Origin of the sequence: Methylobacterium nodulans ORS 2060 (genome assembly GCF_000022085.1) — a bacterium.
GTDB classification, from domain to species: domain Bacteria; phylum Pseudomonadota; class Alphaproteobacteria; order Rhizobiales; family Beijerinckiaceae; genus Methylobacterium; species Methylobacterium nodulans.
This window is the reverse complement of record NC_011894.1, coordinates 4975156-5083257: the sequence shown is the minus strand read 5'-3', so window position 1 is coordinate 5083257 and position 108102 is coordinate 4975156. Positions and strand designations below refer to the sequence as shown.

The following is a 108102-nucleotide window of genomic DNA, read 5'->3' as shown; positions in this document are numbered from 1 at the left end:
TCGGGCCGGCGTCCTGCCGCACTTTCATCTAAATCGGTCGTGTCCCACTGAGTGGTGTAGCTGGACGAGAGCGAGAGAGCCCGCCTGCGCGCCCTCCATAGCGCTGAAGCAGGCGGGCTCTCTCGCGGGGGTGGTCACCGGCGGTGACGGGTTAGGATCGGGTTGCGAGCACCAACCCCGAACCCGAGAGACCCCCGATGACCGACGCGATGATGAGCCTGCGCGCGCTGGCTGAGAAGAGCCTGGAGCCGGACGTGCTGCGGGAGATGATCGGCTTTGCCGCGCAGCGCCTGATGGAGCTGGAGGTCGCCAGCCTGACCGGAGCGGCGCACGGCGAGAGGAGCCCGGAGCGGCTGGCTCAGCGCAACGGTTACCGCGACAGAGACTGGCAGACGCGGGCCGGCACGGTGGAGTTGCGCATCCCCAAGCTGCGCAAGGGCAGCGACTTCCCCAGTTTCCTGGAGCCGCGGCGCTTGGCCGAGAAGGCGCTCACGGCGGTGATCCAGGAGGCCTACATCCAGGGCATCTCGACCCGCGCGGTGGATGACCTCGTGCAGGCGATGGGCGGCAGCGGCATCTCCAAGAGCCAAGGCTCGCGCCTGTGCGAGGAGATCGATGAGCGGGTCACCGCCTTCCTGGAGCGGCCGATCGAGGGCGAGTGGCCCTATCTGTGGATCGACGCCACCTACGTGAAGGTGCGCGAGGCTGGCCGCATCGTCTCGGTGGCGGTGATCGTGGCGGTGGGCGTCAACCAGGACGGCCGCCGCGAGGTGCTGGGGCTCGACATCGGCCCCTCCGAAGCCGAGACCTTCTGGACGGCGTTCCTGCGCAAGCTGGCGCGCCGCGGCCTGCGCGGGGTCAAGCTGGTAATCTCGGACGCGCACGAAGGGATCAAGGCGTCAGTCGCCAAGGTGATGAACGCGTCCTGGCAGCGCTGTCGGGTGGGGCTGTTGAAGAACCCGGCATGTGACGGCACCGAGCAGTGGTTCAGCGGCCGACGATGGCAATCAGCGCGAGGGCCGGCCGAACGGACCGGGCGGGCTCTTCTCCCGTGCGGACGAGGTCCAGCAGCCCCAAGAAGTGGAGCAGGACACGCCAAAGCGAAGCCGCGAGGCGCTTCAGGTTCACCGCGGCTGCGGTCAGGAACGCTTGGATGCGCATGTTCGCCAGCCCGCGACGCACGGCACGCGCGAGCCCGTGCCACGTCTTAGCCTCGCCGTGGAAGCCTTCCGACCGCCAACGGTGGCGCTGGTAGAGGCGCTGGTCCTCGGCCGACCAGCGTTCGCGCCGCCGTCGTGCCCGCAACAGGGCCGGATAGTCCGCGCTGATCATCACCGCGCGGGCACTGCGCCCGCGGGGAAGACAGAGCTTCGCCAGCGAACAGGATCGGCAGTCACGGCTGCGCGCCACGAAGAAACGGCCATGCTTCTGGACCTTGCCAGGCGTGAGGATTTTGCCGCGCGGGCACGTCACGATGTTGTGGCGTGCGTCGTAGCGGAAGCGGCGCAGCGGCACGGCCGAGCGGATCGGCTCGGCCTTGGTTGGGATGAGTGGGTCGATGCCGCGCCGCTCCAGCCCGCCGTAGACCTTGGCGTAGGCGTAGCCCGCGTCCGCCGTCGCGGTGACGATGGCCTGTCCCGTCGTCGCGGCGGTCGCATCCAGGCGCGCTAGGATGACCTGCCCCTCGTTCAGCTCACCCGGTGGTGACCTCAACGTCGAGCACCACGCCGCGCACGTCATCGACGACCGCATGCTGCTTGTAGGCAGGTTCCAGGCGGCGATTGCGCGCGTTCGTGGCCATCGTCGCATCGGGATCAGTCGGGCAGACCTTCTTATAGCGGCCGGTCTGCTTCGCGTTGCGCTCGGCGAGTGCAGCCGCGTCGCTGTTGCTCTCGGCCACGGCTTCCACGTGCTCGGCAACGAGGCTCTCCCAGCTCACGTCGGCGCGGATCAGTGAGGCGTCGACATGCACGACCTCGCCCTTGGCGATCCCAGCTGACACGCAGGCCTGCACCGTGCGCTGGAAGATGCGCTGGAAGCGCTCGGCCCCCCAGCGGCTGCGGATGCGCGTCAGAGTCGAGTGGTCCGGCAGCGCCTCGTGCAGGCCGTAGCCTGCGAACCAGCGGATGGCGAGGTTGACCTGCGCCTCCCGCAACAGGCGCCGGTCGTGCACGATCCCGAGCAGGAAGCCAGCCAACATCAGCCGCAAGGCGGCCTCCGGGTCGATGCCGGGCCGACCGTTGTCCGCGCAATAGAGGTCGGCGACCTCAGCCCGCAGCCATGCGAGATCGAGGACGCGGTCGACGCGCACCAGGATGTGGTCGTCGGGGAGGAGTTGGCGCAGCGAGCCCGTAATGAAGAGCTCGCCCTGATCGCGTTCCTTGTGGCCGAGCATGCGCAGCTCTCCGGCAGCCTCGGCGAAGTGAATCAGGCCGCAGGATCACTCGCCATCGCAGCCGAGACTTTATCAACAGCCCCCGGGTGCACTTCATGCGCAATGCTCTGGCGCATGCCGGGCGCTCGGGGCGGCGGGTGGTCTCGGCCTTCATCGCCACCGCCTTCGCGCAGGAGGATGCGGAGGCGGCTCGCCAGCAGTGGCGGCGCGTCGCCGATCAACTGCGGCCCAAGCTGCCCAAGCTCTCTGCCCTGATGGACGAGGCGGAAGCGGACGTGCTGGCCTACATGAGCTTCCCGACCGCGCACCGGGCCAAGCTGCACAGCACGAACCCGCTGGAGCGGCTCAACGGCGAGATCAAGCGGCGCACGGAGGTGGTCGGCATCTTCCCCAACGAGGCGGCGATCCGGCGCTTGGTAGGGGCGATCCTGCTGGAGCAGAACGATGAGTGGGCGGTGGGGCTGTTGATAAAGTCTCGGCTGCGATGGCGAGTGATCCTGCGGCCTGATTCACTTCGCCGAGGCTGCCGGAGAGCTGCGCATGCTCGGCCACAAGGAACGCGATCAGGGCGAGCTCTTCATTACGGGCTCGCTGCGCCAACTCCTCCCCGACGACCACATCCTGGTGCGCGTCGACCGCGTCCTCGATCTCGCATGGCTGCGGGCTGAGGTCGCCGACCTCTATTGCGCGGACAACGGTCGGCCCGGCATCGACCCGGAGGCCGCCTTGCGGCTGATGTTGGCTGGCTTCCTGCTCGGGATCGTGCACGACCGGCGCCTGTTGCGGGAGGCGCAGGTCAACCTCGCCATCCGCTGGTTCGCAGGCTACGGCCTGCACGAGGCGCTGCCGGACCACTCGACTCTGACGCGCATCCGCAGCCGCTGGGGGGCCGAGCGCTTCCAGCGCATCTTCCAGCGCACGGTGCAGGCCTGCGTGTCAGCTGGGATCGCCAAGGGCGAGGTCGTGCATGTCGACGCCTCACTGATCCGCGCCGACGTGAGCTGGGAGAGCCTCGTTGCCGAGCACGTGGAAGCCGTGGCCGAGAGCAACAGCGACGCGGCTGCACTCGCCGAGCGCAACGCGAAGCAGACCGGCCGCTATAAGAAGGTCTGCCCGACTGATCCCGATGCGACGATGGCCACGAACGCGCGCAATCGCCGCCTGGAACCTGCCTACAAGCAGCATGCGGTCGTCGATGACGTGCGCGGCGTGGTGCTCGACGTTGAGGTCACCACCGGTGAGCTGAACGAGGGGCAGGTCATCCTAGCGCGCCTGGATGCGACCGCCGCGACGACGGGACAGGCCATCGTCACCGCGACGGCGGACGCGGGCTACGCCTACGCCAAGGTCTACGGCGGGCTGGAGCGGCGCGGCATCGACCCACTCATCCCAACCAAGGCCGAGCCGATCCGCTCGGCCGTGCCGCTGCGCCGCTTCCGCTACGACGCACGCCACAACATCGTGACGTGCCCGCGCGGCAAAATCCTCACGCCTGGCAAGGTCCAGAAGCATGGCCGTTTCTTCGTGGCGCGCAGCCGTGACTGCCGATCCTGTTCGCTGGCGAAGCTCTGTCTTCCCCGCGGGCGCAGTGCCCGCGCGGTGATGATCAGCGCGGACTATCCGGCCCTGTTGCGGGCACGACGGCGGCGCGAACGCTGGTCGGCCGAGGACCAGCGCCTCTACCAGCGCCACCGTTGGCGGTCGGAAGGCTTCCACGGCGAGGCTAAGACGTGGCACGGGCTCGCGCGTGCCGTGCGTCGCGGGCTGGCGAACATGCGCATCCAAGCGTTCCTGACCGCAGCCGCGGTGAACCTGAAGCGCCTCGCGGCTTCGCTTTGGCGTGTCCTGCTCCACTTCTTGGGGCTGCTGGACCTCGTCCGCACGGGAGAAGAGCCCGCCCGGTCCGTTCGGCCGGCCCTCGCGCTGATTGCCATCGTCGGCCGCTGAACCACTGCTCGGTGCCGTCACATGCCGGGTTCTTCAACAGCCCCGCGGTGCAGCGCTGCCGCTACATAACCCTGGAAAGCATCACCCCGATCGGTGATGATCCCCTCGTCAGCCTGTCCAACCTGGCGGCCTGAGCCGGCCCTGCCAGTCACCGTGGTGGACCACCCCACCAGCTACACCACGCCCTGGGACACGACCGAGCGAGGCTGTGGTTGGCCCACCTGCAGCCCTGCTCGCGGAGCCTCGAATGGACGCCCACCAGAATGCGCGCACCCCCCCCGTAGTCGATAGCTCATCGTCACGCGGCTGGCGCAGGGCTGGACGGTGAGTGCGCTGGCGCTGGGGATCAGCAACGCTTCAGGCGCGCGGGCGCACGCTCGCGATAGTGTCGGCTGGCAGGGCCATCGACGAACGTTGATGGAGGTCGTGATGGGCTTGAGAGTACTTGCAATGGCTGCCGCGATGCTCGGCGGCCCCACTTTGGCGGGTGCTGCACAGGCAGCGCCGTTCTCACCCCTGCTGAGCGCGGCTGTGGAGAGCGACACCGTCCAGAAGGTGGATTGGGCCTGCGGGCCGGTCTTCCACCTCAACCCGTGGGGCCACTACAGTCCGAATTGGTTACTGATCATAGACCCCGAACAGGGTGATGGTGTCCCAGCCGAGCCGGTCGGCCTCGGGCCCAAAGTCGTCCACGAAGCGCCGGCAGTTCGCGAGCGTCTCGACCCATTCGTCAGGCCTAAAGCCAGGGCACGGCGGCTGGCCGCCCGACAGGCTGGCGAGCCCGCGGCTCCATTCGAGGATGGTAGGGGAGGGGGCGTCGAGGGTGGGTGAGTCGGGCATGGCGGGACGCTACCCGCGGGCGAGGCGGCGTGCGAGTGCTGCCAAGCCTCACCCGCTCATCCGTATCACCGGAATGCCAGTAGCCTCGGCCCTGCCGATGTAGCAAACCGTCCAGAGCCCGCCCGGCTTACCGCCGCGGCGGGCTTCGTCGTTTCAGGGCTCGGGCGGGCGGATCACCCGATCGTGATCCAGCTTCAAGCTTTGCCATGTCGCTGTCATGCTGCAATGCAACAAGAGGCGGCCAGTAAGAGAGCCACAATGCTCGCCAGCAGTGATCGTCTGATCTCCACCTCGGAGATGCTCGAAGCCCTTGCAGCCGGCGGACGCGCCGTGGCGGAGCTTAATGCTCAAGGCAAGCCGGCTCGCGTCTGCGTGGTCCCTGACGGCCTGTGGATCGAAGGGCGTCAGAAAGGGGCGCTCATTCATGGCCGCGAGCTCCGCACGATGGCGCCCTACCAGCTTGCCCAACGCATCAGGGAGATCGCGAGCAGCTTCTGAGCGTCCGCCGTGGCCTACCCCCTCATCCGGCCACGGCATGTCTCGCACAGCACACCGGCGCGGCGGCCTTCGTCATTACAGCCTACACCACGCGAAAGTATCGTGCCGCCCGGGCAGCCGATGGGCTGCCCTGCTGGGCCATGCACTCAGACACCTTCAGCCCTGCCAGGCGCCGCCACGGCGGACTTTTGATGGTTGGCGGCGGGATTTCCCGGCCGTGCTCGTCGTAGGCGCGACGGGGCTTGCGGCGCCCGTGCAGACGCTCCTCAATTGCCGCAAGATTCAGGACGAACCGGTCGCTCAGTAGCTACCCGGTCATAGACAGGCCCATCATCAGAAGGCCGATATGTGCCGCATTGATGATCGCCCCAGACACTGCAAGATCCTGCGCCTCCTCGCGTGAGACAACGACCACGTCGATGTCTTCAGTCGGTTCAGGATTAGCCTGCCCGAGAACGACGCCGCGGGCGCATACAAGGTGCTGACGGTTGGCATAGCGCGACGGGTCGATGCTCAAGGTCGCCAAGTGAGACAGGTGCCCGCCGCCATACCCGGTCTCCTCCAACAGCTCCCGCGCAGCCACCGCCACAATGTTCTTCTCGCCCGGATCGATCAGCCCTCCCGGCAGTTCGAGGCTCATACCTCCGTAGCCGTGGCGGTACTGGCGCACGAGGACGACCCGCCCCTCCTGCTCCAGTGCGAGCACGTGCACGAAGTCGGGTGACTCGATCACGTAGAAGGGTGAGATGCCTGCACCCGTCGCCGTGACGCAATCGTCGGCCCGGATGCTGATCCAGCGGCTCTCAAGCGGGCGGCTGGACCCACGAACCGACCAAGCTTTCGCGGCCATTACTCTCGTGCTCTCGCAAGTGCGAAGAACTGCCTACGCTCCGAGCGGCGCGGCAGTCCAGAGGCTCCGTGGGGGGATCTCTGGCGCCAATGGCACCGCCAGCAGGATCGCCGTCCGCACTGTCATGCGCCGGGCGGCTTCGCTCATTGCGGGCGGCTGGATCTCCCGGCCGTTCTCGTCATATGCGCGACGGGGGTTGCGGCGAGACATCAGCCGCCCGCTACCATCTCCGCGAAGTCGTCTGGCACCTCGCCGAACTGACCGACGATCGCGACACTCTCCAGCTCGCCCGTCTCATCGTCGGCCACGATCTTGAGCGCCGCCGTCCCGGGCATCCGCTTCGCGATCGCCTCCGCCCGCTTCAGCGCCCCGCTTTCGGTGGGAGCGACATCGCGCGTGCCGGGCCGCAGCTTCTTGCGGTGGATCTCGAACGTCTGAACCACGAACGTCGTACGCATACCCATGCCACTCTCCGTCGCGGGTTCTCCCCGCTCTCCACAGCGACGCCCCGACCGCCTTGACCGGGAACTGTGCGCCTGTTTGTTCTCTTTCTGTTCTAGTGCGGAGGGCGGCGTGAGTCTCTACCGGGTCGGCGAGCAGGCAGCGGACTGGAGTGGGCTGGTGCGCATTCCCTTCATGCGCACCACCCTTTGCGCGGGCTTCCCTTCGCCTGCCGAGGACTTCATTGAGGGCGCCCTCGAGCTCCCCCGCTGGCTCGCGCCCAATCCCGCTGCGACCTTCATCTGGCGCGTCCGCGGCTGGTGCATGAAGGGCGCCGCCATCCATGACCAGGACCTCGCCGTCGTGGACCGCTCCCTTCACCCCAGCCCGGGTGCCGTCGTCGTTGCGGTTGTGCACGGCGAGATGAGCCTCAAGCGCCTCGTCACGCAGGGCATCCGCCGCGCACTCACCTTCGACAACCCTGAGATGCCAGCCTTCGGCCTGGAGGACTTGGAAGAGTGCCAGATCTGGGGGTGCTGCTGCTTTCGATCCGCTGGCACCACGTCCGGCCGAGCACCGTGCGATGAGCCGCGCCATTGCCCTGATCGACGGCAACAGCTTCTACTGCAGCTGCGAAAGGGTGTTTGATCCGCGCCTCACGGGCGTGCCGGTGATCGTGCTGAGCAACAACGACGGCTTCTGTAATCGGGCCTTCGCCGTCAAGCGCTAACCCTCTCGGCGTCTGCCAATGAGCATTTTGGCTGGAAAGAGGACTGTCCGCTTCCGAGGCGCCTCATGGCAAAAGCGGACGGTTACAACTGCTCGCCCGATAGGCGCCGACCGATTTCGAATGCGTTTTGCAGGCCCTCGTTTTCGCTCTCTGAATCCATCGGAAGGAGGAGGTCCAATCCGATCACCCCCATACCGCAAAACCCGAAGATGCCCTCGAGGATCTGCTTCTTGATGGCATCGAGATAGCCTCGCCGGTCGTACGTGCCTCGGTGAGAGCCGCCGACTGCGATGACTTGCCCCTTCAGTCGTCCGAGCAGACGGGTTGTTCCTTTGTCAGGATCATCGATGAACGCCCAACCGGTCGTGAAGACGCGATCGATCCAGCCCTTCATAACGGCGGGCATGGACCACCAATAGATGGGGAACACCAGCACCAAGACGTCGGCCCTATCGAGACGCTGTTGCTCCGCCAGGACGTCGGCTCCGGGTTCGGCTCGACCATCGTAGAAATCGTTGTCGGCGGCGGTGAAGCGCGGATCGAAGCCCTCCGCGATAAGATCCACCACCTCGTACGTATCGTTGTCGCGCGTCTCCAGACCAGCCACGAGCCTGGAGACAACCGCATGGGTGTAGGACGATTTATCGGGATGGGCGGTAACGATAAGCGTATGCATGAGGCTCACTTTGAATGGGTTTTCGAGCGCAGCTCTGCCCTATATACTAATTGTAGGTTACATTCTGTAGGTAAGTTGTCAAGCATGGCAGAACCTGGCTCACCGAAGGCCCGTCAGCGTCTCTCGCGTGAGGATCGCCTGCGGCAACTTGTGGAGATTGCCCGACAGATCGTCAGGGACGAGGGAGCTGACGCTCTGACGCTTGGGCGCTTAGCAGAGCGGGCAGGCGTCTCGCGACCCGTCGTCTATGATCACTTTGAGACGCGTAATGGCCTGCTGAAGGCGCTTTATGAGGACTACGATGCAAGGCGAATGGCCGTTCTCCAAGCAGCCTTGGTAGCATCCCCTGCGACGTTGGCAGATCGTGCGAAGGTCATCGCGGAGACCTACGTCGAGTGCGTGCTCACGGAAGGCACCGACATTCCGGGGGTAGCGGCCGCTCTTGCTGGATCCCCGGAACTGGAAGCCTTCCGCCGCGGATACCAGGGACGCTTCATCGCGCGCTGCCGCACCGAACTCGAACCATTCCTGAATGGAAAATCCATCGCTCCAGCTAAGCTTTGGGCCATGCTCGGCGCGGCTGACGCGCTTTCCGAAGCGGTGCTTCGTCGCGACCTAGCTAAGAGCGAGGCGGAAGCGGAACTGGTTCGAATGATTTCGTCGATCAGCAGCGCGCCATAAGCTGGCGCTTACACTTGCGTCGGCGCGTCCTGCTCAAAGTCATAATGCGCGAGGCGACGTCCGCTTTTGGGAACCCGCAGCACGCTTACAAATGCCTGGGTTGGGTCGAAAGTTCGCGTTCCCCGTTCGCGCCACAGGCGCGCTCGGAGTTCGGTCATCGCATGGTCTGGTCTCGCCTTCACGGAGCTCTTGGCTTCTGTCCGGGGTCGGCGCGTCGGCCGCCACAAGATCGCGTTCCGAAAGGAGGCGAGCTTTTACCACACGAGCGAGCACGACCGGGGCGACCCGATGCGCTCGGTCTCGACGGTGGTGCATCTGTCCGAGGCCACCAACGACAGCCTCGTCCTCGTCCGAGCGGCGCTCCATGGTGTCGACCGGACTTGGCGCGAGCCGAGAGGCGCGCCCTGGCGCTACAGCAAGGCCGGCGTGATCACGACCGACCTCGTGCCGCTGGTGGAGAGCCCGCGGGCCCTCTTCGGCGCGCTCGAGCGGGAGCGCGGCGGCGCCCTGATGGCGGCGATGGATGCCTGCAACCGGCGCTTCGGGCGCGGCACCGTGGTGCCGGCGCGGGCGGGGCTCGAGAGGAAGCGGACCTGGGCGACCAAGTTCGAGAGGCGCACGCCCCGCTACACCACGCACCCCGCCGAGGTGCCGGTCGTGACAGCGATGGCGGCTGCTGGACCCGAGATTCGCCCCTCCTCGTTGTAGGCGCGGCGGGGGGGCGGCGCATCATCTTCTACGGCGTCGCTCATTTATGAGCCGCCGCAGCCCGCGCCTATGACGAGGAGGGACGGGAGATCCCACCCTGTGGCTGACGACCGCCCTTGTGCTCCCGGGTGCACGGACCATGCGCGAGCAGAACAGCTCCTCGCCTCCTGCTTCGGGCTTCCCGTCGCGAACAAAGCGTGAAAGCGGGGTAGCCGAGCCCCTTCTGCGTCACGGCGCCGAGTTTGCGACACGCCCACGCATTTTCGTGAGCATTTTCGTGAGCTGGTAGCCGACGCCAAGGAGCGCGAACCACACCGGGGCGACGTAGAGGGCCACGCGGGTGCCTTCATCGAGGCCCAGGAACACCGAGACCAGGGCGAGGAACGCCACGACGAACCAGTTCGTGTACGGCGATCCGGGCATGCGGTAGGAGACCGGCGCCGCCTCGCCGGCCGCGACCGCCTTGCGGTAGCCAAGGTGGGCGATGACGATGAGGGCCCAGGTCCACAGCGCGCCCACCAGCGCCACGCTGGTCACATAGACGAACACCTGCTCCGGCACGAAGTAGTTCAGCACCACGCCGAGGAGCATGACCGCGGCCGAGGCGGTGATGCCCGCGGCCGGCACGTGGCGGGCGTTGACCGTGCCGAAGGCGCGCGGCGCCTGCCCGAACTGGGCCAGGGTGTAGAGCATCCGCCCGGTGCTGAAAATGCCGCTGTTGCACGACGACGCCGCGGCCGTGATCACGACGAAGTTGATGATCCCCGCGGCCCCCGGGATGCCGATCTTGTCGAACACCAAGATGAACGGACTCTCATTGGGGCTCAGCTGGTTCCAGGGTACCAGGGACATGATGATGAGCAGGGCGCCAATGTAGAAGACGAGGATCCGGTAGACGACGCTGTTCGTCGCCCTGGGCAGCGTCCGCTCGGGATTCTGCGCCTCGCCCGCGGTGACGCCGAGCAGCTCGACGCCCTGGTAGGCGAACATGACGATCTGCAGCGTGAGGACCACCCCGAGCACGCCTGTGGGGAAGAACCCGCCGTGGCTCCAGAGATTCGTGAAGCTCGCTGTGGTCCCGAGCTCGCCGAGGCCGAAGATGATCACCGCCGGGCCGATCAGCAGCAGGGCGACGATCGCCACGACCTTGACGAGCGCGAACCAGAATTCGAGCTCACCGAACAGACCCACGGCGATCAGGTTAAGGCCGTACAGGACGCAGAGCGTGATGAGCGCCGGAATCCATTGCGGCACGTCGGGGAACCAGTAGTGCACGTAGACGCCCACGGCGGTGATCTCGGCCATGCCGCTGACCACCCACATGAACCAGTACGACCAGCCGGTCGCGAAGCCGGCCCAGGGGCTGACATACTCCTCCGCGAAAGTAGCGAAGGACCCTGCCACCGGCCGGTGCATCAGCAGCTCGCCGAGCGCGCGCATGATGAAGAAGGTCACGAGCCCGCCGAGGGCGTAGGACAGTACCAGGCCCGGGCCGGCCTGGCTGATCGCCCTGCCGGCGCCGAGGAACAGCCCGACGCCGATCGCGCCGCCGATGGCGATCAATTGGATGTGCCGGTCCTTCAGGCCGCGCACGAGGTCCTTCGCCTCGTGCGCCTGCTCCTCGTTGAGCAGCCTGTTCACTCTGATGTCATTCATGGTCCATCCTCCCGATTATCCGGGCTTGTCGCAAACTCGGGCTCGGGCCGCAGAAGGGGCTCGGCTACCCCGCTTTCACGCTTTGTTCGCGACGGGAAGCCCGAAGCAGTGGGCGAGCAGCTGGTTCTGCTCCCGCACCGTCCATGCGCCCAAGAACCCGAAGCCCTTGCGCAGCCACAGCATGGCCTCGAAGCCCTGGATTGTGCGCCGCGCCGTGTTGAACGACCGGAACCCGCCCACCCGTGCCATCGCCCGCTTCACCCGGAAGTGGTCGCTCTCGATCCCCTGCTGCAGGTGCTTGGTGACGTGGTGGGTCGGCGTGCGCGGCAGCAGGCCCTCCTTGCGGCTCTCGGCGATGGCCGGCGGGTCGGGACCAGCTCCGTCCGTGCCGATGCGGTCGGGCGCGAGCAGCGGCTCGGCCGCGAGCATCTTGCGAAAGAAGCGCTTGGCCGCATCCAGGTCGCGATGGGCGGTGAGCAGGACGTCGACCGCCTCGCCGGGCATGTCGATGGCCCGGTCCAGGGAGCGCCACTGACCCCGGACCCGGATCTAGTTTCATCCACGCGCCCGGAGCCGCAGGGCGGCTTGCGGAACCGGCGTAGACGGCGCTCGATCGCCGGCGCGTAGGCGAGGACCCAGCGGTTGAGGGTGGAGTGGTCGACGGTCAGGCCCCTCTCCAGGAGCATCTCCTCGAGATCGCGGTCGCTGAGGGCGTCGCGCAGGGACCAGGAGACCGCCTGCACGATCAGGGTGGCCTCGACGTGCCGGCCCTTGAAGGCGCCGCGGGCCTGTCTCTTCAGCTTGAGGGCGAGGGCATTCAGGATCATGGGCCGGCTCCAAGACGGAGGCGGCAAGCTCGGTCGGTATGGCTAACGCCCCGTGAACACCGGCGCGTTCCGCGGCCTCTACGCGGCGGGCGCGGACATCCTCGTGACCTCCGCGCCTTGAGGGGCCGCTCCGGCCGACGTGAAGGTCGTGATCGAGGCCGTGCAGGCCGAGCGACCTGCCGGGGGCTTCACCCGACACGGCGCGCTGCGTCGCAGCTGGCGCGGCCCTTGCTGGTGAGGTTTCGCCTCGGCCGTGCGGGCGCGGCCCTCGCCATACCCCATCGCGACGACAAGCTCGGCTGAGCCCTCTGCCCGCACGCGGAGCGAGGCGATGCGCACACAGCGACGTGTGAAGGCGCAAGTCCGTGCGGGTGAGGGATGTTCCGCGTCAGATCCGGATCCCGCCCCTCCCCTCGGCCGTTGCCGCAGCCGCACGCCAATGACCTCACGCGAAAGCCGAGATCATCTCCCTCCTGCCCCGCCGCTGTCGGACATTGTCAGATTCCCGACAGCTGAGTGAAGTTTCCGCCAATCACCGGCGGTTCCACTAACGTACTGATCTCAATAGCAAAACTACTCCAGAAGCATTTGGCACCTCGCTTGCGCAGAGCTCCGGCAGCGGCGGAGGTCGCCGACGGCGGTGACATCGGGAGCGATGCCGCCATCAGCCAAGCGGGGTTGACCATGACTGGTCTGGGCCAGAGCAGGTATCAAGGCTGTTACCTTGATCACGACACGGTGGCGTCTTCAGTGCTTGAGCAGCACTCTGAGAAGATCAAGCCAAGGGCAGACTACCTCGCGGCAAGAGGAGTTCTCACGCTCCAGACATGCTCGCGGATTGAGTTCTATGGCGAGGAGAACGCACTCAGAAACATCCCGAGCGAGGCATTTGCCGGCCTTCCCTTCACATGCATTGAAGGTGCGGCCGCCATTAGGCAACGTTTCGCCGAGATTGCATCCGGCATTCGCTCCCCGATCCTCGGCGAGAGGAACATCATCCAGCAGCTCGAGGGCGCTTACAAACGTCTCGACCCAAACCTTCCGATCGCCCGGATCGCACGGCAGGGGATTGATGTTGGCCTGGCCGTGCGCGGCAAACATCATCATGGCTGATCGATATCAGAATGGCGAGACTCCCGACCACCTTTACCTGACTGGGGCAAGTGACCTGAATGTCGACCTGATCAGGAGTGGTGTGGGAGAGCATTTCAGTTCCACGACAATCGTGACGCAGAATCCGAAGCGCGCTCGCAAACGTCTCCGCCGCGAGACTGACAAAAAAGTCGAGGTCATGCGCCCGGAAGAGTTTGGGCACGCACGCGAACCATCGTCGTTCGTCGTGATCGCAACCTCCAATCTCACCGATCAAGACAAAGCCGATCTTCAGAATGCGCTTCTGCGGATGGAGTCGCGCATGATCGTGGACCTGATGGGAAATCCGGTGATGGCGGCAGCCCTAGCCGGGAAGTCCAACTACGTGAACATGAACGGAGAAGAGATCCGCCGGTTAATCGACCAGAACAATGAGCAGCTGGCTCCAAAGCGGCCGCTCGTGTGTTCCGATATCGAGGCAGCACTCCGGACAGCGCAACTCTAATTTTCCGTGAAGGCACCGCAACTCCAAAGCGGCACCCCCCCTGTCGGGCGCCAACCCGCGGCTCGCGGCCTTCGTCGGCCGCTTCACGGAACTGGCCCGCCGTCTCGGTCCCCTCGCGGCCGCGGCGGGCGCACCCTCGACCACATCTGGCATACAAGGACGGTAACCCATGGCCTATTCTGACTGGAGTGGCATCTTCGCCGTTCTCGTCACCCCCTTCGGAGCCGATGGCTCCATCAACGAGACCCGGTACAAGGCGCTCATCGACGACGCGATCGCCAATGGCGCGCAGGGCGTGGTGGCCGCCGGCAGCACCGGCGAGTTCTATGCCCTCACCAAGGCCGAACGCGCGCGCCTGTTCAAGCTGGCCGTTGACCACGCGGCGCGCCGCGTGCCCGTGCTGGCCGGTGTCGCCGACCTCCGGGTGGAGGATGTCCTGGAAGCGTGCCAGTCCGCGGTCGCGGCGGGCTGCGCGGGCGGCCTGATCCTGCCGCCGATCTACGCCATGCCGAGCCCGCGTGAGGTCGTGGCCTTCTTCGCGCACATCTCGCGCAACACCCCGCTGCCGCTGATGCTCTACAACAGCCCGCGCCGGGCGGGCATCAACCTCACCCCGGCGCTGGTGGAGCAGCTCTCCGCGCTGCCGACCGTGGTTGCCATCAAGGACAGCTCCGGCGACATCACCCAGGTGAGCGAGCTCGTGCAGCGCGTGGGTGACAACCTCCGCGTTTTCGTCGGCTACGAGGACATGATCGTGCGCGCCCGGGCCGTGGGCGCCCATGGGGTCATCGCCATGGCGCACCAGATCGCCGGCCCCTTGATCCGCGCCTACTGGGACAAGGCGCTCAGCGGGGACAAGGCCCTGGAGGACCTCGGTCGCGATGTCTGCGCCTTGTATCGCTGCTTCCAGTCCGGGTCCTATTACGCGGCCATCAAGGAGACCATGAGCCAGCTTGGGCGCGACGCCGGCGGCCCGCGCCTGCCGCTGCTGCCGCTGGCAGACGAACAAAAGGCCGCCATCGCCAAGATCATTGCCGATGCCGGCCTCGCCCGGTGGGCCAAGGCCTGAGGGGAGGAGTCCCCATGCGTTCTAACCTCGACCCGGAGGACCCGCTCCCAGCGGGCTTCCGACTGTCGTGCATAAGAACGGCTAGAGCCGTGCCCGTTTCCGTTGAGACTGCCACGGCTCTCCAGCTCTCGATGTGACGCGCTCCCTTGCGCCGAACCGGCATCCGCTTCGGCCGGGAGCGCTCTAGACCGACCAAGGTTCGCCTCGCGCGGCCGCGATGATAGGTGTGAGCACATGCCCGAAGCACTCTCGACCGCCGACCGGAGCCATCCCGGCCAAGCCATCTACACCCGGACGACCCTGGCACTGTACGATCTCGTCGTGCTCGGTATCTCGAACACCTTGGTGTGGCGGTGTCCTACTCGCGAGATCCTGCGTCTTTACGATCACTGCGTAACGGACGAGCACCTTGACATTGGGGTGGGCACGGGGTGGTACCTTGATCGTTGCCGGTTCCCGAGTTCGCGGCCGAGACTAGGGCTGTTAGATCTCAACCCGCACTCACTCCGGGCGGCATCCCAGCGCGTCGCGCGCTATCGACCCGAGCAGTACCAGGCGGATGTGCTGCGGCCGATTGCGATTCCAGCACGGCCGTTCGGGTCGATCGCGATGACCTACCTGCTGCATTGCCTTCCGGGTGCAATGGCGGAGAAGGCGGTCGCCTTCGATCACATTCTGCCTCTACTGCGCCCGGAAGGGGTGGTGTTTGGGGCCACGCTTTTGTCGAGAGGCGTGCGGAGAACGCGAGCGGCGGAGCGACTCATGGCATTCTACAATCGAAAGGGCGTGTTCTCGAACCAAGCAGACGATGCAGAGAGCCTGAGAGAGGCCCTTCAACGGCGTTTCTCGGAAATCGATGTCAGGATCTTTGGCTGCGGCGCCCTTTTCGTCGCCCGCAAACCGCAGTGAACGGCGTCTGACTGGCGGCTGGAAGGGCCTGTCGCAAACTTTTTTCGGCTCGCCCGCAGGCTATGAGAGAGCGCCGTCAGCTCTCACTTAGGCTTGTATTTCGCCTGCTTGAGCTCCCGAAATGCGACGACAAGGTGTGGAAATTTCAACGCTCAGGCGCGTGGTTGGTCGCTGAAAAAAGTTTGCGACAGGCCCCCCGGCGCGGCCTCACGCCCGGCCGAGGACAACCGGCGGTCAGTGTGCGTCGCTCCCAGCTCACTCGTCGTCTTCGATCTTGGCCGGTCCACCGTTCACGTGGGCCTTGAGCAGGTTCGAGGGCTTGAACACCATCACTCGGCGCGGCGCGATCGCCACCTCGACCCTGGTCGTGGGGTTGCGCCCGACCCGCTTACCCCTGTCGCGCACCACGAAGGAGCCGAAGGAGGAGAGCTTCACGCCCTCGCCCGAGGCGAGGCAGGTGCAGATCTCCGACAGCACCGTCTCCACGAGCGCCGCCGACTCGGCCCGCGACAGGCCCACCCGCTGATGGACGGCTTCGGTCAGATCAGCGCGCGTGATCGTCTTGCCTGCCATCCTGCTCCCCCCAGCAGCCGATCGCTTTGATGGCCTTCATGATGAGCGAAGGCTGGGCCGTCTAGGGGACGGCCTCCACTAGCCTGTGCGAATCTCGCAAGCCGCTCCGATCGCCACCGCCCTGCCGTCCCGGCAGGCCTTGCGACGGTTCCGCTGGCGGCTGTCCTTACAGGCTTGGCCTGTCCTGAGCCATGCGAGCGCAGCTTCGAGCGCCGATTCCGGCTTTGGCCGATTCCGCTCGCCCATAATCCAGCCGGTTCGCTCATGCCGGCCTCGCCAGCAGGATCGCGGTCCGCACCGCATTGTGCCGCTGCGCCTCGGGCGCATCGTCCCTGGCGAGCACCTCGCGGACATAGGGGTGGGCCAGCACGACCCCGCGGTGACGTCGAGAGCGACCCCCTCCGCGATCAGCCGCATGCCGGGCGTGGGGTCGTTCAGGTAGTCGCGGACGGCCGCATCGAGCTGCTCATCCGTGACGTGCTTGAGCTTGTACAGCTCGCCGATGGTGGGAGTGTCGGGCATGGCGTGAGGCTAACAGCAACGCTTCAGGCACCCCATCAATCTGACCCGATTCGCTTTCCTCCGGCGGGCGGTCCGAGGAAGGCAGTAAGCCGCTCGGTAACCGCGGCGGCGTCCCGCGTCTCGCACTCCCAGATCACAAGCACGTCCCAACCGGCGTCGCGCAGCAGGCGCTCGTTGCGGGCGTCGCGTTCAACGTTGCGCGAGAACTTGGCTTCCCAGAAGTCGCTGTGCGTGCCGGGCGTCGAAGCCTTCCTGCAACCAGGATGGCGGTGCCAGAAGCAGCCATGCACGAAGACGACCTTACGCCTCGTAGGAAAAACGAGATCGGGCATTCCCGGTAGGTCGCGGCGATGGAGTCTGAAGCGGAATCCCAGGCTATGAGCGAGCTTCCGCACCTTGAGCTCCGGCGTGGTGTTCTTTCCCTTTACTGCCGCCATGAGGCGTGACCGCGCCTCCGGCGTGAGGCGATCCACCATGCTACTCGGCCGCCGCCAACGACGGCACGTCGAACATCTTAGAGCGGATCGCTTTGAGTATCCGCTCCGCAACGATCGGAGACACACTGTTGCCTATCATCCTGAAGCTGTGCCACGCGGTCGGGTGAAAGACGAAACGGTCAGGGAAGCCCTGCAAGCGGGCCGCCTCCCGTACCGTGATCACACGCGGCTCAACGGGATGGAGCGGCCTGACGGCTTGAAACGATCCGCGATCCGGTCCGGTTCCAGCCCGGATCGTCGGACATTGCTTATTCCAGTCCAGCCGAGCGTGTCGGCCGACGGCATCGCGACCGCCCTGTGGTACGGCTGCAAAACGCTCCGCTATTGCCGGCGCGTGAGGGATCCGTCGATGGCCCGAAAATAGGCGCCTAGTGCCTCTCAGTCGGCGTGCATACAGTGAGGGAGAGATGTCCGATCCGTAGCGCCACCAGTCCAGACCGTCGCTGTCGACTCCCTCCTCCGTTGCGCCCTGTAAGTCGGCGATTGCCTCACGGACAGTTGCAGCAGGTCGACGCCACTGCTCAAGGTCACCGGCGGTGAATGAGTCAACACAGCTGCTGTCGAATCCGATTACAAATACTCGGGGCCGCGACGTCGCAGCCCCGAAGGCGGCCGCATCCAGCTTCAGCGGACCGAGAATTGTATACCTTCCCGCGACGAGTTGAAGTGCGGTTTCCAATTCCGGACGATTTTTCTCGAACGCCAGTCCCCTTACATTCTCCATAAGAAAGAATTTTGGGCGCACCTCCGCGACCAATCTGAAAAAATGCCGAAGTAGTAATCGCCGAGGATCGTCCGGACTCTCTACACCAATCTCGCTAAAGCCCTGACATGGCGGTCCGCCGATTATGCCATCTACTCTTCCGCCAACGACCGTACGAACGTCACTACCTGTCAGCGCGGCCACATCCATGAGACGTAAATGAGCGCCTGGGTGGTTTTCTTTATATGAGCTAGTCAGGACGGCATCTATGTCTACCGACAGCCCAATCTTAAATCCGGCGTTCCTGGCTCCAAGGCTGAGACCTCCGCAACCACAAAACAGATCTACTACGACTGGCTTCATTTCGCCCCTCAGTGTGCAACGATGTTGATACCGCAACTGAGGCTTGCCGTCGATCGCCCAAGGTGCTTATCAAGGGGAAATTTTTGGAGTTAGCACATGCCGGAAGCCGACCTGCCGCCGATTCAGGCGACGCCCACCAAGCGGTTTTTTGTTCATATGCTTACGCGAGACATTGAGCTCCAAGACGCCATTCTTGATATGATCGATAATTGCGTCGATGGCATTATAAGGAAAATTCACTCGAAAGACGTTAATCCCGCTCTTCCGTATCGCGGATTTTCCGCAGATATCAACATGTCCCCTCAGGGATTTGAGATCAGGGATAATTGCGGCGGTATACCTCGTGACGTGGTCGCCCGTGCTTTCAAGATGGGGCGCCCAGAAGGTCCCGGCGATGTCGGCCAGACAGTCGGCATGTACGGAATTGGTATGAAGCGTGCAATTTTTAAAATGGGAACGTCGTGTAAGGTTGCGTCACGAAGCGATGATTTTGGTTTTGTAGTAACGATTAGCCCGGAATGGATGGAAGACCCGGACGAATGGAAACTGCCGATTACCCACTTACCTGAGGACGACGAACTGCGCGATGGGACTAGAATCACTATAGATCTTCTACGTGAGGACGTCGCATTGCGCTTCAATGAAAAAGATGACAATTTTATCCAGGATTTCAAAGAGGCGCTGGCTTCACATTATGCGCTTATCATTGCGAAGGGATTTAAGGTCGGCATCAATGGAGAAGATATTCAGCCAAAAAGATTTGCGCTGCTTGTGGGAGAGGATTTGAGCTCCGCAAATACCTCCGATGTCATTAGTGGACGAGCCCTCGAACCTTATGTCTTCAAAGGGAGGGTAGGATCGGTTGACATAGAGATTTACGCTGGCCTCTATAGGCCTCTGCCGGATGAGGCAGAGATGGAGCGTGAGGAGGAAATCCGGAGCAGCAAGGATGATGCCGGTTGGACGATCGTATGTAACGATCGGATCGTAGTATATAGAGACAAAACGCGATTGACAGGCTGGGGAGAGGCTGACGTACCTAATTTTCACGGTCAATTTATCGCGTTTTCTGGTGTCGTGATAATGAAATCCGACGAACCGCTTGAGCTTCCACTAACCACCACGAAGAGGGGCATTGACGCCTCAAGCAACCTGTATTCAATTGTGAAGGACTACATGCGTGAGGCAACCAAGGCGTTTACAAATTTTACTAACAAATGGAAGCGTCTACCCGCAGAGCGCGATCGGATTTACTCATCTAGCAGGGCATTGGGAATAGAAGATCTTAGATCAACTTCGGCCACGTATCGCATGTCCGATGACAGAAAGATCCAAGGCGCTGTGAAGTATATGCCATCACTTCCCGTTCCAAAAGCTCCCGACCGCGGCGTATTCATATCCTACAGGCGTCCTAGATCAGATATCCAAAAGGTTTCAAAGATACTATTTGATGATCCTGATTTAGAGCCGAGGGTTGTTGGCGAGGAAACCTTCGATCGTATCTTGAGGCAGCCAGCATCCTGAGCGTCGTCAATGTCTGGATCTACGCTTCCATACGCGCTTCGACAGAATAAGTTTGTCGATAGACGTATTTTCATTGAACTGCTCGGGCGGATTGAGCGCTATATCCCGCTCGATGATCACGTATATATTAGCATGGGCGGAGCTTCGCTTGAAGATCACAGGCTCGCTCACGCCTATCTCGGTTTAACGAAGATGTTGTCGTTTGATATGGACGATTGGATCATTGAGCGGCAGAAATTCAACACTCCGGTTGATTACATAAAGTTTATGAAAATCACGAGTGGCGATCTAATCGGATCGTTTTCGGCCGTCATGAGCGGTATAGGATTTGGCGGCAATCCTAGTGCGATTATGTGGTTAGACTTCACCTCGCCTCGCGATCTGAGACAACAGCTGGGCGAGTTTCATAAAATGCTCGTTACTATGCAACCATGTGACGTAGTAAGAATAACCGTAAATTCTAGCGCGAATGCGCTTTACCAGCCCCAGATTGTCGGCGGGCGCAAGGAAACGGTCGACGTGTTTGCGCCTAAGCGGCTTGATCGTCTCACGGACAGGCTAGGAGAGTACTCCCCGGGAGGCCTCTCGGTTGCCGACATGAATGACGAGGGAGTTGCGAAAATCATCGCTCGAGCGTTCGGAAATGCAGCGCGCAAAGCCTATCCTGCGCAAAGCGAGTTCATCGCACTTCCGCTTTCGGCTGTGAGGTACGCGGACGGACAGCAAATGCTTTCGCTGACCGTGATTGTCTTGAAGCGGCTGGAAGTTAAGGATTTTCTAGCGAAGACGAAGTTGGCAAACTGGGGGCTTTATTCTCAATCTTGGCAGGATATACACGAGATCGCTATACCGTATCTATCCCTTCGAGAGCGCATGCTCTTTAATGAGCATATCCCGAATGCAGCGCCGCATGATGTTTTTACTAAACTTGGATTTTTGTTTGATGATGATGAGGGAAAATCAAATGAAATATTCGAGCAATATAGGAAGTATTACCGGTATTATCCTCAATTTCACCACATACAAACGTAATATATTTTGTTCGGGCGCGTTCTTGGTTAAAAATGCGCCGACGTGTGCAAGTGAGGGCTTGCCGCACACTGGACAATTGTCTCGTTGTCAAGCTTCGCAACTCAACCCTGCGCGTTTCGAGTCTCGCTAAGTTAGTGGTGGTAGGAAGTCAGTCGCGGTCGTCTCGGTGTCCTCGGCTAGCTCAGGCGCCAATTACCGAGCCGGCTGCTCTCAGCATAGGGACGTCGTTACTGGATCGACGGAAGCCTGCATCAACGCACTCAATCCGAGCGAACTTCCGTTGCGCAAGCCGGCCGGCATCACCTTGAACCATCCAACAGCACGCCGGTCCAGTTGCCCCGGATGATTCTGTGCTGTCGGTAACAGCCGAACACCATAATGTTGTCCCAGCCCAGCTCGGCGGCTTGCATGCCGAAGTCGTCCACGAAGCGCCGGGCGTTGCTCACGATTACGGCCCATTCGTCAGGCCGGAAGCCCGGGCAGGGCGGCTGGCCGGGCGACAGGCTGGCGAGCCCGCGGCTCCATTCGAGGACAGTCGGGGAGAGGGCGTTGAGCGTGGCCGAGTCGGACATGGCCGGACGCTACCCGCGGGCGAGGCGGCGCGCGAGAGCCGCCAAGCCTCACTCTCCTCCGATCCTCACGGCCCGATCCCGGGCGCATGTGTCCATGACGCAACGCGAACCAGTTGGTGGGGCGGATGGTGGGGCAGGGAGGCTATCGCGCCGAAAAGTCATTATTTGTCAGTGCGGTTCCAATCCCTCCCTCTCCGCCAGAAACCTTCATTGCTTCAGAGATTTAAGAGACCTGCCAAGGCCGGATAGGCGCTTTGTGGCCTCCCACACGCCTCCGGTAGACGCAGGGCCACGACCGCAGCACGTTGCTATCAGGATCGTGGAGGCCGGCCCGTGACCGAACAATCGAAAGCGTCAGCGCGCGAGGCGGTGCTCGCCCGGTATCATCCCATCCGCGGCTCGATCCAAGCCGTGCTGCGCGAGGCTGTGACCCACTGCCGGAAGCCCGACTTCGACCGAGCCGCCAAGCACCTCGGCCTGATGGACGAGGCTCAGCTCGACGACGAGCAGGTGGCGAGCATGCTGGCCGATGTTGCCCTGTTCGAGCCGAATCAGCGTGGTCGGCGTGTCTACGACGGCTTTCTACAGAAAGGGCTCTGCTGGCGCCTGAACGGCGAATCTGGCTGGTCGACGAGGCGCTTGAGGCATCTGCTCCGGAGGGGCTGACGATCGGGATGCGCGTATTCGACCCTGAGCCCTTCCATGCCGGGTTCGGCATCGTCGTCGTGCCAGCCCCCGATCGGGTTGAGTTCTGCACCGAAGCCGCCTCCAGGGGACAACTCCTCCCCATCCGTCACTCGCTGGCGGCCGCCCTCTACGATGAGGAGATTGCCCGCTCCGTAACCGTCGATGAGGCCGACGTGCTGGAAAAGCTTCAGGCGATGGCGGAGATGCTGGACTTGGCGGCACGAGAGACGCCTGCGGCTCAAAGGCGGCCTCGATCTCGGAGACGTTGACTGCTTTTGAGATGGGGCTCCGCGCGTCGGCTTGAGCCTCGGCTTTCGCTGCTCTGGAATGCTCCTTAGTCCCTCTGTGCCGGCATCCTACGCACCTCTAACCAGCCGGTCAGAGGGACCTGCTTCGGCTGCAATCTGAACGCTCAGGGGACGCTGGCAAGCTCAAGTGCGCCAGCGCGGGATGGAGCCGAAGGCGAAGAGCTTCGACACCAGGAGCGAAGCCGAGCGCTGGTCGCGCGAGCTTGAGGCGTCGGTCGATCGGTTCGGGTCAGCCCCTGACGCCAGACCCAATGAGGTCACGCCACTCGGCAGTGACGAGGATGCGCGTCATCGGTCTGCTCCGTGCCGGATTTTGTGCCTTGACGAACCGACCCGAAACGCCATTTATGGCGCCCGTGGCGCCTCCAATCAGCGAAAAAACGCAATGATTTGAGGCCTCATGCCGGTGTAGCACAGCGGTAGTGCAGCGGTTTTGTAAACCGAAGGTCGGGGGTTCGATCCCCTCCGCCGGCACCACACCGTCGGTCTGCGGGCGCACGCGTCATCACCCCTGCACGATGCGGTTCCATCGCCGCCCGTCGAGAGAATGCAGGGCCGCGTCAGCCGCCACCGGCAACCCGTGCTTGCGGCAGGCCATGACCGAGGCCCGCTCGGGCCCGGACAGGCCGCCAGCCGGACTCACAGGCCGGCGGAGCGCCAGAACAGGGCGGTGATGGCGGCCAGGATCACGAACCATGCCCCAAGCAGGAGCGGCACCGACCGGCGCCGCGCCGCGCGGCGGTTGTCGTTGCTCGCGCGGGGCAGCCGTCCGCGCAGAGACCCGTAGCCGTAGGTCGTCGCGACCGGGTCGCGGCGCGGTGGGGCGGACTTGCGCAACGAGGACATGGCAACAGCTTACCACGAGGGGCGCCGAACGGGAGGCCCTTCCTGGCATCATCTTTCGGCGATTTCACGGCGCGGCCGATTCGCGGCCGCAGCGCCGCGAGTGACGGCTCAGGCCCAGTGCGTGAGCCAGGTCCGCAGGCGCGAGACGCCCGCCGGCGCCCGGGCCTCGCTCAGATGCTGGTCGATCCAGTGGGGACTGAGGATCTCGCCCTCCTCGGTGACGATCCACGGCAGCGCATCCGGGTCCCCCGCGCAGTCCGCGGCCGCGAGGAGGGCCTGCCGGAGGGTCGGATAGATCCGGGCCTCGCCAGGCGGTGCGGCCCTGCCGGCGTGCCAGATCATCAGCTCGGCCGGACGATCCATCTGCGACATCGGCATCGTTCCATCCTCCGCGATGTGCCGGAGGATGGCGTGGCGAAGCTCAAGCCAACATGGCCGAAGTATTGCGATCCGGTAATGCGGCGGCCGGATCCCGGCGGCGGGCTACTCGTCGGTGAGGGCTTCCCGGTGCGGGCGCAGCTCCGGCGCACCGAGGGCCGGCTCGGCCTCCGGGGCCGGCTCGGCCCGGCTCTCGGCCCGGCTCGTATCGACGAACACGCGCGCCTCGCCTTCGCTGATGCCGAGGCTGCGCAGTGCGTAGAGCGTCATGCCGAAGCCGAGCTCCCGCTCCGGCATCAGCACGAGGCCGACGCCCTCCTGCTCCAGGTGTCGACGCTCCGTATCGCTGTGGGTGCGCACCAGCGTGTCGATGCCGGGATTGGCCTCGCGGGCGATCGCGATGAGGTGGCGGGCCTGGTGCGCATCCGGGCTTGCCACCACCAGCAGCCGTGCGCGGCCGATATCGGCGGCCTCCAGGATGCCGGGCGCCGCCGCATCCCCGTACACCGTTTCGAGGCCGGCCTGCCGCAGCTCCTCGACCCGGCGCCGGTCCCGCTCGACGACCACGAAGGGCAGGTCCCAGATCTGGAGCGCCCGCCCGATGCTGCTGCCCACCCGGCCGTATCCGATCACGACCGCGTGGCCGCAGCGCGCATGATGCCCCTCCGCGATCACCGGAAGCGAGCCCGCGCCGCGGCGCTCGAAGCGCGCGGCGATCTGCGGCCTCTCGGCGAGGAAGCCGATGAGGCGTTCGATGCCGGCGAAGAACAGCGGGTTCAGGGTGATCGAGAGGAGCGCGCCCGCCAGGATGAGGTCGCGCCCCTCCGGCGGCAGCAGCTTCAGGCTGATGCCGAGGCCCGCGAGGATGAACGAGAACTCGCCGATCTGCGCGAGGCTCGCCGCGATGGTGAGCGCGGTTCCGAGCGGGTGCCGGAAGGCGATCACGATCGCGACCGCGGCGATCGACTTGCCGATCAGGATGATGGCGAGGACGGCCAGCACCGCCAAGGGTTCACGCAGCAGGATGCCGGGATCGAACAGCATGCCGACCGAGACGAAGAACAGGACTGCGAAGGCGTCCTGAAGCGGCAGCGAGTTCGCGGCGGCCTGATGGCTGAGGTCGGATTCCGCGAGCACCATGCCGGCGAAGAAGGCGCCGAGCGCGAAGGACACGCCGAAGAGCTCGGCCGAGCCGAAGGCGATGCCGAGGGCAAGCGCCAGCACCGCGAGCGTGAAGAGTTCGCGCGAGCCGGTCCGGGCAGCCTGGTTGAGCAGCCAGGGTACGAGACGCCGGCCACCGACGAGCATCAGCCCGGCGAAGGCCGCAACCTTGGCGAGGGTCAGCCCCAGCGTGACCCACAAATTGCCTCCGGCCGCATGCGCCATGCCGGCGCCCTCGCCGCCGAGCGGGGCGGCGAGGGCCGGCAGCAGCACCAGCGCCAGCACCATCGCCAGATCCTCGACGATGAGCCAGCCGACCGCGATCCGCCCCTTGTCGCTGTCGAGGAGGCCGCGCTCCGCCAGCGCGCGCAGCAGCACCACCGTCGAGGCGACCGAGAGGGCGAGGCCGAAGACCAGCCCCGCCCCGAAGCTCCAGCCGAAGGCGAGGGCGAGGCCGAGTCCCATCGCGGTGGCGGCGGCGATCTGCACGACCGCGCCGGGGAGCGCAATGGCGCGCACCGCCATCAGGTCGCCGATGGAGAAGTGCAGGCCGACCCCGAACATCAGCAGGATCACGCCGATCTCGGCGATCTGTCCGGCGAGTTCGGCATTGCCCACGAAGCCCGGCGTGTGCGGCCCGATCGCGATGCCGGCGAGCAGGTAGCCGACGAGGGGAGGCAGACGCAGGCGCTGCGCCAGCATGCCCCCGGCGAAGGCGAAGACGAGGCCGAGGGCGAGGATGGCGATCAGCTCGGTGGCGTGCGGCACGGGGCGGGGTTCTCCTGGCGAACGAGAAGGGGGGCGCGTCAGGATAGCAGCAAGGGAAGTGTGTCAGGATAGCGCCTTCGGAGCCTGTTCGGAGCCGGAAGTGCGGCCGCGCACGCTGCGTATCAGTTCACCACCGGCCTTTGCCGACCCTGAGGGATGAAACCGGCTGAACGAGCACTTCCTTCCATGGCAGCCAACCCCGGCCCTCATGCTGAGGTACTGGCGATCGAAAATCGCACGGAGCCTCGAAGCACCCCGGAACGCTCGTTCCAAGCTCCGGGTGGCCGGGATCACCGGTCAGGCGTACTTCGAGGCAGCCTGCGCGATCTTCGATCGCCAGTGCGATCTGCGATCGCCCGCGCCTCAGCATGAGGAGCGGGGCGGCTTCCACACAGGTCGGTTTCAATTTAGCGCGGCGGCAGGGATGCGCCGGATCGGACCGACTCATGCGCGTCGGATGCTGCGGCCCCGGCGGTCGGGGCGGCCCAGATCCGGGGCAGGCGCAGGGACAGGCGCCGGCGATCCGGGCGGGCCGCTACCACGATCGCGATTGCGCCCACCGCACCGGAGGTCATCACCAGGATCTCGACCGGGATCATGCGGCTGCCTTGCTGAGGTGCGGGCGGAACACGGGCGGGCCGCATCGGAGGGACCTGCAGGCCGCGGGTGCTCGCCCCCGGCGCTGCCGCTGTATCGCGGTCGCGCCGCCGAGGACTATGTGACATCCGGCCATGTGACATCCCGCCATGACGCTCCGCCGGGACACTCGGCCAAGAGGCACTGCCACGACGCATTGCCGAAATTCTCCGCCATCTCGCGCGGGTCGCGGCGCGGGTCACCGACCCCACCGGGTTGCGGCAGGAGCGGGCGCGTCGTACTTCCGCGCACGGCCGCACCGGAGGAATCCTGCATGATGATGCCCTTGACCCGGGGCCTTGCCGCCCTCGGCCTTCTCGTCCCGACGGCCGTCCTGGCCGCGCCGAAGGATCCGAGCGGCGTCTGGCTGACAGAGGACGGCCGGGCCCGGATCCGCATCGAGAAGTGCCTGACCCGAAATGACCGCATCTGCGGTTACGTCGTCTGGCTGAAGACCCCCCTCGACGACAAGGGCCAGCCCCGGGTGGACTTCAAGAACACCGACCCGAAGAAGCGCACCCGCCCCTCGCTCGGTCATCAGCTGATCATGGGGCTCAAGCCCAATGCCGAGAATCACTACGAGGGACAGATCTACAATTCCGAGGACGGCAAGTTCTATGACGTGTCGATCTGGGTGGACGAGCCGCGTGAGCTGAGCGTACGCGGCTGCCTGCTCGGCTTCCTGTGCGGCTCCCAGACCTGGACGCGTACCACCGACACGTTGCCCGGCCAGCTCACCGGGCCGACCAATGGGCCGGGCGGCCCCCGGCCCGATCCCGAATGGACCCCCAAGCCCCCGCCCGCACCGAAACCCGCCGCCACGGGAGTGTCGGGCGCCGCCGCGACGGCCCCGAGCGCTAAGAAGGAAGAGCCGGCCAAGCCCTGAGGCGGCTTCGGCGGCCCTTGTCCACAGCCGGCCGTTGCCGGATCCGGGTCCGTTGCGCAGGCGCGGACGGGCTCGTGAATGCTCTCGGAGGTTGCAATCCGCGCCGTGAATCCGCAGCAGGCGCGTGCCGGCACGCGCCCGGCCCCGTTCCGCTCCACACCCATGGCGGTCATGCATCGCAGAGGCTCATAAATATCTGTCAGACTGCGGTTTTGTTCCCGTTCCGGTGCCTCCGGCAGCGGCGCCGGCCTGCAATCTCCCCCGCCGCTTCGTCAATGGCCTGAAACGTTTCAGCAATCATGCCTGCATCAGGCGGCCGTAATCCTCAACAACTCTAATTTGGTTTGAGCAAGTCGTTCGGTCGTGCGCTCCGCTGCGCTGCGAGCGTCCCATATACAGGACCAACCGAATCGTTGATTGACCAACGCAGCTTTTTCCCGCACCTGGAAAGGAGTTTTCCGGCGGGATACGGACGATGACCAGCGACACCTCAGCGGTCCAGACTGATCTGATCAACCTCTCGGCCGACATCGTGTCGGCCTACGTGTCGAAGAATTCGGTGCCCTTGGGGGACCTCGCCGGACTGATCGAGTCGGTGCATTCCTCGCTGGTGAAGGTCGTGTCGCCGCCGCCGGCGGCACCGGAAAAGCCTGTGCCGCCGATCCCGATCAGGAAGACAGTGACGCCGGACGCCATCATCAGCCTGGAGGACGGCAAGCCCTACAAGTCGCTCAAGCGGCATCTCTCGGGGCGCGGCCTCACGCCCGACGAATACCGCCAGAAATGGGGCCTGCCGCCGGACTACCCGATGGTCGCGGCGAACTATGCGGCCCAGCGCTCCGAACTCGCCAAGAGCCTCGGCCTCGGCCAGATGCGGCGCGAGCGCGCGGCCGCGGCACGCCAAGCGGCGGCGAGCGCCGAGCCCAAGAAGCGTGGCCGTCCGCGCAAGTCCGTCTGACCAAGTCAGTCTCACGCGGCGGGGCGCCTCCGTCAGTCGCCCGCAAGCGCCACGAGCGAGAACAGGACGGCGATCAGCAGGTTGATGCCGACCAGCACAAGCAGCGCCACCATTGAAACGACCCCGGCTTCCGGTCCGACGATGAGAGCCGGGGTCTTGAGGAAAGCGTTGCATTGCTCGTCTGTCCACAGACGATGTCGTGCGGGGCCGCGCGGCCGCCGGGTCGTCGCGCGGTGAAGACCTGGCCGGTCTAGCCTTCGCCTGCCCGGGACAGGGTGTCGGGGGTGGCCTCCGGGAAGGCGGCGCGGCGGCTCGCGCTTAAGCCCGCAGGCCCCCTCGCGTGGGCGACCTCGATATTGGCATAGAACTGACGGGCGCTCTCGGCCCAGGTATAGCGCAGCGCCTCGGCCCGGCAGCGCTCCCGCGGCACGTCGAGCGCCGCGAGCGTCGCAGCCCTGAGATCCTGGTCGAGAACGCCGACGCCCCTGTCGCCCACCACGTCGAGCGGTCCGGTGACCGGATAGGCAGCAATCGGCAGCCCGCTGGCGAGGGCCTCCAACAGGACGATGCCGAAGGTGTCCGTGAGGCTCGGGAACACGAATACGTCCGCGGCGGCGTAGATCCGCGCCAGCGCCTGGCCGGTGAGCGTGCCGAGGAAGCGGGCCGCCGGATCCAGGGCTTCGAGCCGGGCCCGGTCCGGCCCGTCGCCGACGAGCACCTTCGTCCCGGGCAGGTCGAGGCTCAGGAAGGCCGCGACGTTCTTCTCCACCGCGAGGCGGCCGACGAACAGGAACAGGGGGCGCGGCAGCCCCTCCAGCGCCTTCGGCGCCGGCTCGTCGCGGGGATGGAACAGGTCGGTGTCGACTCCGCGGGTCCAGCGCATCAGGTTGCGGAAGCCGCGCCCGGCGAGGTCCCGTTCCAGCGAGGGGGTGCTCACCATCGTGCCGCTCGCCGCCCCGTGGAAGCGGCGCAGCCACGCGTAGCTCCAGGCGGGCGGCACCGGCATGCGGGCCGCGAGATATTCGGGAAAGCGCGTGTGGTAGCTCGTGGTGAAGGGCCGCCCCTCGGAGAGGCAGACCCGCCGGGTGGCGAGCCCGATCGGGCCCTCGGTGGCGATATGCACATGCGTGGGGGCGAGGTCCCGCCAGCGCGCGGCGATGCCCCGCGCGGTCACCAGCGAGAGACGGATCTCCCGGTAGCCGGGCAGGGGAACCGAGCGGAAGAGCTGGGGCGTGAGCAGCGTCGGCGTCACGCCGAGAGCGGGGCCGGCCTTGGCCATGTGCTCCAGCGAGCGCACCACGCCGTTCACCTGGGGATGCCACGCATCCGTCGCGATGAGGAGCTTCACGCCACCGCCCGCGTGCTGGAGGCCGCGCGCTCGGCCGCGGGGCGCGGGGCGGGGAGGGCGTCGGCGGGGACGAGCGGCTCGGGGAGGAGGGCGGAACGCGGCTCCGGCACGCGGGACGCCCGCTCGGCGAAGCGGATCACCTCCATGTGGCCGTCGTAATGCTCGACGATGGCCGTACAGGATTCGACCCAGTCGCCGGTATTGAGGTAGCGCAACCCGTCGATCTCGCGATTCGCGGCATGATGGATATGGCCGCAGATCACGCCGTCCGCGCCGACGCGCTTGGCCTCCGCCGCCAGCAGCTCCTCGAAGCGGCTGATGAAGTTGACAGCGTTCTTCACCTTCAGCTTGGCCCAGGCCGAGAGGGACCAGTAGGTCAGGCCGAGCCGGCGGCGCACCCAGTTGAGATGCGTGTTCACGAACAGGGCGGCCGTGTAGGCGCCGTCGCCGAGGAGGGCGAGCCACTTGGCGTGCCGCACCACGAGATCGAACTGGTCGCCGTGGATGACGAGGTAGTGCTTGCCGTCGGCACTCTCGTGCAGGATCTGGTCATGCACCTCGATGCCGCCGAAATTCAGGTCGAGGAAGTCGCGCAGGAACTCGTCGTGGTTGCCGGGCACGTAGACCAGGCGGGAGCCCTTGCGAACCTTGCGCAGCAGCTTCTGCACGACGTCGTTGTGGGCCTGCGGCCAGTACCAGCCCGACTTGAGCTTCCAGCCATCGACGATGTCGCCGACGAGATAGATCTCGTCTGCATCCACCTCGCGCAGGAAGTCCAGCAGCAGCTCCGCTTGACAGCCCTTCGTGCCGAGATGGATGTCGGACAGGAAGAGCGAGCGCACACGCAGCGCATCGGCGTTGTCGGCCACGTCCGTCTCCTCTCGGTCGTCGCCGGCCAGCCAAACCTCATTCGCGTATCACTTTGATGACGACGATCGTCCCGGGGCTGAATCGGGCCGGAATGACGCGGGACGGCCGCGATGCAGCCATCGTTGTGGTTCGATTAAGGACATCATGCGGATGATGCAGGTCTGGATATCGCCGCGACGGCTGGCTCGGCCGTTCGGGGTGTGATTTGAGATCGTCTCCTTCCTCGGCACGCGAATTCCATGGCAGCCCCCGTCGTTCTCCCCGAGCGCCCCGTGCCCGGGGATGCCGCTCGCCCGGTGTCCGGACATCCGGCCTCGTCCGGCCGGCCCTATCTCGGCATCGGGCTCAAGATGCTGTCGGCCCTCGCCTTCACGCTGATGTCGGCGGGCGTGAAGGGGCTGGCCGACCGCCAGTTCCCGACGGGCGAGATCGTGTTCTTCCGCTCCGCCTTCGCGATCCTGCCGCTGCTGATCTGGCTCGGCTGGCAGGGCGCCGTGATCGAGGCGGTGCGCACCTCCAACCTGCGCGGCCACATCCTGCGCAGCCTGATCGGGGCCTGTGGGATGTTCGCAGGATTCGCCGGGCTGTCCTTCCTGCCCCTCTCCGATTCGGTGGCGATCGGCTACGCCTCGCCGCTCCTCGTGGTGGTGCTCGCCGCGATCGTGCTGCGCGAGCGCGTCCAGGCCTATCGTTGGGCCGCGGTGGTGGTGGGATTCGTCGGCGTGCTGATCATGCTGGCGCCGCATCTCGAATTCGGGGCGGGCGGGGCCGCCGGGTCGATCGGTGCACTCTTCGCCTGCCTCGCGGCCGTGTGCACGGCGGCGGCGACGATCCAAGTGCGCCGGCTCACCATGACCGAGCGCACGGGCGCGATTGTCCTCTACTTCTTCCTGTTCACCTCGCTCCTCGGCCTCGCGACCCTGGCGCTGGGCTGGCGCCTGCCGACCCTCGGCGAGTTCGGCCTGTTCGTGCTGGTGGGCATTCTTGGCGGCATCGGGCAGATCCTGCTCACGGAAAGCTACCGCTACGGCGACGCCTCGCTGGTAGCGCCGTTCGAGTACACGACGATGCTGTGGTCCCTGCTCATCGGCTGGTTCGTGTTCGGGCAACTGCCCCAGCCGGCCGTGGCGCTGGGCGGGTGCATCGTGGCGGCGGCCGGCGTGTTCACGGTCTGGCGGGAGCGTCGCCTCGTCCTCGAACGCGCCCGCGAGGCCGCCGCCGGCGGCGCCCGGTCGGGCTAGAGCGCTTCCCGCCGAAGTGGAGGCCGGTTCGGCGCAAGGGAGCGCGAAAGTCAAAGACTGAAGAGCCGTGCCCGTTTCAACCGAAACGGCCACGGCTCTAGAGTTCGTCCAGGGCACGTGGGCACCGGTTCTCCGGCGCGTGGGGCCGGCGCATGTTGACGCCCGGCGCAGGCCGCGCTTACTCCCCGTGAGTCGGGTCGACCAGCCGCACCGGAGGAGATGCCGTCCGTGGATACCTGCCCCATCGTGCCGGTCGACCTGCGCCTCTATGGCATCCTCGATGTCGGCGTGAGCGGCGGGGACGGGGCGCAGCTTGCCCGGATGGCGCGCGACGCGGCGGCTGGGGGCTGCACGCTGCTGCAGTACCGCGAGAAGGCCGTGTCCAACGCACGCACGAGCCTGGAGCGGATCCGCGCCATCCACGCGGCGCTCGCGGGCACCGGCGTGCCCCTTCTCGTCAACGACCGGGTCGATCTCGCGCTCGCCGCTGGCGTCGAGGGCGTGCATCTCGGCCAGGAGGATCTGCACCCGGCCGATGCGCGGCGGCTGCTCGGACCGAAGGCCATCATCGGCCTGACGCTCAAGACGGGCGCGCAGGCGGACGAACTCTACCGGCTGCCCGTGAACTATGCCTGTATCGGCGGGGTCTTCGCGACGACGAGCAAGGTGAACCCGGATCCGCCCGTGGGGCTGGAGGGGCTGGCCCGCATCGTCTTCCGGGCCCGGCTCGCGCGCGGCGCCGCGCTGCCGGTCGGGGCAATCGCGGGGATCGACCGCAGCAATGCCGCGGCCGTGATCGGCGCGGGCGCGGACGGCATCGCGCTGGTCTCGGCCCTGTTCGGAGCCCCCGAGGTGGTGGAGGCGCGGGCGCGCGACCTGCGCGGCATCGTGGATGGAGCGCTCGCGGCCCGGGGCGCCGCATGACCCCGATCGCGGTCACGATCGCGGGCTCGGATTCGGGAGGCGGAGCGGGGATCCAGGCGGATCTCAAGACCTTCTCGGCGCTCGGGGTCTACGGGGCGAGCGTCGTCACGGCGCTGACGGCGCAGAACACCCTCGGCGTCCAGGGCATTCACGACGTACCGCCGGATTTCGTCGCGCGCCAGATGGCGAGCGTGTTCGACGATCTCGCGGTGGGGGCGGTGAAGATCGGCATGCTGTCGCAGGCGCCGGTGATCGCCGCGGTGGCGGAGGGGCTGGCGCGGCATGCTCCCGCGGTCCCGGTCGTCCTCGACCCGGTCATGGTGGCAACCAGCGGCGACCGCCTGCTCGCCGACAGCGCCGTCGCGGCTTTGCGCCTGCAGCTCATCCCGCGGGCCCAGCTCATCACCCCGAACCTGCCCGAGGCGGCCGTCCTGCTCGGCGAGGCCGTGGCGGCGGACGAGGAGGCGATGCTGGCCCAGGGGCGGCGGCTGCTGGCCCTCGGCCCCGGAGCGGTGCTGATGAAGGGCGGGCACGGCTCGGGAGCCGAGAGCACCGACCTGCTGGTCGGTCCCGGTGAGGCCGTGCTGCGGCTGACCGGCCCACGGCTGCCCACGCGCAACACGCACGGGACCGGCTGCACCCTCTCGGCGGCGATCGCCGCCGGCCTCGCCCGCGGGCTGTCCCTGCCGGAGGCGGCGGGGGCGGCCAAGGCCTATCTGTCCGCGGCGCTCGCAGCGGCCGACCGACTGAGCATCGGCCGCGGGCACGGGCCGGTGCATCACTTCCACGCCGCCTGGTAGACGCTCCGCCGTCGAAAACCCCGCGCCGGCCGCCATTCTCCCCTTGCCCTGGGGCGGCGATTGCGTTTGATGGAGCGTACGGTCGTTCGGAATGTGGAACGGCGGCACGAAGGCAAACGAGCAACCGATGGGTGTCGAGCGGGGACGTGAGCGGGCCAGGGATCTGATGACGGGCGCGCAGGTCCTGTCGGGTCAGCTCGGCAAGACCATCCAGCGCCTGCGCAAGGCCTACAACCTCTCGCTCTCGGAACTCGCCGAGCAATCAGGCGTGGCGAAGTCGATCATCAGCCAGATCGAGCGCAACGAGACCAATCCAACCCTCGCCACCATCTGGCGCCTGAGCCAGGCTCTCGATGTGTCGATCGAGCGGGTGCTCGCCACGGGCGATGAGGAGCCGTTCATCGAAAAGTCGTCGCGGGCCGACACGCCGATCCTGGTGTCGGAGGACGGCAAGGTCAAGCTCGCCATCACCGGCTGGATCAAGACGGTCGAGTGGCTGCAATGGTACGACGTCACCGCCGAGCCTGGCGGCGAGCTCGATTCGGACGCCCATCAGCGCGGCTCGGTGGAATGCCTGTCGGTGCTGGAGGGCGAGTTCGAGGTCGAGGTGGCGGGCGCCGTGCAGCGCGTCAAGACCGGCGAGACCCTTCGCTACCGCTGCGACCGCCCCCATACGGTGCGCTGCATCAGCGACCAGACCGCACGGGCCACCATGGTGGTGATCATGAAAGCCGCGGTGATGGAGTAGCGGCCCCGGCCCACTCGATCGAGACCTCCCCATCTCGGATGCGGCATGGCGCAGGGCGCGTTCCGACGCTTGATCCGTCAGGCTCGGCTCGGCCGGTGGCGAAGGCAGGGACTGGATGCGGAGCGGCTAGAGCGCTCCCCGCCGAAGTGGAGACCGGTTCTGCGCAAGGGAGCGCGAAAAATCAAAGACTGAAGAGCCGTGCCCGTTTCAACCGAAACGGGTACGGCTCTAGTGGTCGAAATCTGACGCTTGGTACCTTCGGAAGAGTTGCACGGAGGCATCCCATGGCTGTGAGGCGCATCGTTGCCAACGTGGCCGCCGAGCGGATCGATGCTGCCAAGGCATTCTATGGCGACGCGCTCGGGATGAGCGTCGTCATGGACTTGGGATGGATCATGACCTTCGCCGCGGAAGGGAGCGTGGCGCCGCAGGTCAGCGTGGCCACCGAAGGCGGATCTGGAACGCCCGTACCCGACCTCTCCGTCGAAGTGGATGACCTCACCGAGGTGCACCGGAGAATGCAGGCTGCAGGATTTAGTATCGAGTACGGTCCCGTGGCTGAGCCGTGGGGCGTGACGCGCTTCTACGTTCGCGATCCGTTCGGACGCGTGGTCAACATTCTGGAGCATCGCTGAGCAGCGCGATCTGGGTACCAAGCGTCAGATTTTGACTATTTGTCGCCGGCCTGCCCTGCGGCCAGCCGTCGGCCGATCATGAAGAGGATGGGGATTGAAGCCGCCAGAGCAAGCGCCGTGAACGGGCCGGTCCAGAGGAAGATTGCAAGGTCGATGCGCTGCTCGACATTGGCTTGTCGAAGCAGAAGGGTGCTCACGGGCAGGATGAGGAGCAGCCCGGTTGCGGTACCGGGAGCGTATCTTTTCAGGATCAGCGTGGCAGCGATGTGCGGGATGAAGACGTTCAGCAACATCGCAAGTGCATAGCCGGAGATCGCATAGGCACCAATGGCGCCACCGGAACCCGCAGACCAGGCGCAGGCATAGGCGAGAGCGGTCAGAGTCACGACTGCAAAGCGGAATTCCGTATCGCCGACGGCGATGTGCCATCTCCCGGCGGTTCGGGACCATTCGGGGAGAAGAATCGCTTCCTCGATGTTGTGTAGTGTCACCGCTCCTGCGAAGATCCACGCTAGAATTTCGAAATTCATCACTCCATCACATGCAACCGGTGAGTTTCTGAAATAGATGTTCGCGCCCTTGATTTCTCGTCGTCGGAGGGGGCGTCAATGCGATGCCCCCTTCCGGGGGGCTGCGGGGATCGCGAGCAGGCGAAAGAGGCAGAAGCTCGGACGGCAAGCGCGCCCACGAAGGAGACAGCTGCTAGCTAACTCCCCTTGCCGATCCACCGCACCACGTCGGCGAGCACGATCGACAGCGCGCGGTCGAGCCCGTTCGCCGCGCTCGCCGGGGTGACGTCCTGCACCGGGACGCGGGCCTCGAAGACCCGGGCCGCCACCACGGCGCCGGTGGCGTCGCTAATGAGCTTGGCCGAGAGGTCCACCACGGCCTCGCGCGTTCCGGCCGCGATGTCGAAGGCACGGATCTCGGTGACGAGGAGCGTATCGGCGGCGATCTTGTCGCCGGGCCGGCTGACCGAGCGCAGGCGGTTCGCGTTCTCCAGGCTCTGAATCAGCCGGGCCTGGACCAGCCGGGGCAGCCGGTCCGCCCATTGGCCGCCGCCGAGGAACGAGAGCGAGCCGCCCGGCTCGCGCACGATGATGCGGTCCGCCTCGAAAGGCTGCAGCCCGACCGGCTCGGCGACGACGAGCGAGCGGCGGGCGGCACCCGCCCGGGCGGCGCCCGGCACGGCCGTGAGGTCGAAGGTCGTCGGCACCGTGCCCCCGCAGCCGCCGAGGGCGAGCAGCAAGGCGCCCACGGCCAGGGCGCGCGAGGGCAGGGGGAAGGCGAGCGTCATGTCGAACCGCAAACGAAACTCCGGTCCGGCCGATATAGGCTGCGAACCTTGACCGGACATCGACCGAAGGCGCTGCTTGGTGCCGCCCCGCACCTCCTCCGGCGATTGCGGCGCAACACGGTCAGCGACCGTTGTATTCGGGCAACGTCGGCTTGCCGCCGAAGATCACCTGCGAGGGATCGCGCTCGAGGCTGCGCGCGGCGCTGTTGAGGCTGTTGAGGGTGCGCTGGCCTTCGGTCGAGAGGTTCTGCACCTCGCGCCGGCCGGCGCCGCTGAGCCGGCCGAAGCTCGTGGTGATGGTCGCCGTGCGCTTGTCGAGATTCTCCGACATGGTGCGGAAGGCGCGGCCCGCCTCGCGGATCGAGATCGCCGCCTCGCGGATCTCCCCGAAGGTGCTCCTGCCTTCCTCGCCGGAGGCCGAGCCGAGGAAGCCCTCCGCGCCTTTCAGCACCGCGTCGACCCGATCGGCCGAAGCGTTGAGCTTGGCCGCGAGCTGGCGCGCATCGTGCAGGCCTGCCGCGATGTCGGGGGCGGCCGCGGCGAGCGCCGCCGAGAAGCGGTCGGCATTGTCGATCAGGCTGCCGAGCTTGCGCCCGTCCACCGCCTTGACCAGGGCGTCGAGGGCGGGCGCGCTGTCGTTGAGGGTCTTGGAGAACTGCTCGACATTGGCGAGCGTGCGGTTGATCGCGCCCTCGTTGCCGGCCACGACCCGGTCGAGCCGCTGCAGCATGTCGTCGGCGCGCTGGGCGATGGTGCGCGCGCTCTGCATCAGGTCCTGGATCTCGGAGGAATCGGCGAAGATCGTCGCCATCCGCTCGCCCTCCGGGGCCTTGAGGGGCGGCGCGTCGGCGCTGCCGCCGACGAGGGCGATCGAGGCGACGCCGGTGAGCATGGTCATGTCGAGGCGCGCCCGGGTGTCGGCGCGCAGCGGCGTCGTGCGCTCGACCTCGACCAGCGCCGTCACCCGGCGCGGATCCTGAGGCAGCAGCTGGACGTCCGTCGCCTCACCGACCCGGATGCCGTTGAAGGTGACGATCGAGCCCTTGGCGAGGCCGCCGACCCCGCCCGAGAACACGATGCGCAGCGGCATCCGCCCCTCGTTCGAGACGCTGCCGCGCATCCAGTAGGCGAACAGGAAGCCGGCCGCGATCACCGCGAGTGTGAACGTGCCGATCAGGACATTGTTGGCGCGGGTTTCCATGCCGTCACGCAACTCCTCTGGCGGGCGGGAAACGGCGGGCTCCGCGGGCGGAGGCCGGGCGCAAGCGTGGCGGCTTAAGCTCGGACGCCGGCCCGAAGGGTGCGGGGGCGCACATCAGCGGGTCGCGGCTCGTGCATCGGCGGGCAGGATCGCCCGCGCGCGCTTGCCGTGGAAATAGGAGCGCAGCCAGGGGTGGTCGGAGGCGAGCATGTCCTCGACGGGGCCCGCGGCGATGACCTGGCCGTCGCCGAGGGCCGCGATGCGGTCGCAGGCGGTGAACAGGCTGTCGAGGTCGTGGGTCACCATGAAGACGGTGAGCCCGAGCGTGCGCTGCAGGGTCGCCACGAGCTCGTCGAACTCGCCGGCGCCGATCGGGTCGAGGCCCGAGGTCGGCTCGTCGAGGAAGAGCACCTCGGGGTCGAGGGCGAGCGCCCGGGCGAGGGCCGCCCGCTTGATCATGCCGCCGGAGAGTTCCGAGGGCAGCTTGTCGGCGGCGTCGGGCTTGAGGCCGACGAGTTCGATCTTGAGCCGCGCGAACTCGTCGAGCAGGCGCTCGGACAGGCTCAGGTGCTCGCGCATCGGCACCTGGATGTTCTGCTTCACGGTGAGCGCCGAGAACAGGGCGCCCTGCTGGAACAGCACGCCCCAGCGCCGCTCGATCAGCCGGCGCCGGGCGGGGGAAAGCGCGTCGACGTCCTCGCCGAAGACCTCGATGGTGCCGGAGCGCTTCGGCACGAGGCCGAGCAGCGTGCGGGTGAGGACCGACTTGCCCTGGCCGGAGGGGCCAACGAAGCCGAGGATCTCGCCCCGCAGGATGTCGAGGTTGAGCCCCTTCAGGACGGTGCGGTCCCCGAAGCCGACCACGAGGTCGCGCACGCGGATGACCGCGTCGCGTCGCTCGGACGTCGAGGGGTGGCGCTCAGCCTGCACGGGAAGCCGTCTCTACAGGTCGATGGCAGCGAAGAAGATGGCGAAGACGCCATCCAGCACGATGACCATGAAGATTGACTTGACGACTGAGGCGGTGACGTGGCGGCCGAGGGATTCCGCGGAGCCCTCCACCCGAAAGCCCTCGCTGGTGGCGATGATGCCGATGATCAGCGCCATGAACGGGGCCTTGATCAGCCCGACCAGGGCGTGCCGGTAGGACACCGCGTTCTGCAGCCGCGCCAGGAAGGCGTCGAGCGAGAGATTGCCGTAGGCGAGCGAGGTCAGCGCCCCGCCCGCGAGCGCCGCGAGGTCGGCGAGGAAGCCGAGCATCGGCAGCGCCATCATCAGGGCGAGGATGCGCGGGACGATCAGGATCTCGATCGGGTCGAGGCCCATGACGCGCAGCGCATCGACCTCCTCGCGCATGCGCATCGAGCCGATCTCGGCCGTGAAGGCCGAGCCGGACCGGCCCGCCACCATGATGGCGGTCAAGAGCACGCCGAGTTCCCGCAGCGTGAGGATGCCGATCATGTTGACGACGAAGGATTGCGCCCCGAAGCGCTGGAGCTGGATGATGCCCTGCTGGGTGACGATGCAGCCGACCAGGAAGGCGATCAGCATGATGATCGGCGTGCCCCGCAGCGCGATCTGCTCCATCTGATTGACGAAGGCGGCGCGCCGGAAGCTGCGCGGGCGGGCGAGTACCCGCAGGCAGGCGGCCACGACCTCGCCCAGGAAGCCGAGCCAGGACAGGCCCTCCGCGCCGAGCTGCCGCATCCCGGCGCCGAGACCGGCCAGGAGATCGACGGGGCCGAGGCCGCGCCGCCGCGCCGGCGCGGTCTCCGGCTCGCGATAGGCGACCTCGCGCAGCAGGATGCGGTGTTCCGGGCGCGCGCCCGCATATTCGACGGCCCGGCCCGCCGCCGCGATCTCGGAGCGGGTGCGTTCGAGCACCCAGGCACCGAGCGTGTCGAGGCGCGACAGGCCCGATAGGTCGATCTGGATGCGCCCCGCCCCGGCGGGCGAGGCTGCGATCCCGGCTGCCGCCGCCTCGACGGCGGGGGCCTGATCGGCGGTCCAGCGGCCCGAAAGACGCGCCTGGACGCCGTCGCTGAAGCGCACGAGGGTGGCGGAGGCGGATTCGGGCACGCGCGCGCTGGCCTCGGTCGACACGGGCCGGCCCTCCTGTTCGCAACGTCCCCTTGCGGCGCAGTATAAGCTGGCGGGGAGGTCCGTGACAAACCGGGCCTAGCTGCTCGGGGGATCCTCTCTCAGACGCGCTCCGCGGGGTGCCCGTCGCGCGGCCGCACCGGCCGGGTTCGGGCGCCCGCCCGCCGGGCCGCCGCGAGGGTGAGGGCGAGCCCCAGGCCGGCGGCCGGAACCATCAGCGCGAAGGCGAGGAGCGGCCCGCCCGCCCGGACCGCCGCGCCGCTCGCGAGGGTGGCGCAGGCCGAGGCGAGGGCGGCCGCTGCCGCGTAAGCACCCTGCGCCCGGCCCCGGGCGCCCTCCGGCGCGAGGCGCGAGAGGGCGCCCATCGCGCCGAGCTGCGTCGCCCCGAAGGTCAGCCCGTGCAGGATCTGCAGCGGCAGCACGGTCGCCGGCACTGCGGCGAGGCCGGCGAGCCCGGCCCAGCGCAGGAGCGCCGCGACTGCGCCAAGGGCAAGCAGGCGGAAGGGAGCATCGCGCAGGGTCGGGACGCGGCCGACGAGGGCGAAGAACACGATCTCGGCCACCACCCCGATCGCCCAGGCGGCGCCGATCATCGGGGAAGACAGGCCGAGCCCCGCCCAATGGATGCTGCCGAAGGCATAGACCGCCGCATGGCTCGCCTGGATGCTCGCCCCCGCCGCCATCGCGAGCCAGAGCGCGACCGGCAATCCGGCCGCGCCGGCCGGGCGCGGCTCGGGGCCGGAGATCCGCTCGCCGGCCGCGCCCGTCGTCAGCAGGGCGCTGCCCGCCGCCGAGACGAGGCCAAGTCCGGCCAGGAAAGCGGTCACCCCGGCCCGCTCGCCGATGAGGCCGAGGAGCCAGCCGCCCGCGAGGCTGGCGGCGAGGAAGCCGAGCGAGCCGCCGAGGCGGATCCGCGCATAGTCGAGGCGCGGGTCGCGCCGCACTGCCGCGAGGCTGAGATAATCGACCGCCGGCACCAGGGGCGCCCCGGCGACCGCGTTGAGCGCGATGACGAGGGCGAGGATCGGCCAGCCGAATGTGGCGGCCGCCGGCATCGCGCCGTAGGTGAGAGCCAGCCCGAGGCTGCCCGCCACGAGGAGCGCGCGGGCGGTGACCCCGCGGTCGATCAGGGCCATCAGGGGCGCGGTCGCGCCGATCTTCACGGCGATCGGCAGCGCCACGAGCGCGCCGATCAGGTCCGGCCCGAGGGATAGGCTCGCGAGCCACAGGGGCAGGAACGGCATCGCCACCCCGATCCCGGCGAAGATGACCGCGTAGAGGAGGCCGAGCCGGAGACCGGCGGGCAGGGAGACCGGATGCATCGGCGGGGCGGGACCTTCCGCGATTCGGGGCGGACCGGGCGTAAGCCGACGTTAACGCCGCGATGTCAAGCTGTGCGACGCGCCACTGAGCGTCCCTTCAGCCCCGGGACACGACACCATGGCAGGGTTTTCCTCGCTCCCGACGGCCGGTGCGGAAGAGTATGACGCGATCGAGGCCGCGCTGATGGAAACGGCGCGGGGCCGCTGGTTCCTGGCCGAGTTCGCGCGGCGCAATCGCGGCGACGATACCGAGCGGCTGCTTGCCGCCATCGCGCGGCTCGAAGCCACCGTCACGGCCGAGCGCGAGGCCCCGGAACTCGACCGGATGCGCGTCGACCTCGTGGAGATGGTCAAGGCGATCAGCCGCACCAAGGCGGAGATCGCCGCGATCCAGTCGCCCGACCACGACCAGAGCCGGCTGGAGGCCGCCTCGGAGGCGCTGGACGCGATCGTGCGGACGACCGAGCGAGCCACCTCCGACATCCTCGAGGCGGCCGAGGAGGTGCAGGAGGTCGCCTGGACCCTGCGCGAAGGAGGCGCCGATCCGCGCGTCTGCGACACGCTCGACCACAAGGCGACGCAGATCTACACGGCCTGCTCCTTCCAGGACCTGACCGCCCAGCGCACCAGCCACATCGTCCACACGCTCCGCTACCTGGAGCAGCGCCTCACGGCGATGATCGAGATCTGGGGCGCGGATGCCGACGCGGTGGCACCGGCGCCCGAACCGGTCTCCCTCGCCATCGACCTCGCGCAGAGCGACGTGGACGAGATGATCGCCACGGCCGCGATCCCGCCGATCCCTGCGACACCCCGGCGCAGCCTGGTGGATTCGATGCTGCCGGGCGACGACATCGCCTTCGTGCCGAGTCCGCCGCCGATCCCGGCACCAGCGAAGCCGGCAGAACCGGACATCTGGGAGGGCGAGATCGTCGCCCTCGGCACCGTGTTCTCCGAGATCGATGCGCTCAGCGTTCAGGAGAAGATCACGCGGTTCAGCTGAGCCCTCCGGCTCGCCTCGCCTCCGCCACGATCCGGAGCCAGAGCGGCCCGCCGAGCGACAGCGCCATGGCCCTTCATCTCCTCAAGCTCTGCGTCGGCTGCGAATCCATCCGCGACCTCGAAGGCTGGATCGCGGAGCGGCGCGAGGCGGCAACGCGGGCCGGAACGGTCTTCGAGCAGGTGCACACCACCCGCATGGTCCCGAAACGGGCCGCCGAGATCGCGGGAGCGGGCTCGCTCTACTGGGTGATCAAGGGCCTCGTCGCCTGCCGGCAGTCGATCCTGGCGATCCGGCCCTTCGTGGACGGGGATGGCATCGGGCGCTGCCGGCTCGTCCTCGACCCCCACGTGACCCCGGTGGAGCCGCGCCCCTGCCGCCCCTTCCAGGGCTGGCGCTACCTTGCCGCCGCCGACGCGCCGCGCGATCTCGGCCGCGGAGCCGGTGCGGAGCTGGCGGCGATGCCCGAGGCGATGCGGCGCGAACTCGCCGCCCTCGGCCTCCTGTAACCGACGCTCGGGACGGGCCGCGCAGGGGATCGGCCCGCGGTCGGGGTTGATCCGGCCGCAGCCGCATGGCTGATGGATGCGTAAAGGCCGCGGGCCGCGCCGCGACGGTCAACGGGAGGTGCGTCATGCAGGGATTGGCGAGAGGAATCGTCGTGCTGGGAGTGATGCTGGCGGGCGTGCAGGCCGCCCACGCGCAGCCGATCAAGAGCCCGCAGGATCAGGCCTGCCGCGACGAGGCGCGGGCACGGGTCTTCTCGACCCCCGATCCGCAGGGCGTCGGCCCCTACGTCATCGGCCGCCAGATCTACATGGCCTGCATGCAGCGTGCCTCGCATCGCGCCTCGGTGCCGCACCGCCGGGCGGCCAAGCGGGTGAAGCGGGCGAAGCGCGCCAAGCACCGCTGACCGCGGTCAGCCCGGGCAGCGGCGCGGCGCGGGGGCAAGCGGCTTCGCGGGTCCGCGCGAGAGGCGCACGGCGTCGACGGCATAGAGGGCGAGCGCGATCCAGGTGAGCCCGAACACGATGGCGCGGGCCGGCTCCAGGGTTTCGCCATAGACGATCACGCTCAGGCCGAGCAGGCAGGAGGGCGCCAGATACTGCATCAGGCCGAGCGTCGAGAGCTTGAGCCGGGCCGCAGCGGCGGCGAACCAGATCAGCGGCACCGAGGTGGTCAGGCCGGTCAGGACGAGCAGCACCGTCGTGCGGCCGTCGAGGGCCGACAGGGCGGCCCCGTCCGGGGCCAGGATCGCCAGATAGGCCAGGGCCGCGGGCAGGAGCAGGAAGGTCTCGGCGCAGAAGCCGAGGATCGGATCGATCGGCACCAGCTTGCGGATCAGCGCGTAGAGGGCGAAGGTCACCGCGAGCGCGAGGGCGACCCAGGGCAGGGTGCCGGCCGCCGCCAGCGCCACGCCGACCCCGAGGGCCGCGAGTCCGACCGCCGCCGCCTGGAGCGGACGCAGGCGCTCGCCGAGAACCAGGGCGCCGAGCGCCACGGCGACGAGCGGGTTGATGAAGTAGCCCAGGCTCGCGTCGAGCATCCGCCCGTTCTGGACCGCCCAGAGATAGAGCGACCAGTTCACGCCGATGAGGAGCGCCGAGAGGCCGAGCAGGGCGTGGCGCCGGTCGGGCACGAACCGGGCGCGGCGGCGGCGCAGCAGCCAGAGGAGCAGCACCACGAACAGGCTCGACCACAGGATGCGGTGTGCCAGGATCATCCAGGGCGATACGCCGTCGAGCAGGCGGAAATGCACGGGGACCAGCAGGCCCCAGCTCAGATAGGCGCCGAGCGCGTAGATCAGTCCCACCGGCCGCCTCCTCCCGGGGACGCATCCGCGGCGAGTACCCGCGGTTGCCGCCTTCTGCCCGAGACGGCCCCGGCGCGCCACGGGCCGGTGCGAGGGTCCGGCATCCGCCCGGCGCATGACGCGGTTGCGGGAATCCGCCGGCCCCGCGGCGGGGCCGGCGGATTCCCGGGTCGTGATCGGCCGGATGCCGGGGGCTGATTTTGGGCCGTTGGTATGAGTTCGCCACCGGCCTTTGCCGACCCTGACGGATGAAACCGCCGCTGCACGAGCACTCCCGTTATGGCACCCAACCCCGGCCCTCATGCTGAGGTGCAGCCGGAGGCTGCCTCGAAGCACGCCGGAACGCTCGTCCCAAGCTCCGGGTGGCCGGGATCACCGGTCCGGCGTGCTTCGAGGCTCCTTCGGAGCACCTCAGCATGAGGAGCGGGGCGGCTGCCACGCCGGTCAGGTTCTATTGAGACTCGGACTCAACGCCTCCCGGACATCCGTCAGCGCCGGTGCTGGCTCGCCAGGCTGCTGTCATTGCCCGAGACGGTCGTCATCGGCGCCCCGTGCCGCCGGTGTTGTCGCCGCCCGTGGGCTGGCCGCCGGAAGGGGCGCCGCTCGCGTCGAGGTCGCGCCGGTTGGCGGCGTGGTCCTGGTACTGCTCGGTCTGCACGTGCTTGCTGTCGAGCCCGCGCTCGTCGCTGTGACGGGACTTGTCGCGGTTCGACAGCACCATGTTCTCCGGAAGAACTCCCTCCGGCAGTTCGGTCATCGCTCCGGTGCCCGAACCCTTGCCCTGCGTTCCCGGACCCATATGGTGCTTGTCGGCCTTGGCCATGCGCATCCTCCGGTTGCCAGCGGGGCCCTGTACCCCCGCGGAGTTTCCTGAGATGAGCAGGCCGGGCCCGGGCGGCAAGCGCGGCGGCGCAAAATATCGGTCCGAAACTTTCGGCCGCCGAACGCGATCACGGGTGCCGGGTCAGCGCTTCTTGCACGGATAGGCGTCGCGCAGCGCCAGCAGGGCGAGCACGCCCGCGGTCTCGCGCAGGGCCGCCGGATGCTTGGCGCCGTAGGCCACCACGGCCTGGATGAGCTGCAGGAGCGTGCCCTCCGGCGGCAGGCAGGCGCCGAGCAGCGGCGGCTCTCCTGCGCCCTCCGCCACGACGGCGAGGTTCTGGACGGCGCTCATGAAGGCAAAGCAGCTCACCGTATCGGGATCCTGCCGGAACTCGAGCGTGTCGCCGCGCTGCTTGGCGGTGCGCAGCAGGGTCTTGCACTGCGCCATGAGCTGGCCGCCCTCCGCCGCGGAGGCGGGCGGCGCCGCCAGGAACGCCGCGACGGCAACGACCGGCAACCATTTCACCATCGGGACTCTCTGGCGGGAATCTCGGGAAGGAGGCGGCCACGCAGGACCGATGGCGCGCACCCTAGCAAGGGAGGGTGGGCTTGGCGCAACCCATGGTCGGGCATCCCCCTGTCGCGTTGCCGCACCGTGGCCGTCATCCGCGCCGCGCCCGAGAGCGGAATCGCCTGCGATGGACCTGTATCGGCCCATCACCTTTTCGCTGGTCCGGCCGGGGAGCGCAGGCTTCCGTCGGGAAGCCGCGGGGCAGGGGCCCGAAACCGCCTTTAGCGCGCGGGATAGATCACCCGCATGGCGGTCTCGGTCCGGGCCTCGGCGGGTTCGCTCCAGGGCTTCGGTCCGCGGCGGGTGAAGCGGGTCATGAGCTTGCGCGCCTCGTCCGCCGGCAGGGCGCCGACCGGCGCCGTCATGGCGAGAAGTTCGCGCCGGGTCCGGGCGCTCACGAGCCGCGAGCGGCGCACGTCCTCGAACTCGCTCGGGCGGTGCTTCGTCGTGCCGGCCTCGCCCATGAAGACCCGCGGGCCTTCGGGAAGGATGACGATGTCGCCGGGGCGTAGCGTCGGGTCGCGCATCAGCGCGGCGCGGGCCTCGGACGGGCTGGTGATCCGCTCGGCCGGTGCGGCCAGCTTGGGCGGCTGGGCCTTCTCGATCTTCTCCGGTTTCGGCAACGCGACATAGCGGGTCCGGTGGCGCAGGGCCGCCCGCGCCTGTGCGGCGCGGTTGCGGCCCGCCCAGCGGCGGTGCAGCCGCGGGCCGGGCTCCGCCAGGGGCGCCGCCACCGCCGCGGGCGCGGCGGTCTGGGCGGGCGGCGCCCCGAACAGGCTCTGGAACAGGCCGCCGAACCCACCCTCGTCGGCCGCCCGGACCCCGGCCGCCGTCGAGATCAGAATGCATCCCGAGGCCAGGGCCAGCATCAGGCCGCGACGGCGCGAACTCGTGTGGTTCGACGGCATGGAACCTCCCTCCGGGCGCGGCTCGTGTGTTGAAGGTGTCTTGCCTCCAACCTCGACTGCACCCGGACAGTTCCGTAGCCGCTGCGAAAACTTGACCTTTTCTGGCCGGTCCCGCGGCGGAACAGCAGAGCCCAGCCGTCAGAGCCGGCTGAGGCGGACCCGGCTCACGCCATGGATGCCGATGGCCCGGGCCGAGGCCTGCGAGAGATCGATCACGCGGCCGCCCACATACGGACCGCGGTCGTTGATGCGCACCACGACGGAGCGGCCATTGGCGGTGTTGGTGACCCGCACGCGGCTGCCGAAGGGCAGGCTGCGATGCGCGGCCGTGAAGGCGTGGGTGTTGAAGCGCTCGCCATTGGCGGTGCGCCGGCCCTGGAAACCGGGGCCGTACCAAGAGGCGGCCCCGGACTGAGCCGAGGCAGGCGTGCTGGCTTGTAGCGTCGCACCGATGCCGCAGGCCGCGGTGAGACAGATGAGTGCCAGCTTGGCCTTCGAAACCATGTCGCATTCCCGTTTTGCTTCGTTGATGCGGTGCAACATAGGGCCAAACAAGGCGGGAATGTGATCGGGGGAGCGGGCAGAAGAAACCTGTATAGGATCTGCGCCTAGTCTACGGCTTCGATGGCGATAAGCTCGGTTTGACTGATTTTCGAAGTGATGTCCGGGGCGGCGCCTGCAGGCGCCGCCGGCGGGCGCGGCGCGTCAGCGGGCGCGCTCGGCGGCCTGGACGGCGATGCGGATGAGGTCGGCGAGGCTGCGGGCGCCGAGCTTGTTTCGCATCTGCGAGCAGGCATTCGCCACGGTCTTGTAGCTCACCGCCAATTCCTCGGCGATCGCGCCATGCGACCGCCCGAGGCCGAGGAGCGCCAGGATCTGCCGCTCCCGCGGGGTGAGGACGGCCAGCGGGTCGGGCCGCGGTGCGGCGCGCACCAGCGCCACCTCGGCGGCCAGCGCCGGATCGAGATAGGGCTCCCCGGCCTGGACCCGCTCGAAGGCCCGGTGGAGCTCCGCCGAGGCGGTATCCTTGAGCACGTAGCCCATCGCACCGCTGTCGAGCGCCCGGGCGACGATGACGGGGTCGTCATGCATGCTGAAGACGAGGATCCGTGTCTCGGGGGCGACCGCGTGGATGCGGCGGATGAGATCGAGCCCCTTCAGGGCGGCGCCCTGGAAGGTGAGGTCGGCGACGACGATGTCCGGGCGGTGGCGATGGAAGCTGCGATAGCCCGCAACGATGCCGGTCGCCTCGTGGACGGACTCGACGCCCGCATCCTCCAGCACCCGGCGGCAGCCCTGCAGCACGATCGGATGATCGTCGACGACGAGCACGTTCACGGCCGGAATCCTCCCTGGCGATGCGCAAGACTGGCGCCTTGTCCGACGAAGCGGATCACGGTCCGTCGCAGACGATGCGAAATATCAAGAATCCGGAGCAGGGTCCGGGTCGACCGGAGCGGATCCTGCCGCAGGGCATCCCTCGCCGGAATCGACACCGTTCCGCCAGGGAGATGCGGGCGAGGGCGCAGCGCTCTCGCCCCTATCAGGCTCTGGCGCGCAGGCGCAGGGCCGAGGCCGCGCGCCGCTCCGCGGAGGCGAGGATGATCGCGTCGACGCCGTCGCAGAGCGCATCGAGGCCGTCCCCCCCGTCTCCGTCGCTGGCTCCCGGCACGTCGCCGGGCAGGACGATGACCGGAAGGTCGGGCCACGCCCTGACGAGGCTGGTCAGAACCGCCGGAAGCCCGGGCGAGCGTCCCATCGCCGGGCTCATGAGGACGAGATCGATGACGGACGCGCCGAAGCCGGGCCGGGTCAGGCCGGGCGGGAGATTGGGCTCGACCGCGTCGAGCACGCGGTAGCCCTGGCCTCTCAGCAGGCCGCCGATGCACAGCGGCGTTTCCTCGGCGGTTCGGAGCACCAGCAGGACGGGTTCGCAGGGATCAACCATGGCCGGCATTCCCCAGCTCGATCCGGCGAAGAAGCACCGGCGGCGGGATCGGCCCACCGATCCGGGGCGCTTCGTCCGTCCCTTGCTAGCATACGGCCAGTGGTTGCAGCATTGACCCTTGGTCCGGGGCCTCGTGCGGAGGAGCGGGTCACTTTCCGGTGCGGATCCGGGTCCACAGCCGGGTGACCACGCGCTGCGTGCGGTCGTCGTAGGCGGTGTTGGTGAAGAGCCGCTTGAACGTCGCCTCGTCCGGGTAGATGCCGGGATTGGACAGGATCTCGGGCTTGACCAGCGACTTCGCCGCGAGATTGCCGCTCGCATAGGATACGAAGTTGGTGTTGGCCGCCGCCACTTCGGGGCGCAGCATGAAGTCGATGAAGGCGTGGGCCTCCGCCGGATGCGGCGCATCCTTCGGGATCGCGAAGGAGTCGAACCACATCAGCGCACCCTGCTGCGGGATGTAGTAGGCGATGTCGACGTCGTTCTTGGCCTCCTGCGCCCGCTTGCGGGCCTGCAGCACGTCGCCCGAATAGCCCACCGAGAGACAGACGTCGCCGTTGGCGAGCTGGTTGATGTACTCGGAGGAATGGAACTTCTGCACCGCGCCGCGGACGCGCATCAGCGCCTCCCCGGCCTGGTTCAGGTCGTCGATCCGCTTCGAATCGGGCTTGAGGCCGAGCGCCGCGAGCACGTTCGGGAACAGGTCCTCGGGGGCGTCGAGCATGGTGACGCCGCAATCCTTGAGCTTGACGATGAGTTCGGGCCGCAGGACGATGTCCCAGGTGTTGAGCGGCTGGTTGGGGCCCAGTCGCTCGCGCACCAGCGCGGTGTTCACCCCGATGCCCGTCGTGCCCCACATGTAGTTGACGGCGAAGGTGTTGCCCGGATCGTAGGCGGCGAGCCGCGCGGCGATCTCGGGCCACAGGTTCTTCAGGTTCGGCAGCTTGCTCTTGTCGAGGGGCTGGAACACGCCCGCCTTGATGAGGCGCTGCAGGAACGGCCCGGACGGCACCACGATGTCGTAGCCCGACTTGCCGGCCAAAAGCTTGGTCTCGACGATCTCGTTCGTGTCGTAGGTATCGTACACGACCTTGATGCCCGTCTCGCGGGTGAAGGCGTCGAGCATCTTGGGGTCGATATAATCCGACCAGTTGTAGACGTTGACGACCCGCTCCTCCGCTGCGGCGGGCCAGACGACGGCGAGGCAGGCCGCGGCGATCAGGCTGCGGCGGAGGAGGGATCGTCCCATCTTCAGGCTCCCGTCGCGGCGATGACCGAGATCTCGACCCGGTATTGCGGGCCGGCGAGCTTGGCCTCGACGGTGGCGCGGGCCGGCGCGTGGCCTGCGGGCACCCAGGCATCCCAGACCCGGTTCATGTCCGCGAAGCTGCCCATGTCGGCGAGGTAGATCGTGGCCGACAGGATCCTCTCCTTCGACGAGCCGGCTTGCGCCAGCAGGGCTTCGATCTGTCCGAGGATCGCCTGCGTCTGGGCGGCGACGCCGTCCGCCTCGGCGACCTGCCCGGCGAGATAGACCGTGCCGCCATGCACCACCGCCTGGCTCATCCGCGCGCCGGTCTCGATCCGTTGGATGCTCATCGTGTCGTCCTGATCCTGGGTTTCGGCCGCCCGCGGGCGGCGCTGCCTGCCTTGTGCCGCCGGCGGCCGGTGGCCGTAAAGGGTCAGTAGAGCGTCGCCCGCACCCGGTCCGCGAGGCCGTCGTCATAGGCGGGGCCGCCGTGACGGTCCCCGCTCGCGGCGGCCAGCATGGCGCCGGCCGTCGGCACCCCGTCGCGCCGCGCCCGCGCGTCGGAATTCCACAAATCCGCCCGCACCACCGCCCGTGAGCACTGGAAGAACACGCTCGCGATGCGGATCACCAGGATCGTGCGTGGAACCCGCCCCTGCACCGAGAAGCCGTCGAGGAGGTCCGGATCGGTCGAGATCCGGGCGGTGCCGTTCACCCGCAGCGTCTCGCCGATGCCGGGAATCAGGAAGAGAAGCGAGACGGCCGGATCGGCGAGGATGTTGCGCAGGGAATCGATCCGGTTGTTGCCGCGACGATCGGGCAACAGGAGCGTGTGCGGATCGGCGACCCGCACGAAGCCGGGCGCGTCACCCCGCGGCGAACAGTCGAGCCCGTCCGGTCCGCGTGTCGCCAGCACCGCGAAGGGCGCGGCCTCCACGAAGGCCCGGTAGGGCGCGGTCAGCTGGTCCGTCTCCTTGGCGCGCGAGCGCGGATCGGGGCTGCCGTAGAGCGCCTCGAGCTCATCCAGGCTCGTGAGGGTGTGGTCGGGGGAGGGCATGCGGGCCTCACGGGGCATGGCGGGCCGTCCTCATCCCACGGCCCGGCGCCTCCCGACAAGCTTATGGCCACGCAACCCTCTCGCGTTCCGCGCGTTGCCCGAAAAATCCCGAAGCGAGGCCGAAAGGCGAAACCCCCAAAGGCGAAACCCCTATGTCGATTCTCTGGACCATCATCATCGGCTTCATCGCCGGCGTCATCGCCAAGCTCATCATGCCTGGACGCAACGAGCCGAGCGGCTTCATCCTGACGACGATCCTCGGCATCGTGGGCGCCTTCGTGGCCACTTTTCTGGGTCAGGCCGTAGGCTGGTACGGACCGAATCAGGGCGCGGGGCTCATCGCCTCGGTCGTCGGAGCCGTCATCGTCCTGGCGATCTGGGGCTTCATCCAGGGCCGCCGGACCACGACCTACTGACGCGACGCGGCCCGAGCCGCCGATCGACCAATCCGGGCGGCCGGCGAGAGCCGGCCGCTTCGGCTCGGCCATCTGGATGACACCGGGGCAGCGGCGGTGATAGTCTGGTAACCGCCAAGGGTTCCTGTCGGTGCGGCGAACGCCTCTCATCCTCAACCTGTTCTTTCTGCTCGCTTCCCTCGTGGCGGCAGCGGATGGCTGGTCGGGCGCGCCGATCGGCGTTCCTCCCGGGCACGCGATGGTGGCGGGCCGCCAGCATGGCGGCGCGTCGCCCTGGGCCGTCCTCGGCATCCTCCCCAGCGACGACGACGAGCGCAGCCTCCCGACCTGTTCGCCGGCCGGAGCGTCGGCAGCGGCCGCCCTGTTGTCCCCCGTCGTCCCGACGCCCTGTCTGCTATGGCGGCGTGCGACGGCGCCGGTCGACCAGCCGTCATCCCACCTCTTCCTCTCCGCGGCATCGCCACGCGGGCCGCCGCAGGTTTCGTGATTCCCATCCCACGAAACCCCTATCGGCCGGTGCGTCCGCACAAGCCGGACGGCCGCCCCGGAGAGTTCAGATGTCCCTTGTCACCTCCACCGAGGCGCTCCCCCGGCGCCGGCGGCCTCCTGGCGAGCCAGACGGCGATACGGCTGCGCAGACCGCCTCCCTCCTGCGTGTCGATGATCCGGCCCGCGGCGAGCCCGCCGGCTGGACGGCCACGGTCCTGCGCGACGGCCGCTCGGTCGCGCGGCATTTTCCCGATGAGCGCTACGGCGGCATGGCCGCGTCCCGGGCCGAGGCCGAGCGCTTCGCTGCGGGCCTCCCGACGACCGACCGCGAAGAATTGGCGCTGATGCGCCGCCTGCGCCCGCGCCGGAACTGCCGCTCCGGGCTGCCCGGCGTGTCCCGCTTCATCCGCAAGCCGAGCGGCACCGCATTCTGGGTCGCCTATTGGGACGATGCGCAGGGCCGCAAGATCCAGCGCAAGTTCTCCGTGTCGGTTCACGGCGAGGAGGAGGCGCGCCGCCTCGCCATCGACGCCCGCCTCACCGCGGTGCGCGACCATATCGACCGCTCGGTCGCGCTCCAGGTGGGGGGCGTCGCGCTCAATACGACGGACTGAAACGAGAAGGGCGCCCCGGCGGGCGCCCTTCCGGTTCCTGAGCATGGAAGCGGGTCAGGCCTGATAGCCGCGGCCCGGCTGATGCTCCAGCAGGGCCTTCGCGGGGCAGTGGCCGGTCGCGCCACGCATCGCCAGGACCGCGCCGCCGACCAGCGCCGCGAGACTCAGCCACTTGTTCGGGCGTGGCTGGGCCGCCGCGGCCGCGAGACCGAGGCCGAGCACGACGGAGATCGCCCTCTCCCTGGTGCTGAGATTGACGTCCCCGTGGAAGACGTCCGTGATCGCGTTCGACATGGCCTGATGGTTCCTTTCCGCATGGTCCTGTCGGGGTTCGACAGGCGAACGCAAAGGAAGCGGCGCCGTTCCGTTCCTGCGGCCAGGCGGTCCACGGCGCCTAAGCAGGCTTGCGTTGGCAGTCCACCGCTTCGCCTGCTTAGCCGCCGAACCGGCCTCCACTTCGGCCGGGAGCGCTCTAGCGGCCGAGACGGAGATCGCCTCGATCTGCATGAATCCGAAGGGGCGGACGCACCCCTGGCATCGCGGATGGCCTGAACACGTTCTGCATCAGCATATTCCTGCGTGCAGCCAGTTCCGACCACCGAGTACAGCACTGCTCGTAATGCGTGAGCCAGCGCTCTGTCTGAGTGATCACATCGTCCAACGAGGGGTACATTCCGGCCTCCTGTGTGAGGCAGATCGACACCGTCCCGCACTGCCCTGGCATGCTCACAGGTTCGGGTGGATCGGGGAAAACGCGGTCAGCGCCCTCGTGAACGCGTTGGGCCGGTCCGCGTAAGCCGCCATGCCCGTGAGAACCTGCGGTGGGCCGATCTCCCACTCGGCGAGACCACGACTGTCGCCTTTCAGCCGAGCGGCAGCCCGGGGCGAATGCAAGGTGGTATCCGGGACGTCGCAGTTGCCGAGCTTGTCTCCAGCTCATGGGCGAAAAGTTGCTGATGAAGTGTTAACGATCTCTTAACCGGCGAGGGCCGTCGCCACCGCCTCTGTGCGGGACAGGGACCGCGATCCTGCTGGCGAGGCCCGCGGAGGAAGCCCTCGCTCGGCCGCGTCGCGCCGCTCGCCCCTCCATCATTGGCCCGTCCGGCGGAGCTAGACCAAAGTCCAAGGAATGGCAGCGCTATTCCTCTATGAGCGGTTGGATCAAGCCGGAAATTCCAACGTTAGCGTGTATCGAACCGGTAACAAGCTGCAACCGGAGGCACGCCATGCCGAACCGCTGGTTCACCGTGCGTAAGAGACGTGAGGGCTGGGGCATCTACTCACAGCACACCGGTGAGCCAATCCGCGTGAATGGGCGCATGCAGACAGGACTGTCACGCGAGACCGCCATTCAACTTGCAGATTTGCTGAAGGCACTCGCCTTCATCGAGGCTGAGCTGCGCAACCGGCCGATTACCGATCCCAACACACTCCACTAGATGAGAAACTCATACGACCATTTGGTCTGTCTGGCGTTTCCCTCCTCGGATTGGGTTCACGGATACGGGAGGGATGGCATGGCGCGCCTGTTCCGCCTCTCAGACGACGCGTGGGCCGCGATCGAGCCGCGCCTGCCACATGGCCGGATGTCCGGACGGAGAAAAGGTGCCGGAGGATCGGTATCCGCTTCTCCTCATCCGCTTCTCCTGGACAGACTCGAACGGGTCATGGCGCGGCAGCTGCCGCGGCGCGGGCCCGCGCCTTGCGCGCCCGGCGCCCGAGGATGTTGAGCACCTCGACGCCGGCCGAGAAGGCCATGGCGGTGTAGATGTACCCCTTCGGCACATGCGCCCCGAAGCCTTCCGCGATCAGCGTCATGCCGATCATGATGAGGAAGCCCAGCGCCAGCATCACCACGGTCGGGTTGGCGGCGATGAAGCGCGAGAGCGGATCGGCCGCAAGCAGCATCACCGTGACGGCCGCGAGCACCGCCACCACCATGATGGCGACGTGATCGGTCATGCCGACCGCCGTGATGATGCTGTCGATCGAGAAGACGAGGTCGAGGAGCAGGATCTGCACGATGGCGGCGCCGTAGCCGAGCGGCGCGGAGCGTCCCTCGTCCCCCTCGCCCGCGTCGGGGTCGACGTTGTGGTGGATCTCCTTGGTGGCCTTCCAGAGCAGGAACAGGCCGCCCGCGATCAGGATCAGATCGCGCCACGAGAAGGCCTGCCCGAACAGGGTCAGGACCGGCTGCGTCAGGTGGACGATATAGGCCACCGTGCCGAGCAGCGCGAGGCGCAGCACCAGGGCGAGCCCGATGCCAATGCGCCGCGCCGAGCTCTGCTGCGCCTGCGGCAGCTTGTTCGTCAGGATCGAGATGAAGATCAGGTTGTCGATGCCGAGCACCACCTCCATGACGACGAGGGTCGCCAGGGCCGCCCACGCGGCAGGGTCCGCAGCCAGCTGTAGGAGAGTGTCCACGCTTCGTCTCGCTCTGTCGGGTCAGGTTATGGCAGCAGGGAAGCTTGGGCCTGCGCCCGCGGGGGCGGGGCATAGATCCGCACGCAGTGCGGCACGACCCGGATATGGGCCGGGGTCTGGGTCGTGATCTCGCCGTCCGTGTTGACGGGACGGGGCTTGCGCGTGCGCAGCATCACCTCGGTGGTTTGGAACGCGCGCACATCCGCCGCCTTGCCCTGCGTTCCGCGGCGCAGGGCCGGGAGCAGGGCGAGCAGACGCCACCAATGGGCGACCTCCAGGCTGTAGAAGTTCAGAAGCCCGTCATCCACGGTGGCGTGCTCCTCCACCGTCATCCCGCCGCCGTAGTGCCGCCCGTTGCCGACCGAGACCTGGATGGTGCGCACGGTCTCGGTGATGCCGTCGTGCTCGATATGCACCGTGAAGGGGCGCGCCCGCCGCAGCAGCCGGATCGCGGCGACCGCGTAGCCCACCGTGCCGAAGCGCCGCTTCAGGTCGGCGGTCAGTTCGCCCGCGAGATCCGCCGAGAAGCCGACGCTCGCGACGTTGAAGAAGTAGTGGCCGTTCACGCAGCCGAGATCGATCGGCCGGGCCGGCACCGTGGCGATCACCCGCGCGGCCGCCACCGGGTCGAGCGGCAGGTTGAGGCTGCGCGCGAGGTCGTTGGCGGTGCCGAGCGGCAGGATGCCGAAAGGGAGGTTCCGCTCCGCGAGCGCCTGCGCGGCGCCGTTGAGCGTGCCGTCGCCCCCGCCCAGGATGACGAGGTCGAAGCTGTCCGCCGCTTCGCGGATGAGATCGCGACAATCCTGGCCGGGGGAGGGCGGCTCGACCGTCTCCACGCCGCCGCGGCGCAGTTCGGCCTTCACGGCCGCGAGGTCGAACCGGCCGTTGCGCGCGCGCGGATTGACGACGAGCAGCGCCCGTCTCGGCGCCTCAGGCCCGGACATCGCCGCCTCCGCGGTTGAGCGGGCGCGAGGAAACAGAGCATAGGCCGCTCACAGCGAGCGCCCTCCCGTGCGATCGTGCCGCGTCAGCACAAAGGCAGAGAAGGGGTCCGACATCACGGCCGACGCCTCGACCGCCAGAGGGGCCCGGACCCGGGTCCTCCACAGGTGGGGTTGTGCATCCCGTTGACAAGGCCCATGGCCGCGCTTGGCCAGCTGGAGAAACTTCCCGGGAACCGTCACCGTACCCAGCGACGTTTCCGTAACGACCCGTGATCCCGGTGCCACCATGACTGCCCCCAGCTCCTCGGCCCTCCTCGCCGGCCTGTTCCTGAGCGCGGCCACGCTCGCCACGCCCGCCCTCGCGCAGCAGGCGAAGCCCGGCTGGGTGGATCCTCCCTCGAAGATGGAGCCGGCCGCTCGGGATGCCGCGACACCCGCCCAGTCCAAGCCGGCCCAGCCCAGGACCGCGCAGGCGCCCGGGCCGAAGCCCAGGCACCGCACCGCCGAGGCCGCTTCGAAGCCGAGGCAGGCCGACCGGGCCGAGCCGCGCCCGACAGCGCATCGCGCGACGCGGGTGGTCCGGGAGGAGGCGGCGCACCGTCCGGTCCGCCTCGCGATCCGGCCGGCGCCCCGGCCGGCCCCGCCGCCGGCTCCTGCCGAGACCGTGTCCGACAGCCGCCTGGTCGGCTGGGCGGTCGCGGCGCAGGATCTGACCCGCGACTATTTCGCGGCCTTCTCGCAGCCGAACGGCGTGTCGCTCGGCGCCACGCCACGCTTCTACGCCGAGCGGGTCGTGTTCCACGGCCGGACCATGTCGCTGGGCGCCGTCCTGGCCGAGAAGCGCCGCTTCTTCGCCCGCTGGCCCGAGCGCCGCTACCGGGCCCGGCCGGACTCGATCCGCACGGCCTGCAACGCCGGCGTCGCCACCTGCCAGGTGGACAGCACCGTCGATTTCGTTGCGGCGAATCCCGATCGCGGCGCCCGCTCGCAGGGCACCGTCGCGGTTCGTCTCGGCGTGAGCTTCGCGGCCGGACGTCCGATGATCGTCTCGGAGACGAGCCGCGTCCTCTCGCGCGAGCGCGTCGCCAGCCGCATCGACTGAGACGGATCGGCAGACCGCCGCGGCCGATACCCTGTACCCGTCCGCCAAGTGCGGTAGGATCCCGCCCGCCGGGCCGGGCGGGCAGGGGCCCGTCGCGGGCCGGTGCGGTCTTGAGGCAGGCAGGTCTTGGGCGCGGCGGTTTTCCAGGGTAGACGGCGGTCATGACGTCGCGTGAGCAGGTGCAGGCCTTGATCCGGGCCGAGATCGATCGGCAACGGCCTGTCGAGGTGGCCCGGCGGACGCTCGAGCTCCTGGCGGAATCCGCCGTGCGGGCGATCGATGCGCCGCCCGGCTACCAGATCGTCGGCCGGGACGGGGCACCGCGGATGCGCCGCGAGGAGGGGGCCGAGCGGCCCTTCACCCTCGCCGATCTGTTCGACGAGCTGCGGCGCCAGCATCCGTCGCTGTTCCTGCCGCCGCCGATGTCCCCGGCGCCGGAACCGCCGGCTCCGTCCGAGACAGCCAAACTGCCCAAGGCGGCCCAGTTGTCCGAGGCGGTCAAGTCGTCCAAATCGGAGGCCGCGAGGTCCGAGGCCGGCAATGCGGCGGCGCCCGCGCGCGACCGGGACTGGATACGGCTGACGCCCGAGACCGTGGGCCCGGCCCCGGCCGGCGATGCGCCTGCGGGCGGCGCGCCTGCGCCGCCCCGCACCACGGCAACGCGCGGGACGTTGCCCCTCGGCGGCGGGCTGATCCGCTATGCCCGCAGCCTCGCCGGCCATCGCTCCGCGACGCGCACCGCGGAGGACGCCACGACGCGTCCGGCCGTGCCTCCGGCGCCGGTTTCGAGCGGCGAGGGTCTCAAGCCGGCGGTTGCCCGCCCGATCCGGAGCGTGCGCGGCCGGCGTCGCCGTGCCCCGCTCTATGCCGCCCTGGCCCTGGTCGCGGTAGTCGGCGCCGGCATCTGGCTCCTGTCCGGGTCCGAGCAGGCCGCGCCGCCGCGGACGGCCTCGACCCCGGCCGAGCAGCGCCCCTCCGGCGAGACCAAATCCGCCGCTGCCCCGCGCCGCGAACCCGGCGAGACCGGAACCCTGGTGCCGGGCGAAGCGGCGCCTCAGAAACCCGCCTCGACCTCGCTCGCGGGCGTCGCCGAGGTCATGGACACCGCCACCCTGAAGCTCGGCGGCAGGACGGTGCGCCTCTTCGGCGTCGAGACCGCGAAGGGCGCTCAGGCTCAGGACCTGACGAGCTACCTCGCGGGCCGTCCGGTCGCCTGCCAGCCCGCGCCCACCGGCGCGGCTTATCTCTGCACGGTCGATGGGCACGACCTGTCGGAAGTCGTGCTCTACAACGGCGGCGGCCGGGCCACGCCGGAGGCCACGAGCGACCTCGTCGAGGCCGAGCGCCACGCGCGCACCGAGAAGCTCGGGATCTGGCGCCGGTAGCGGCTCCGGCTCCCGGCGTTCGGCACGAATCGGGTTCTGGAGACGCGGGAATTCGACGCGACCAAGGCCCCCGTCCTCGCCCGCGCTGACAGGCGAAACCCGATGCGCGTGAGTGGGCGGCTTCCGCGCATGGTGTCCGGGATTGAGGATGGACCTCTCATACGGTTTCCGGTTGGTTCCCGCGCGTCCTCGTCTCGGAACAGATCAACCGGAAGCCATATCACCGCCCGGCTTACAGCGAACAATTCCGATTCAGGTCGGCGCTCAATCCCAGATATCCGCGTGCAGGATGTCGTGCGCGAGCGTGCGGCTCGGCTCGCGCTGGAGGCCGGGGCCGGCGAGGATGAACTCGACCTCGGGCAGCCGCGGCAGGTCGGTGCCGGCGAGTTCCTGGAGGCCGTCCGCGATCAGGCTGCGGGCCTGCACCATCAATCCGAGCCCGGCGAGAGCGGCGGCGCGCAGCCCGCTCAGACTCGCGCAGGTGCAGCTGATCCGCCACGCCCGGCTCTCGCGTGCGAGAGCCTCGAGCGCGATCGCGCGCGTGATGCTGGGAGCCGGGAAGGTGAGGATCGAGACGGGCTCGTCCCGCTCGGGCAGAGCCGAGGGAAGGCCGACCCAAACCAGCCGATCCCGCCGCACCAGCAGCCCCTGCGCCTCGCCGACCCGGCGCTTGCCGAGGAAGAGGTCGAGATCGCCCCGCTCCACCGCCTCGCCGAGGAGCTGCGTGAACGAGACGCTGAGTTCGAAGTCCACCGACGGGTAGCTCGCGCGGAAATCGCGCAGCGCCTCGGCGAAGCGCGTCTGGACGAAGTCCTCGGAGGCACCGAAGCGCAGCCGGCCCTGCACTGCCCCGCCCGCCAGCGTGCGCTCCAGCCGCTCATGGGCATCGAGCACGGTGCGGGCGAAGCCCAGCACCGCCTCGCCCTCCGGCGTCGGCGCCACCGAATGGGTGTCGCGGGCGATGAGCCTCCGGCCGAGCTGCGCCTCCAGCCGCTGGACGTGCTGGCTCACGGTCGATTGCCGCAGGCTCAGCTGTTCGGCTGCGCGGCTGAAGCTGCGGCTGCGCACCACCGCCGTCAGCGTCCGGAGCAGGATCGGGTCGATGAGGCGGCTCATGCTCTGTGCGATCCTGCATAGAAGGCGGGCAGATTATCGCAGTTCATGATAACTGTAATCCTGCGCCGCAGCATACCCGTGGCTGCATCGCAGGATTACAGCGGAGCACCCCTTCAGGATCCGCCAGATGCCGGCCCGCTTCCGCCTCGACCCCTTCACGCTCATGCTTGTCGGCTGCCTCGTGCTCGGCTCCGTCCTTCCGGTGGATGGCGCCTTGGCCGAACGGCTCGAACTCGTCGCCGAAGGGGCGATCGCGCTCCTGTTCTTCCTGCACGGCGCGCGCATCGACCGGCACACCGCCCTCGCGGGGCTGGCGCATTGGCGGCTGCACCTCGTCGTGCTCGCCGCGACCTTCGGGCTATTTCCGCTGCTCGGGCTCGCGGCCGGGCTTCTGACGCCGACCCTGCTGACGCCGGCCCTCGCGGCGGGCGTCCTGTTCCTCTGCGTCCTGCCCTCGACCATGCAATCCTCTGTCGCCTTCACGGCGGTGGCGGGCGGGAACGTGCCGGCCGCGGTCTGTGCGGCCTCCGCCTCGAACATCCTCGGCATGCTCTTCACGCCGCTCCTCATCTCGCTGCTGTTCCACGTGCAGGGCGGCGGTTTCGACTGGAGCGGCATCGGCAAGATCGTGATGCAGCTCCTCGCCCCGTTCCTGCTCGGGCAGTTGCTTCACGCGCGGCTCGGGCCCTGGCTGTCTCGCCGCAAGCGGCTGACGAGCGTGGTCGACCGCGGCTCGATCCTGCTCGTGGTCTATCTGGCCTTCAGCCACGCCACGGCGGCCGGGCTGTGGTCGCGAACCTCGCTCCCGGCGCTCCTCGTCATGCTGGCGGTGGACGTTGTGCTGCTCGTCGGCGTGCTCGCCATCACCACGGCTGCGAGCCGCCTTCTCGGCTTCTCGCGGGCGGACGAGATCACCATCGTGCTCTGCGGCTCCAAGAAGAGCCTCGCCGCGGGCGTGCCGATGGCGAACGTGATGTTCGCCGGCCAGGATGTGGGCAGCCTGCTGCTTCCGGTGATGCTGTTCCACCAGGTGCAGATCCTCGCCTGCGCGGCGTTGGCCCGGCGCTACGCGGAACGGGCGGAGTGCCGCTCCGCCCCGGCGCCGGCTTCCGGCGTGTCTCTGGCGACGCGTTGAGGAAAGATTCACCGCCCGGCGCGATCCTCACGGGGAGCCAGGTTGCGTATCGGCTCCGTTCCCCGAACGACCGGCCCCGCCGTGCTTGGCAAGCGCGGCGGGGCTGCGCGTTCGAGGAAGGATCTCCTTCACCATCTTGCTTGAGGCGGCGCATACGGTTGCCGTCGCACTCTGCGGCCGGTTGCATCCGACCGGAGCCGCCCGATGACCACCGCAATCCTGCCCCGCCGCAGCCTCGGCGGGCTGCCGCTCCTGCGGGTTCTGCACGGGCTGGGGCTCGCCCTCATGGCGGCCTTCATCTTCTTCGCCTGCTTCGCCTTCTCGGATGCCTCGCCCTACGACCTCGTCGCCCTCCCGACGATGGCCCTCTGGCTCCTCCTCGGCATCCGGCTCCACCGCGGTGCGGTCCCGCTGGTGGTCCTGCTCCTCGTCTTCGTCGGCATGACGGTGCTGGCCCTGCTGCCCTACCTCGACGAGGAGAAGCCGTCGCTGTGGACCATCCAGCTCTGCTACCTCGCGGTGACGGGCATCTTCTTCGCGATGTTCTTCTCCGACGACACCGACCGGCGGCTGGAGCTGGCGCTGAAGGTCTACACGGCGAGCACCCTGTTCTCCGGGGCGCTCGGCATCGGGGGCTATCTCGGCCTGATCGGCAACGAGGATCTGTTCAGCAAGTATGGCCGCGCCTCGGGCACCTTCCAGGACCCGAACGTGTTCGGCTCCTTCCTCACCCTCGGCGCCCTCTACCTGATACACAACCTGATCTCGGGCCGGGCGCGGCATCCGCTTCTGTCGGTCGCCGGGCTGCTGCTGCTGCTCGGCGCGATCTTCCTGTCCTTCTCCCGCGGCTCCTGGGGCGGCACGGCCGTGGCAATCGCCCTGATGGTGACGTGCATTTATCGCACCACCGCCTCCCGTGCCTTACGCCGCCGCATCCTGCGCAGCACCGTCGCGACGGTGCTGCTCGGCGGCCTCGCACTCGGCGGGCTCCTCTCGGTCGGCAGCGTGGCCGAGACCTTCGCGAAACGGGCCGCCGTCACCCAGGATTACGACGAGGGCGAGACCGGCCGCTTCGGCAACCAGATCCGGGGCCTCGGCCTGCTCATGGAGGAGCCGATGGGCTTCGGCCCCCTGCGCTGGCGCCTGATCTTCAACCTTGAGCCGCACAATTCATATCTGGGCGCCTTCGCGAATGGCGGCTGGGTGGCGGGCGCGGCCTTCATCCTCCTCGTCCTCTCGACCAGCCGGGTCGGGTGGCGGCTGATGCTCGCGCCGACGCCCGTGCGGCGCCACGCGCAGATCGTGGTGCCGGCGCTCGTCATGTTCTTCCTGCAGGCGTTTCAGATCGACGTGGAGAAGTGGCGCCACGTCTACATGATGCTCGGCATCGTCTGGGCGCTCGAAGCCGCACGGGTGCGATGGCGCGAGGACGGGCCCGCCGCGGTTTGCACGGCGCGCCAAATGGTCTAGAGCGCGTGCGGCCTCGGCGGGCTGGCCCCGCCCGCGCCCCGGACCTCGCCCATCCGCCAGGAACGTCCCGGAGAGGCCGCGCCACGACGACCGGATTCCTGCCGCCATGTCCAAGCCCGCGAAGGCCGCCACCCTCAAGCCCCGCCTGCCGCGCGGCCTCATCGATCGCGGTCCGGCCGAGATCGCCGCCACAGAGCGCATGCTGCAGACGATCCGCGAGAGCTTCGAGCTCTACGGCTTCGAGGCCGTCGAGACCCCCTTCATCGAGTACACCGAGGCGCTCGGCAAGTTCCTGCCTGACCTCGACCGGCCGAACGAGGGCGTGTTCTCGTTCCAGGACGACGACGAGGCGTGGCTGTCGCTGCGCTACGACCTGACGGCGCCGCTTGCCCGCTACGTGGCCGAGCATTTCGACGCGGTCCCTAAGCCCTATCGCAGCTACCGGGCCGGCTACGTCTTCCGCAACGAGAAACCCGGGCCGGGCCGCTTCCGCCAGTTCATGCAGTTCGATGCCGACATCGTCGGGGCGCCGAGCGTCGCGGCGGATGCCGAGATCTGCATGATGGCGGCCGACACCCTGGAGCGGGTCGGCATCGCCCGCGGCGACTATGTGGTGAAGGTCAACAACCGCAAGGTGCTCGACGGCGTCATGGAGGCGATCGGCCTCGGCGGCGACGATCAGGCCGGGCGGCGCCTCACGGTGCTGCGGGCGATCGACAAGCTCGACCGGCTCGGCGTCGACGGGGTGCGCCTGCTCCTCGGCCCAGGGCGCCGGGACGAGAGCGGCGACTTCACCAGGGGCGCGGGGCTCTCGGACGAGGCGATCGACCGCATCATCCGCTACGTCTCCTTCCAGGCCGCCCCGACGGAGGGCGGCGATCGTCTCGCCTTCTGGGAGAAATTCTTCGGCGGCTGGGTCGAGGTGGTCGGGGGATCGGAGACGGGCCGCCAGGGCATTGCGGAACTCCACGCCATCCTGCGGCTCTGCGAGGCGGCGGGCTACGGACACGAGCGCGTGCGGGCCGACCCTTCCGTGGTGCGCGGCCTCGAATACTATACGGGGCCGGTCTACGAGGCGGAGCTGACCTTCCCGGTGGTCGGTGAGGACGGGCAGACGGTGCGCTTCGGCTCGGTGGCCGGGGGAGGACGCTACGACGGGCTCGTCGGCCGCTTCCGCGCCGAGCCGGTGCCGGCGACGGGCTTCTCCATCGGCGTCTCGCGGCTGTTCTCGGCCTTGCAGATCGTGAAGAGCCCGATCGTCGCGGGCGCCGCGGCGCCCGGGCCGGTCGTGGTGCTGGTCCTCGACCGCGAGGAGATCGCCGCCTACCAGGCCCTGGTGGCGCGCCTGCGCGATGCGGGGATCCGCTCCGAACTCTATCTCGGCGCCGCCGGCCTCAAGGCGCAGATGAAATACGCCGACCGGCGCGGCGCGCCCGCGGTGGTGATCCAGGGCAGCGACGAGCGCGCGCGCGGCGAGGTCCAGATCAAGGACCTGATCGAGGGCGCACGCGCCGCCGAGGCCATCGCCAGCAATGCCGAGTGGAAGGCCGCCCGCCCGGCCCAGTTCTCGGTGCCGGAGGGCGAACTGGTGCCCCGGATGCGCGAGGTGCTGGAGCGGCATTTCGCAGGCTAAGCAGGTCTCGGAAACGTGCCACGCGGTTTTCCGGCACAAACCCGCGACATGGCAAAAGCCTAAAGCAGGCAAAGGGGTGGCTTGCCACCGCAAGCCTGCTTAGAGCGGCATCAGGTATAGGGACCGGACGAACGGACCAGGATGATGACGGGCAACGGAGCCGCGCAGATCACCTCGGCCGCTCATGAGCGGCTGCTCGCCTTCTTCGAGGGGCGGGGCTATGCGCGCGTCGAGCCGCCGGTGCTGCAGCCGGTCGAGCCTTTCCTCGAACTCTCGGGCGAGGATATCCGGCGGCGCATCTTCATCACGCAGGACGCGGGCGGCGCGGAGCTGTGCCTGCGGCCCGAATACACCATCCCGGTCGGCCGCCATCACCGGGCGGTCGCCGGATCGGCAGCCGCCGATTACAGCTATCTGGGGCCGGTGTTTCGCCTGCGGGCCGCGGAGCCGGACGAGTTCCACCAGGCGGGCATCGAGTCGATCGGCCGGGTCGAGATCCCGGCCGTCGATGCCGAGATCCTCGGCCTCGCGGTCGAGGGCCTGGAGCGGCTGGGCCGCCGCGACCTGCAGGTCCGGCTCGGCGACATGGGCCTGATCACGGCGCTCCTCGATGCGCTCGGCGTCGCACCCGCTGCCAAGCGCCGCTGCCTGCGCGCCATCGCGGCCGGGCGCTCCCTCGATGACCTCGTGGCGCCGGCGCCGGTCGGCGAGGCCCATGCGGGCCTGCTCAGCGCCATCCAGGGCCAGGATCCGCAGGGGGTGCGCGCCTTCGTGGAGGACGTGCTCGCCATCGCGGGGATCAGCCGGGTCGGCGGGCGCAGTGCGGGCGAGATCGCCGAACGCTTCCTCGCCAAGGCCGCAGCCCATGCGGGCGGCGGCGCGGGTCTCGGCTCCGAGACGCGCGCGGTGATCGAGGCCTATCTGGCGGTGACGGGAGATCCCGACCAGGCCGCCGCGGCGGTCCGCGAACTCATCGGCAGCGCCGGGCTCGCCGCCCCGGCCCTGCGCGAGGCGCTCGCCCTGTTCGAGGAGCGCAACGGCTTCATCGCGGCCCGCGGCCTGCCCCTCGACCGCTTCACCTTCACGGGGCGTTTCGCCCGCAACCTCGACTATTATACGGGCTTCATCTTCGAGATCGCGGAGGCGGAGGGCGAAAGGCCCGTGGTCGGCGGCGGCCGCTACGACGGCCTGCTCCAGCATCTCGGCAGCCCGGAGCCGCTGCCGGCGGTGGGCTGCTCCTTCTGGCTCGACCGCCTCGCCGCCCGGGAGACCAGCCGATGACCCGCCCCGACGGCCCCCTCGTCCTCGCGGTCCCCTCCAAGGGCCGGCTTCAGGAGAATGCCGCCGCCTTCTTCGGCCGGGCCGGCCTCGTCCTCGCGCAGACGAGCGGCGCCCGTGACTATCGCGGGCACCTCAAGGGCGTGGCGGATGTGGAGGTGCGCTACCTCTCGGCATCCGAGATCGCGGGCCAGCTCGCGAGCGGCGCGGCCCATCTCGGCGTGACGGGCGAGGATCTGATCCGCGAGACGCTGCCGGATTCCGGCGCTCAGGTCGAACTGCTCACCCCGCTCGGCTTCGGTCAGGCGACGGTGGTGGTGGCGGTGCCGCAGGCCTGGATCGACGTGCGCACGATGAGCGATCTCGATGAGGTCGCCATCGACATGCGGCTGCGGCACGGCAGGCGCCTGCGCATCGCCACCAAGTACCTCAACCTCACCCGGCGCTTCTTCGCGGGCCACGGCGTCGCCGATTACCGCATCGTCGAGAGCCTGGGGGCGACCGAGGGCGCGCCAGCGGCCGGCAGCGCCGAGATCGTGGTCGACATCACCACGACGGGGGCGACGCTCGCCGCCAATGCACTGAAGGTCCTGGACGACGGGGTCATCCTGCGCTCGGAGGCGAACCTCGTCGCCTCGCTCGGCGCCCCCTGGGGGCCGACGGCGCGGGCGGCCATGCAGGCGGTGCTGGGCCGGATCAGCGCCGAGGAGCGGGCCCGCACGAGCCGGGAGGTGCGGGCCGGCATGCCGGCCGAGGCCTTCGACCTGCCCGCTCTCGCGGCGGCGTACCGCGCCGAGCTGCCCTACGGCGTGCCGGAGGGGCGGGGCGAGATCGTGCTGCGCTGCCCCCGCCGATGCCGTCTTCGACCTCGCCGATGCGCTCGCCCGGGCGGGTGCACAGGGCGTGAGCGTCCGGCGGATCGACTATGCCTTCGCGGCCGAGAACCCGCTGATCGAGCGTCTGCTGGCACGAATCGGAGGGTGAGGGATCGGCTCGCCGATGAGAATGCCGCGACGGTCAGGCCGAATCTCTGATCCCCATGCCCTCTCCCTGGACGAGAGAGGGGGCACGACACCGGATCCAGATCGAAACCGACGTGCGTGGCAGCCGCCCCGCTCCTCATGCTGAGGCGCGGGCGATCACAGATCGCACTGGCGATCGAAGATCGCGCAGGCTGCCTCGAAGCACGCCTGACCGATGATCCCATCCACCAGAGCCTCGGACCAGCGGTCCGGGGTGCGTGCCGGCTGATGCCGGCCAGAGGGCCGGCTGCCGCCGGCTACCTCAGCATGAGGAGCGGGGCGGCTGCCCCAGGCGGGGGCGCTCAGTCAGCCGGTTTCATCCGTCAGGGGCGACCCGGCCGGTTGTGAACTGATGCCTACAGTCGTTGAAATGACCGTCGGATCACGCGGCGGCTTCGACGACGGGGGTGCCGGCGCGGGGGAGGTCGAGGGCCTGCCACACCTCGAGCAGCGCCTCGGTCAGGCGGGCGATCTGCGCCTCGTCATGGAACGGGGTCGGCGTGATGCGCAGGCGCTCGGTGCCGCGCGGCACGGTCGGATAGTTGATCGGCTGGATGTAGATGCCGTGCCGCTCCAGCAGCCGGTCCGCCGCCGCCTTGCAGCGCTCGGCATCGCCCACCATCACCGGCACGATATGCGTCTCGGTCGCCCGCACCGGCAGCCCCGCCGCCGCCAGCGCCGCCTTGGTGCGCGCCGCCTGCCGCTGATGCGCCTCGCGCTCCGCGCCCGACCGCTTCAGGTGCCGGATCGAGGCACTCGCCGCCGCCGCGATGGCCGGCGGCAGCGCGGTGGTGAAGATGAAGCCCGGCGCATGGCTGCGCACCGCGTCGCACATCGCCGCCGTGCCGCTGATGTAGCCGCCCACCACCCCGAAGCCCTTGGCCAGCGTGCCCTCGATCACGTCGAGGCGGTGCATCACCCCGTCCCGCTCGGCGATGCCGGCCCCGCGCGGCCCGTACAGCCCGACCGCGTGCACCTCGTCGATATAGGTCAGCGCCCCGTAGCGCTCGGCCAGGTCGCAGATCGCGCCGATCGGCGCCACGTCGCCGTCCATCGAGTAGACGCTCTCGAACACGATCAGCTTGGGCCGCGCGCCCGCCTCGCGCAGCAGCGCCTCGAGATGGCCGAGGTCGTTGTGGCGAAAGATCTTCTTCTCGCAGCCGGACTGGCGCACGCCCTCGATCATCGAGTTGTGGTTGTAGGCGTCCGACAGGATCAGGCAGTGCGGGATCAGCCGGGCCAGGGTGGCGATGCCGGTCTGGTTGGAGACGTAGCCCGAGGTGAAGACCAGGGCCGCCTCCTTGCCGTGCAGGTCGGCCAGCTCGCGCTCCAGATCGACCAGCGGCGAGGTGGTGCCCGCGATGTTGCGGGTGCCGCCCGCGCCGACCCCGCAGCGCCGGGCGGTCTCGGTGAGGGCCTGCACCACCGCCGGGTGCTGGCCCATGCCCAGATAGTCGTTCGAGCACCACACCGTGATCTCGCGGCTCGAGCCGTCCGGCTGGCGCCAGCGCGCCGCCGGAAAGCGGCCGGCGATGCGCTCGATATCGGCAAAGACCCGGTAGCGCCGCTCGCCGTGCAGTCGATCAAGCGCGCCCCGGAAAATGGCCTGGTAGTCGGTCTCGGGCATCAGGATCCCTTCGGCTCGCCGGAAAACGCGCCGGAGCATGGTGTTGCCCGGGTCGCGCCTTGATCTCGCTCCAATCCGGCTGGCTTTGTAACTGGATCAGGTTAAGGCGGGATGCGCCGTATCTGCCGCCTTCGGGCGACGGGCGGAAGGCGAAAATGCGTGATGGCGACGATGGGTCGCGAGAGATGGACGAAAGCAGCAAGGATTCCCGGGCGGAGCGGTTGAAGGCCGCCCTGCGGGACAACCTCAGGCGCCGCAAGGCGCAGGCGCGCGGCCGCGCCGCCGCCGAGGCGCCGCAGCCCGCCGAGACGGATCCGCCGGAGGAGAGCCGGCGTTAACAGGAAAGCGTGGCCTTAACGGCCACAGGACGATGACCGCGTGCGGCACCGCGTCGACGGGGGCGGGCCGCAGGCGGGACGATCGAGGCGACGGATGAGCCGCGGGTGACGGTCGCGGCGTTGCAGGGAACCGACATGGACCGTATCCACATCACCGGCGGCGCGCCGCTCCACGGGGAGATCCCGATCTCGGGCGCGAAGAACGCGGCCCTGCCGCTGATGATCGCGAGCCTGCTCACGGGCGAGACCGTCGAGCTCGCCAATGTGCCGCGTCTCGCCGACATCGCCTCGCTCCTGCGCATCCTCGGCAATCACGGCGTCGACCACATGGTGGTGGGCAAGCGCCCCGGCCAGACGGCCGAGACCGGCCAGACCATCCGTCTCACGGCGAGCAACGTCATCGACACGACGGCGCCCTACGAGCTCGTCTCGACCATGCGGGCGAGCTTCTGGGTGATCGCGCCGCTGCTCGCGCGGTTCGGCGAGGCCAGGGTCTCGATGCCGGGCGGCTGCGCCATCGGCACGCGCCCGGTCGACCTGCTGCTGATGGCGATGGAGAGGCTCGGCGCCACGATCGAGATCGACGGCGGCTACGTGGTGGCCCGCACCCGCAACGGCCTGCGCGGGGCCGAGATCGTGTTTCCGAAGGTGACGGTGGGCGGCACGCACGTGGCTCTCATGGCGGCCTCGCTCGCCCAGGGCACGACCGTGATCGACAACGCCGCCCGCGAGCCGGAGGTCGTCGATCTGGCGGAGTGCCTCAGCAAGATGGGCGCGCGCATCGAGGGGGCGGGCACGCCGCGGATCGTGGTCGAGGGCGTGTCCCGCCTCGGCGGCGCCCGGCACGAGGTACTGCCCGACCGGATCGAGACCGGCACCTACGCCATGGCGGTGGCGATGACGGGCGGGGACGTGATCCTGCGGGACACCCGTGCGGACCTGCTCCACAGCGCCCTCGACGTGCTGGCGACCACGGGCACCGAGGTCACGGCGCTCCCCAACGGCATCCGGGTGCGTCGCAACGGCGCCGGCGTGGCGGCGGTCGACGTCACCACCGATCCGTTCCCGGGCTTCCCGACCGACCTCCAGGCCCAGTTCATGGCCCTGATGACCAAGGCCAGAGGGCAGTCGCGCATCCGCGAGACCATCTTCGAGAACCGGTTCATGCACGTGCAGGAACTGGCGCGGCTGGGTGCGCGCATCCGCCTCGAGGGGGACCTCGCGGTGGTGGACGGCGTCGAGCGGCTGAGAGGCGCGCCCGTCATGGCCACCGACCTGCGCGCCTCGGTCTCCCTCGTCATCGCGGGCCTCGCCGCCGAGGGCGAGACCATCATCAACCGGGTCTACCACCTCGACCGCGGCTTCGAGGCCCTCGAAGCCAAGCTCAGCCGCTGCGGCGCGCAGATCCGGCGCGAACGGGTCTGAGGCCCGTCAGAACCCGATCTGCCCCCGCTTCAGGCCGAAGCCCGGGATATCGCAGCGACAGGGCGCATTGATCGGGCCGGGGCGGGTCGGGCAATGCCCCCGCGCCGTCACGCAGATGCGGCCGAACCCTCCGCCATGTCCGGGCTCCCGGCGATGGTCGCGCTCGCGCTCGTAATAGCGCTCATGATGATAGCCCTCGTGATGATCGTCCCTGTGGCGGCGCGGCCGGTCATGCCGGCCGTAGTCGTCGCGGTACTCGTACCGGCGGCGGGGCCGGTCGTAGTCGTCGCCGTAATACTGGGCGAAGGCCGGGGCGATGCCGCCGCCGAAGGTCAGAGCGGCGAGGGCTGCGAGCGTCACGGATTTCACGAGATCCTTGTCCTCCTCATCGCGACCGACCCTAACGGCAGGGAGATGAACGGCGAGTGACCCAGGCGGACCGGCGGTTGTCGGCCGCGAGGGGCATCGCTACCTACCGGGAGTAGCAATCCTCCGGGATCCAATCCCTTGCCAAGGACGCCGACAGTGAAGGACGCGGAGATGGAGCTTCTGAAGCTCGCTGCCCTCGACCCCGACGATCTCGCGGTCATCTCGGCCCATCTGCAGGATGCCGTCCTGCGAGTCGGCGACCTCGCCTACCTGCCGAAGGAGCGCCGTTTTGCCCTCGTGGCGCACCGCTTCGACTGGGAGGCGCCCGAGGGCGCCGCGCCCCGCCGGCGGCTCACCGGCCTGCATTTCGACCGCGTGCTGTCGGTGCGCTGCCGCGGCATCTCGCGCGAGGCGCCCGATACGGCGCTCGAACTCCTTGCCATCACCTTCGACCCCGGCGAGGCACCCTCCGGCACCGCGACGCTCGTCTTCGCGGGCGGAGCGGCGATCCGGCTCGAACTCGAATGCGTCGAGGCCAGCATGAAGGATCTCGGCCCGGTCTGGGAGGCGGAGAGCCGCCCGGTCCACCCGCTTCCCCTCGACGCGGCCTGAGCAGGCTTGCGCTGGCGTGCCGACACTTCGCCAGCTGAGAGCCGTGATCCGACCCAACCGGGTCGGGCACGGCTCTCAGCGCCGGCAGACTCCTCCGCCCCATACCAACGGCCCGGGCTGCTGACGTAAGCCAAGTGCTGACGCATCGGGCCGTTGACCCATCTCGAATTTCCGATGCCAAGCCAGAGGCTTGGCGAAATTTCGAGACCAGACTCAACGGTCATTGGAAATGACCGTTGGGATCAGTTCGCCACCGGCTGCGCCGACCCTGGCGGATGACACCGCGGCTGAATGAGCGCTCCCGCCTGTGGCAGCCAACCTCGGCCCTCATGCTGAGGTGCTCCGAAGGAGCCTCGAAGCACCCCGGACCGGTGCTCCCATCCACCAGAGCCTCGGACCACCGTTCCAGCGTACTTCGAGGGCCGGCTACGCCGGCCACCTCAGCATGAGGAGCGGGGCGGCTTCCATGCAGGTCCGTTTCGCAGGTCAGGTTCTATTTAGGTGTCGCGGCCGAGGGTCGCGACGCCGCTGCGCTCCCGCGCGATATTCGCCACGCGGGTCTGCCAAAGGCAGAGCAGCGGTGTCACCACGAGTTCCATGGCGAGCGCCGCCAGCATCGTCAGGGAGGGCACGCCCGTCAGCCACAATCCGAGCAGGCGTCCGAGACCGCCCAGGACGACGACCAGGGTGAGGAACCGGAACAGGCGGGTCTTCGCCTCGATCGCCGGCACCGTCGACCAGAACAGGATGCCGATGCCGAGGAGGAGCCCCGACAGATAACGGAAATGGCTGTCGACCGAGACGCCGACGCGCTCGCCGCCGATTCCCGCCGCCCCGAACAGCACCCCGTAGAGCCCGCCTGCTGCCGGCAGGAGGGCCGCCACCGCGACCACCCGCTGGAGCAGCCGCCGTTCCTTGTCCATGCCCGTGCTCCTCCTGCACGCGTCATGATCCCACAATCCTTCGCGGCCGTCCCGGTTGCGGCGCGCACGCATTCACCCGGCCGGCGGAAGCGGGGCTCCGCCCGCATCGCCGACGCGAGCGGGCTCTCAGGCCCTCTGCTCCTTCAGCCGCTTCACGCATTTGCTGAAATATTGCGGCCATTTCGGCCCCTGGGCGGCCTTCTCGGCCGCGGGCAGGGCCCGCCATTCGGCCCCGCATTTCTTCTGCCGCTCCCGGGCGGCCAGGCCCTTCACGGTGGGTTCCTGAGCCTGGGCCGGCGGGACGGGGGCGATGAGGGCGGCCACGACGGCCGCGAGAAGGAGGCGGATCGGCATGCGACGGTTCCTGGCAGGTCCGGCCGCACCCGGGCGGCGGACGTAACGTCACCACAGCCGATGACTGTGCGCCGGGCAATCCGCTTCCTGCCGAGGTTGCAAGGTGGGTGCCGGAAAAGTCCTTCCCGTCACATTTTGGCCGCAGCTTTCCGGCGCCCGGCGACGTTTTCGCTTCACAGGCCCGGCGCCTGTCTGGTTAAGCTCGCCCGGCCAGAGACCCGATCCACGCCCGCGCGAGGGGATTGTCCGCATGTCGGCTGTCACGACTCCGCCGATCGACCTCTACTACTGGACGACGCCGAACGGCTGGAAAGCCTCGATCATGCTGGAGGAATGCGGCCTGCCCTACCGCATGATCCCGGTGAATATCGGCAAGGGCGTTCAGCGCTCGCCGGATTTCCTCGCCGTCTCGCCGAACGGCAAGATCCCGGCGATCACCGATCCGGATGGACCGGGCGGCCAGCCGATCACGGTCTACGAGTCGAACGCCATCCTGCAATACCTCGCCCGCAAGGTCGGCCGTTTCTACCCGAGCGAGGAGAGGGCGCGGATCGCCGTCGATATCTGGCTGTTCTGGCAGGCGGCGAATTTCGGCCCGACCCTCGGCCAGACGCACCATTTCCGCATCTACGCCTCGGACAAGATTCCCTACGCGATCGAGCGCTTCACCGCGGAGGCCGCGCGGCTCTACGGCGTCCTCGACGCCCAGCTCTCCCGCCACCCCTTCGTCGCCGGCGAGGACTTCACCATTGCGGACATCGCGGTCGTCACCTGGGCGAAGCTCTGGGAGCGCCAGGGCCAGGACATCGCGGATTTCCCGCATGTCGGCCGCTGGCTCGACGTCGTGAAGGCGCGCCCCGCCGTGCAGCGCGGCTTCAAGCTGCGGCCGGAGCCGGAGGAGGCCGCGGCCCCCGCCTGCTGACCCCGGGACTTACGGCGCGACGGTCTTGGGCGAAGCAGGCTTGGCGGCCGGGCGGGGCGCCGGGGCGGCCTGGGCCACCTCGTCGGGAGTCTTGGTCCAGGTCTGCGAGCCGCACAGCACCTTCAGCAGGCAGCCCGAGACCGCAAGCTCGCTCGCGCTCTCGCGGGCGATCGTCACCTCGTAGAACTTGCCCTCTTCGGCATTGTAGATCTGGCCCTTGTACCCGTCCTCGCCCGGCTTCAGGCCCTCCATGAGCTGGAGGCCGATCACCGGGCGGGTGCGCTTCTTCGGGTCGGGGTTCTTGATGTCGGTGCGCGGCTGGCCCTGGTCGTTGAGCGGGGTCTTCAGCCAGACGACCGTTCCGCAGATGTGGGCGCTTCCGGGGCCGCAGCGCTCGATCTTGATCTTCGCCCGGCCGTCCTCGGTGAGCCACGTGCCGGACGGGTCGGTCGCCGCCTGGGCGGCGGTGCCGGCGAGGAACAGGAACGCGGTGAGGGCCGGAGTCCGGACGGAACGCATGCGCGAATCTCCCTTGAGGTCCATAGCGGCGCGCCCCGGGCGTCCGCCTGATGGATCGTCGTGTCGATGCCCGGCTCGACGTCGCGCACCGGGCGTGGCCGAAAGGCCGCGGTGCGCTTCAAAAACCCCGGGTTTCTGGCGTTTTTTCGACCGCGTTGCGGCGAAGCCGCAGCGGCGCCGGTCCGCTTCGGCTTGAGGGTGACTCTGGCCGCCGCTATAAGCCCGGCGCCGCGGGCGGCATCCGGCCGTCCCGCCACGCTTTGCTCCTTACGGATCGTCTGATGGCCATCGAGCGCACCTTCTCCATCCTGAAGCCGGACGCCACCGCCCGGAACCTCACCGGCGCGATCAACGCGGTGATCGAGGAGGCGGGCCTGCGCATCGTCGCCCAGCGCCGCATCCGCATGTCCGAGGCCCAGGCCAAGACGTTCTACGAGGTCCATGCCGAGCGGCCGTTCTACGGCGAGCTCGTCTCCTTCATGACCTCCGGTCCGGTCGTCGTGCAGGTGCTGGAGGGCGAGAACGCCGTCGCCAAGTACCGCGAGGTGATGGGCGCCACGAACCCGGCCCAGGCCGCCGAGGGCACCATCCGCAAGAAGTTCGCCCTCTCGGTCGGCGAGAACTCGGTGCACGGTTCCGACAGCGCCGAGAACGCGAAGGTCGAGATCGCGCAGTTCTTCGACGAGAAGGACATCGTCGGCTAAAACTCCGACGGGGCAGCATGGAGGCGGGCGGGTGACGGCTCAGGCGCGGATCGAGCGGCGGAGTTCCACCTGTCCGCATGATTGTCCCTCGGTCTGCGCCCTCGACGTCGAGGTGATCGACGGGAACACGATCGGGCGGGTGCGCGGCTCGGCCCGCCACAGCTACACGGCGGGCGTCGTCTGCGCGAAGGTCGCCCGCTACGCCGAGCGCATCCATCATCCCGACCGCCTGACCCGGCCTCTGATCCGGACCGGCCCGAAGGGATCGGGCTCCTTCGCCCCGATCTCCTGGGATGAGGCCCTCGACCGCGTGGCCGCTTCCTTCCTGAAGGCCGAGGCCGCGCATGGGGCGGAGGCGGTCTGGCCCTATTACTACGCGGGCACGATGGGGCTGGTGATGCGCGACGGCATCAACCGGCTGCGCCACGCCAAGGGCTATTCGGGCCAGCATTCCACTATATGCACCACGCTCGCCTGGTCGGGCTACGTCGCCGGAACCGGCCGGCTCGCGGGGGCCGACCCGCGCGAGATGGCGGAGAGCGACTGCGTGGTGATCTGGGGCACCAACCCGGTGCACACCCAGGTCAATGTCATGACCCACGCCCAGACGGCGCGGAAGACCCGCGACGCCAAGATCGTGGCGGTGGACATCTACGACAATCCGACCATGCGGCAGGCGGACATGCCGCTGCTGCTGCGGCCGGGGACGGACGGCGCGCTCGCCTGTGCGGTGATGCACGTGCTGTTCCGCGACGGCCTCGCCGACCGCGACTACCTCGCCCGCTACACCGACTGCCCGGACGAGCTGGAGGCGCATCTGCGCGGGCGGGATCCGGCCTGGGCCGCCGCGATCACCGGCCTCGCGGTGGCGGAGATCGAGGCCTTCGCGCGGCTCGTCGGCACCACGAAGCGGACCTTCTTCCGGCTCGGCTACGGCTTCTCGCGCAGCCGCAACGGGGCCGTGAACATGCACGCGGCGCTCTGCATCCCGGCGGTGACGGGGGCGTGGCGCCACCCCGGCGGTGGGGCCTTTCATTCCAACAGCGGTATCTACGGCCTCGACAAGCGCCTGATCGAGGGGCTCGACCTCCGGCGTCCCGAGGTGCGGGTGCTCGATCAGTCGCAGATCGGCCGGGTGCTCACGGGCGACGCGGAGGCGCTGCGGGGCGGCCCGCCCGTCACCGCCATGCTGATTCAGAACACCAACCCGGTCTCGGTCGCGCCCGAGCAGGAGGCGGTGAAGCGGGGTTTTTCCCGCGAGGACCTGTTCGTCTGCGTGCACGAGCAGTTCATGACCGAGACGGCCCGGATGGCCGACCTCGTGCTGCCCGCGACCATGTTCCTGGAGCACGACGACCTCTATACGGGCGGCGGCCACCAGCACATCCAGCTCGGCCTCAAGCGGATCGATCCGCCCGGCCTTTGCCGCTCGAACCACGAGGTCGTGGCGGCGCTCGCCGCACGGCTCGGCGCCGCGCATCCGGGCTTCGCCATGACGCCGCGCGAGCTGATCGATGCGACCCTCCGGGCCTCCGGCCGCGGCACGCTCGCGGCGCTCGAAGCGGCGGATGGGGTGCTCGACGCGCAGCCGGCCTTCGCGCGCGCCCATTTCCTCGACGGGTTCGGCCATCCGGACGGCCGCTTCCGGTTCCGCCCGGACTGGTCTGCGGTGCCGATCGGTCATGACGGCCCGCGCGGCCCGACCGACCTCCTGCCGTCCCTGCCCGACCATTGGGAGGCGCCGCTGCGGACCGGCACGGCCGCGTTCCCCTTCCGCCTCGCCACCAGCCCGGCCCGCAACTTCCTGAATTCGAGCTTCACCGAGACGCCGACCTCGCTGGCCAAGGAGCGCCATCCGACCGTGATGATCCATCCGGCGGATGCGGCCGAGCGGGGGATCGTCGAGGGGGCCTGGGTGCGTCTGGCCAATGCGCTCGGTGCCGTGCAGCTGCGGGCCACCCTGTTCGACGGCCTGCGCCGCGGCGTGCTGATCGCGGAATCGATCTGGCCGAACGACGCCTATCCGGACGGGCGCGGCATCAACACGCTGACCGGGGCCGACGCGCCGGCGCCGTTCGGCGGGGCCGCCTTCCACGACAACCACGTCTCCATCGAGCCGCTGCCGGCTGCCTGATTGCGGTGCAGGCCCGAATCGGGCCGCGGCGTTTTCGCCGGACTGTGGCGCCTGCGCCCTTGCACGGAGCGGGGGATCAGAGTCCAACGGTCAAGCTTTCCGCTCACCGGACACCGACCATGCGCATCCGCATCGCCCTTGCCGCCGGCCTGATGGCCCTCGGCGCCACCGCCGCCCTCGCGGGCGCCGCCTCCTCGCAGCTCGAAGCCTACCAGCCCGATCCGGCCCTGCGCACGGCGCCCAAGACCGAACTCGAGAGCCGCGTGCGCCGGGCCTGCGCGGTCGTGCAGGCCCGCCTGCAGAACACGGCCGAGACCACCCTGGAACGCCCCTGCGGCTGCTACGCCAGGGCGACCCTGCGCGCCCTCGATGCCTCCGAGCTCGAAGCCTACCGGACGACCGGCTATTTCAACGATTCCGCGCGGGCCAAGGCCCTCGAAGCCCTCGACAGCTGCAAGCTGCCGCGGCCGGTCTGACCCGCTTTCCCATCGGGGCCGACGCCGCTCGCGCGCCCCTCTCCCGCACGGGAGAGGGGCTTTTTTATTCGCCGCCTCGCTGCGGATTCCGGCTTGCGTCCCGCTCCAGTCGCACATAAAGATATCTTTATGTTTCGAATGGAGCCGAGAGCCGCCCGCCGATGACCCGCCCGCTGCACTTCGCCGATGCCTTGAGCGTGCTGCGCGCCGCGGCGGAAGAGACGCGGCTGCGCATCCTCGCGCTCCTGGGGGAGGGGGAACTCTCGGTTTCCGACCTCACCGACATCCTCGGCCAGTCGCAGCCGCGGATCTCGCGCCACCTGAAGCTGATGGTCGAGGCGGGGCTGGTGGAGCGGCACCGGGAGGGGGCCTGGGCCTTCTTCCGCCTCGTCGAGGGCGTGTCCGCCCTGGTCGAGCCGCTCATTGCCGCCATGGACCGGACGAATCCTCCCCTGTCGGAGGATCTGGCCCGGCTCCAGGCCGTGCGGGCGCAGCGGGCGGAAGCGGCCCAGAGCTTCTTCGCACGGCTCGCGCCGCAATGGGACCGGGTGCGCTCGCTCCACGTGCCGGAGGCGACCGTTGAGGCGGCGGTGCTCGACGTGCTCGGGCCTGGGCCGATCGGCAGCCTGATCGACCTCGGCACGGGGACCGGCCGGATGCTCGGCCTGCTCGCGCCCCGCGCCACGCGGGCGACCGGGCTCGACGCCAACTACGCCATGCTGTCGGTGGCCCGGGCCAATCTGGAGCGGCAGGGACTGGCGCGGGTCGATCTGCGCCAGGGCGACATCCACGCCCCGCCCTTCGGCCGCGGCAGCTTCGATCTCGTGCTGATCCACCAGGTGCTGCACTATCTCGACGAGCCCGCGCGGGCTTTGCGCGAGGCGGCCCGCCTCGTCGCTCCCGGGGGGCGGCTGCTGGTGGTCGATTTCGCGCCGCACGACCTGGAATTCCTGCGCGAGTCGCAGGCCCATCGCCGCCTCGGCTTCTCGGCCGAGCAGGTCACCGGCTGGCTCACCGAAGCCTCCCTCACGGATGTGCGCGTCCGCGAGCTTCCGCCGAGCGGCGATGCCGGGCACCGGCTCACCGTCACGCTCTGGCTCGCCCATAGCCGCGCGCTCGGCGCCGAGCCGGCCCGTGAGGTTGCCTGATGCCCGCCGTGCCCCTCACCCACACGCTGCCCGTGCGCGGCACGGTGTGCGTCCCCCCATCCGCCTGACAGAAACCGAGGTCCCGATGGCTTCCACCGCCTTCCGTCCGAGCCGCGAGAGCCACCGTCCGATTCGGGTGTCCTTCGAGTTCTTCCCGCCGAAGACCGCGGAGATGGAGGCGACGCTGTGGTCGTCGATCGAGCGGCTGGCGCCGCTCCAGCCGAACTTCGTGTCGGTGACCTACGGGGCCGGCGGATCGACCCGCGAGCGCACCCACAACACCGTCGCGCGGATCGTGCGCGAGACGAACCTCAAGCCCGCCGCCCATCTCACCTGCGTCGATGCGACGAAGGAGGAGGTGAACGAGGTCGTGCGCTCCTACTGGGATGTGGGCGTGCGCCACATCGTGGCCCTGCGCGGCGACCCGGCCGAGGGCGTCGGCACGGCCTACCGGGCCCATCCCGGAGGCTATGCGCGCTCCTGCGACCTCGTCGCGGGGATCAAGGGCATCGGCGACTTCCAGGTCTCGGTCTCGGCCTATCCGGAGCGCCACCCGGAGGCGCCGTCCCTCGATGTCGACATCGACGCGCTCAAGGCCAAGGTCGAATGCGGCGCCGACCGCGCCATCACTCAGTTCTTCTTCGACAACGACCTGTTCTTCCGCTACCTCGACCGGGTTCAGGCGCGCGGCATCGACATCCCGATCGTCCCGGGGATCCTGCCGGTGCAGAACTTCAAGCAGGCGGCGAGCTTCGCCAAGCGCACCGGAGCCTCGGTGCCGGATTGGCTGGCGGCGCGCTTCGAGGGCCTCGAGGACGATGTCGGCACGCGCAAGCTGGTGGCGGCGGCGGTCGCCGCCGAGCAGGTGCTCGACCTCCTCGACCGGGGCGTCACCGACTTCCACTTCTACACCATGAACCGCGCCGACCTCGTCTACGCGATCTGCCACCTCCTCGGCCTGCGCGCGACCCCGAGCGCGCCCATGCCGGAGCGGGCCGCGGCGTGAGCGTGGCAGGAGGATAGGCCGCCTTCGACCGTCGCTTGCCGCTCTGACGACGTTCTCACCGCAACGGCCGCCCGCCGGCCTCTCCCGGATTGACCCGATGACCGACTTCCGCCCCGCCGACGGCGCCGATGTTCTCGCCACGCTCCGCAAGCGGGCCGCAGAGCGAATCCTCGTTCTCGACGGGGCGATGGGCACCATGATCCAGCGCCTGAAGCTCGGCGAGGCGGATTTCCGCGGCAAGCGGTTCATGGACCATCCGCATGATCAGAAGGGCAACAACGACCTCCTGATCCTCACCCAGCCGGACGCGATCCGGCAGATCCACCTCGACTATTTCCTCGCCGGGGCGGATGTGGCCGAGACCAACACCTTCTCGGGCACGGTGATCGCCCAGGCCGATTACGGCATGGAGGCGATCGTCCGCGAGTTGAACCGCGAGGGCGCGCGGCTCGCCCGCGAGGCCGCGGCGGAGGCCGAGCGCCGGGACGGGCGCCGCCGCTTCGTCGCGGGCGCCGTCGGCCCGACCAACCGCACCCTCTCGATTTCGCCGGACGTGAACAACCCCGGGTATCGGGCCGTCACCTTCGACCAGGTGCGCGATGCTTATGCCGAGCAGGTGAGGGGGCTGATCGAGGGCGGCTCGGATCTCGTCCTGATCGAGACGATCTTCGACACGCTGAACGCCAAGGCGGCGATCGCGGCGACCTGGCAGGTCTTCGGCGAGATGGGCGTGCGCCTGCCCATCATGATCTCGGGCACCATCACCGACCTGTCGGGCCGCACCTTGTCGGGCCAGACGCCGACCGCCTTCTGGCACTCCCTGCGCCATGCCGAGCCGCTGACCTTCGGCCTCAACTGCGCGCTCGGCGCCCGCGAGATGCGCGCCCATATCAGCGAGCTGTCGCGGGTCTGCGACACGCTGGTCTGCGCCTATCCGAATGCCGGCCTGCCGAACGAGTTCGGCCTCTACGACGAGAGCCCGGAGGCGATGGCGGCGCTGGTCGGCGAGTTCGCCGGGAGCGGGCTCGTCAACATGGTGGGCGGCTGCTGCGGCACCACGCCCGACCACATCCGCGCCATCGCCGAGGCCGTCGCCGGCAAGGCGCCCCGGCGCGTGCCGGAGGTGCCGCGCCTGATGCGCCTCTCAGGGCTCGAGCCTTTCACGCTCACCAAGGAAATCCCCTTCGTGAACGTGGGCGAGCGCACGAACGTCACCGGCTCGGCCAAGTTCCGCAAGCTCATCACCAATGGCGACTACGCCGCCGCCCTCGACGTCGCCCGCGACCAGGTCGCGGCCGGCGCCCAGGTCATCGACGTCAACATGGACGAGGGCCTGCTCGATTCGGCCGCCGCCATGGTCGAATTCCTGAACCTCGTCGCGGCCGAGCCCGACATCGCCCGCGTGCCGGTGATGGTCGATTCCTCGAAATTCGCGGTGATCGAGGCCGGCCTGAAGTGCATTCAGGGCAAGCCGATCGTGAACTCGATCTCGCTCAAGGAGGGCGAGGAAAAATTCATCCACGAGGCGAAGGTCTGCCGCTCCTACGGGGCCGCCGTGGTGGTGATGGCCTTCGACGAGAAGGGCCAGGCCGATACGCTGGCGCGCAAGGTCGAGATCTGTACCCGCGCCTACCGGATCCTCACCGATGAGGTGGGCTTCCCGCCGGAGGACATCGTCTTCGACCCGAACATCTTCGCGGTGGCGACCGGCATCGAGGAGCATGACGGCTACGGGGTCGCCTTCATCGAGGCTGCGCGGCAGATCCGGCAGACCCTGCCCCATGCCCATATCTCGGGCGGCGTCTCGAACCTCTCCTTCGCCTTCCGGGGCAACGAGCCGGTGCGCGAGGCGATGCACGCGGTGTTCCTGTACCACGCCATCCACGCCGGCATGGATATGGGCATCGTCAATGCGGGCCAGCTCGCCGTCTACGACGAGCTCGACCCGGAGCTGCGGGATCTGTGCGAGGACGTCGTCCTCAATCGCCGGTCTGATGCCACCGAGCGCCTGCTGGAGCAGGCGGCCCGCTTCAAGGAGGGGGGCGGCGCGCAGGTGCGAACGGCCGATCTCGCCTGGCGCGAGGCGCCGGTGGAGAAGCGGCTGGAGCACGCCCTCGTCAACGGCATCACCGAGTACATCGAGGCCGACACCGAGGAGGCCCGCGCCAAGGCGGCGCGCCCCCTCGACGTGATCGAGGGCCCGCTGATGGCCGGCATGAACGTCGTCGGCGACCTGTTCGGCTCGGGCAAGATGTTCCTGCCCCAGGTGGTGAAGTCCGCCCGCGTGATGAAGCAGGCCGTCGCCTACCTGATGCCGTTCATGGAGGCGGAGAAGCAGGCGAATGGCGGTGTCGGGCGGCAGGCCGCCGGCAAGGTGCTGATGGCCACCGTCAAGGGCGACGTCCACGACATCGGCAAGAACATCGTCGGCGTCGTGCTCGCCTGCAACAACTACGAGATCATCGATCTCGGCGTGATGGTGCCGGCGGCCAAGATCCTCGACACGGCGAGGAAGGAGAAGGTCGACATCGTCGGCCTTTCGGGCCTGATCACGCCCTCCCTCGACGAGATGGTGCACGTCGCCTCCGAGATGGAGCGCGAGGGCTTCGACGTGCCGCTCCTGATCGGGGGCGCCACGACGAGCCGCGTCCACACGGCGGTGAAGATCCACCCGGCCTATGCGCGGGGCCAGGCCGTCTACGTGACGGATGCGAGCCGGGCGGTCGGCGTGGTGTCGAGCCTGCTCTCGCCCGAGACGCGCGTGACCACCATCGAGAGCGTGCGCGCCGAGTACAAGCGCGTCGCCGAGGCCCATACGAGGGCCGAGGCCGACAAGCAGCGCCTGCCGCTCTCGAGGGCGCGCGCCAACGCCTTCAAGGCCGATTTCGCGTCGTACCGGCCGGCCAAGCCGACCTTCACGGGCACCCGCGTCTTCCGCACCTACGACGTTGCCGAACTCGTCCCCTATATCGACTGGACGCCCTTCCTGCAGACCTACGAGTTCAAGGGCCGCTTCCCGGCGATCCTGGAGGATCCGGTCCAGGGGCCGGCGGCGCGGGCCCTGTTCGACGATGCCCAGGCGATGCTCGCGCGCATCGTCGAGGAGCGCTGGTTCAACCCGAAGGCGGTGATCGGCTTCTGGCCGGCCAATGCGGTCGGCGACGACATCCGCCTGTTCACCGGGGAGAGCCGCTCGGAGAGGCTCGCCACCTTCCACGGCCTGCGCCAGCAGCTCTCGAAGCGCGACGGCCGGCCGAATACCTGCCTGTCCGACTTCGTGGCCCCGCTCGAGTCGGGCGTGGCGGATTATGTCGGCGGCTTCGTGGTCACGGCGGGGCTGGAGGAGGTGCGGATCGCCGAGCGCTTCGAGCGCCAGAACGACGATTACCGCTCGATCCTGGTCAAGGCCCTGGCGGACCGCATCGCCGAGGCTTTCGCCGAGCGGATGCACGAGCGCGTGCGCCGCGAGTTCTGGGCCTATGCCCCGGACGAGGCGTGCACGCCCGACGACCTCGTCGCGGAGGCGTATCAGGGCATCCGCCCGGCGCCGGGCTATCCGGCCCAGCCCGACCATACCGAGAAGGCGACCCTGTTCGACCTGCTCCAGGCCGAGCCGCGCATCGGCGTGAAGCTGACCGAATCCTACGCCATGTGGCCGGGCTCCTCGGTGTCGGGCCTCTACCTCGCCCATCCGGAGGCGCATTACTTCGGGGTCGCCAAGGTGGAGCGCGATCAGGTGGAGGATTACGCCGCCCGCAAGGGCATGGCGGTGGCGGAGGTGGAGCGCTGGCTCGGCCCGATCCTGAACTACGACCCGGCCCGGCATCTCGCGGCGGCGGAGTAGGCCACGGCCAGGCTTGACCGATGGCCCCGCCCCGGCTCAAAGCTTGGGCGCGAGGGCCGAACCGGCCATGCGGCGACGGATAGCCGGAAAGGGCGCGATGCGGACAGGTCTGGTGGGGATCGCGCTCCTGGCGGGGCTCGCCACGGCGGGCTGCACGACCTTCGGCTACATCTCGCATACCTATGCGAGCCTCAAGCCCCAGGTCGTCACGACCGGCTGCAAGGATCCCTACGAGGTGTTCGACCAGCGCCAGACCCGCCGGATGCTGATCGTCTCGAACGGCCTGCGCGAAGTGGCGGGCTGCGGCCTCGACGGGGCGGATCCGGCGCTGACTCGCCGCCAGCGCTTCAGCGAGGCGGCCACGACCTATCTGCAGGAAACCGACCGGGAGACCTGCCGGATCATCGGCGAGACGGTGTTCGACGACCTTCGCACGGAGTTCGTCTATGCCTGTGCCGAGCCGATCGAGAAGCCGGGCACCAAGGTGCGCCGCCTGCCTGGGCGGTACTGATCGGGAGAGTCCGTCAGGCGCATCGAGAGGCGTCCGACGCATTCTCATCCGAGATTCGATTGATGGCTTCGCTCAAGCGGGTGCGATGATCCGGTCTCCGGTTGATCCTTCGCAGACCGGATCACAGGGTCTCCGCCCCCTCCCTCTTTCCGGGCCCGTTCGGGCCTGCACGACTGCAGCGTTAGCGGAAGCAGATCCGGGACCCAGCAGGAGGACGTGTCGCGCAGCGGCTCCGTTTGCCTTTACCGTGGCTGACAAGCGGTCGCTGCGCGACTTCTTGTGCTGGGTCCCGGGTCGCATTCCGCTGGCGCTGCAGTCGTCCAGGACAGGGGCGAGCGAACATCGTCGCTGGGCTGACTGGTTTCTCCGGGACATCCTCTAGGGCCGGCTTTCCGGCGGCTTCGGATGCGGGAAGGTGCGCTCGGTGGCGTCGCCGGCTGCGGCAAGCAGGGCGCGTGCGAAGCGCCGGGCCTCCGCCCGGTCGAGGGCGATCACCGCAGTGACGGGCTCCCCGCCGAGATCCGCCAGGCCGAGTTCGATCTGAACGCCCGCGGCGGTCGGCGTCACCTTCAGGGTCCAGTCGCGTTCGCTCATGACGGCGCCTTGCGTCGCGGGACGGTCACGCCCCGAATCAGCCTATAGACCATTTTCCGGCGCCCGCGAGCCGAGCGCGGCCCGCAGAACCGGTTGACCACAAGGGTCTCGCGTGGTGGGTGCGCGAAAGGCGGGGCCGCCGCGCCCCGCGCCGCAGGGACGAGCGATGAGCGAGATCTTCTTCCGCACCGGCGAGGCCACCGTGCTCGCCGCCGAGGGCCAGTTCACCGATGCCATGCCGGAGGTGCTGATCGGGTCCGTGCGCGGCCCGGTCGGGACGGCCTTCGCCTCGATGATGGGGCAGGTCCAGGGCCACACCCGGATGTTCGTGGTGCGCGACCTCAACCAGCTCGTGCGCCCCGCCACCATGATGACCACCAAGGCGACGATCCACTCCGCCGAATACGTCGAACTCCTCGGCGGCGTGGTTCAGGCCGCGACCGGCGACGCCATCGTGGATTGCGTGATCGAGGGCATCCTGCCGAAGGACGGTCTCGACGACCTGTGCATGATCGTCATGATCTGGCTCGATCCGCGCTGCGCCGAAGATCCGAATCTCGACCGCAAGGACCTCTACCGCACCAACTACGAGGCCACGAAGCTCGCCATCGCCCGCGCCCTGAAGGGCGAGCCGACCATCGACGAGCTCATCGCCAACCGCAAGACGGTGAAGCACTACGCCCTGGACGGGGTCATCGACTACGAGGAGTAACTGGAGAGTCACGCACGTAGGACGATATTCCTCTCCGCCAAGCGGCGCAGTTGACCGTCCGGGGACTGCGCCGCAAGGTGCGCCGCCTTGCGGGGCCGGGTCACCGGTTCGCCGCGCCGATCGAGGGTTCCGATGCGCCCACGCCGTGCCGTGCTGGTCCTCTTCGCCTGCGCCCTGCTCGGGGCCGGGCCGACCTTCGCGCAAGGCGAGCCGCCTCCGGACGCCGTTCAGGCTCCGGCCCCGTCCCAAGCGCCGCGCCACCCGGCGCGCAAGCCGGCTCCGCCCGCCGGGATCCAGGTCTGGGACGCCCGCATCGAAGGCGGAGACCTGCGCATCTCGGGCAGCGTCGGCAAACCGGGCGTGGTCGTCACCGTGGACGACGACATCCCGGTGCAGACCGACCGCCGCGGGCGCTTCTCGCTGCACGTCCCATACCTGCCGCCGAACTGCGTCGCGACCCTGAAGGCCGGCGAGGAATCCCGCGAGATCGTGGTGGCGAATTGCGGCGCGACCGGACCGCAGGGGCCGAAAGGCGAACCCGGTCCGACCGGGCCGCAGGGCGTCGCCGGGCTGCCCGGCCCGAAGGGCGATCCGGGGCCCCGCGGGGAGCCGGGGCCGAAGGGCGAGCCCGGTCCTCGCGGTGAGGCGGGGGCCAAGGGAGAGCCCGGTCCCAAGGGTGATCCGGGACCCCGGGGGGAGCGCGGGCCGAAGGGCGAGGCCGGGCTTCCGGGCGCTCCGGGCCCGCGGGGTGAGCCTGGGCCGGCAGCGGCCGTGACGGCAACGAGCCTGCCGATGCGGATGCTCCGCAGCGAGGGCTGCGCGGACGGTGCCTGCGAACTCGCCTGCGATTCCGGCGAGACCTTCGTGTCGGCTTACTGTCTGCGCGCTGGGAGCCCGACCTTCAGCCGCCGGACCGGCGGCGAGGCAGTGGCCTCGTGCCCGGCGGAGAGTGCCGGCATGGTCGGGTTCTGCGCGAAGCTCTGAAGTCGCGTCAGCGCTCGGCGAGCCACGCGAGGATGCCCGCTGCAGCCGCGCGCCCCGTGGCGAAGCTCGCCTGCAGCAGGTAGCCGCCGGTCGGGGCCTCCCAGTCCAGCATCTCGCCGGCCAGGAAAACGCCCGGCCGCCGCTTCAGCATGAAGCGGGCGTCGAGTTCCGCGAGTGCGACGCCCCCCGCGCTCGAGATGGCGCGAGCGATCGGCTGCACCCCTGTCAGCCGCAGTGGCGCGGCCTTGATGAGGCCCGCGAGAGCCTCCGGTGCGCCGGGCAGGTCGCTTCCTGCCGCCTCTCGGAGCAGCCCGGATGCGGCGGGGTCGAGGCCCGCCGCCTTGCGCAAAGTCGTCGCGCGCGACTGGCCGGGCCGCGCCGCCGCGAGGCGCCGTGCCAGCGCATCCCGGTCGAGGTCCGGTCGGAGATCGACCACCAGAATCGTCTCGCCAGCGGCCCGGATCGCCTCGCGCAGCGGCCGCGACAGGGCGTAGACGGCGCCGCCCTCGATTCCCTCGGCGGTCACCACGGCCTCGCCGCGCACGCGGTCGGGGCCGCAGCTCAGCGCGACGCGCTTGAGCGGCGCGCCCGCGAAACGCTCCGCGAAGGCGGGCGACCACACCACCGTGAATCCGACATTGGCCGGGCGCAGCGGCGCCACCGCGACGCCGTCCGCCGCCAGGATCCCCGCCCAGCCGCCATCGGACCCGAGCCTCGGCCAGCTGGCGCCGCCAAGGGCGAGCACGGTGGCATCCGCCCGCAGGGATTCCTCGCCCTCGGGGCCGAGGAGCCGGAGCGATCCGTCCCCGGCCCAGCCCGTCCAGCGCGTCCGGGTGCGAAGGGTCACGCCGAGCCGGCCGAGACGGGCGAGCCATGCCCGCAGGAGGGGAGAGGCCTTGAAGGCGGTCGGAAACACGCGCCCGCTCGATCCCACGAAGGTCGCCTGGCCGAGCCCCTCGCACCAGGCCCGCAGCGCCTCCGGCGGGAATGCGCGGATGGCCGCCTCGATCGGCCCCGCCGGCGGGTGATAGCGGGCGAGGAAGCGCTCCAGCGGCTCGCTATGCGTGAGGTTGAGGCCGCCGCGTCCAGCGATGAGCAACTTGCGGGCGGGCGAGGGCATGCGCTCGACCACCGTCACGGCGAGGCCCGCCTGAGCCAGGACCTCCGCCGCGAACAGGCCCGCGGGTCCCGCTCCGATCACCGCCGCCCGGCGGCCCGCCACGCCCATCTGTGCCATGCCCGGACCAAAGCGGCGTTGCGGGGGCATCTGTCAACCGGGCGCTCTTGATCCGCCGCGATCAGCGACTTAAGTCGAGCCCATCGGCTGCGGGCCCCTCTGGCGAGCTGCGCTTCTCGCGCCTCGTGATGTCGGAGCCGATGCTTTCCCCAATCGAAGCATCCATGGTCCCGCACATGGTCGAACTCCTCTCCGTCGCTTGGCTCGGCAAACCGATCTGGATGTGGCTTCTGTTCCACGCCGTGATCGTGCTGCTGCTGGCCTTCGATCTCGGGCTCCTGCACCGCGACAGCAGCCGGGAGATCGGCGTCAAGGAGAGCCTGGCGCTGACGGCCTTCTACCTGACCCTCGGCCTGATCTTCGGCGGCTGGATCTGGTGGTATATCGGCCCGCAGGCGGGGCAGGAATATCTCGCCGGCCTCGTGGTCGAGAAGTCGCTGTCGATGGACAACGTCTTCGTGATCGCGGTGATCTTCGGGTTCCTCGGCATACCCCGGGCGTTGCAGCACCGGGTGCTGCTCTGGGGCATTCTGGCGGCGGTGCTGCTGCGGGGCCTGATGATTGGGCTCGGTGCGGCGCTGGTCCACCAGGCCGAATGGGTGCTGACCTTCTTCGCCGCCTTCCTGATCTATGCCGGCGCCAAGATGCTGGTCTCCGGCAGCGAGGAGGAGGACGAGGGCGAGACCGCGAACCGCTTCGCGAATTTCATGCGCCGCCGCTTCCGGGTCACGCCGGACCTGCACGGGCAGCATTTCATGGTCCGCCTGCCCGACCCGAAGACCGGCCAGATGGTGCCCTGGTTCACTCCGCTCGCCCTCGCGCTGGTGCTGGTGAACGGCGCCGACGTGATCTTCGCGGTCGACAGCGTGCCGGCGATCTTCGCGATCACCACCGACACCTATGTGGTCTACACGTCGAACATCTTCGCGATCCTGGGGCTGCGCGCGCTCTACTTCGCGCTCGCCGCGATGGTGGACCGCTTCGCCTATCTGAAGACCGCGCTCGCTCTGATCCTGATCTTCATCGGCGCGAAGATCGTGGTGGCAGACACGTTCGAGTGGATCGAGATCAAACCCTGGGTCTCGCTGGTCGTCACCGTCGTGCTGCTGGCGAGCGGCATCGCCTACAGCCTCTGGCGCACCCGGGACGCGCGGCATTCGGCCGTCGAGGAGCGGCCGGTGCGGGGATAGAGCGCTCCCCCGCCGAAGTGGAGGCCGGTTCGTCGCAGACGATGCGGCAAACTTGATGAGGCAATCGATGCCGGCGGTCCTGTGTAAGGCCGCGGGTTTGGCATCGACCGTTCAGGACGAGTCATACGGCGTCCGGTTGATCCGTTCGGAGATAAGAGGGCGCAGAGAACCCCTCTCCCGTGCGGGAGAGGGATCCCTGCGCGTCCTCATCTCGGAAGGAATCAACCGAAAGCCGTATCAACGCCCGAGGTGCCGGCAGCTTGGGCCGTTGCGGTTACTCGGCGGCTTCGCGGAAAGCCGGCGGCTCGCCGGACAGCACGGCCTGCGCCACCGCGGCGCCGCCCGCGCGGTACGGGATGCCGAAGAGCTTGAAGCCCATCTCGACGCCCGCCAATGCGCCCGCGATGGTGAGGTCGTTGAAGTCGCCGATATGGCCGATGCGGAACACCCGGTCGGCAAGCGGGCCGAGGCCGCCGCCGAGCGCCATGTTGAAGCGCTCCAGCACCGCCGCCCGGAACGCATCCGCGGAATGGCCGTCGGGCATGCGCACCGCCGTCACCATCGGCGAGGCCTGCGCCTCGTTCGCGCACTGCGTCTCGAAGCCCCAGTGGCGCACGGCGCGCCGCGTCGCCTCGGCCGCGCGGGCGTGCCGGGCGAACACGGCATCCAGACCCTCCGCATGCAGGGTGTCGATCGCCACCTTGAGCCCGTACAGGAGGTTGGTGGCCGGCGTGGTCGGGAAGTAGCCGGTGCGGTTGGCCGCCAGCATGTCCTCCCAGTCCCAGTAGGCGCGCGGCAGGGTGGCCTCCCGGGCGGCCGCCAGCGCCTTGTCCGACACGGCGTTGAAGGCGAGGCCCGGCGGGAGCATCAGGCCCTTCTGCGAGCCGCCGACCGTCACGTCCACGCCCCACTCGTCGTGGCGGTAATCTGTCGAGCCGAGCGACGAGATGGTGTCGACCATGAGGAGCGCCGGGTGGCCGGTGCGGTCGAGGGCGGCGCGCACGGCCTTCACGTCCGACAGGGTGCCGGTGGCGGTCTCGTTGTGGACGATGCAGACGGCCTTGAGCGTATGCGCCCGGTCCTCGGCGAGGTGGGCCTCGATCGCCGCAGCGTCGACGCCCGAGCGCCAGTCGCCCCGGATGAATTCGGGCTTCAGGGAGAGCTTCGTCGCCATCCGTGCCCAGAGGCTCGCGAACTGGCCGGTCTCGTACATCAGCACCCGGTCGCCGGGCCGCAGCGTGTTGACCAGGGCGGCCTCCCAGCCGCCGGTGCCGGAGGCGGCGTAGATCAGCACCGGGTTGGTGGTCTTGAAGATGGTCTTGATGCCCGCGAGGACCTCGCGGCCCAGCCGTCCGAACTCGACGCTGCGATGGTCGATAGTGGGCTTCGCGGTCGCGGCCAGGATCGGCAGCGGCACGTTGGTCGGCCCCGGGATCTGAAGGAAGTGGCGGCCGGGCTGGTGGGACATGCGGCGTTCCTCGGATGCGCGGTCCCGCTCGCCGGCGGGACAGGTCCGGCGGCCTCTGTGCGCGGATGCGGCCGGAGGGGAGGGAGGTGTCTGACGGTGCCACGAGGATGATCGGCGGCCCCTGCGGGCATGCGTCACCGCGCCCCGATCACCGCCGCGGTTGTGACGCAACATTAGGCAGCAAACAAGTGCAGCTTGACCAAAGGAGGTGCATCGACACTGCCCGCGCTGAAATGGCGCGGGTTCGCAGATCCGGATACTTCACGGCCCGCCGCAAGGGCCTGGACGGCGCAGGGCAATTCCTTCCGGCAGCCTGAGGCGGGATCGGCCACGGCCTTGAGGCGGGTGGGGCGCTTCCCCAAGCGGAGCGGGGGTGAGCGCGCTCAGGCCGCGCGCGCCGCGATCAGGTCCCGCAGGGTGGTGATGGTGGAGGCATCCGCGACGCCGTCGACCCGCGCCGGGCGGAAATGGCGCTGGAACGCCTCGACCACCGCGCGCATGCGCACGTCGAAGGTGCCGGTCACCGGCTGGTCGTAGCCGTAGAGGGCGAACATCGCCTGGAGCGCCTCGATCGGCTGGCCGGCATCGCCTTCGGCGAAGAAGCGCCCGTCGCGGATCGGGGCCGGCGGCACCCAGTGGCCCACGCCCGCGCGGTGCAGGCGCTCCCACGGGAATCCCTCGCCGGGATCCTGCTTGCGGGAGGGCGCCACGTCGGAATGGGCCAGCACCCGGTCGGCGCGGATCGGCCAGCGGGCGAGGATGTCCCGCGCGAGCGCGATCACCGCCGCGACCTGCGCCTCCGGATAGGGCGGGAGCCCGCCCGCATGGCCCGGATGGGCGATCTCGATGCCGATCGAGCGGGAATTGGTGTCGCGTTCGCCCTCCCAGGCGGAATCGCCCGCGTGCCAGGCCCGGCGGCCCTCCGGCACCATCTGCACCACCCGGCCGTCCTCGAACACGAAGTAGTGGCAGGAGACTTCGGCGAGCGGGTTGGCGAGGCGCAGGAGCGCCTCGCCGGCGTCCGGCATCCCGGTATAGTGCAGCAGCAGCATATCCACCGGGCGCCGCCGTTCGCCGTGGTTCGGCGAGGGCACGACCTGCGTGGCGACGGGGCTCTCGGGCGTCGGCTTCATGGCTTGCTCAGCTTAAGCCCGCGCTCGGCGGCGATGCGGTCGTAGGCCGCATTGATGGCCGCGAGGCGCCGCGTGGCGATGGCGACCGCCGCCGGGGGGAGGCCGCGGGCCACGGCCCGGTCCGGATGGTTCTCCGCCACCAGGGCCCGATAGCGGGCCTTCAGCTCCGCATCCGAGAGCGCGCGCGCGACGCCCAGCACCTCGTAGGGGTCGTCGGCGAGGCGGACATGGCGGGCCGCGATGCAGTTGAACCGCGCCTCGTCCAGCCCGAAGATCTCGGCCACGGCGCGCAGATAGCGCGCCTCCTTGTCGTGGATGGCCCCGTCCGCCTTGGCGATGTGGAACAGCCCGTCGAGGACGTCCTCCAGCAGGCGCGGCTCCTCGCGAAAGGTCTCGGCGATCTGCTGGGCGTAGGCTTCGAAGCCGTTCGTCGTCGCCTTGGCGAGGTCGAACAGCCGCGTGACGCCGGGCCGCTCGTCGTCGGACACGTGCACCACCTCCGCGAAGGCGGCGACCTCGGAAGGCGACACGACCCCGTCGGACTTCGCCATCTTGGCGGCCAGCGCGACGAGGCCGGTGGTGAACACCACCCCGCGCGGGGTCGGGCCGAACAGCGATCCTTCGCGGTCGAGGAGGAAATGCCCCGCCACCGCGCCGACCAGCGCTCCCAGCGGTCCGCCGACGGCGAGGCCGAGCCCGGCGCCGCCGATCTTTCCCCAGAGGCCGTGACTCATCGGGGCGCGGGTCCGGTCGGCAGCGCAGCAGCCGGGCGTGGGGGGAGGGAGATCATCATCGCACGGTGTTTAAGGCCGATTGCCCGTCGGCGGAACCGGCCCGCCTGCGTCGAGCGCGATCGCAGGCGCCGTCGAAGGGCTCGGCCGGTGCGGCCCCCTCGGGGCGCAGCCGACCTCGGGTGCGGGCTGCCGGATGCCCTGGATGGTCCGGCAGCCCGCGATCGGTCGTCCGACGACGGCCTCAGCGGCAGTAGATGTTGCCGTAGGGGTCGCGGTAGGTGCCGTAGGGGCATTGCGGCGCCGTGGCCGCGCCCACGAGGGCGCCGCCCGCCGCGCCGATCAGGCCGCCAGCGACCGCGCCGCTCGCGCGCCCGGTGGCCGCCGCGCCGACGGCCGCGCCCGTGAGGCCGCCGAGCGCCGCACCTCCGGCGGCCCGGTCGCCGGGCGTGTTGCAGGCCCCGAGAGACAGCGCCATGGCGCCCGCGAGGGTGGCGGCGATGAGCTTCTTCATGACAAACTTCCCTTGTGCAATTCGCGGTCTTGCGACGGATCGAGCGCCGGTCGCCGCTGTCTACAGCCTAGCTGTCCGACTGCTGAACACCAAATGACCGTGGGACCGATCGGCGGCCCGGGCGGCCTGCGGCGGCGCGAAAATGGTCCGGCGCGGCATCGCGGCCACGGTCGGCGCGGGGAAAGCCGTCGCAAATCGTGTGACACCCGCCCCGACGATGCGTAGAGGAGGGGGACGCCGAACGACATCCGCGAGGAGCCCGCATGCTGCGCGCCACCACCATCGTCCGCAAGCCCGCCGTCCGGCCGGACGCGGTCGCCGACACCGTCACCCTCGACCACGCCGCCCGCAGCCGGCGCGAGGGGACGCATGTCGCGGCGGGCGGCCTGGCCTTCCGGCTCGATCTCGACCGCGCGGCCACCCTGGAGGACGGCGACGCGCTGCGCCTGGAGGATGGGCGGCTGGTGCGCATCGCCGCGGCGGCCGAAGCTCTGCTCGAGGTGCGCGCCGAGAACCTGGTGCGGCTCACCCGCCTCGCATGGCAGTTCGGGAGCAACCACGTCCTGGTCGAAGTGACGCCGGATGCGCTCTACGTGAAGGCGGATCCGGTCGTGGCGGAGCTGATCCGCGGCCAGGGCTGCGCCTCCTCCCCCGTCGAGCGGCCGTTCCGGCCCGAGCGCGAGGTGGTCGCCCACGATCACAGCCAGTGCGGCCACGATCACCACGGCCATCACGGGCACGATCACCACCATCACCACGGCCACGCGCACGACCACCATCACCACGACCATGACCACGGGCATCATCATCACGACCACTGAACGAGCGGGCGCGGGGGCGGCCGCCCTCGCCTCCTGGCGCTTCAGCGTCGCTCGGATGCTCGATGGGTTGGGCTGATCTGGATTTGCCTTTTTAGATCAGCGCCTTACGCTTCATCCCTGTTCGGCTTTTGCCGAGCTTGTGCCCAATTGTCACGCTGAGAAATGAGCGGCACTGGACGGTCGACGCTCGGGCGCGACTAGGCGTCTGCGGCTTGGCAATTCCAGCCTCTCTGGCCGCCTGACACGCCCGGACCCGAATCAGGTTTGCTCGTTCCGACGCAATCTCCGGGGGCTGATGCCAGCTGCCGAAGCATGGACCGATCTCGGTTGGGCTGATGCGCTCTTGCCTCCACCTCGCCCCGCCTGTCTGGAGGATTGGATTCGCGCAGCCCTGGCAATCCGACGCGATCGGGTAAGCGGCGCGAATCTGCAATGTGCGGAGCGGCGACGGGCGCTCCTCGTCAAGGAACCGGGCGTCAGTTCGCCCGATCGCTCCTGCGCAATTGCGTGGGCAGCCCGAACTGGGCGAGCAGCGCGCAAAGGATGCAGAGACCGCCGATCACGTAGAGGGCCGGGGTGGTCGAGCCCGTCAGGTCCTTCACCCAGCCGACCATCACCGGACTGACGATGCCGCCGAACTGCCCGAGCGTGTTGATGAGCGCGATGCCTCCCGCCGCGCCGACGCCGGTGACGAGCTTCGGCGGCAGCGTCCAGAAGGTCGGGATCGACGCCACGATCCCGGCCCCCAGTCCGCAGAGCGCGAGCATCAACGGGAGGATTCGGCTGTCGAACAGGCCGGCCGCGAAGAACCCCAGCCCGGCCAGGAGGGTGAGGCCGGCCACGAATTTTGGCCGCTGGCCCGACGCATCCGAGATGCGTCCGACGAGAACCATGCTGATCGCGCCGCAGACATAGGGCAGCGCGGCCAGCAGCCCGACCGTCCCCGCGCCGGCACCGCTCGCCGTTCGAATGAGGTCCGGCCCCCAGAAGTTGAGGCCGTAGGAGCCGATCTGGATCAGAAAGTAGATCAGGCCGATCGTCAGGAAGCCGGGCGTACGGATCGCCCCGAGCAGGGAATGGTCCCCGATGTCACGATTGGCCTTTGTGATCTGGGAGCCGACGAGCGCCTTCTCCGCGTCGGTGAGCCAGCGCGCATCCTGGAGCCGGTCGTCGAAGCGGCCGAGCACGAGTGCGCCGAGCGCCAGGCAGGGCAGGCCACCAGCGAGGAACAGCCACTGCCAGCCGGCCAGCCCCGCCACGCCGTTCAGATGCCCGAGGATCAGGCCCGAGAGCGGCGCGCCGACGATGCCCGAAAAGGCGGAGGCGACAAACAGGAGCGAGGTGATGCGCCCCCGGTACGAGGCCGGGAACCAGAGCGTCAGGTAATACAGGATGCCCGGTGCAAATCCCGCCTCCATGGCGCCGATGAGGAAGCGCAGCGCATAGAACTGCCACTCCTGTGTGATGAACACCATGGCGGCGGTCGCGAGGCCCCACGAGATCATGATCCGGGCGATCCAGCGCCGCGCCCCGACCCGGTACAGGATCAGGTTCGAGGGCACCTCGAAGAGCACGTAGCCGATCACGAACAGGCTGGCGCCGAGGCCGTAGGCGGTATTGCTGAAGCCCAGGTCGCTCTGCAGCTGGAACTTGGCGAAGCTGATGTTGATGCGGTCGAAGAAGGCGAACAGATAGCAGACCATGATCAGCGGCATGAGCCGCCAGGCGATCTTGCGGATGACGGAGGCGACCGAGACGTCATCCGTCACGGCTAAGGTGGCCGACATGGCAGCGGACATGGAAGTCTCCCTAGAGGAATGGCTGGACGGGGCCGCCTTGGATGGGCGGCTCTCATTCGTTGCGGGCCGGGTCAGGCGGTCCGAGGCGGCGCGTGGAGGTCGCAGGGCCGTCCGGCTTTCGCGACCTGCCCCGGGACGTCGTGGCCGACGAGCGCCGGCAGGCCGCGCGACAGGCGGATCAGCGCGTCGAGGTCGAGGCCCGTCGCGATGGCCATCTCGTGGCACATGCTGACGAGATCCTCGGTGCAGATATTGCCGGTCGCCCCCGGCGCGAACGGACAGCCGCCGAGACCTCCGAGGGCCGCGTCGAAGCGCAAAGCCCCGGCCTCGCGGGCGGCCAGGACGTTGGCGAGGCCGAGGCCGCGCGTATTGTGAAAATGCAGGGTCAGGCGCTCGGCCGGGATGCGGGACAAGGCCCGCGCGACGAGCCTGCGGACCTGGAGCGGGTTCGCCATGCCGGTCGTGTCGGCGAGCGTCACCCCCTCCACGCCGAGGGCGAGGTAGCGGTTCACGAGATCGAGGACGCGCTCGGGCGCCTGCGCACCCTCGAAGGGGCAGCCGAAAGCCGTCGCGACCGTGGCGTTGAGGCGCACCCCCGTGCCGCGCGCGGCCTCGACGATCCGCGCGAAGGCGGCGAGCGAGGCCTCGCAGGTGAGGCCCATATTGGCGCGGTTATGCGTCTCGCTCGCCGACATCACGAGGTTGAGCTCGTCGGCCTTCGCCGCAAGGGCGCGCTCGGCCCCCTTCAGGTTGGGGACCAGCGCCACGTAGATCGTCCCCGGGCACCGCGCGATCCGCTCGAGCACCTCGGCGGCGTCGCGCAGTGCCGGCACCGCCTTCGGCGAGACGAAGGACGTCGCCTCGATGCGGGTGAAGCCCGCCCGCGAGAGCGCGTCGATCAGGGCGATCTTGTCGGCGGTCTCGATGAACCGGGGCTCGATCTGGAAGCCGTCGCGCGGCGCGACCTCCTGGACGATCAGCACGTCGCGGGCGCTCATGCCACCGCTCCCGCCTGCCGCAGGGCGGCGATCGCCGGCTCGTCGAACCCGAGTTCCGACAGCACCGCGTCGGTGTGGGCGCCCAGCGCCGGCCCGGACCAGCGCACCTCGCCGGGCGTCTCGGAGAGCTTCGGGACGATGCCGGGCATCTTCACCGGCGTGCCGTCGGGCAGCTCGGCGGTGAGGATCATGTCGCGGGCGGCATAGTGCGGGTCGGCCACGATATCGGCGACCGAGTAGATGCGTCCGGCCGGCACCTCGGCCGCGTCCAGGATCGCGAGGGCCTCCGTGACGGTCTTGGTCCGCGACCAGCCCGCGATCACCTCGTCCAGCATGGCGGCCCGGGCCGTCCGGCCGTCGTTGGAGCGCAGGTCCGGATCGGCGCCGAGGTCGGGCCGGCCGATCGCGGCCATCAGGCGGCGGAAGATCGGATCGCTGTTGCCCGCGATCACCACGTAGCCGCCGTCGCAGGTCGGGTAGGTGTTCGACGGCGTGATGCCGGGCAGCGCGCCGCCGGTCCGCGTGCGGACCTCGCCCAGGAGGTCGTATTCCGGCACAAGGCTCTCCATCACGTTGAACACGCTCTCGACCAGGGAGACATCGACCACCTGGCCCCGGCCCTGGCCCGTCTTGACCCGCAGCACCGCCATGAGGGCGCCGATCACGCCATGCAGGGAGGCGAGCGTGTCGCCGATGCTGATGCCGACGCGCGCAGGCGGGCTGTCGGGATCACCCGTCGTGTAGCGGATGCCGCCCATCGCCTCGCCGATCGCGCCGAAGCCCGGCCGGTCGCGGTAGGGTCCGGTCTGGCCGTAGCCCGAGATGCGAACCATGACGAGGTTCGGGTTGACCGCCGAGAGCTGCTCCCAGCCGAGCCCGAGCTTCTCCAGCCCGCCCGGGCGGAAGTTCTCGATCACCACGTCGGCGCTCGCCGCGAGCGCCTTGACGACGGCTGCGCCGTCCGGGGCCTTCAGGTCAACCGCGATCGACTTCTTGTTGCGGGACTGGAGGTACCACCAGAGTGACGTGCCGTTGTGCAGCTTGCGCCATTTGCGCAGGGGATCGCCGTCCTCCGGCGCCTCGACCTTGATCACCTCCGCGCCGAACTCCGCCATCAGCCGCGCGGCGAAGGGCGCCGCGATTAGCTGGCCGAGTTCGAGCACACGGATGCCGGCAAGCGGCCCGGGCATGGGCGTCTCCTCGATATGCGATGGTTGATCATTCTATAGTTGAGGACGCTGGGGGCGATCCAACCGTCTTTTGATCACGACCGTTCGCGAGAGGAGAACGCTTGCGTAGATCACTCCGCCTGCGCGAGGTGGGCGACGAGGAGGCTGGCTGCCGGCGGGAGGGAAGCGTCGCGGGTCACGATCCGCAGCTCGCGCCGCGCCCATGAATCGGAGAGGGGAACGGCGACGAGGTCCATGGAGGCGCCGAAGAGCGCGAACACCTCGCGCGGGACGACGCCCAATCCCATGTCGGCCTGCGCCATCCGGCAGACCGCGTCGAAGCCCGGAACATGGACCCGCAGCCGGAGCGGACGACCGACGCTCTGGGCCTCGTTGCGGACGCTCGCGTAGATCGAACTCTCGGCATGAAGGCCGACGAAGTCGTAGTCCAGCGTGTCGCGGAAGGCGAGTTCCGGGCGTCCGGCCAGGGGATGGTCGGGCCGCATGACGAGAACGAGCTGATCGCGCCGGTAGAGGAGGCTTCGCAGGCTGCGGGTGGGCGTCGTGCCCGCGCAGATTCCGAGATCGGCCAATCCCTCCTCGACACCTCTCACGACACCGCCGCTCGGGCGCTCCTCCAGGTCGATCTTGATCGCGTCCTGACGGGCCAGGAAGGCCCGCAGGTCTTCTGGAAGGAATTGAACGATGGCGGACAGATTGGCGAGCATGCGCACGATACCACGCACGCCCTTGGCGTGCTCGGCCAGTTCGAGCGCGATCAGCTCGGCATTGTGCAGCATGCGGCGCGCGTGATGCAGGAGCGTCTCGCCGGCGGGCGTGACCGCCATGCCGCGCGCCTGTCGGACGAGGAGCGTGACGCCGAGGCTCTGCTCCAGTTCGACCAGGCGCTTGCTCACGGCCGACGGCGCGATCGCGGCATTCCGCGCAGCCTTGGTGAGGGTGCCGTCCTCGCAGATGGTCACGAAGAGGCGGAGCGTCGTCAGATCGAGCCGGCGCAGAATGTTCGGTGGGAGCATCGACCTTCCTGGTAGATCGACCGCGCATCGCGGCTCAGGCCTTCCGGGCGGGGCGCTGCCTGCACGGCGGGACCTTACGGCGCGCGCTTCAGGTCGAGAGGATAGACGCTGCCATCCGTGCAGCGCATCGCGCTGCCGGGACCCGTGGGCAGCGCCCCATCGAAGCTGCAATCCTGGTCGCCGGCTCGCAATCGCACGGCGACGCGCCCGCCACGCCCCGGCGTCAGTGTCATCTCGCCGTTCTTCTCCTCGGCGCCTCCTCCCGGGGAGCACATTCCGGTGTGCTTCAGGGTGAGAGGCCCTTTCAGCAACCCGCCCGGCGCTTGGCCGGCCGCAGGATCCAGGCTGGCGGCGATGGCCCATTCACCCAGGAAGCCCGTCCTTCCCACCAGGCGGACCGGCTCGGCGCGAGCCGCCGCGACGACCATCACGGCGCAAGCAGCCGTCAGCACGCGACGTCTCATCGCGAGCCTCGACGGAGAGCAGGCGGTGACGCTTGGCACGGCGGAGACCGTCAGAGGCATCGCGCGTCCAAGTGCGGCGGTCACCCGCCGGCCTGCTCTTCGTCCTCGGTCAGCCGCGTGAGCTGACGGGCGAGGTTCTCCACCTGGTCACGGGTCGCGCTCACCTTCAGCACAGTACCGTCGTCGGTCTCGATCAGCAGCCGGTATCCATAGCCGACCTCGACGGTCAGCACGCGGACCAGCTTCTTCACCTCGGCTTCGGCCATCCTGGGCACCCTGGATTCGACACGCGCCCGATCATGCCTCGCCTGCGCCCGAGCGCGAAGTCCGTCGTGACAGCCGTCGTCGCCCCTCCTCGGCGGTATCGATCGGCGGCACGGAACAACCATTCGCCGCATGAGCCATGCGGGCCGCAAGGGCCGCGTCTCGGGCTATCGCTCGCTTCCGCCAAGGAAGGCGGCTGGCATGGGCGATGCGCCCGAAGGCCGCCTCGCGCTCGGTCTACGCCGCTGCCTTGGCCTCGCGCACCAGATCCTCAAGGCGCGCCGCGTTCGGGCAGAAATCGAGGTAGGTGATGGCCGCCATGCCGGCGGTCAGTTCGCGGTCGCAGTGGCTGCGTTTGGTGCAGGCAGAACACGCCTGCTCCAGCTTGAACATTTTCGCAGGCGCGTCGGTTCGAATGGTCTCTGGATCGAGGTCGAGAGCCTTGAGCATCGGGGCCAGGTTGGCAAAACTCGCATTCATCACCGGTGGGGATGCCGGGAGAGCGACGGCGCGGTCCTCGAGCATCGTTCGCATCCACTCGTCGTCGACATTTCTTATTTCCTGTGCGGCTGCAATCAGCCGCGTCCATTCGGTCAGGGGCGCGAGCATCCAGCCATAGAGGCCGGCGAGGGTCCCGGTATCGTCGGATGCAGGCATGATCGCTCTCCTCCAATCCAGCCAGGACCAGGGTGAACGCTCCGATGCTGCGCCGCCTTGATGTGGCGCAAACCCAGCCCGCCGCGATCCTCGACCGCCGGTCCGGTCAGCATCGTTAGCCTGAAGATCGAAATGTGACGGGCGGCACGGCGGCGCGCGCCCGATCCGCCGTCCTGGCGGGCCTGCTCGCAATGGCACGCAGATCCAAGCCAGGAGAATCGGACTCCCTGCCAGGCTCGCAAGTATCCGGCTGTTGCGGCTATACTGGCTGCCTCATGTCAGGGCGGTCAAACAGGTAACGAGCGGCGGGTGCGCATTCTGTTGACAGAAGGCAGCAGCACGTCCGCTCGCCAAGCCATCACGGCCCTTGCGCTCTCGGGCCACCAAGTCGCGTTCTGCGATCCGGAGCCCGTGTGTCTGGGACGCTTCTCCCGGCTCGTCTCCCACCGCTACCGGTGCCCACCCCTCGGCACGGATCCGGAGGGCTACCGTGTGTTCCTGCGAGAATTGCTCGCGGCACGGATTGCCGATGTAGTCTTGCCGATCCATGAGCAGGGCTATCTCATCGCTCGCGTCGCCGAGGAGCTGCGCCCTCATGCAGCCCTGGCCCTGCCGAGCTTTGACAGTTACGCCCGCGTCCAGACAAAGGTTGGCCTTTACGATCTCCTGACGGAGCTCGATCTTCCCCAGCCACGAACCATCCTTGTCGATAATCCACGCAGCCTCCTCCAGCGGGAGGCTTATCCATTCGTCGTCAAGACTTCCGTGGGCACGGCGAGCCGCAGCACCTGGCTGGTCCGGTGCCAAGCGGACCGCGACCGTGCCGCCGCGGAGATCGCGCGGACGACCATCGCGGGCGAGCCGATCCTCATGCAGGATTGGGTGAGTGCTCCTCTGGAGCAAGCCCAGGCGGTCTTCCAGACAGGGCGCCTCGTCGGGTTCCATGCGACGCGCCGGCTCATCGAGGGAGCCGGCGGTGGCGCCGCCCTCAAGGAGAGCGTCTGGCGGCCCAGGGTCGCGCGCGACCTGGCCCGGATCGGGTCGCACCTGGCCTGGCACGGGGCTCTCTCCGTCGACTACTTCATCGACGAGAGCGGGGAGCATCCGCTCTACATCGACGGCAATCCGCGCCTCGTCGAGCCCATGGCTGCCACGCTGGCGGGCCTCAACCTCGCGGAGCTGCTCGTCCAGGTCTCTGTGGGGACACCCATCCCCCGACTTCACACCAGCCAGCCGGGCCTGCGGACACGTCTCGCCTTGCAGGCCCTGCTCGGGGCCGCGCTCCGAACCGGAAGCCGGAGTGCGGTGGTCCGGACGATCGTCGATCTCCTCGGCAGGTCGGGTCCGTTTGCGCGAACGCAGGAGGAACTGACCCCGGCGTATCTCGATCCGCCAAGTGCTCTGCCGGTGCTCGGCGCTGCACTCGCGCTCCTCGCGCGGCCAACCAGAGCCCAGGCGATGGCGAGCCGGGGCTGGGGTGCTCATCTCCTCACGCCCGAGGCCATGCGCCGGATTCAGCAGATGGCCTGAGCCGATCAGATTCAGCACGAGATATGGCTTCCTCGGCCGCCACCTCGGAAAACTCGCCCGAACCGGCCACCTGGAGGGAAGCACTCGATCAGGGCGTGTGGAGCTTCGCCGGGGCGAAGCGGCAGTAGCTGACCCGCATCGCGGCGGCACCCTTCGCCGCCGGCATCGGCACCCACCGGCATTGACCGCATCTTCGCCTCCCCGTCGTGGAGGCCATCAAGGCAATATAGTTTACAAATTCCATATAATAACTACATACATGGCGCACCCACACCCGCCCCTGCGCATCCTCGCCGACCAGCCCCGGGTCCGGAAAGGCCCTTCCGCTGGCCGCGCCCACCGGCTTGCAGCCCGTCCGAGATGTTCGTTATAAAGAACGATATCGGGCCATTCACGCGCCCTCGAATGCCCTTTCCCACACGCCGCAAGAGAGAGACCCCTTGGACCCGATCGACTTGAAGATCCTCGCGCTTCTGCAGACGGATGCCACGCTCTCGGTCTCTGTCATCGGCGAGCAGGTTGGATTGTCGCAAACGCCGTGCTGGAAGCGCATCCAGCGGCTACAGGCCGACGGCGTCATCAACCGCCGCGTGGCTGTGCTCGATCCGGACAAGCTCGGGCTCGGACTGACGGTTTTCGTCTCGATCGAGGCCGCCGATCATTCCAAGGACTGGCTGGATCGCTTTGCGAGTGAAATCACTACGATGCCGGAGGTGCTCGAATTCTACCGGATGGCCGGCGACGTGGACTACATGCTGCGCGTCGTCGTCTCCGACATGGCGGCCTACGACATCTTCTACAAGCGCTTGACCGCGACCCTGCCTCTCAAGAACGTGACCTCGCGGTTCGCCATGCAGAAGGTGAAGTCAACCACCGCCTTGCCGCTCCCGGCCCCTCCCGCTCGGAAGAGGGCCCTGCAGCCCCCCGTAATCGGGGAATGATCTTTCACCCGGCAGCGCCCCGGCAGTGACGGTCTCCTCGCAGGGGATCGTTCTTTAGAGAGAACAATTCTCCGAGGGGCTCACCGTCCGCCAGCTCGCGCAGCGCCGCGGCCTGTTTCGCACCGCACACGCAGGCACGACGCTGCGCGAGCAGCTCGGACTGCCGCGCCCACACCGCTTCTTCCCGGGGGATGCCGCGCGCTCCTGACTCCGGATCCCCCGCGGGGCCGCCGAACGATCTTCTTTCGCGCCGGCTGCCAGGAGAAAGACTCGTCTCTTCTGGAGCCGAACGAAGGGATGATCACCTTCTTTCGGTCACGTGCTTGCACTCTTGCGACAGGATGCTCTAAGCCGGCGCTGTCACCTCATCCCGTCGGCCTGTCATGACCTTCACGCGACGCAGCATCCTTGGGGCAGGCCCGATCCTCGGGGCCGGCGCGGCGCTCGCCGCGACGGTGGGGGCCCGGGCGCAGGGACGCAGCGCTCCCCTGCGGGTCGGCGTGATCCCGATCCTCGCCGCCGCCCCGATCTTCGTCGCCGAGCGGGAGGGCTGGCTCAAGGAGGCGGGGCTCAGCCTGAGCCTCACGACCTTCGAATCCGGCCCCAACATGATCCAGGCGCTGGCATCGGGCACCCTCGACGTCTACGTGGCGGGCGTGGCGCCGCTCGGCGTCGCCCGGGCGCGCGGCATCGACGTCAAGGTCGTGACAGCGACGGCCGTCGAGGAGAACGTGTTCGTCGCCGGCCCGCGGCTCGCCCGCCATGTCGAGCCCGGGCTCGCGCCCGCCGAGGCGTTCCGCCGCTTCCGAGCCGCGTCCGGCGCACCGGCCCGGCTCGCCACCCAGCCCCTCGGCTCCGTCCCCAACACCACGCTCCAGCACTGGCTCTGGGAGGTGGCGAAGGCCGATCCGAAGGACGTCGCCATCGTCTCGATGGGGATCGACGCGACCCAGCAGGCCATTCTGGCGGGCGCCGTCGAGGGCGGCACTCTGCGCGAGCCGGCCGTCTCGATCGTCACCGGCCGCGATCCGGCGATCCGCCTCGTCGCGCTCGGCGGCGAGATGTTCCCCAACCAGCCCGGCACCATCGTGGCCCTCACGCGGACGCTCCTCGATCGGGAGCCCGAGACCGCGCAGGCGGTGGTGTCCGGGATCGTGCGGGCCGTGGACCTGATCGGCCGCGATCCGACCCGCGTCGCGCCCGTCGTCGAGGCGGCCCTCGGCAAGGGTCTCGTCGACCTCGCCACGATCCGCCGCGCGCTCGCCTCGCCGGCCACCCGGTTCATCGCCGATCCTCGCGCCGTCGTGGAGGCCACCGCCGCCATGCAGCGCTATCAGGTGAAGATCGGCGCCCTCGACCGCGAAGTGCCCCTCGACGGCCTGTTCGAACCGCGCCTCTACGAGCGCGCCGCGGCGGGCCGGTGAGGCCCCGCCGCGGCGCGGCGCTGCTCCCGCTCGTCGGGCTCGTCGCCTTCTTCGCGCTCTGGGAGGCGGTGCCGCGGGCGGGCCTCGTCAACCCCGCCTTCCTGCCCCCGCCCTCGGTCCTGCCGGAGTCGTTCCTGCGGGAACTGCGCTCCGGCCAGTGGCTCGCCGCCGCCGGCAGCAGTCTGGGACACTACACGGCCGGGCTCGCGCTCGGCGTCGGTCTCGGCATTGCGGCCGGGACGCTCACGGGCCTGTTCCGGACGGCCGAGAGCTTGAGCGCCTGGGTGGTGCGGGTGCTGCGCCCGGTGCCCGGCCTCGCCTGGGTGCCCTTCGCGATCATCTGGTTCGGGGTGAGCCCGGCCGCGGCGGTGTTCATCATCGCGGTCGGGGTGTTCTGGATCGTCTACTTCGCGAGCCACGGCGCGATCCGGGGCGTCGACCGCGACCTCGTGGAGGTGGCGGAGGCCTTCGGCTTCCGCTCCGCCCCGGAGCGCCTCCTCACCGTGGTCTGGCCCGCCGCGACCCCGGGTATTCTCGTGGGCGTGCGCACCGCCATCGGGCAGGCCTGGATGGCGGTGGTGGCGGCCGAGATCTTCGGCGTCGCCGGCCTCGGCCAGCGGATGATGCAGGCCTCGACGCTCCTCGCGACCGACATCGTGGTCGTCTACATGCTCACCATGGCGCTGCTCTACGGCGTGTTCGACGCCGCCTTCACCGCCCTCCAGCGCCGGATGCTGCGATGGTGGGCCTGATCAGCATCCGGGGCCTCACCCTCGCGTTCGCGCGCGACCGCACCCGCACGGCGGTGCTCGCGAGCCTCGACCTCGACATCGCGCCCGGGGAGTTCCTGGCCATCGTGGGCGCCTCCGGCGTGGGGAAGTCGACGCTGCTGCGGGTGATCGCCGACCTCGTGCGCCCGAGCGCCGGCACCGTGACGGTGAGCCCGCCGGCGCCGGGCCGCCGGGCGGTCGCCCTGGTGTTCCAGGATGCCCGCCTGCTGCCCTGGCGGCGGATCGTCGACAACGTGGCCTTCGGGCTGGAGAAGCTGCGGATCCCGCGCGCCGAGCGGCGCCGGCGGGCCTTGGAGGCGCTCGCCCGGGTCGGCCTTGCCGACCTCGCCGGACGCTGGCCGTTCCAGCTCTCCGGCGGGCAGCGCCAGCGCGCGGCGCTTGCCCGCGCGCTCGCGGTCGAACCGCACGTGCTCTTGATGGACGAGCCGTTCTCGGCCCTCGACGCGCTGACCCGCGAGAGCTTGCAGGACGAACTCGCCCGCCTCTGCCGCGCCTCCGGCCAGACCGTCCTGTTCGTTACCCACGACATCGAGGAGGCGGTCTACCTCGCCGACCGGGTCGTGGTTCTGGCGGGGGCGCCCGGCCGAATCGTGGCCGCGCACGCCATCCCGGCGCCGCGACCGCGCGACCGCACGGCGCCGGCCCTGCAGGAGACGGCGCATCTGATCCGCCGGGACCTGACGGCACCGGATCGCGTCCCGGCCTGACCGCGGCCGCTCAGGAGGCGGCGAGGCGCAGCCGACCCTGGCGGATGACACCGTGGCTGACTAAGTGCCCCTCCCTCTGATGGCACCCTCAACCGCCCTCATGCTGAGATGCTCCTGGCGATCGCAGATCGCACGGAGCCTCCGGCCGGCATCAGCCGGCACGCACGCCTGACCGCTGGTCCGAGGCTCTGGTGGCTGGGAGCACCGGTCAGGCGTGCTTCGAGGCAGCCTGCGCGATCTTCGATCGCCAGTGCGATCTGCGATCGCCTGCACCTCAGCAGAGGAGCGGGGCGGCTTCCACGCACGTCAGGTTCTATATTTAGTCCCGCGAAGAGCGCCAGGAAGGAACTCGTCTGCATTGCGCCGTCCGCTCCGCGCGCCCTGCGGCGCGGCGCAGCCCTAGGGCATCCGGCCGCGGCGGGCAAAGTCTTTTCTCGAACGCCGAGCCGCACGATACACCCCATCTGGCAGTTATCCCTTGTAAAGCGTGCGATGACGCACCATAATCTCTCAGTGAAGCGGGACGCGTGAGAGATTTGTTCTTCATATCCATTCTGGATAAGAAGTGTTTATCTCTCAAGCGACCTCTAGGGAGAAGGTTCTGGCGGGACGGTCCGTTGAGCTGGCCGGTTCGAGAACCTTGGAGGATCGCGGTTCCGCAGCATGGCCGCCGCCCCGTGCGGGATGGCAACCGCGTCGGTCCTCGGAGGCAGGTCATGGTTCCAGGAGATCAAGTCGTGTTCGCAAGGCTCGATGTCGCCGAGGCCCTCGGCATCTGGCGTCACGCCACCGGCGAGGTGATCGGCATCCACGAGGCGGCGGACGGGCTCCTCGCCCTCGACGTGCAGTTCGACGGCCACGAGCTCCTGCGCGGCTACGTCTCGGCCCTGTTCCAGCGCGTCGCGCTTTGAGCCGATGGGCGCGATCCCGTCCCCGACCGCGCCGCCCCTGCGCGAGAAGAGCCGCAGCAGCGCGGTCGACGACGTCTGGCGCGAATTGCGCGCCGAGGCCGAGGCCGCCCTGATCGAGGAGCCGCTCTACGCGGGCATCCTGCAGGCGACGATCCTCGACCAGCCGAGCCTCGCCCACGCCTTCGCCTACCGGGTGGCGCACCGGCTCGGGGACGGCGACCTCGCGCGGCTCGCCATGCGCGACCTCTGCCTCTCGGCCTTCGCGACCGACCCGCAGGCCAGCGCCCACGCGGTGCGCGACCTCGTCGCCATCCGCGAGCGCGATCCCACCTGCCGCCGCTACCTCGACCCGTTCCTCTTCTACAAGGGGCTCGCCGCCCTCGAAGCCTACCGGGTCGCCCATTGGCTCTGGCACCAGGGCCGGGCGACGCTCAGCCTGCACGTGCAGAGCCGGATGTCGGAGGTGTTCGGGGCCGACATCCACCCGGCCGCCCGGATCGGCTCGGGCGTGTTCATCGATCACGCCACCGGCGTCGTCATCGGCGAGACCACGGTGATCGCCGACGACGTCTCGATCCTCCAGTCGGTCACACTCGGCGGCAACGGCAAGGAGACCGGCGACCGCCATCCGAAGATCAGCCGCGGCGTGCTGCTCAGCGTGGGCGCCAAGGTGCTCGGCAACATCCGGATTGGGGAGGGTGCCAAGGTGGCGGCGGCGGCCGTCGTCCTGCACGACGTCCCGCCCCATACGACGGTGGCCGGCGTGCCAGCCCGGGTGATCAGCCGCACCCCCCAGGGCGAGGACCCGGCGCTCAGCATGGACCAGTTCTTCGGCGACGGCATCTGAGCAGGCGGGACTCAAGCACTCCCGCGCGGGTCCGCGAAAAACCATTCCCGACAAATCCTGCTCTCTTCGGCGTGCCGGCACGCGCGCCAGGAGAACATTGTTCTGTTCTCACCCGCAGTTTTGGGCGACCCTTCTCGATCCTTGGCGATCCGTGGTGCAAAGACATGGCGGAATGCTAAACATTCCATTGACGCTTGCGGCCCCATGACGTTAGACGAACCCTGTTCCGCGGCGTCCGCAAGTCATCGGCGCCGAATATCAAGACTTTAGTTCGGACAACCGGCGCATCCATGCGCCGGAGCCTGCATGCCTGTACGGAATCCGTGCGGTCTGTCCGTGCACGCCTGCGTCACATCCGTTCCCATTCTGAAGGAGTCTCCCGGCCATGAGTGGTCCAGGCCTGAGCGTGAGCGCCGCCGCGGCACGCAATCTCGCGACCGCAACCGTCACGGCGGTCCAGAACAGCGCTAACACCCCGCGCTTCCTGTTGCGCCTCCTGCCCTTCGTGAACGTGTCGGGCGGCGTCTACCGGGTGAAGCGGCGCGCGGTGGTGCTCGCCAAGCCCGGCCGCGTCGATCTCGCGAGCGAGGGCGGGACGCGCAGCATCCGGTCGGCCTCGCCGAGATCAAGGGATTGCGGCTTCTCGGCGCCGCGCGCCAGAAGGCGAGCGTGATGTCCTTCGTGATCGAGAGGCAGGAGAACGCGGCGGTGGCCCAGCACCTCGACCGGCACGGGATCGCGGTGCGGGCCGGCCATCACTGCGCGCTGCCGGCCCTGCGGCGCTTCGGGGTGAGCGAGTCGGTGCGCGCCTCGCTCGCCTTCTACAACACGCGCGAGGATGTGGACGTCTTCCTGCACGCGCTGCGGACCCTGCCGCGGCTCTGAGAAGCGGAGCGCGACGGCGTCCGCGGACGCCTTCGCTCCCGCCGGCCCGGTCAGCGCACGACGTCGAGCTGCTTCTGGGCCGCGTCGACGAGCGTCTTCCTCGATCCGAGATCGGTGGAAGCCAATGCGTCGTTGATCAGGCGAAAGAGTTCCTTGTCGCCCGTGTCCGCGACCGCACGGATGAAGCCCGACTCGCCCATATTGCCCTGCAGCTCCTGCGCGGCATCGGCCGGCAGGTCGGTGTTGGGGGAGATGGTCCAGGTCCCCTTTTGCGTCTGCCGGGCCCACGCCCGGCGACCACGCGGGTGGCGGATCGGCCCCGTCGTCCCGCAGGGCACCATCCCGCGCCGCGGCGGCGCCCCTGGTTCAGGATGGTGGCGGGTCCACGCCGGCCGCGACGAGGGCGGCCTCCAGCCGGCGGAGCTCCTCGCAGCCGTTCGGGTGGCACAGCAGGCGCAGGAGCTTGAGGTTGTTGCGGGCATGGGCGAGGTCGCCGATCGCGAGGAACAGCTCGCCCTGATACGCGAGCGCCGGGCGATGGGTCGGGTCGTAGAACAGCGCTTCCTTGTACCAGCGCGCGGCCTCGTCGTAGCGCTTCAGCTTGCGCAGCGCGAAGGCCCGCAGGTTGTAGAGATCGGCGTGCCGCACGGTCGCGGTCAAGGCGCCGAGTTCGGCGGCGGCGGCCTCGTACTCTTCCGCGTAGATCTTGGCGCGCGCGGCCGAGAGATCGGGCAGATCGGTGGACGGCGCCGTGTCCATGGCGGACGCGCCCGCGGCGAGGCCGAGCACGAGGGCGCCGGCCGCGAAGGCAGCCCGCCGGAGCCGGTCAGGCGGCATCGCGGTGGCCGACATCATCGCCCATGGCCCGGAGAATGCGGCGCTTGGTGGCGGCGAACGCCGCGCCGGCCCGGTCGCGGGCGCCGTCGAGATCGATCGCGATGCGTTCCGCCACCCGGCCGGGCCCCGTGCTCATCACGATCACCTCGTCGCTGAGGAAGATCGCCTCGTCGACGTCGTGGGTCACGAGGATCATGGTGACCTTCTCCACCCTCCAGATGCGCTGCAATTCGCCCTGCAGACGCACGCGGGTGAGGGCGTCGAGGGCGCCGAGGGGCTCGTCCAGCAACAGGATCTCCGGCCGGTTGGCGAGCCCCCGCGCGATCGCCGCGCGCTGGGCCATGCCGCCCGAGAGCTGGTGCGGATAGGCTTTCTCGAAGCCGCGCAATCCCACGAGCGCGATGTGCTCGCGCACCGCCTGCGCCTTCTCGGCCGCGGACCAGCGGGAGTTCTCAAGGCTGAGCGCAACATTCTGCTCCAGCGTCAGCCACGGCAGCAGCCGGTGATCCTGAAAGACGATGCCGCGGGCGAGCCCGGGGCCGGAGATCCGCTCCCCGTCGACCAGGATGTCGCCGTCGTATTCGGGATCGAGGCCGAGGATCAGGCGCAGCAGCGTGGACTTGCCGCAGCCGCTCGGGCCGAGCAGCGAGACGAACGAGCCTGCGGCCACGTCGAAGCTGACGCGGGAGAGCACGGTGAGCGGAGGACGGCCCTCGACCTGATAGGTCTTGGAGACGTCGCGGATGTCGAGGCGACCAGCGGCGGCCATGGGAGCGCTCCTTCTGCGATCGGGTGCCGGCGGGCCGCTCATCCCTCGAAACCCTGCTTCCAGCGCAGCAGGCGCCGTTGCACCAGGGCCATGCCGCGGTCGATGGCGAAGCCGACCAGACCGATGACGACCATGCAGACCATGAGCTGATCGGTGAGCAGCAGCCCCTGCGCCCGGAAGATGAGGAAGCCGAGACCCTCAAGTCCGCTGAGACCTTCCGCCACCACCACCAGGGCCCAGGCGAGGCCGGCGGCGTAGCGCAGCGAGACCAGGATGCTCGGCAGCGCCGAGGGCAGCACCACGCGGCGCACTAGTTGCCAGCGCGTGAGGGTCAGCGCCCGGGCGAGCTCGACATGGTTCTTGTCGACGTTCCGGATGCCCTGGAGCGTGTTCAGGAAGACCGGGAAGAACACGGATTTCGCGATCACCAGCACCTTGGCCGGCGCGCCGATGCCGAGCCACAGCACGATGAGCGGCAGCCAGGCGATGCCGGGGATGTGCCGGATGGTGTCGAAGGTCGGGCCGAAGAACTCCTCGACCCGCCGGGACAGGCCGGCGGCGATCCCGAGCAGGATGGCGGCGGCGGAGCCGTAGAGGAACGCCTGACCGACGATCGAGATGCTGGCCAGGAAATCGAGCGCCAGGTTCTGGGCGGT

The 108102-nt window shown here is 68.9% G+C and carries 112 protein-coding genes, 1 tRNA gene and 10 pseudogenes (1 of these 123 only partly in view); 63 read left to right on the top strand and 60 right to left on the bottom strand.

All coding sequences use genetic code 11. The annotated features are described in order from the left end of the window. Positions 1–197 precede the first annotated feature (197 nt). A pseudogene (locus MNOD_RS23620) lies at positions 198–959 on the top strand (IS256 family transposase); the annotation flags it as partial. Between the two features lie 28 nt (positions 960–987). On the opposite strand, the pseudogene MNOD_RS23615 reads toward MNOD_RS23620, so the two are convergent. After that, a pseudogene (locus tag MNOD_RS23615) lies at positions 988–2395 on the bottom strand (IS1182-like element ISMno17 family transposase). Between the two features lie 83 nt (positions 2396–2478). Between MNOD_RS23615 and MNOD_RS43865 the strand changes: the two are divergent. The 3 genes and pseudogenes from MNOD_RS43865 to MNOD_RS50060 all read left to right on the top strand — a co-directional run. Continuing rightward, a pseudogene (locus MNOD_RS43865) lies at positions 2479–2853 on the top strand (transposase); the annotation flags it as partial. An 82-nt stretch (positions 2854–2935) separates the two neighbouring features. Beyond that, on the top strand, positions 2936–4342 hold the full coding sequence (locus tag MNOD_RS23610) for an IS1182-like element ISMno17 family transposase (RefSeq protein WP_015929589.1): 1407 nt from the start codon (positions 2936–2938) through the stop codon (positions 4340–4342). Positions 4343–4353: 11 nt separating this feature from the next. Further along, on the top strand, positions 4354–4476 hold the full coding sequence (locus MNOD_RS50060; RefSeq protein ID WP_280113427.1) for a hypothetical protein: 123 nt from the start codon (positions 4354–4356) through the stop codon (positions 4474–4476). 484 nt (positions 4477–4960) lie between these two features. On the opposite strand, the gene MNOD_RS23605 is transcribed toward MNOD_RS50060, so the two are convergent. Then, complete coding sequence (locus tag MNOD_RS23605) at positions 4961–5182, bottom strand: hypothetical protein (protein ID WP_015931485.1); 222 nt, start codon at positions 5180–5182, stop codon at positions 4961–4963. A 258-nt stretch (positions 5183–5440) separates the two neighbouring features. On the opposite strand from MNOD_RS23605, the gene MNOD_RS23600 reads away from it, so the two are divergent. Beyond that, entirely contained in the window at positions 5441–5680 is a 240-nt protein-coding gene (locus tag MNOD_RS23600; RefSeq protein ID WP_015931484.1) for a hypothetical protein, read from the top strand. A gap of 307 nt (positions 5681–5987) precedes the next feature. On the opposite strand, the gene MNOD_RS23595 is transcribed toward MNOD_RS23600, so the two are convergent. Beyond that, entirely contained in the window at positions 5988–6530 is a 543-nt protein-coding gene (locus MNOD_RS23595) for an NUDIX hydrolase (RefSeq protein ID WP_015931483.1), read from the bottom strand. Between the two features lie 209 nt (positions 6531–6739). Continuing rightward, on the bottom strand, positions 6740–6994 hold the full coding sequence (locus MNOD_RS23590) for a hypothetical protein (RefSeq protein WP_015931481.1): 255 nt from the start codon (positions 6992–6994) through the stop codon (positions 6740–6742). Positions 6995–7103: 109 nt separating this feature from the next. On the opposite strand from MNOD_RS23590, the gene MNOD_RS23585 reads away from it, so the two are divergent. Both MNOD_RS23585 and MNOD_RS47045 read left to right on the top strand, forming a co-directional pair. Continuing rightward, on the top strand, positions 7104–7619 hold the full coding sequence (locus tag MNOD_RS23585) for a LexA family protein (protein ID WP_015931480.1): 516 nt from the start codon (positions 7104–7106) through the stop codon (positions 7617–7619). Further along, positions 7573–7668 (top strand): annotated as a pseudogene (locus MNOD_RS47045) (Y-family DNA polymerase); the annotation flags it as partial. The gene MNOD_RS23585 and the pseudogene MNOD_RS47045, both read left to right, overlap by 47 nt. A gap of 115 nt (positions 7669–7783) precedes the next feature. Here MNOD_RS47045 and MNOD_RS23580 read toward each other — a convergent pair. Then, on the bottom strand, positions 7784–8377 hold the full coding sequence (locus MNOD_RS23580; protein ID WP_015931479.1) for an NAD(P)H-dependent oxidoreductase: 594 nt from the start codon (positions 8375–8377) through the stop codon (positions 7784–7786). Positions 8378–8461: 84 nt separating this feature from the next. On the opposite strand from MNOD_RS23580, the gene MNOD_RS23575 reads away from it, so the two are divergent. Beyond that, positions 8462–9058, top strand: a complete 597-nt coding sequence (locus MNOD_RS23575) for a TetR/AcrR family transcriptional regulator (protein ID WP_015931478.1) — start codon at positions 8462–8464, stop codon at positions 9056–9058. Positions 9059–9307: 249 nt separating this feature from the next. Further along, positions 9308–9766, top strand: a pseudogene (locus MNOD_RS23570) (DUF4113 domain-containing protein); the annotation flags it as partial. Positions 9767–9994: 228 nt separating this feature from the next. Here MNOD_RS23570 and MNOD_RS23565 read toward each other — a convergent pair. Then, positions 9995–11422 carry an amino acid permease gene (locus tag MNOD_RS23565; RefSeq protein ID WP_015931476.1) on the bottom strand — a complete coding sequence of 476 codons (1428 nt, stop codon included), beginning with the start codon at positions 11420–11422 and terminating at the stop codon, positions 9995–9997. A 75-nt stretch (positions 11423–11497) separates the two neighbouring features. Next, a pseudogene (locus tag MNOD_RS23560) lies at positions 11498–12249 on the bottom strand (IS6 family transposase). A gap of 516 nt (positions 12250–12765) precedes the next feature. On the opposite strand from MNOD_RS23560, the gene MNOD_RS50340 reads away from it, so the two are divergent. The 4 genes from MNOD_RS50340 (at position 12766) to MNOD_RS23545 (ending at position 15824) form a co-directional block, all read left to right on the top strand. Beyond that, positions 12766–13362 carry a Rossmann-fold NAD(P)-binding domain-containing protein gene (locus MNOD_RS50340; protein ID WP_341874470.1) on the top strand — a complete coding sequence of 199 codons (597 nt, stop codon included), beginning with the start codon at positions 12766–12768 and terminating at the stop codon, positions 13360–13362. Next, on the top strand, positions 13322–13846 hold the full coding sequence (locus MNOD_RS50335) for a hypothetical protein (protein ID WP_341874469.1): 525 nt from the start codon (positions 13322–13324) through the stop codon (positions 13844–13846). Before MNOD_RS50340 ends, MNOD_RS50335 begins: the two co-directional genes overlap by 41 nt. A gap of 169 nt (positions 13847–14015) precedes the next feature. Further along, positions 14016–14915 (top strand): dihydrodipicolinate synthase family protein, encoded by a 900-nt coding sequence (locus tag MNOD_RS23550; protein ID WP_015931475.1) that lies wholly within the window; start codon positions 14016–14018, stop codon positions 14913–14915. A gap of 234 nt (positions 14916–15149) precedes the next feature. Further along, on the top strand, positions 15150–15824 hold the full coding sequence (locus tag MNOD_RS23545; protein WP_015931473.1) for a class I SAM-dependent methyltransferase: 675 nt from the start codon (positions 15150–15152) through the stop codon (positions 15822–15824). Between the two features lie 255 nt (positions 15825–16079). Here MNOD_RS23545 and MNOD_RS23540 read toward each other — a convergent pair whose 3' ends face one another. The 4 genes and pseudogenes from MNOD_RS23540 to MNOD_RS23525 all read right to left on the bottom strand — a co-directional run bounded on the left by MNOD_RS23540 (position 16080) and on the right by MNOD_RS23525 (position 18482). Next, complete coding sequence (locus tag MNOD_RS23540) at positions 16080–16397, bottom strand: integration host factor subunit alpha (protein ID WP_015931472.1); 318 nt, start codon at positions 16395–16397, stop codon at positions 16080–16082. A gap of 262 nt (positions 16398–16659) precedes the next feature. Further along, positions 16660–16919: pseudogene (locus tag MNOD_RS23535) on the bottom strand (hypothetical protein). Between the two features lie 35 nt (positions 16920–16954). Next, on the bottom strand, positions 16955–17395 hold the full coding sequence (locus MNOD_RS23530; protein WP_015931471.1) for a very short patch repair endonuclease: 441 nt from the start codon (positions 17393–17395) through the stop codon (positions 16955–16957). Position 17396: 1 nt separating this feature from the next. Continuing rightward, positions 17397–18482: a DNA cytosine methyltransferase gene (locus MNOD_RS23525; protein WP_015931470.1), complete on the bottom strand. Its 1086-nt coding sequence runs from the start codon at positions 18480–18482 to the stop codon at positions 17397–17399. Between the two features lie 96 nt (positions 18483–18578). On the opposite strand from MNOD_RS23525, the gene MNOD_RS43860 reads away from it, so the two are divergent. Together MNOD_RS43860 and MNOD_RS47040 are read left to right on the top strand one after the other, a co-directional pair. After that, complete coding sequence (locus MNOD_RS43860) at positions 18579–20006, top strand: ATP-binding protein (protein WP_015931469.1); 1428 nt, start codon at positions 18579–18581, stop codon at positions 20004–20006. A 9-nt stretch (positions 20007–20015) separates the two neighbouring features. After that, entirely contained in the window at positions 20016–21038 is a 1023-nt protein-coding gene (locus MNOD_RS47040; protein ID WP_015931468.1) for an O-methyltransferase, read from the top strand. Between the two features lie 299 nt (positions 21039–21337). On the opposite strand, the gene MNOD_RS23520 is transcribed toward MNOD_RS47040, so the two are convergent. Next, complete coding sequence (locus MNOD_RS23520; RefSeq protein WP_015931467.1) at positions 21338–21610, bottom strand: hypothetical protein; 273 nt, start codon at positions 21608–21610, stop codon at positions 21338–21340. Between the two features lie 333 nt (positions 21611–21943). On the opposite strand from MNOD_RS23520, the gene MNOD_RS45775 reads away from it, so the two are divergent. From MNOD_RS45775 to MNOD_RS23510, 3 genes are all read left to right on the top strand, one after another. Continuing rightward, positions 21944–22276 (top strand): hypothetical protein, encoded by a 333-nt coding sequence (locus tag MNOD_RS45775; protein ID WP_015931466.1) that lies wholly within the window; start codon positions 21944–21946, stop codon positions 22274–22276. 8 nt (positions 22277–22284) lie between these two features. Beyond that, entirely contained in the window at positions 22285–22566 is a 282-nt protein-coding gene (locus MNOD_RS45770) for a hypothetical protein (RefSeq protein WP_015931465.1), read from the top strand. Between the two features lie 441 nt (positions 22567–23007). Further along, a tRNA-Thr gene (locus tag MNOD_RS23510) sits at positions 23008–23082 on the top strand. Between the two features lie 162 nt (positions 23083–23244). On the opposite strand, the gene MNOD_RS23505 is transcribed toward MNOD_RS23510, so the two are convergent. The 4 genes from MNOD_RS23505 to MNOD_RS23490 all read right to left on the bottom strand — a co-directional run bounded on the left by MNOD_RS23505 (position 23245) and on the right by MNOD_RS23490 (position 26357). Next, complete coding sequence (locus MNOD_RS23505) at positions 23245–23451, bottom strand: hypothetical protein (RefSeq protein WP_015931464.1); 207 nt, start codon at positions 23449–23451, stop codon at positions 23245–23247. 108 nt (positions 23452–23559) lie between these two features. Next, positions 23560–23829: a hypothetical protein gene (locus tag MNOD_RS23500; RefSeq protein WP_015931463.1), complete on the bottom strand. Its 270-nt coding sequence runs from the start codon at positions 23827–23829 to the stop codon at positions 23560–23562. Positions 23830–23934: 105 nt separating this feature from the next. Beyond that, entirely contained in the window at positions 23935–25758 is a 1824-nt protein-coding gene (locus MNOD_RS23495) for a cation:proton antiporter domain-containing protein (RefSeq protein ID WP_015931462.1), read from the bottom strand. A 407-nt stretch (positions 25759–26165) separates the two neighbouring features. Next, positions 26166–26357: a hypothetical protein gene (locus MNOD_RS23490; RefSeq protein ID WP_015931461.1), complete on the bottom strand. Its 192-nt coding sequence runs from the start codon at positions 26355–26357 to the stop codon at positions 26166–26168. A 311-nt stretch (positions 26358–26668) separates the two neighbouring features. Here MNOD_RS23490 and MNOD_RS23485 point away from each other — a divergent pair, with 311 nt between their 5' ends. Further along, entirely contained in the window at positions 26669–27280 is a 612-nt protein-coding gene (locus MNOD_RS23485; RefSeq protein ID WP_015931460.1) for a DUF2147 domain-containing protein, read from the top strand. A 475-nt stretch (positions 27281–27755) separates the two neighbouring features. Continuing rightward, positions 27756–28238 (top strand): Ros/MucR family transcriptional regulator, encoded by a 483-nt coding sequence (locus MNOD_RS23480; protein WP_015931459.1) that lies wholly within the window; start codon positions 27756–27758, stop codon positions 28236–28238. A 250-nt stretch (positions 28239–28488) separates the two neighbouring features. Here the strand turns inward: MNOD_RS23480 and MNOD_RS23475 are convergent, their stop codons facing one another. Together MNOD_RS23475 and MNOD_RS23470 are read right to left on the bottom strand one after the other, a co-directional pair. Next, entirely contained in the window at positions 28489–29586 is a 1098-nt protein-coding gene (locus MNOD_RS23475) for a glycosyltransferase family 4 protein (RefSeq protein WP_015931458.1), read from the bottom strand. After that, the gene (locus tag MNOD_RS23470) at positions 29583–30455 is read right to left on the bottom strand and encodes a UDP-2,3-diacylglucosamine diphosphatase (protein ID WP_015931457.1); all 873 of its coding nucleotides are present in this window, start codon (positions 30453–30455) and stop codon (positions 29583–29585) included. The genes MNOD_RS23475 and MNOD_RS23470 overlap by 4 nt, the downstream gene beginning before the upstream one ends. Before the next feature lie 240 nt (positions 30456–30695). On the opposite strand from MNOD_RS23470, the gene MNOD_RS23465 reads away from it, so the two are divergent. The 5 genes from MNOD_RS23465 to MNOD_RS23445 all read left to right on the top strand — a co-directional run bounded on the left by MNOD_RS23465 (position 30696) and on the right by MNOD_RS23445 (position 34804). Further along, positions 30696–31697 carry a DMT family transporter gene (locus MNOD_RS23465; RefSeq protein ID WP_015931456.1) on the top strand — a complete coding sequence of 334 codons (1002 nt, stop codon included), beginning with the start codon at positions 30696–30698 and terminating at the stop codon, positions 31695–31697. A gap of 228 nt (positions 31698–31925) precedes the next feature. Next, complete coding sequence (gene thiE / locus MNOD_RS23460) at positions 31926–32621, top strand: thiamine phosphate synthase (RefSeq protein ID WP_015931455.1); 696 nt, start codon at positions 31926–31928, stop codon at positions 32619–32621. Next, positions 32618–33421, top strand: coding sequence for a bifunctional hydroxymethylpyrimidine kinase/phosphomethylpyrimidine kinase (thiD, locus tag MNOD_RS23455; RefSeq protein ID WP_015931454.1), 804 nt, complete (start codon positions 32618–32620; stop codon positions 33419–33421). Before thiE ends, thiD begins: the two co-directional genes overlap by 4 nt. 127 nt (positions 33422–33548) lie before the next feature. Continuing rightward, on the top strand, positions 33549–34169 hold the full coding sequence (locus tag MNOD_RS23450) for a helix-turn-helix domain-containing protein (protein WP_043751950.1): 621 nt from the start codon (positions 33549–33551) through the stop codon (positions 34167–34169). 284 nt (positions 34170–34453) lie between these two features. After that, entirely contained in the window at positions 34454–34804 is a 351-nt protein-coding gene (locus MNOD_RS23445) for a VOC family protein (RefSeq protein WP_015931452.1), read from the top strand. Positions 34805–34839: 35 nt separating this feature from the next. Here the strand turns inward: MNOD_RS23445 and MNOD_RS23440 are convergent, their stop codons facing one another. From MNOD_RS23440 to MNOD_RS23415, 6 genes are all read right to left on the bottom strand, one after another. Continuing rightward, complete coding sequence (locus MNOD_RS23440; protein ID WP_015931451.1) at positions 34840–35334, bottom strand: HXXEE domain-containing protein; 495 nt, start codon at positions 35332–35334, stop codon at positions 34840–34842. A 176-nt stretch (positions 35335–35510) separates the two neighbouring features. Beyond that, a complete protein-coding gene (locus MNOD_RS23435) occupies positions 35511–36101 on the bottom strand; it encodes an ABC-type transport auxiliary lipoprotein family protein (RefSeq protein WP_043751942.1) in 591 nt (196 codons plus the stop codon). 121 nt (positions 36102–36222) lie between these two features. Then, the gene (locus MNOD_RS23430) at positions 36223–37302 is read right to left on the bottom strand and encodes an MlaD family protein (protein WP_015931449.1); all 1080 of its coding nucleotides are present in this window, start codon (positions 37300–37302) and stop codon (positions 36223–36225) included. Positions 37303–37416: 114 nt separating this feature from the next. After that, on the bottom strand, positions 37417–38232 hold the full coding sequence (locus MNOD_RS23425) for an ABC transporter ATP-binding protein (RefSeq protein ID WP_015931448.1): 816 nt from the start codon (positions 38230–38232) through the stop codon (positions 37417–37419). Positions 38233–38244: 12 nt separating this feature from the next. Further along, positions 38245–39381, bottom strand: a complete 1137-nt coding sequence (locus MNOD_RS23420; RefSeq protein ID WP_050783545.1) for an ABC transporter permease — start codon at positions 39379–39381, stop codon at positions 38245–38247. Positions 39382–39503: 122 nt separating this feature from the next. Further along, on the bottom strand, positions 39504–40724 hold the full coding sequence (locus tag MNOD_RS23415; RefSeq protein WP_015931446.1) for an MFS transporter: 1221 nt from the start codon (positions 40722–40724) through the stop codon (positions 39504–39506). Positions 40725–40842: 118 nt separating this feature from the next. On the opposite strand from MNOD_RS23415, the gene MNOD_RS23410 reads away from it, so the two are divergent. The 3 genes from MNOD_RS23410 to MNOD_RS23400 all read left to right on the top strand — a co-directional run bounded on the left by MNOD_RS23410 (position 40843) and on the right by MNOD_RS23400 (position 42637). After that, on the top strand, positions 40843–41727 hold the full coding sequence (locus MNOD_RS23410; protein ID WP_015931445.1) for a hypothetical protein: 885 nt from the start codon (positions 40843–40845) through the stop codon (positions 41725–41727). Positions 41728–41792: 65 nt separating this feature from the next. Beyond that, positions 41793–42233 carry a DUF1489 family protein gene (locus tag MNOD_RS23405; protein WP_015931444.1) on the top strand — a complete coding sequence of 147 codons (441 nt, stop codon included), beginning with the start codon at positions 41793–41795 and terminating at the stop codon, positions 42231–42233. A 125-nt stretch (positions 42234–42358) separates the two neighbouring features. Continuing rightward, complete coding sequence (locus tag MNOD_RS23400; RefSeq protein ID WP_015931443.1) at positions 42359–42637, top strand: hypothetical protein; 279 nt, start codon at positions 42359–42361, stop codon at positions 42635–42637. A gap of 6 nt (positions 42638–42643) precedes the next feature. Here the strand turns inward: MNOD_RS23400 and rarD are convergent, their stop codons facing one another. The 10 genes from rarD to MNOD_RS23350 form a co-directional block, all read right to left on the bottom strand. Beyond that, complete coding sequence (gene rarD / locus MNOD_RS23395; protein ID WP_015931442.1) at positions 42644–43537, bottom strand: EamA family transporter RarD; 894 nt, start codon at positions 43535–43537, stop codon at positions 42644–42646. A 538-nt stretch (positions 43538–44075) separates the two neighbouring features. Further along, a complete protein-coding gene (locus tag MNOD_RS23390) occupies positions 44076–44360 on the bottom strand; it encodes a hypothetical protein (RefSeq protein WP_015931441.1) in 285 nt (94 codons plus the stop codon). 141 nt (positions 44361–44501) lie between these two features. After that, positions 44502–44888, bottom strand: a complete 387-nt coding sequence (locus tag MNOD_RS23385) for a Rap1a/Tai family immunity protein (protein ID WP_015931440.1) — start codon at positions 44886–44888, stop codon at positions 44502–44504. Positions 44889–45151: 263 nt separating this feature from the next. Further along, the gene (locus MNOD_RS23380) at positions 45152–45838 is read right to left on the bottom strand and encodes a hypothetical protein (protein WP_015931439.1); all 687 of its coding nucleotides are present in this window, start codon (positions 45836–45838) and stop codon (positions 45152–45154) included. Positions 45839–45976: 138 nt separating this feature from the next. Beyond that, positions 45977–46342, bottom strand: coding sequence for a septal ring lytic transglycosylase RlpA family protein (locus MNOD_RS23375; RefSeq protein ID WP_015931438.1), 366 nt, complete (start codon positions 46340–46342; stop codon positions 45977–45979). A 201-nt stretch (positions 46343–46543) separates the two neighbouring features. Continuing rightward, positions 46544–47176 (bottom strand): response regulator, encoded by a 633-nt coding sequence (locus tag MNOD_RS23370; RefSeq protein ID WP_015931437.1) that lies wholly within the window; start codon positions 47174–47176, stop codon positions 46544–46546. Positions 47177–47381: 205 nt separating this feature from the next. Beyond that, on the bottom strand, positions 47382–47786 hold the full coding sequence (locus MNOD_RS23365; protein ID WP_157091538.1) for a hypothetical protein: 405 nt from the start codon (positions 47784–47786) through the stop codon (positions 47382–47384). A 148-nt stretch (positions 47787–47934) separates the two neighbouring features. Further along, complete coding sequence (locus MNOD_RS23360; RefSeq protein WP_015931435.1) at positions 47935–49035, bottom strand: polyamine ABC transporter substrate-binding protein; 1101 nt, start codon at positions 49033–49035, stop codon at positions 47935–47937. A 2-nt stretch (positions 49036–49037) separates the two neighbouring features. Continuing rightward, positions 49038–49385 (bottom strand): RidA family protein, encoded by a 348-nt coding sequence (locus MNOD_RS23355; RefSeq protein WP_015931434.1) that lies wholly within the window; start codon positions 49383–49385, stop codon positions 49038–49040. 83 nt (positions 49386–49468) lie between these two features. Next, the gene (locus MNOD_RS23350) at positions 49469–50110 is read right to left on the bottom strand and encodes a pyridoxamine 5'-phosphate oxidase family protein (protein WP_015931433.1); all 642 of its coding nucleotides are present in this window, start codon (positions 50108–50110) and stop codon (positions 49469–49471) included. A 134-nt stretch (positions 50111–50244) separates the two neighbouring features. On the opposite strand from MNOD_RS23350, the gene MNOD_RS23345 reads away from it, so the two are divergent. The 3 genes from MNOD_RS23345 (at position 50245) to MNOD_RS23335 (ending at position 51611) form a co-directional block, all read left to right on the top strand. Further along, positions 50245–50508 carry a GlsB/YeaQ/YmgE family stress response membrane protein gene (locus MNOD_RS23345; RefSeq protein ID WP_015931432.1) on the top strand — a complete coding sequence of 88 codons (264 nt, stop codon included), beginning with the start codon at positions 50245–50247 and terminating at the stop codon, positions 50506–50508. Positions 50509–50638: 130 nt separating this feature from the next. Beyond that, positions 50639–50995 carry a hypothetical protein gene (locus MNOD_RS23340; RefSeq protein ID WP_043749283.1) on the top strand — a complete coding sequence of 119 codons (357 nt, stop codon included), beginning with the start codon at positions 50639–50641 and terminating at the stop codon, positions 50993–50995. A 70-nt stretch (positions 50996–51065) separates the two neighbouring features. Next, on the top strand, positions 51066–51611 hold the full coding sequence (locus MNOD_RS23335; protein ID WP_015931431.1) for an AP2/ERF family transcription factor: 546 nt from the start codon (positions 51066–51068) through the stop codon (positions 51609–51611). A 54-nt stretch (positions 51612–51665) separates the two neighbouring features. Here MNOD_RS23335 and MNOD_RS23330 read toward each other — a convergent pair whose 3' ends face one another. Continuing rightward, entirely contained in the window at positions 51666–51905 is a 240-nt protein-coding gene (locus MNOD_RS23330) for a YgaP family membrane protein (RefSeq protein WP_015931430.1), read from the bottom strand. 932 nt (positions 51906–52837) lie between these two features. Here MNOD_RS23330 and MNOD_RS23325 point away from each other — a divergent pair. Next, positions 52838–53050, top strand: coding sequence for a hypothetical protein (locus MNOD_RS23325; protein WP_015931429.1), 213 nt, complete (start codon positions 52838–52840; stop codon positions 53048–53050). 226 nt (positions 53051–53276) lie between these two features. On the opposite strand, the gene MNOD_RS23320 is transcribed toward MNOD_RS23325, so the two are convergent. Both MNOD_RS23320 and MNOD_RS23315 read right to left on the bottom strand, forming a co-directional pair. After that, positions 53277–54035, bottom strand: coding sequence for a TerC family protein (locus MNOD_RS23320; RefSeq protein WP_015931428.1), 759 nt, complete (start codon positions 54033–54035; stop codon positions 53277–53279). Positions 54036–54061: 26 nt separating this feature from the next. Next, complete coding sequence (locus tag MNOD_RS23315) at positions 54062–54979, bottom strand: lipid kinase (protein ID WP_015931427.1); 918 nt, start codon at positions 54977–54979, stop codon at positions 54062–54064. Between the two features lie 286 nt (positions 54980–55265). On the opposite strand from MNOD_RS23315, the gene MNOD_RS23310 reads away from it, so the two are divergent. Together MNOD_RS23310 and MNOD_RS23305 are read left to right on the top strand one after the other, a co-directional pair. Beyond that, entirely contained in the window at positions 55266–56081 is an 816-nt protein-coding gene (locus MNOD_RS23310; protein ID WP_015931426.1) for a hypothetical protein, read from the top strand. 161 nt (positions 56082–56242) lie between these two features. Continuing rightward, on the top strand, positions 56243–57466 hold the full coding sequence (locus MNOD_RS23305; RefSeq protein ID WP_015931425.1) for a thermonuclease family protein: 1224 nt from the start codon (positions 56243–56245) through the stop codon (positions 57464–57466). Positions 57467–57730: 264 nt separating this feature from the next. Here MNOD_RS23305 and MNOD_RS23300 read toward each other — a convergent pair whose 3' ends face one another. Beyond that, on the bottom strand, positions 57731–58582 hold the full coding sequence (locus MNOD_RS23300) for a LysR substrate-binding domain-containing protein (RefSeq protein ID WP_015931424.1): 852 nt from the start codon (positions 58580–58582) through the stop codon (positions 57731–57733). Between the two features lie 127 nt (positions 58583–58709). Here MNOD_RS23300 and MNOD_RS23295 point away from each other — a divergent pair, with 127 nt between their 5' ends. The 5 genes and pseudogenes from MNOD_RS23295 to hisG all read left to right on the top strand — a co-directional run bounded on the left by MNOD_RS23295 (position 58710) and on the right by hisG (position 65082). Beyond that, positions 58710–59717: a bile acid:sodium symporter family protein gene (locus MNOD_RS23295; RefSeq protein WP_015931423.1), complete on the top strand. Its 1008-nt coding sequence runs from the start codon at positions 58710–58712 to the stop codon at positions 59715–59717. Positions 59718–59921: 204 nt separating this feature from the next. Next, positions 59922–61187: an O-antigen ligase family protein gene (locus MNOD_RS23290; RefSeq protein WP_015931422.1), complete on the top strand. Its 1266-nt coding sequence runs from the start codon at positions 59922–59924 to the stop codon at positions 61185–61187. A gap of 106 nt (positions 61188–61293) precedes the next feature. Beyond that, the gene (gene hisS, locus MNOD_RS23285; RefSeq protein WP_015931421.1) at positions 61294–62820 is read left to right on the top strand and encodes a histidine--tRNA ligase; all 1527 of its coding nucleotides are present in this window, start codon (positions 61294–61296) and stop codon (positions 62818–62820) included. 144 nt (positions 62821–62964) lie between these two features. Beyond that, entirely contained in the window at positions 62965–64101 is a 1137-nt protein-coding gene (locus MNOD_RS23280; RefSeq protein ID WP_043751932.1) for an ATP phosphoribosyltransferase regulatory subunit, read from the top strand. Continuing rightward, positions 64098–65082, top strand: a pseudogene (hisG, locus tag MNOD_RS23275) (ATP phosphoribosyltransferase). Before MNOD_RS23280 ends, hisG begins: the two are co-directional and overlap by 4 nt. A 420-nt stretch (positions 65083–65502) precedes the next feature. Here hisG and hemA read toward each other — a convergent pair. Beyond that, positions 65503–66747 carry a 5-aminolevulinate synthase gene (gene hemA / locus MNOD_RS23270; RefSeq protein ID WP_015931418.1) on the bottom strand — a complete coding sequence of 415 codons (1245 nt, stop codon included), beginning with the start codon at positions 66745–66747 and terminating at the stop codon, positions 65503–65505. A 185-nt stretch (positions 66748–66932) separates the two neighbouring features. Between hemA and MNOD_RS48220 the strand changes: the two genes are divergently transcribed. Next, positions 66933–67085: a hypothetical protein gene (locus MNOD_RS48220; protein WP_198157534.1), complete on the top strand. Its 153-nt coding sequence runs from the start codon at positions 66933–66935 to the stop codon at positions 67083–67085. Positions 67086–67220: 135 nt separating this feature from the next. Continuing rightward, on the top strand, positions 67221–68510 hold the full coding sequence (gene murA, locus MNOD_RS23265; RefSeq protein ID WP_015931416.1) for a UDP-N-acetylglucosamine 1-carboxyvinyltransferase: 1290 nt from the start codon (positions 67221–67223) through the stop codon (positions 68508–68510). A gap of 6 nt (positions 68511–68516) precedes the next feature. Here the strand turns inward: murA and MNOD_RS23260 are convergent, their stop codons facing one another. Then, positions 68517–68870: a hypothetical protein gene (locus MNOD_RS23260; protein ID WP_043751929.1), complete on the bottom strand. Its 354-nt coding sequence runs from the start codon at positions 68868–68870 to the stop codon at positions 68517–68519. Positions 68871–69050: 180 nt separating this feature from the next. On the opposite strand from MNOD_RS23260, the gene MNOD_RS23255 reads away from it, so the two are divergent. Continuing rightward, on the top strand, positions 69051–69491 hold the full coding sequence (locus MNOD_RS23255; protein WP_015931414.1) for a DUF2948 family protein: 441 nt from the start codon (positions 69051–69053) through the stop codon (positions 69489–69491). A gap of 497 nt (positions 69492–69988) precedes the next feature. Here MNOD_RS23255 and MNOD_RS23250 read toward each other — a convergent pair whose 3' ends face one another. Further along, positions 69989–70414: a DUF4345 domain-containing protein gene (locus MNOD_RS23250; RefSeq protein WP_015931413.1), complete on the bottom strand. Its 426-nt coding sequence runs from the start codon at positions 70412–70414 to the stop codon at positions 69989–69991. 126 nt (positions 70415–70540) lie between these two features. Beyond that, entirely contained in the window at positions 70541–70768 is a 228-nt protein-coding gene (locus MNOD_RS23245; protein WP_015931412.1) for a hypothetical protein, read from the bottom strand. A gap of 250 nt (positions 70769–71018) precedes the next feature. On the opposite strand from MNOD_RS23245, the gene MNOD_RS23240 reads away from it, so the two are divergent. After that, positions 71019–71690, top strand: coding sequence for a glutathione S-transferase family protein (locus MNOD_RS23240; RefSeq protein ID WP_015931411.1), 672 nt, complete (start codon positions 71019–71021; stop codon positions 71688–71690). A 9-nt stretch (positions 71691–71699) separates the two neighbouring features. On the opposite strand, the gene MNOD_RS23235 is transcribed toward MNOD_RS23240, so the two are convergent. Next, the gene (locus MNOD_RS23235; RefSeq protein WP_015931410.1) at positions 71700–72209 is read right to left on the bottom strand and encodes a DUF2147 domain-containing protein; all 510 of its coding nucleotides are present in this window, start codon (positions 72207–72209) and stop codon (positions 71700–71702) included. A 281-nt stretch (positions 72210–72490) separates the two neighbouring features. Here MNOD_RS23235 and ndk point away from each other — a divergent pair, with 281 nt between their 5' ends. The 7 genes from ndk to MNOD_RS23200 all read left to right on the top strand — a co-directional run bounded on the left by ndk (position 72491) and on the right by MNOD_RS23200 (position 82032). Further along, complete coding sequence (gene ndk / locus MNOD_RS23230) at positions 72491–72913, top strand: nucleoside-diphosphate kinase (RefSeq protein WP_015931409.1); 423 nt, start codon at positions 72491–72493, stop codon at positions 72911–72913. 31 nt (positions 72914–72944) lie between these two features. Next, positions 72945–75047 carry a molybdopterin oxidoreductase family protein gene (locus MNOD_RS23225; protein WP_015931408.1) on the top strand — a complete coding sequence of 701 codons (2103 nt, stop codon included), beginning with the start codon at positions 72945–72947 and terminating at the stop codon, positions 75045–75047. Positions 75048–75166: 119 nt separating this feature from the next. After that, positions 75167–75523, top strand: a complete 357-nt coding sequence (locus MNOD_RS23220; RefSeq protein WP_015931407.1) for a hypothetical protein — start codon at positions 75167–75169, stop codon at positions 75521–75523. Positions 75524–75684: 161 nt separating this feature from the next. Next, positions 75685–76671 (top strand): ArsR/SmtB family transcription factor, encoded by a 987-nt coding sequence (locus tag MNOD_RS23215; RefSeq protein ID WP_015931406.1) that lies wholly within the window; start codon positions 75685–75687, stop codon positions 76669–76671. An 85-nt stretch (positions 76672–76756) separates the two neighbouring features. Continuing rightward, on the top strand, positions 76757–77677 hold the full coding sequence (gene metF / locus MNOD_RS23210) for a methylenetetrahydrofolate reductase [NAD(P)H] (RefSeq protein WP_015931405.1): 921 nt from the start codon (positions 76757–76759) through the stop codon (positions 77675–77677). A 97-nt stretch (positions 77678–77774) separates the two neighbouring features. Continuing rightward, positions 77775–81521 (top strand): methionine synthase, encoded by a 3747-nt coding sequence (gene metH / locus MNOD_RS23205; RefSeq protein ID WP_015931404.1) that lies wholly within the window; start codon positions 77775–77777, stop codon positions 81519–81521. Positions 81522–81618: 97 nt separating this feature from the next. Continuing rightward, entirely contained in the window at positions 81619–82032 is a 414-nt protein-coding gene (locus MNOD_RS23200; RefSeq protein WP_015931403.1) for a hypothetical protein, read from the top strand. A gap of 378 nt (positions 82033–82410) precedes the next feature. Here MNOD_RS23200 and MNOD_RS23195 read toward each other — a convergent pair whose 3' ends face one another. Next, the gene (locus tag MNOD_RS23195; RefSeq protein WP_015931402.1) at positions 82411–82626 is read right to left on the bottom strand and encodes a hypothetical protein; all 216 of its coding nucleotides are present in this window, start codon (positions 82624–82626) and stop codon (positions 82411–82413) included. A gap of 166 nt (positions 82627–82792) precedes the next feature. Here MNOD_RS23195 and fae point away from each other — a divergent pair, with 166 nt between their 5' ends. Further along, positions 82793–83338: a formaldehyde-activating enzyme gene (gene fae / locus MNOD_RS23190; RefSeq protein ID WP_015931401.1), complete on the top strand. Its 546-nt coding sequence runs from the start codon at positions 82793–82795 to the stop codon at positions 83336–83338. 132 nt (positions 83339–83470) lie between these two features. Further along, positions 83471–84322: a collagen-like protein gene (locus tag MNOD_RS23185; RefSeq protein WP_015931400.1), complete on the top strand. Its 852-nt coding sequence runs from the start codon at positions 83471–83473 to the stop codon at positions 84320–84322. A gap of 7 nt (positions 84323–84329) precedes the next feature. Here MNOD_RS23185 and MNOD_RS23180 read toward each other — a convergent pair whose 3' ends face one another. Then, entirely contained in the window at positions 84330–85550 is a 1221-nt protein-coding gene (locus MNOD_RS23180; RefSeq protein ID WP_050783386.1) for a BaiN/RdsA family NAD(P)/FAD-dependent oxidoreductase, read from the bottom strand. Positions 85551–85735: 185 nt separating this feature from the next. Between MNOD_RS23180 and MNOD_RS23175 the strand changes: the two genes are divergently transcribed. Beyond that, the gene (locus MNOD_RS23175) at positions 85736–86749 is read left to right on the top strand and encodes a TerC/Alx family metal homeostasis membrane protein (RefSeq protein WP_043751926.1); all 1014 of its coding nucleotides are present in this window, start codon (positions 85736–85738) and stop codon (positions 86747–86749) included. A 274-nt stretch (positions 86750–87023) separates the two neighbouring features. Here the strand turns inward: MNOD_RS23175 and MNOD_RS23170 are convergent, their stop codons facing one another. From MNOD_RS23170 to MNOD_RS23155, 4 genes are all read right to left on the bottom strand, one after another. Beyond that, complete coding sequence (locus MNOD_RS23170) at positions 87024–88217, bottom strand: pyridoxal-phosphate-dependent aminotransferase family protein (RefSeq protein WP_015931397.1); 1194 nt, start codon at positions 88215–88217, stop codon at positions 87024–87026. Between the two features lie 383 nt (positions 88218–88600). Next, entirely contained in the window at positions 88601–89350 is a 750-nt protein-coding gene (locus MNOD_RS23165) for an N-acetylmuramoyl-L-alanine amidase (RefSeq protein WP_015931396.1), read from the bottom strand. Beyond that, on the bottom strand, positions 89347–90084 hold the full coding sequence (locus MNOD_RS23160) for a TerB family tellurite resistance protein (RefSeq protein ID WP_015931395.1): 738 nt from the start codon (positions 90082–90084) through the stop codon (positions 89347–89349). Before MNOD_RS23160 ends, MNOD_RS23165 begins: the two co-directional genes overlap by 4 nt. A gap of 241 nt (positions 90085–90325) precedes the next feature. Then, positions 90326–90595 carry a hypothetical protein gene (locus MNOD_RS23155; RefSeq protein WP_015931394.1) on the bottom strand — a complete coding sequence of 90 codons (270 nt, stop codon included), beginning with the start codon at positions 90593–90595 and terminating at the stop codon, positions 90326–90328. A 263-nt stretch (positions 90596–90858) separates the two neighbouring features. Here MNOD_RS23155 and MNOD_RS23150 point away from each other — a divergent pair, with 263 nt between their 5' ends. Then, positions 90859–91416: an urease accessory protein UreE gene (locus MNOD_RS23150; RefSeq protein WP_015931393.1), complete on the top strand. Its 558-nt coding sequence runs from the start codon at positions 90859–90861 to the stop codon at positions 91414–91416. Positions 91417–91892: 476 nt separating this feature from the next. Here the strand turns inward: MNOD_RS23150 and MNOD_RS23145 are convergent, their stop codons facing one another. The 7 genes from MNOD_RS23145 to MNOD_RS23115 form a co-directional block, all read right to left on the bottom strand. Beyond that, positions 91893–93215, bottom strand: coding sequence for an MFS transporter (locus MNOD_RS23145; RefSeq protein ID WP_015931392.1), 1323 nt, complete (start codon positions 93213–93215; stop codon positions 91893–91895). A 71-nt stretch (positions 93216–93286) separates the two neighbouring features. Next, positions 93287–94213 carry a hydroxymethylglutaryl-CoA lyase gene (locus MNOD_RS23140; protein WP_015931391.1) on the bottom strand — a complete coding sequence of 309 codons (927 nt, stop codon included), beginning with the start codon at positions 94211–94213 and terminating at the stop codon, positions 93287–93289. Then, entirely contained in the window at positions 94210–95403 is a 1194-nt protein-coding gene (locus MNOD_RS23135; protein WP_015931390.1) for a CaiB/BaiF CoA transferase family protein, read from the bottom strand. Before MNOD_RS23135 ends, MNOD_RS23140 begins: the two co-directional genes overlap by 4 nt. Before the next feature lie 110 nt (positions 95404–95513). Beyond that, positions 95514–96419 (bottom strand): LysR family transcriptional regulator, encoded by a 906-nt coding sequence (locus tag MNOD_RS23130; protein WP_015931389.1) that lies wholly within the window; start codon positions 96417–96419, stop codon positions 95514–95516. Between the two features lie 74 nt (positions 96420–96493). Next, complete coding sequence (locus MNOD_RS23125; RefSeq protein ID WP_043749268.1) at positions 96494–96871, bottom strand: hypothetical protein; 378 nt, start codon at positions 96869–96871, stop codon at positions 96494–96496. A gap of 92 nt (positions 96872–96963) precedes the next feature. Beyond that, a complete protein-coding gene (locus MNOD_RS23120; protein ID WP_015931387.1) occupies positions 96964–97149 on the bottom strand; it encodes a hypothetical protein in 186 nt (61 codons plus the stop codon). Between the two features lie 235 nt (positions 97150–97384). Continuing rightward, positions 97385–97804, bottom strand: a complete 420-nt coding sequence (locus tag MNOD_RS23115) for a hypothetical protein (RefSeq protein ID WP_015931386.1) — start codon at positions 97802–97804, stop codon at positions 97385–97387. A gap of 309 nt (positions 97805–98113) precedes the next feature. Between MNOD_RS23115 and MNOD_RS23110 the strand changes: the two genes are divergently transcribed. The 9 genes and pseudogenes from MNOD_RS23110 to MNOD_RS23070 all read left to right on the top strand — a co-directional run. After that, a complete protein-coding gene (locus MNOD_RS23110) occupies positions 98114–99334 on the top strand; it encodes an ATP-grasp domain-containing protein (protein ID WP_015931385.1) in 1221 nt (406 codons plus the stop codon). A gap of 440 nt (positions 99335–99774) precedes the next feature. Then, positions 99775–100275 (top strand): Lrp/AsnC family transcriptional regulator, encoded by a 501-nt coding sequence (locus MNOD_RS23105; RefSeq protein ID WP_015931384.1) that lies wholly within the window; start codon positions 99775–99777, stop codon positions 100273–100275. 383 nt (positions 100276–100658) lie between these two features. Then, positions 100659–101699: an ABC transporter substrate-binding protein gene (locus MNOD_RS23100; protein ID WP_015931383.1), complete on the top strand. Its 1041-nt coding sequence runs from the start codon at positions 100659–100661 to the stop codon at positions 101697–101699. Continuing rightward, positions 101696–102451 carry an ABC transporter permease gene (locus MNOD_RS23095; RefSeq protein ID WP_015931382.1) on the top strand — a complete coding sequence of 252 codons (756 nt, stop codon included), beginning with the start codon at positions 101696–101698 and terminating at the stop codon, positions 102449–102451. The genes MNOD_RS23100 and MNOD_RS23095 overlap by 4 nt, the downstream gene beginning before the upstream one ends. Then, positions 102439–103197, top strand: coding sequence for an ABC transporter ATP-binding protein (locus tag MNOD_RS23090; RefSeq protein ID WP_015931381.1), 759 nt, complete (start codon positions 102439–102441; stop codon positions 103195–103197). The genes MNOD_RS23095 and MNOD_RS23090 overlap by 13 nt, the downstream gene beginning before the upstream one ends. Before the next feature lie 737 nt (positions 103198–103934). Continuing rightward, positions 103935–104108, top strand: coding sequence for a hypothetical protein (locus MNOD_RS23085; RefSeq protein WP_425277486.1), 174 nt, complete (start codon positions 103935–103937; stop codon positions 104106–104108). Between the two features lie 4 nt (positions 104109–104112). Next, entirely contained in the window at positions 104113–104955 is an 843-nt protein-coding gene (gene cysE, locus MNOD_RS23080; RefSeq protein ID WP_015931379.1) for a serine O-acetyltransferase, read from the top strand. A gap of 385 nt (positions 104956–105340) precedes the next feature. After that, positions 105341–105583, top strand: a pseudogene (locus MNOD_RS23075) (family 2B encapsulin nanocompartment shell protein); the annotation flags it as partial. Further along, positions 105568–105840: pseudogene (locus tag MNOD_RS23070) on the top strand (aminotransferase class V-fold PLP-dependent enzyme); the annotation flags it as partial. The pseudogenes MNOD_RS23075 and MNOD_RS23070, both read left to right, overlap by 16 nt. 50 nt (positions 105841–105890) lie before the next feature. On the opposite strand, the gene MNOD_RS23065 reads toward MNOD_RS23070, so the two are convergent. The 4 genes in view from MNOD_RS23065 to MNOD_RS23050 are tightly spaced (at most 38 nt apart) and all read right to left on the bottom strand, a layout consistent with a single transcriptional unit that may run on beyond the window. Continuing rightward, on the bottom strand, positions 105891–106181 hold the full coding sequence (locus MNOD_RS23065; protein WP_015931377.1) for a hypothetical protein: 291 nt from the start codon (positions 106179–106181) through the stop codon (positions 105891–105893). Positions 106182–106206: 25 nt separating this feature from the next. Then, positions 106207–106695 (bottom strand): tetratricopeptide repeat protein, encoded by a 489-nt coding sequence (locus MNOD_RS23060; RefSeq protein WP_015931376.1) that lies wholly within the window; start codon positions 106693–106695, stop codon positions 106207–106209. Beyond that, on the bottom strand, positions 106667–107446 hold the full coding sequence (locus MNOD_RS23055) for an ABC transporter ATP-binding protein (RefSeq protein WP_015931375.1): 780 nt from the start codon (positions 107444–107446) through the stop codon (positions 106667–106669). The genes MNOD_RS23060 and MNOD_RS23055 overlap by 29 nt, the downstream gene beginning before the upstream one ends. A gap of 38 nt (positions 107447–107484) precedes the next feature. Continuing rightward, a protein-coding gene (locus tag MNOD_RS23050) for an ABC transporter permease (protein ID WP_015931374.1) crosses the window boundary here: on the bottom strand, positions 107485–108102 show its 3' portion. 228 nt of this gene lie beyond the right edge of the window; only the last 618 of its 846 coding nucleotides appear in the window; its start codon lies off the right edge, out of view; the stop codon is at positions 107485–107487.

Excerpts from the sequence above, each read along its gene's own strand:
- MNOD_RS23610 (WP_015929589.1), top strand. The coding sequence starts at position 2,936 with ATGCTCGGCCACAAGGAACGCGATCAGGGCGAGCTCTTCATTACGGGC.
- MNOD_RS23605 (WP_015931485.1), bottom strand. The coding sequence starts at position 5,182 with ATGCCCGACTCACCCACCCTCGACGCCCCCTCCCCTACCATCCTCGAA.
- MNOD_RS23600 (WP_015931484.1), top strand. The coding sequence starts at position 5,441 with ATGCTCGCCAGCAGTGATCGTCTGATCTCCACCTCGGAGATGCTCGAA.
- MNOD_RS23595 (WP_015931483.1), bottom strand. The coding sequence starts at position 6,530 with ATGGCCGCGAAAGCTTGGTCGGTTCGTGGGTCCAGCCGCCCGCTTGAG.
- MNOD_RS23590 (WP_015931481.1), bottom strand. The coding sequence starts at position 6,994 with ATGGGTATGCGTACGACGTTCGTGGTTCAGACGTTCGAGATCCACCGC.
- MNOD_RS23580 (WP_015931479.1), bottom strand. The coding sequence starts at position 8,377 with ATGCATACGCTTATCGTTACCGCCCATCCCGATAAATCGTCCTACACC.
- MNOD_RS23575 (WP_015931478.1), top strand. The coding sequence starts at position 8,462 with ATGGCAGAACCTGGCTCACCGAAGGCCCGTCAGCGTCTCTCGCGTGAG.
- MNOD_RS23565 (WP_015931476.1), bottom strand. The coding sequence starts at position 11,422 with ATGAATGACATCAGAGTGAACAGGCTGCTCAACGAGGAGCAGGCGCAC.
- MNOD_RS50335 (WP_341874469.1), top strand. The coding sequence starts at position 13,322 with ATGTTGGCCTGGCCGTGCGCGGCAAACATCATCATGGCTGATCGATAT.
- MNOD_RS23550 (WP_015931475.1), top strand. The coding sequence starts at position 14,016 with ATGGCCTATTCTGACTGGAGTGGCATCTTCGCCGTTCTCGTCACCCCC.
- MNOD_RS23545 (WP_015931473.1), top strand. The coding sequence starts at position 15,150 with ATGCCCGAAGCACTCTCGACCGCCGACCGGAGCCATCCCGGCCAAGCC.
- MNOD_RS23540 (WP_015931472.1), bottom strand. The coding sequence starts at position 16,397 with ATGGCAGGCAAGACGATCACGCGCGCTGATCTGACCGAAGCCGTCCAT.
- MNOD_RS23530 (WP_015931471.1), bottom strand. The coding sequence starts at position 17,395 with ATGGTGGATCGCCTCACGCCGGAGGCGCGGTCACGCCTCATGGCGGCA.
- MNOD_RS23525 (WP_015931470.1), bottom strand. The coding sequence starts at position 18,482 with ATGAAGCCAGTCGTAGTAGATCTGTTTTGTGGTTGCGGAGGTCTCAGC.
- MNOD_RS43860 (WP_015931469.1), top strand. The coding sequence starts at position 18,579 with ATGCCGGAAGCCGACCTGCCGCCGATTCAGGCGACGCCCACCAAGCGG.
- MNOD_RS47040 (WP_015931468.1), top strand. The coding sequence starts at position 20,016 with ATGTCTGGATCTACGCTTCCATACGCGCTTCGACAGAATAAGTTTGTC.
- MNOD_RS23520 (WP_015931467.1), bottom strand. The coding sequence starts at position 21,610 with ATGTCCGACTCGGCCACGCTCAACGCCCTCTCCCCGACTGTCCTCGAA.
- MNOD_RS45770 (WP_015931465.1), top strand. The coding sequence starts at position 22,285 with ATGCGCGTATTCGACCCTGAGCCCTTCCATGCCGGGTTCGGCATCGTC.
- MNOD_RS23505 (WP_015931464.1), bottom strand. The coding sequence starts at position 23,451 with ATGTCCTCGTTGCGCAAGTCCGCCCCACCGCGCCGCGACCCGGTCGCG.
- MNOD_RS23500 (WP_015931463.1), bottom strand. The coding sequence starts at position 23,829 with ATGCCGATGTCGCAGATGGATCGTCCGGCCGAGCTGATGATCTGGCAC.
- MNOD_RS23490 (WP_015931461.1), bottom strand. The coding sequence starts at position 26,357 with ATGATCCCGGTCGAGATCCTGGTGATGACCTCCGGTGCGGTGGGCGCA.
- MNOD_RS23485 (WP_015931460.1), top strand. The coding sequence starts at position 26,669 with ATGATGATGCCCTTGACCCGGGGCCTTGCCGCCCTCGGCCTTCTCGTC.
- MNOD_RS23480 (WP_015931459.1), top strand. The coding sequence starts at position 27,756 with ATGACCAGCGACACCTCAGCGGTCCAGACTGATCTGATCAACCTCTCG.
- MNOD_RS23465 (WP_015931456.1), top strand. The coding sequence starts at position 30,696 with ATGGCAGCCCCCGTCGTTCTCCCCGAGCGCCCCGTGCCCGGGGATGCC.
- thiD (WP_015931454.1), top strand. The coding sequence starts at position 32,618 with ATGACCCCGATCGCGGTCACGATCGCGGGCTCGGATTCGGGAGGCGGA.
- MNOD_RS23450 (WP_043751950.1), top strand. The coding sequence starts at position 33,549 with ATGGGTGTCGAGCGGGGACGTGAGCGGGCCAGGGATCTGATGACGGGC.
- MNOD_RS23445 (WP_015931452.1), top strand. The coding sequence starts at position 34,454 with ATGGCTGTGAGGCGCATCGTTGCCAACGTGGCCGCCGAGCGGATCGAT.
- MNOD_RS23440 (WP_015931451.1), bottom strand. The coding sequence starts at position 35,334 with ATGAATTTCGAAATTCTAGCGTGGATCTTCGCAGGAGCGGTGACACTA.
- MNOD_RS23435 (WP_043751942.1), bottom strand. The coding sequence starts at position 36,101 with ATGACGCTCGCCTTCCCCCTGCCCTCGCGCGCCCTGGCCGTGGGCGCC.
- MNOD_RS23430 (WP_015931449.1), bottom strand. The coding sequence starts at position 37,302 with ATGGAAACCCGCGCCAACAATGTCCTGATCGGCACGTTCACACTCGCG.
- MNOD_RS23415 (WP_015931446.1), bottom strand. The coding sequence starts at position 40,724 with ATGCATCCGGTCTCCCTGCCCGCCGGTCTCCGGCTCGGCCTCCTCTAC.
- MNOD_RS23410 (WP_015931445.1), top strand. The coding sequence starts at position 40,843 with ATGGCAGGGTTTTCCTCGCTCCCGACGGCCGGTGCGGAAGAGTATGAC.
- MNOD_RS23405 (WP_015931444.1), top strand. The coding sequence starts at position 41,793 with ATGGCCCTTCATCTCCTCAAGCTCTGCGTCGGCTGCGAATCCATCCGC.
- MNOD_RS23400 (WP_015931443.1), top strand. The coding sequence starts at position 42,359 with ATGCAGGGATTGGCGAGAGGAATCGTCGTGCTGGGAGTGATGCTGGCG.
- MNOD_RS23390 (WP_015931441.1), bottom strand. The coding sequence starts at position 44,360 with ATGGCCAAGGCCGACAAGCACCATATGGGTCCGGGAACGCAGGGCAAG.
- MNOD_RS23385 (WP_015931440.1), bottom strand. The coding sequence starts at position 44,888 with ATGGTGAAATGGTTGCCGGTCGTTGCCGTCGCGGCGTTCCTGGCGGCG.
- MNOD_RS23380 (WP_015931439.1), bottom strand. The coding sequence starts at position 45,838 with ATGCCGTCGAACCACACGAGTTCGCGCCGTCGCGGCCTGATGCTGGCC.
- MNOD_RS23375 (WP_015931438.1), bottom strand. The coding sequence starts at position 46,342 with ATGGTTTCGAAGGCCAAGCTGGCACTCATCTGTCTCACCGCGGCCTGC.
- MNOD_RS23365 (WP_157091538.1), bottom strand. The coding sequence starts at position 47,786 with ATGGTTGATCCCTGCGAACCCGTCCTGCTGGTGCTCCGAACCGCCGAG.
- MNOD_RS23360 (WP_015931435.1), bottom strand. The coding sequence starts at position 49,035 with ATGGGACGATCCCTCCTCCGCCGCAGCCTGATCGCCGCGGCCTGCCTC.
- MNOD_RS23355 (WP_015931434.1), bottom strand. The coding sequence starts at position 49,385 with ATGAGCATCCAACGGATCGAGACCGGCGCGCGGATGAGCCAGGCGGTG.
- MNOD_RS23350 (WP_015931433.1), bottom strand. The coding sequence starts at position 50,110 with ATGCCCCGTGAGGCCCGCATGCCCTCCCCCGACCACACCCTCACGAGC.
- MNOD_RS23345 (WP_015931432.1), top strand. The coding sequence starts at position 50,245 with ATGTCGATTCTCTGGACCATCATCATCGGCTTCATCGCCGGCGTCATC.
- MNOD_RS23335 (WP_015931431.1), top strand. The coding sequence starts at position 51,066 with ATGTCCCTTGTCACCTCCACCGAGGCGCTCCCCCGGCGCCGGCGGCCT.
- MNOD_RS23330 (WP_015931430.1), bottom strand. The coding sequence starts at position 51,905 with ATGTCGAACGCGATCACGGACGTCTTCCACGGGGACGTCAATCTCAGC.
- MNOD_RS23325 (WP_015931429.1), top strand. The coding sequence starts at position 52,838 with ATGCCGAACCGCTGGTTCACCGTGCGTAAGAGACGTGAGGGCTGGGGC.
- MNOD_RS23315 (WP_015931427.1), bottom strand. The coding sequence starts at position 54,979 with ATGTCCGGGCCTGAGGCGCCGAGACGGGCGCTGCTCGTCGTCAATCCG.
- MNOD_RS23310 (WP_015931426.1), top strand. The coding sequence starts at position 55,266 with ATGACTGCCCCCAGCTCCTCGGCCCTCCTCGCCGGCCTGTTCCTGAGC.
- MNOD_RS23305 (WP_015931425.1), top strand. The coding sequence starts at position 56,243 with ATGACGTCGCGTGAGCAGGTGCAGGCCTTGATCCGGGCCGAGATCGAT.
- MNOD_RS23300 (WP_015931424.1), bottom strand. The coding sequence starts at position 58,582 with ATGAGCCGCCTCATCGACCCGATCCTGCTCCGGACGCTGACGGCGGTG.
- MNOD_RS23295 (WP_015931423.1), top strand. The coding sequence starts at position 58,710 with ATGCCGGCCCGCTTCCGCCTCGACCCCTTCACGCTCATGCTTGTCGGC.
- MNOD_RS23290 (WP_015931422.1), top strand. The coding sequence starts at position 59,922 with ATGACCACCGCAATCCTGCCCCGCCGCAGCCTCGGCGGGCTGCCGCTC.
- hisS (WP_015931421.1), top strand. The coding sequence starts at position 61,294 with ATGTCCAAGCCCGCGAAGGCCGCCACCCTCAAGCCCCGCCTGCCGCGC.
- MNOD_RS23280 (WP_043751932.1), top strand. The coding sequence starts at position 62,965 with ATGACGGGCAACGGAGCCGCGCAGATCACCTCGGCCGCTCATGAGCGG.
- hemA (WP_015931418.1), bottom strand. The coding sequence starts at position 66,747 with ATGCCCGAGACCGACTACCAGGCCATTTTCCGGGGCGCGCTTGATCGA.
- MNOD_RS48220 (WP_198157534.1), top strand. The coding sequence starts at position 66,933 with ATGGACGAAAGCAGCAAGGATTCCCGGGCGGAGCGGTTGAAGGCCGCC.
- murA (WP_015931416.1), top strand. The coding sequence starts at position 67,221 with ATGGACCGTATCCACATCACCGGCGGCGCGCCGCTCCACGGGGAGATC.
- MNOD_RS23255 (WP_015931414.1), top strand. The coding sequence starts at position 69,051 with ATGGAGCTTCTGAAGCTCGCTGCCCTCGACCCCGACGATCTCGCGGTC.
- MNOD_RS23250 (WP_015931413.1), bottom strand. The coding sequence starts at position 70,414 with ATGGACAAGGAACGGCGGCTGCTCCAGCGGGTGGTCGCGGTGGCGGCC.
- MNOD_RS23245 (WP_015931412.1), bottom strand. The coding sequence starts at position 70,768 with ATGCCGATCCGCCTCCTTCTCGCGGCCGTCGTGGCCGCCCTCATCGCC.
- MNOD_RS23240 (WP_015931411.1), top strand. The coding sequence starts at position 71,019 with ATGTCGGCTGTCACGACTCCGCCGATCGACCTCTACTACTGGACGACG.
- MNOD_RS23235 (WP_015931410.1), bottom strand. The coding sequence starts at position 72,209 with ATGCGTTCCGTCCGGACTCCGGCCCTCACCGCGTTCCTGTTCCTCGCC.
- ndk (WP_015931409.1), top strand. The coding sequence starts at position 72,491 with ATGGCCATCGAGCGCACCTTCTCCATCCTGAAGCCGGACGCCACCGCC.
- MNOD_RS23220 (WP_015931407.1), top strand. The coding sequence starts at position 75,167 with ATGCGCATCCGCATCGCCCTTGCCGCCGGCCTGATGGCCCTCGGCGCC.
- MNOD_RS23215 (WP_015931406.1), top strand. The coding sequence starts at position 75,685 with ATGACCCGCCCGCTGCACTTCGCCGATGCCTTGAGCGTGCTGCGCGCC.
- metF (WP_015931405.1), top strand. The coding sequence starts at position 76,757 with ATGGCTTCCACCGCCTTCCGTCCGAGCCGCGAGAGCCACCGTCCGATT.
- metH (WP_015931404.1), top strand. The coding sequence starts at position 77,775 with ATGACCGACTTCCGCCCCGCCGACGGCGCCGATGTTCTCGCCACGCTC.
- MNOD_RS23200 (WP_015931403.1), top strand. The coding sequence starts at position 81,619 with ATGCGGACAGGTCTGGTGGGGATCGCGCTCCTGGCGGGGCTCGCCACG.
- MNOD_RS23195 (WP_015931402.1), bottom strand. The coding sequence starts at position 82,626 with ATGAGCGAACGCGACTGGACCCTGAAGGTGACGCCGACCGCCGCGGGC.
- fae (WP_015931401.1), top strand. The coding sequence starts at position 82,793 with ATGAGCGAGATCTTCTTCCGCACCGGCGAGGCCACCGTGCTCGCCGCC.
- MNOD_RS23185 (WP_015931400.1), top strand. The coding sequence starts at position 83,471 with ATGCGCCCACGCCGTGCCGTGCTGGTCCTCTTCGCCTGCGCCCTGCTC.
- MNOD_RS23180 (WP_050783386.1), bottom strand. The coding sequence starts at position 85,550 with ATGGGCGTGGCGGGCCGCCGGGCGGCGGTGATCGGAGCGGGACCCGCG.
- MNOD_RS23175 (WP_043751926.1), top strand. The coding sequence starts at position 85,736 with ATGGTCGAACTCCTCTCCGTCGCTTGGCTCGGCAAACCGATCTGGATG.
- MNOD_RS23170 (WP_015931397.1), bottom strand. The coding sequence starts at position 88,217 with ATGTCCCACCAGCCCGGCCGCCACTTCCTTCAGATCCCGGGGCCGACC.
- MNOD_RS23165 (WP_015931396.1), bottom strand. The coding sequence starts at position 89,350 with ATGAAGCCGACGCCCGAGAGCCCCGTCGCCACGCAGGTCGTGCCCTCG.
- MNOD_RS23160 (WP_015931395.1), bottom strand. The coding sequence starts at position 90,084 with ATGAGTCACGGCCTCTGGGGAAAGATCGGCGGCGCCGGGCTCGGCCTC.
- MNOD_RS23155 (WP_015931394.1), bottom strand. The coding sequence starts at position 90,595 with ATGAAGAAGCTCATCGCCGCCACCCTCGCGGGCGCCATGGCGCTGTCT.
- MNOD_RS23150 (WP_015931393.1), top strand. The coding sequence starts at position 90,859 with ATGCTGCGCGCCACCACCATCGTCCGCAAGCCCGCCGTCCGGCCGGAC.
- MNOD_RS23145 (WP_015931392.1), bottom strand. The coding sequence starts at position 93,215 with ATGTCCGCTGCCATGTCGGCCACCTTAGCCGTGACGGATGACGTCTCG.
- MNOD_RS23140 (WP_015931391.1), bottom strand. The coding sequence starts at position 94,213 with ATGAGCGCCCGCGACGTGCTGATCGTCCAGGAGGTCGCGCCGCGCGAC.
- MNOD_RS23135 (WP_015931390.1), bottom strand. The coding sequence starts at position 95,403 with ATGCCCGGGCCGCTTGCCGGCATCCGTGTGCTCGAACTCGGCCAGCTA.
- MNOD_RS23130 (WP_015931389.1), bottom strand. The coding sequence starts at position 96,419 with ATGCTCCCACCGAACATTCTGCGCCGGCTCGATCTGACGACGCTCCGC.
- MNOD_RS23120 (WP_015931387.1), bottom strand. The coding sequence starts at position 97,149 with ATGGCCGAAGCCGAGGTGAAGAAGCTGGTCCGCGTGCTGACCGTCGAG.
- MNOD_RS23115 (WP_015931386.1), bottom strand. The coding sequence starts at position 97,804 with ATGCCTGCATCCGACGATACCGGGACCCTCGCCGGCCTCTATGGCTGG.
- MNOD_RS23100 (WP_015931383.1), top strand. The coding sequence starts at position 100,659 with ATGACCTTCACGCGACGCAGCATCCTTGGGGCAGGCCCGATCCTCGGG.
- MNOD_RS23090 (WP_015931381.1), top strand. The coding sequence starts at position 102,439 with ATGGTGGGCCTGATCAGCATCCGGGGCCTCACCCTCGCGTTCGCGCGC.
- cysE (WP_015931379.1), top strand. The coding sequence starts at position 104,113 with ATGGGCGCGATCCCGTCCCCGACCGCGCCGCCCCTGCGCGAGAAGAGC.
- MNOD_RS23065 (WP_015931377.1), bottom strand. The coding sequence starts at position 106,181 with ATGGTGCCCTGCGGGACGACGGGGCCGATCCGCCACCCGCGTGGTCGC.
- MNOD_RS23060 (WP_015931376.1), bottom strand. The coding sequence starts at position 106,695 with ATGATGTCGGCCACCGCGATGCCGCCTGACCGGCTCCGGCGGGCTGCC.
- MNOD_RS23055 (WP_015931375.1), bottom strand. The coding sequence starts at position 107,446 with ATGGCCGCCGCTGGTCGCCTCGACATCCGCGACGTCTCCAAGACCTAT.